General features: G+C 55.8%; 112 protein-coding genes and 1 pseudogene. 52 read left to right on the plus strand and 61 right to left on the minus strand.

Translation table 11 applies throughout. From position 1 onward, the window contains the following. Positions 1 to 11 precede the first annotated feature (11 nt). The 9 genes from birA to PLU01S_RS17660 all read left to right on the plus strand — a co-directional run bounded on the left by birA (position 12) and on the right by PLU01S_RS17660 (position 6,215). Entirely contained in the window at positions 12 to 968 is a 957-nt protein-coding gene (birA, locus tag PLU01S_RS17620) for a bifunctional biotin--[acetyl-CoA-carboxylase] ligase/biotin operon repressor BirA (protein ID WP_074825139.1), read from the plus strand. Next, the gene (locus PLU01S_RS17625) at positions 958 to 1,707 is read left to right on the plus strand and encodes a type III pantothenate kinase (protein ID WP_074825136.1); all 750 of its coding nucleotides are present in this window, start codon (positions 958 to 960) and stop codon (positions 1,705 to 1,707) included. The genes birA and PLU01S_RS17625 overlap by 11 nt, the downstream gene beginning before the upstream one ends. 253 nt (positions 1,708 to 1,960) lie before the next feature. After that, positions 1,961 to 2,368 (plus strand): DUF3301 domain-containing protein, encoded by a 408-nt coding sequence (locus PLU01S_RS17635; RefSeq protein WP_010795495.1) that lies wholly within the window; start codon positions 1,961 to 1,963, stop codon positions 2,366 to 2,368. A 366-nt stretch (positions 2,369 to 2,734) separates the two neighbouring features. Beyond that, complete coding sequence (locus PLU01S_RS17640) at positions 2,735 to 3,043, plus strand: hypothetical protein (protein ID WP_074825130.1); 309 nt, start codon at positions 2,735 to 2,737, stop codon at positions 3,041 to 3,043. Positions 3,044 to 3,141: 98 nt separating this feature from the next. After that, positions 3,142 to 3,936, plus strand: coding sequence for an SDR family NAD(P)-dependent oxidoreductase (locus tag PLU01S_RS17645; protein WP_074825128.1), 795 nt, complete (start codon positions 3,142 to 3,144; stop codon positions 3,934 to 3,936). Next, the gene (locus PLU01S_RS17650; RefSeq protein WP_139208752.1) at positions 3,902 to 4,435 is read left to right on the plus strand and encodes a hypothetical protein; all 534 of its coding nucleotides are present in this window, start codon (positions 3,902 to 3,904) and stop codon (positions 4,433 to 4,435) included. The genes PLU01S_RS17645 and PLU01S_RS17650 overlap by 35 nt, the downstream gene beginning before the upstream one ends. 219 nt (positions 4,436 to 4,654) lie before the next feature. Next, positions 4,655 to 5,551 (plus strand): MurR/RpiR family transcriptional regulator, encoded by an 897-nt coding sequence (locus PLU01S_RS17655; protein ID WP_074825121.1) that lies wholly within the window; start codon positions 4,655 to 4,657, stop codon positions 5,549 to 5,551. Between the two features lie 77 nt (positions 5,552 to 5,628). Beyond that, positions 5,629 to 5,784 carry a hypothetical protein gene (locus PLU01S_RS25775; protein WP_010795490.1) on the plus strand — a complete coding sequence of 52 codons (156 nt, stop codon included), beginning with the start codon at positions 5,629 to 5,631 and terminating at the stop codon, positions 5,782 to 5,784. Positions 5,785 to 5,789: 5 nt separating this feature from the next. Continuing rightward, complete coding sequence (locus PLU01S_RS17660; protein ID WP_074825118.1) at positions 5,790 to 6,215, plus strand: DUF1810 domain-containing protein; 426 nt, start codon at positions 5,790 to 5,792, stop codon at positions 6,213 to 6,215. A 14-nt stretch (positions 6,216 to 6,229) separates the two neighbouring features. Here the strand turns inward: PLU01S_RS17660 and PLU01S_RS17665 are convergent, their stop codons facing one another. The 7 genes from PLU01S_RS17665 to yidD all read right to left on the minus strand — a co-directional run bounded on the left by PLU01S_RS17665 (position 6,230) and on the right by yidD (position 10,780). Further along, positions 6,230 to 6,583, minus strand: coding sequence for a hypothetical protein (locus tag PLU01S_RS17665; RefSeq protein WP_233432137.1), 354 nt, complete (start codon positions 6,581 to 6,583; stop codon positions 6,230 to 6,232). A gap of 141 nt (positions 6,584 to 6,724) precedes the next feature. After that, positions 6,725 to 7,867: a hypothetical protein gene (locus PLU01S_RS17670; protein WP_074825115.1), complete on the minus strand. Its 1,143-nt coding sequence runs from the start codon at positions 7,865 to 7,867 to the stop codon at positions 6,725 to 6,727. Between the two features lie 83 nt (positions 7,868 to 7,950). Next, positions 7,951 to 8,454, minus strand: a complete 504-nt coding sequence (locus PLU01S_RS17675; RefSeq protein ID WP_026003746.1) for a hypothetical protein — start codon at positions 8,452 to 8,454, stop codon at positions 7,951 to 7,953. Positions 8,455 to 8,686: 232 nt separating this feature from the next. Then, positions 8,687 to 9,184, minus strand: coding sequence for a hypothetical protein (locus PLU01S_RS17685; RefSeq protein ID WP_074825107.1), 498 nt, complete (start codon positions 9,182 to 9,184; stop codon positions 8,687 to 8,689). Positions 9,185 to 9,345: 161 nt separating this feature from the next. Further along, on the minus strand, positions 9,346 to 9,666 hold the full coding sequence (locus PLU01S_RS17690) for a hypothetical protein (protein ID WP_074825101.1): 321 nt from the start codon (positions 9,664 to 9,666) through the stop codon (positions 9,346 to 9,348). A 241-nt stretch (positions 9,667 to 9,907) separates the two neighbouring features. Continuing rightward, the gene (locus tag PLU01S_RS17695) at positions 9,908 to 10,405 is read right to left on the minus strand and encodes a hypothetical protein (protein WP_074825097.1); all 498 of its coding nucleotides are present in this window, start codon (positions 10,403 to 10,405) and stop codon (positions 9,908 to 9,910) included. A 120-nt stretch (positions 10,406 to 10,525) separates the two neighbouring features. After that, a complete protein-coding gene (gene yidD, locus PLU01S_RS17700; protein ID WP_010795482.1) occupies positions 10,526 to 10,780 on the minus strand; it encodes a membrane protein insertion efficiency factor YidD in 255 nt (84 codons plus the stop codon). A 126-nt stretch (positions 10,781 to 10,906) separates the two neighbouring features. On the opposite strand from yidD, the gene pcaQ reads away from it, so the two are divergent. The 9 genes from pcaQ (at position 10,907) to PLU01S_RS17745 (ending at position 18,925) form a co-directional block, all read left to right on the plus strand. Next, complete coding sequence (gene pcaQ, locus PLU01S_RS17705) at positions 10,907 to 11,842, plus strand: pca operon transcription factor PcaQ (RefSeq protein WP_074825094.1); 936 nt, start codon at positions 10,907 to 10,909, stop codon at positions 11,840 to 11,842. Positions 11,843 to 11,949: 107 nt separating this feature from the next. Further along, entirely contained in the window at positions 11,950 to 12,672 is a 723-nt protein-coding gene (gene pcaH / locus PLU01S_RS17710) for a protocatechuate 3,4-dioxygenase subunit beta (protein WP_074825089.1), read from the plus strand. Positions 12,673 to 12,682: 10 nt separating this feature from the next. Further along, on the plus strand, positions 12,683 to 13,285 hold the full coding sequence (gene pcaG, locus PLU01S_RS17715) for a protocatechuate 3,4-dioxygenase subunit alpha (protein WP_074825087.1): 603 nt from the start codon (positions 12,683 to 12,685) through the stop codon (positions 13,283 to 13,285). Next, the gene (zapE, locus tag PLU01S_RS17720) at positions 13,285 to 14,346 is read left to right on the plus strand and encodes a cell division protein ZapE (protein WP_074825084.1); all 1,062 of its coding nucleotides are present in this window, start codon (positions 13,285 to 13,287) and stop codon (positions 14,344 to 14,346) included. The genes pcaG and zapE overlap by 1 nt, the downstream gene beginning before the upstream one ends. Positions 14,347 to 14,494: 148 nt before the next feature. Beyond that, entirely contained in the window at positions 14,495 to 15,427 is a 933-nt protein-coding gene (locus PLU01S_RS17725) for a 4-hydroxyproline epimerase (RefSeq protein WP_074825081.1), read from the plus strand. Between the two features lie 5 nt (positions 15,428 to 15,432). After that, positions 15,433 to 16,569: an NAD(P)/FAD-dependent oxidoreductase gene (locus tag PLU01S_RS17730; protein WP_074825186.1), complete on the plus strand. Its 1,137-nt coding sequence runs from the start codon at positions 15,433 to 15,435 to the stop codon at positions 16,567 to 16,569. Further along, entirely contained in the window at positions 16,566 to 16,802 is a 237-nt protein-coding gene (locus PLU01S_RS17735) for a 2Fe-2S iron-sulfur cluster-binding protein (RefSeq protein WP_019364288.1), read from the plus strand. The genes PLU01S_RS17730 and PLU01S_RS17735 overlap by 4 nt, the downstream gene beginning before the upstream one ends. Then, on the plus strand, positions 16,799 to 18,064 hold the full coding sequence (locus PLU01S_RS17740) for an NAD(P)/FAD-dependent oxidoreductase (RefSeq protein ID WP_074825078.1): 1,266 nt from the start codon (positions 16,799 to 16,801) through the stop codon (positions 18,062 to 18,064). The genes PLU01S_RS17735 and PLU01S_RS17740 overlap by 4 nt, the downstream gene beginning before the upstream one ends. Positions 18,065 to 18,163: 99 nt before the next feature. Further along, complete coding sequence (locus PLU01S_RS17745; RefSeq protein WP_139208758.1) at positions 18,164 to 18,925, plus strand: AraC family transcriptional regulator; 762 nt, start codon at positions 18,164 to 18,166, stop codon at positions 18,923 to 18,925. Here PLU01S_RS17745 and PLU01S_RS17750 read toward each other — a convergent pair. Beyond that, a complete protein-coding gene (locus tag PLU01S_RS17750; RefSeq protein ID WP_074825069.1) occupies positions 18,922 to 19,842 on the minus strand; it encodes a dihydrodipicolinate synthase family protein in 921 nt (306 codons plus the stop codon). The genes PLU01S_RS17745 and PLU01S_RS17750 overlap by 4 nt on opposite strands. 212 nt (positions 19,843 to 20,054) lie before the next feature. Between PLU01S_RS17750 and PLU01S_RS17755 the strand changes: the two genes are divergently transcribed. The 7 genes from PLU01S_RS17755 to pcaC all read left to right on the plus strand — a co-directional run bounded on the left by PLU01S_RS17755 (position 20,055) and on the right by pcaC (position 28,061). Further along, positions 20,055 to 20,900 (plus strand): IclR family transcriptional regulator, encoded by an 846-nt coding sequence (locus PLU01S_RS17755; RefSeq protein WP_010795470.1) that lies wholly within the window; start codon positions 20,055 to 20,057, stop codon positions 20,898 to 20,900. Between the two features lie 208 nt (positions 20,901 to 21,108). Next, positions 21,109 to 22,449 (plus strand): 4-hydroxybenzoate transporter PcaK, encoded by a 1,341-nt coding sequence (pcaK, locus tag PLU01S_RS17760; RefSeq protein WP_010795469.1) that lies wholly within the window; start codon positions 21,109 to 21,111, stop codon positions 22,447 to 22,449. Between the two features lie 253 nt (positions 22,450 to 22,702). Further along, complete coding sequence (gene pcaF / locus PLU01S_RS17765) at positions 22,703 to 23,908, plus strand: 3-oxoadipyl-CoA thiolase (protein WP_074825065.1); 1,206 nt, start codon at positions 22,703 to 22,705, stop codon at positions 23,906 to 23,908. Between the two features lie 256 nt (positions 23,909 to 24,164). Next, a complete protein-coding gene (locus tag PLU01S_RS17770) occupies positions 24,165 to 25,454 on the plus strand; it encodes an MFS family transporter (protein WP_010795467.1) in 1,290 nt (429 codons plus the stop codon). Positions 25,455 to 25,469: 15 nt separating this feature from the next. Continuing rightward, on the plus strand, positions 25,470 to 26,840 hold the full coding sequence (locus PLU01S_RS17775; RefSeq protein WP_074825062.1) for a 3-carboxy-cis,cis-muconate cycloisomerase: 1,371 nt from the start codon (positions 25,470 to 25,472) through the stop codon (positions 26,838 to 26,840). A 10-nt stretch (positions 26,841 to 26,850) separates the two neighbouring features. Beyond that, entirely contained in the window at positions 26,851 to 27,639 is a 789-nt protein-coding gene (gene pcaD, locus PLU01S_RS17780; protein ID WP_010795465.1) for a 3-oxoadipate enol-lactonase, read from the plus strand. A gap of 11 nt (positions 27,640 to 27,650) precedes the next feature. Then, the gene (gene pcaC, locus PLU01S_RS17785) at positions 27,651 to 28,061 is read left to right on the plus strand and encodes a 4-carboxymuconolactone decarboxylase (RefSeq protein WP_010795464.1); all 411 of its coding nucleotides are present in this window, start codon (positions 27,651 to 27,653) and stop codon (positions 28,059 to 28,061) included. A 55-nt stretch (positions 28,062 to 28,116) separates the two neighbouring features. Here pcaC and PLU01S_RS17790 read toward each other — a convergent pair whose 3' ends face one another. Together PLU01S_RS17790 and sseA are read right to left on the minus strand one after the other, a co-directional pair. Continuing rightward, positions 28,117 to 29,400 (minus strand): OprD family porin, encoded by a 1,284-nt coding sequence (locus tag PLU01S_RS17790; protein ID WP_074825059.1) that lies wholly within the window; start codon positions 29,398 to 29,400, stop codon positions 28,117 to 28,119. A gap of 569 nt (positions 29,401 to 29,969) precedes the next feature. After that, the gene (gene sseA / locus PLU01S_RS17795; protein WP_074825056.1) at positions 29,970 to 30,821 is read right to left on the minus strand and encodes a 3-mercaptopyruvate sulfurtransferase; all 852 of its coding nucleotides are present in this window, start codon (positions 30,819 to 30,821) and stop codon (positions 29,970 to 29,972) included. Positions 30,822 to 31,025: 204 nt separating this feature from the next. Between sseA and epsC the strand changes: the two genes are divergently transcribed. Next, positions 31,026 to 31,973 (plus strand): serine O-acetyltransferase EpsC, encoded by a 948-nt coding sequence (gene epsC, locus PLU01S_RS17800; RefSeq protein WP_074825052.1) that lies wholly within the window; start codon positions 31,026 to 31,028, stop codon positions 31,971 to 31,973. Between the two features lie 291 nt (positions 31,974 to 32,264). On the opposite strand, the gene PLU01S_RS26340 is transcribed toward epsC, so the two are convergent. Then, positions 32,265 to 32,396, minus strand: coding sequence for a hypothetical protein (locus PLU01S_RS26340; protein WP_010795460.1), 132 nt, complete (start codon positions 32,394 to 32,396; stop codon positions 32,265 to 32,267). 294 nt (positions 32,397 to 32,690) lie between these two features. Here PLU01S_RS26340 and PLU01S_RS17805 point away from each other — a divergent pair, with 294 nt between their 5' ends. The 3 genes from PLU01S_RS17805 (at position 32,691) to PLU01S_RS17815 (ending at position 35,371) form a co-directional block, all read left to right on the plus strand. After that, a complete protein-coding gene (locus tag PLU01S_RS17805) occupies positions 32,691 to 33,833 on the plus strand; it encodes a hypothetical protein (RefSeq protein WP_074825049.1) in 1,143 nt (380 codons plus the stop codon). 280 nt (positions 33,834 to 34,113) lie between these two features. Further along, positions 34,114 to 35,064, plus strand: a complete 951-nt coding sequence (gene cbpA / locus PLU01S_RS17810) for a curved DNA-binding protein (protein WP_074825047.1) — start codon at positions 34,114 to 34,116, stop codon at positions 35,062 to 35,064. Position 35,065: 1 nt separating this feature from the next. Next, complete coding sequence (locus tag PLU01S_RS17815) at positions 35,066 to 35,371, plus strand: chaperone modulator CbpM (RefSeq protein WP_074825044.1); 306 nt, start codon at positions 35,066 to 35,068, stop codon at positions 35,369 to 35,371. A gap of 42 nt (positions 35,372 to 35,413) precedes the next feature. Here PLU01S_RS17815 and PLU01S_RS17820 read toward each other — a convergent pair whose 3' ends face one another. The 4 genes from PLU01S_RS17820 to PLU01S_RS17835 all read right to left on the minus strand — a co-directional run bounded on the left by PLU01S_RS17820 (position 35,414) and on the right by PLU01S_RS17835 (position 38,041). After that, the gene (locus tag PLU01S_RS17820) at positions 35,414 to 36,106 is read right to left on the minus strand and encodes a TIGR04211 family SH3 domain-containing protein (RefSeq protein WP_374940334.1); all 693 of its coding nucleotides are present in this window, start codon (positions 36,104 to 36,106) and stop codon (positions 35,414 to 35,416) included. Between the two features lie 487 nt (positions 36,107 to 36,593). Then, positions 36,594 to 37,184: an NUDIX domain-containing protein gene (locus PLU01S_RS17825; RefSeq protein WP_010795455.1), complete on the minus strand. Its 591-nt coding sequence runs from the start codon at positions 37,182 to 37,184 to the stop codon at positions 36,594 to 36,596. A gap of 134 nt (positions 37,185 to 37,318) precedes the next feature. Next, positions 37,319 to 37,681, minus strand: a complete 363-nt coding sequence (locus PLU01S_RS17830) for a COG4315 family predicted lipoprotein (RefSeq protein WP_074825039.1) — start codon at positions 37,679 to 37,681, stop codon at positions 37,319 to 37,321. 135 nt (positions 37,682 to 37,816) lie between these two features. Further along, on the minus strand, positions 37,817 to 38,041 hold the full coding sequence (locus PLU01S_RS17835; RefSeq protein ID WP_010795453.1) for a hypothetical protein: 225 nt from the start codon (positions 38,039 to 38,041) through the stop codon (positions 37,817 to 37,819). 251 nt (positions 38,042 to 38,292) lie between these two features. On the opposite strand from PLU01S_RS17835, the gene PLU01S_RS17840 reads away from it, so the two are divergent. Then, a complete protein-coding gene (locus PLU01S_RS17840; protein ID WP_074825037.1) occupies positions 38,293 to 39,093 on the plus strand; it encodes a glycosyltransferase family 9 protein in 801 nt (266 codons plus the stop codon). A 31-nt stretch (positions 39,094 to 39,124) separates the two neighbouring features. Here the strand turns inward: PLU01S_RS17840 and yedF are convergent, their stop codons facing one another. After that, positions 39,125 to 39,397, minus strand: coding sequence for a sulfurtransferase-like selenium metabolism protein YedF (yedF, locus tag PLU01S_RS17845; RefSeq protein ID WP_074825034.1), 273 nt, complete (start codon positions 39,395 to 39,397; stop codon positions 39,125 to 39,127). Beyond that, positions 39,342 to 40,589 carry a selenium metabolism membrane protein YedE/FdhT gene (gene yedE, locus PLU01S_RS17850; protein WP_074825030.1) on the minus strand — a complete coding sequence of 416 codons (1,248 nt, stop codon included), beginning with the start codon at positions 40,587 to 40,589 and terminating at the stop codon, positions 39,342 to 39,344. Before yedE ends, yedF begins: the two co-directional genes overlap by 56 nt. A gap of 235 nt (positions 40,590 to 40,824) precedes the next feature. On the opposite strand from yedE, the gene PLU01S_RS17855 reads away from it, so the two are divergent. The 4 genes and pseudogenes from PLU01S_RS17855 (at position 40,825) to PLU01S_RS26680 (ending at position 44,517) form a co-directional block, all read left to right on the plus strand. After that, positions 40,825 to 41,835, plus strand: coding sequence for an AI-2E family transporter (locus tag PLU01S_RS17855; protein WP_074825027.1), 1,011 nt, complete (start codon positions 40,825 to 40,827; stop codon positions 41,833 to 41,835). 115 nt (positions 41,836 to 41,950) lie between these two features. Continuing rightward, a complete protein-coding gene (locus tag PLU01S_RS17860) occupies positions 41,951 to 42,217 on the plus strand; it encodes a DksA/TraR family C4-type zinc finger protein (RefSeq protein WP_074825024.1) in 267 nt (88 codons plus the stop codon). 497 nt (positions 42,218 to 42,714) lie between these two features. Beyond that, positions 42,715 to 43,662: pseudogene (locus PLU01S_RS26675) on the plus strand (HAMP domain-containing protein); the annotation flags it as partial. A gap of 126 nt (positions 43,663 to 43,788) precedes the next feature. Then, positions 43,789 to 44,517, plus strand: coding sequence for a methyl-accepting chemotaxis protein (locus PLU01S_RS26680; RefSeq protein ID WP_372238908.1), 729 nt, complete (start codon positions 43,789 to 43,791; stop codon positions 44,515 to 44,517). 58 nt (positions 44,518 to 44,575) lie between these two features. Here the strand turns inward: PLU01S_RS26680 and PLU01S_RS17870 are convergent, their stop codons facing one another. Then, the gene (locus tag PLU01S_RS17870; protein ID WP_074825018.1) at positions 44,576 to 45,175 is read right to left on the minus strand and encodes an NUDIX domain-containing protein; all 600 of its coding nucleotides are present in this window, start codon (positions 45,173 to 45,175) and stop codon (positions 44,576 to 44,578) included. Positions 45,176 to 45,410: 235 nt separating this feature from the next. On the opposite strand from PLU01S_RS17870, the gene PLU01S_RS17875 reads away from it, so the two are divergent. Beyond that, positions 45,411 to 46,220, plus strand: a complete 810-nt coding sequence (locus PLU01S_RS17875) for a DsbA family protein (protein WP_010795444.1) — start codon at positions 45,411 to 45,413, stop codon at positions 46,218 to 46,220. A gap of 71 nt (positions 46,221 to 46,291) precedes the next feature. On the opposite strand, the gene ureC is transcribed toward PLU01S_RS17875, so the two are convergent. The 23 genes from ureC to PLU01S_RS17990 all read right to left on the minus strand — a co-directional run bounded on the left by ureC (position 46,292) and on the right by PLU01S_RS17990 (position 72,471). Continuing rightward, positions 46,292 to 47,992 carry an urease subunit alpha gene (ureC, locus tag PLU01S_RS17880; RefSeq protein ID WP_074825015.1) on the minus strand — a complete coding sequence of 567 codons (1,701 nt, stop codon included), beginning with the start codon at positions 47,990 to 47,992 and terminating at the stop codon, positions 46,292 to 46,294. A 185-nt stretch (positions 47,993 to 48,177) separates the two neighbouring features. Beyond that, positions 48,178 to 48,483 carry an urease subunit beta gene (locus tag PLU01S_RS17885; protein ID WP_074825012.1) on the minus strand — a complete coding sequence of 102 codons (306 nt, stop codon included), beginning with the start codon at positions 48,481 to 48,483 and terminating at the stop codon, positions 48,178 to 48,180. Then, positions 48,480 to 49,016, minus strand: a complete 537-nt coding sequence (locus tag PLU01S_RS17890) for a GNAT family N-acetyltransferase (protein ID WP_074825009.1) — start codon at positions 49,014 to 49,016, stop codon at positions 48,480 to 48,482. Before PLU01S_RS17890 ends, PLU01S_RS17885 begins: the two co-directional genes overlap by 4 nt. Further along, positions 49,009 to 49,521 (minus strand): GNAT family N-acetyltransferase, encoded by a 513-nt coding sequence (locus PLU01S_RS17895; RefSeq protein WP_010795440.1) that lies wholly within the window; start codon positions 49,519 to 49,521, stop codon positions 49,009 to 49,011. Before PLU01S_RS17895 ends, PLU01S_RS17890 begins: the two co-directional genes overlap by 8 nt. A gap of 7 nt (positions 49,522 to 49,528) precedes the next feature. Continuing rightward, complete coding sequence (locus tag PLU01S_RS17900; protein ID WP_010795439.1) at positions 49,529 to 49,831, minus strand: urease subunit gamma; 303 nt, start codon at positions 49,829 to 49,831, stop codon at positions 49,529 to 49,531. Continuing rightward, complete coding sequence (locus tag PLU01S_RS17905; RefSeq protein WP_074825005.1) at positions 49,831 to 50,670, minus strand: urease accessory protein UreD; 840 nt, start codon at positions 50,668 to 50,670, stop codon at positions 49,831 to 49,833. The genes PLU01S_RS17900 and PLU01S_RS17905 overlap by 1 nt, the downstream gene beginning before the upstream one ends. 91 nt (positions 50,671 to 50,761) lie before the next feature. Beyond that, positions 50,762 to 51,460, minus strand: a complete 699-nt coding sequence (urtE, locus tag PLU01S_RS17910) for an urea ABC transporter ATP-binding subunit UrtE (RefSeq protein WP_074825003.1) — start codon at positions 51,458 to 51,460, stop codon at positions 50,762 to 50,764. Between the two features lie 100 nt (positions 51,461 to 51,560). Then, positions 51,561 to 52,394: an urea ABC transporter ATP-binding protein UrtD gene (urtD, locus tag PLU01S_RS17915; protein ID WP_074825000.1), complete on the minus strand. Its 834-nt coding sequence runs from the start codon at positions 52,392 to 52,394 to the stop codon at positions 51,561 to 51,563. Continuing rightward, entirely contained in the window at positions 52,391 to 53,470 is a 1,080-nt protein-coding gene (gene urtC, locus PLU01S_RS17920) for an urea ABC transporter permease subunit UrtC (RefSeq protein ID WP_074824998.1), read from the minus strand. The genes urtD and urtC overlap by 4 nt, the downstream gene beginning before the upstream one ends. Continuing rightward, positions 53,467 to 55,041 carry an urea ABC transporter permease subunit UrtB gene (gene urtB / locus PLU01S_RS17925; protein ID WP_074824997.1) on the minus strand — a complete coding sequence of 525 codons (1,575 nt, stop codon included), beginning with the start codon at positions 55,039 to 55,041 and terminating at the stop codon, positions 53,467 to 53,469. The genes urtC and urtB overlap by 4 nt, the downstream gene beginning before the upstream one ends. Before the next feature lie 108 nt (positions 55,042 to 55,149). After that, positions 55,150 to 56,424, minus strand: a complete 1,275-nt coding sequence (gene urtA, locus PLU01S_RS17930; protein ID WP_074824994.1) for an urea ABC transporter substrate-binding protein — start codon at positions 56,422 to 56,424, stop codon at positions 55,150 to 55,152. A gap of 291 nt (positions 56,425 to 56,715) precedes the next feature. Continuing rightward, positions 56,716 to 59,469: a hybrid sensor histidine kinase/response regulator gene (locus PLU01S_RS17935; protein ID WP_074824991.1), complete on the minus strand. Its 2,754-nt coding sequence runs from the start codon at positions 59,467 to 59,469 to the stop codon at positions 56,716 to 56,718. Positions 59,470 to 59,563: 94 nt separating this feature from the next. Beyond that, positions 59,564 to 60,847: a phosphoribosylamine--glycine ligase gene (purD, locus tag PLU01S_RS17940; protein WP_074824986.1), complete on the minus strand. Its 1,284-nt coding sequence runs from the start codon at positions 60,845 to 60,847 to the stop codon at positions 59,564 to 59,566. 123 nt (positions 60,848 to 60,970) lie between these two features. Next, complete coding sequence (gene purH / locus PLU01S_RS17945) at positions 60,971 to 62,578, minus strand: bifunctional phosphoribosylaminoimidazolecarboxamide formyltransferase/IMP cyclohydrolase (RefSeq protein ID WP_074824982.1); 1,608 nt, start codon at positions 62,576 to 62,578, stop codon at positions 60,971 to 60,973. 79 nt (positions 62,579 to 62,657) lie between these two features. Continuing rightward, complete coding sequence (fis, locus tag PLU01S_RS17950) at positions 62,658 to 62,978, minus strand: DNA-binding transcriptional regulator Fis (RefSeq protein ID WP_010795429.1); 321 nt, start codon at positions 62,976 to 62,978, stop codon at positions 62,658 to 62,660. Next, complete coding sequence (dusB, locus tag PLU01S_RS17955) at positions 62,975 to 63,970, minus strand: tRNA dihydrouridine synthase DusB (protein WP_139208750.1); 996 nt, start codon at positions 63,968 to 63,970, stop codon at positions 62,975 to 62,977. Before dusB ends, fis begins: the two co-directional genes overlap by 4 nt. A gap of 178 nt (positions 63,971 to 64,148) precedes the next feature. Further along, on the minus strand, positions 64,149 to 65,426 hold the full coding sequence (locus PLU01S_RS17960; RefSeq protein WP_074824977.1) for a DUF3426 domain-containing protein: 1,278 nt from the start codon (positions 65,424 to 65,426) through the stop codon (positions 64,149 to 64,151). Positions 65,427 to 65,531: 105 nt separating this feature from the next. After that, entirely contained in the window at positions 65,532 to 66,407 is an 876-nt protein-coding gene (prmA, locus tag PLU01S_RS17965; protein ID WP_074824975.1) for a 50S ribosomal protein L11 methyltransferase, read from the minus strand. Between the two features lie 80 nt (positions 66,408 to 66,487). Then, positions 66,488 to 67,834, minus strand: coding sequence for an acetyl-CoA carboxylase biotin carboxylase subunit (gene accC / locus PLU01S_RS17970; protein WP_019364327.1), 1,347 nt, complete (start codon positions 67,832 to 67,834; stop codon positions 66,488 to 66,490). A gap of 16 nt (positions 67,835 to 67,850) precedes the next feature. After that, the gene (accB, locus tag PLU01S_RS17975; RefSeq protein ID WP_010795424.1) at positions 67,851 to 68,306 is read right to left on the minus strand and encodes an acetyl-CoA carboxylase biotin carboxyl carrier protein; all 456 of its coding nucleotides are present in this window, start codon (positions 68,304 to 68,306) and stop codon (positions 67,851 to 67,853) included. A gap of 87 nt (positions 68,307 to 68,393) precedes the next feature. Further along, a complete protein-coding gene (gene aroQ, locus PLU01S_RS17980; RefSeq protein WP_019364328.1) occupies positions 68,394 to 68,846 on the minus strand; it encodes a type II 3-dehydroquinate dehydratase in 453 nt (150 codons plus the stop codon). A 124-nt stretch (positions 68,847 to 68,970) separates the two neighbouring features. Beyond that, a complete protein-coding gene (locus PLU01S_RS17985; RefSeq protein ID WP_074824972.1) occupies positions 68,971 to 70,752 on the minus strand; it encodes a protein-disulfide reductase DsbD in 1,782 nt (593 codons plus the stop codon). Between the two features lie 90 nt (positions 70,753 to 70,842). Then, complete coding sequence (locus tag PLU01S_RS17990) at positions 70,843 to 72,471, minus strand: response regulator (protein ID WP_019364330.1); 1,629 nt, start codon at positions 72,469 to 72,471, stop codon at positions 70,843 to 70,845. 208 nt (positions 72,472 to 72,679) lie between these two features. Between PLU01S_RS17990 and PLU01S_RS17995 the strand changes: the two genes are divergently transcribed. The 4 genes from PLU01S_RS17995 to speA all read left to right on the plus strand — a co-directional run bounded on the left by PLU01S_RS17995 (position 72,680) and on the right by speA (position 77,430). Beyond that, positions 72,680 to 73,735, plus strand: a complete 1,056-nt coding sequence (locus PLU01S_RS17995) for a DUF2333 family protein (protein ID WP_074824968.1) — start codon at positions 72,680 to 72,682, stop codon at positions 73,733 to 73,735. A gap of 137 nt (positions 73,736 to 73,872) precedes the next feature. Further along, on the plus strand, positions 73,873 to 74,862 hold the full coding sequence (locus PLU01S_RS18000) for an aldo/keto reductase (RefSeq protein ID WP_019364332.1): 990 nt from the start codon (positions 73,873 to 73,875) through the stop codon (positions 74,860 to 74,862). A gap of 188 nt (positions 74,863 to 75,050) precedes the next feature. Continuing rightward, positions 75,051 to 75,422, plus strand: a complete 372-nt coding sequence (locus PLU01S_RS18005) for a translation initiation factor Sui1 (protein WP_010795418.1) — start codon at positions 75,051 to 75,053, stop codon at positions 75,420 to 75,422. 94 nt (positions 75,423 to 75,516) lie between these two features. Beyond that, complete coding sequence (gene speA / locus PLU01S_RS18010) at positions 75,517 to 77,430, plus strand: arginine decarboxylase (RefSeq protein ID WP_074824966.1); 1,914 nt, start codon at positions 75,517 to 75,519, stop codon at positions 77,428 to 77,430. A 35-nt stretch (positions 77,431 to 77,465) separates the two neighbouring features. On the opposite strand, the gene mtgA is transcribed toward speA, so the two are convergent. Then, a complete protein-coding gene (gene mtgA / locus PLU01S_RS18015; protein ID WP_074824964.1) occupies positions 77,466 to 78,161 on the minus strand; it encodes a monofunctional biosynthetic peptidoglycan transglycosylase in 696 nt (231 codons plus the stop codon). 67 nt (positions 78,162 to 78,228) lie between these two features. Here mtgA and PLU01S_RS18020 point away from each other — a divergent pair, with 67 nt between their 5' ends. The 4 genes from PLU01S_RS18020 to trmB all read left to right on the plus strand — a co-directional run bounded on the left by PLU01S_RS18020 (position 78,229) and on the right by trmB (position 80,475). Continuing rightward, on the plus strand, positions 78,229 to 78,600 hold the full coding sequence (locus PLU01S_RS18020) for a DUF423 domain-containing protein (RefSeq protein ID WP_074824961.1): 372 nt from the start codon (positions 78,229 to 78,231) through the stop codon (positions 78,598 to 78,600). Between the two features lie 76 nt (positions 78,601 to 78,676). Continuing rightward, positions 78,677 to 78,877 carry a sulfur carrier protein ThiS gene (gene thiS, locus PLU01S_RS18025; RefSeq protein WP_010795414.1) on the plus strand — a complete coding sequence of 67 codons (201 nt, stop codon included), beginning with the start codon at positions 78,677 to 78,679 and terminating at the stop codon, positions 78,875 to 78,877. A gap of 18 nt (positions 78,878 to 78,895) precedes the next feature. Beyond that, the gene (locus PLU01S_RS18030) at positions 78,896 to 79,690 is read left to right on the plus strand and encodes a thiazole synthase (RefSeq protein WP_074824958.1); all 795 of its coding nucleotides are present in this window, start codon (positions 78,896 to 78,898) and stop codon (positions 79,688 to 79,690) included. A gap of 113 nt (positions 79,691 to 79,803) precedes the next feature. Then, positions 79,804 to 80,475: a tRNA (guanosine(46)-N7)-methyltransferase TrmB gene (gene trmB / locus PLU01S_RS18035; RefSeq protein ID WP_216822604.1), complete on the plus strand. Its 672-nt coding sequence runs from the start codon at positions 79,804 to 79,806 to the stop codon at positions 80,473 to 80,475. Positions 80,476 to 80,515: 40 nt separating this feature from the next. Here the strand turns inward: trmB and PLU01S_RS18040 are convergent, their stop codons facing one another. The 9 genes from PLU01S_RS18040 to PLU01S_RS18080 all read right to left on the minus strand — a co-directional run bounded on the left by PLU01S_RS18040 (position 80,516) and on the right by PLU01S_RS18080 (position 88,877). Further along, a complete protein-coding gene (locus PLU01S_RS18040; RefSeq protein ID WP_010795411.1) occupies positions 80,516 to 80,839 on the minus strand; it encodes a DUF3392 family protein in 324 nt (107 codons plus the stop codon). Between the two features lie 13 nt (positions 80,840 to 80,852). Then, on the minus strand, positions 80,853 to 82,010 hold the full coding sequence (gene hemW, locus PLU01S_RS18045; protein ID WP_074824951.1) for a radical SAM family heme chaperone HemW: 1,158 nt from the start codon (positions 82,008 to 82,010) through the stop codon (positions 80,853 to 80,855). Next, on the minus strand, positions 82,007 to 82,600 hold the full coding sequence (gene rdgB / locus PLU01S_RS18050; protein WP_074824946.1) for an RdgB/HAM1 family non-canonical purine NTP pyrophosphatase: 594 nt from the start codon (positions 82,598 to 82,600) through the stop codon (positions 82,007 to 82,009). The genes hemW and rdgB overlap by 4 nt, the downstream gene beginning before the upstream one ends. A 130-nt stretch (positions 82,601 to 82,730) precedes the next feature. After that, positions 82,731 to 83,330, minus strand: coding sequence for a methionine biosynthesis protein MetW (metW, locus tag PLU01S_RS18055; protein WP_010795408.1), 600 nt, complete (start codon positions 83,328 to 83,330; stop codon positions 82,731 to 82,733). A 10-nt stretch (positions 83,331 to 83,340) separates the two neighbouring features. Then, a complete protein-coding gene (gene metX, locus PLU01S_RS18060) occupies positions 83,341 to 84,480 on the minus strand; it encodes a homoserine O-succinyltransferase MetX (RefSeq protein ID WP_074824943.1) in 1,140 nt (379 codons plus the stop codon). A 106-nt stretch (positions 84,481 to 84,586) separates the two neighbouring features. Then, on the minus strand, positions 84,587 to 86,542 hold the full coding sequence (locus PLU01S_RS18065; protein ID WP_074824939.1) for a dynamin family protein: 1,956 nt from the start codon (positions 86,540 to 86,542) through the stop codon (positions 84,587 to 84,589). Between the two features lie 158 nt (positions 86,543 to 86,700). Further along, a complete protein-coding gene (locus PLU01S_RS18070) occupies positions 86,701 to 87,333 on the minus strand; it encodes a YggT family protein (protein WP_010795405.1) in 633 nt (210 codons plus the stop codon). Positions 87,334 to 87,342: 9 nt separating this feature from the next. Continuing rightward, positions 87,343 to 88,161, minus strand: coding sequence for a pyrroline-5-carboxylate reductase (gene proC / locus PLU01S_RS18075; RefSeq protein WP_074824936.1), 819 nt, complete (start codon positions 88,159 to 88,161; stop codon positions 87,343 to 87,345). 11 nt (positions 88,162 to 88,172) lie between these two features. Continuing rightward, a complete protein-coding gene (locus tag PLU01S_RS18080; protein WP_074824934.1) occupies positions 88,173 to 88,877 on the minus strand; it encodes a YggS family pyridoxal phosphate-dependent enzyme in 705 nt (234 codons plus the stop codon). Between the two features lie 73 nt (positions 88,878 to 88,950). Between PLU01S_RS18080 and PLU01S_RS18085 the strand changes: the two genes are divergently transcribed. Together PLU01S_RS18085 and PLU01S_RS18090 are read left to right on the plus strand one after the other, a co-directional pair. Beyond that, the gene (locus tag PLU01S_RS18085; protein WP_010795402.1) at positions 88,951 to 89,985 is read left to right on the plus strand and encodes a type IV pilus twitching motility protein PilT; all 1,035 of its coding nucleotides are present in this window, start codon (positions 88,951 to 88,953) and stop codon (positions 89,983 to 89,985) included. Continuing rightward, positions 89,985 to 91,124 carry a PilT/PilU family type 4a pilus ATPase gene (locus PLU01S_RS18090; RefSeq protein ID WP_074824930.1) on the plus strand — a complete coding sequence of 380 codons (1,140 nt, stop codon included), beginning with the start codon at positions 89,985 to 89,987 and terminating at the stop codon, positions 91,122 to 91,124. Before PLU01S_RS18085 ends, PLU01S_RS18090 begins: the two co-directional genes overlap by 1 nt. Positions 91,125 to 91,127: 3 nt before the next feature. Here the strand turns inward: PLU01S_RS18090 and PLU01S_RS18095 are convergent, their stop codons facing one another. From PLU01S_RS18095 to PLU01S_RS18105, 3 genes are all read right to left on the minus strand, one after another. After that, a complete protein-coding gene (locus tag PLU01S_RS18095; RefSeq protein WP_074824928.1) occupies positions 91,128 to 92,546 on the minus strand; it encodes a UdgX family uracil-DNA binding protein in 1,419 nt (472 codons plus the stop codon). A gap of 2 nt (positions 92,547 to 92,548) precedes the next feature. After that, positions 92,549 to 93,760: a putative DNA modification/repair radical SAM protein gene (locus tag PLU01S_RS18100; RefSeq protein ID WP_074824925.1), complete on the minus strand. Its 1,212-nt coding sequence runs from the start codon at positions 93,758 to 93,760 to the stop codon at positions 92,549 to 92,551. A gap of 97 nt (positions 93,761 to 93,857) precedes the next feature. Next, positions 93,858 to 94,526, minus strand: coding sequence for a C40 family peptidase (locus tag PLU01S_RS18105; protein WP_010795398.1), 669 nt, complete (start codon positions 94,524 to 94,526; stop codon positions 93,858 to 93,860). 208 nt (positions 94,527 to 94,734) lie between these two features. Here PLU01S_RS18105 and PLU01S_RS18110 point away from each other — a divergent pair, with 208 nt between their 5' ends. After that, complete coding sequence (locus PLU01S_RS18110) at positions 94,735 to 95,151, plus strand: NINE protein (protein WP_010795397.1); 417 nt, start codon at positions 94,735 to 94,737, stop codon at positions 95,149 to 95,151. A gap of 39 nt (positions 95,152 to 95,190) precedes the next feature. Here PLU01S_RS18110 and PLU01S_RS18115 read toward each other — a convergent pair whose 3' ends face one another. From PLU01S_RS18115 to gshB, 7 genes are all read right to left on the minus strand, one after another. Next, positions 95,191 to 96,462 (minus strand): dihydroorotase, encoded by a 1,272-nt coding sequence (locus PLU01S_RS18115; RefSeq protein ID WP_074824921.1) that lies wholly within the window; start codon positions 96,460 to 96,462, stop codon positions 95,191 to 95,193. Then, positions 96,463 to 97,461 (minus strand): aspartate carbamoyltransferase catalytic subunit, encoded by a 999-nt coding sequence (locus PLU01S_RS18120; RefSeq protein ID WP_074824916.1) that lies wholly within the window; start codon positions 97,459 to 97,461, stop codon positions 96,463 to 96,465. It lies immediately after the preceding gene. A gap of 18 nt (positions 97,462 to 97,479) precedes the next feature. Then, on the minus strand, positions 97,480 to 97,992 hold the full coding sequence (gene pyrR, locus PLU01S_RS18125) for a bifunctional pyr operon transcriptional regulator/uracil phosphoribosyltransferase PyrR (protein ID WP_010795394.1): 513 nt from the start codon (positions 97,990 to 97,992) through the stop codon (positions 97,480 to 97,482). Beyond that, positions 97,989 to 98,450: a Holliday junction resolvase RuvX gene (gene ruvX, locus PLU01S_RS18130; protein WP_125887764.1), complete on the minus strand. Its 462-nt coding sequence runs from the start codon at positions 98,448 to 98,450 to the stop codon at positions 97,989 to 97,991. The genes pyrR and ruvX overlap by 4 nt, the downstream gene beginning before the upstream one ends. Continuing rightward, on the minus strand, positions 98,451 to 99,020 hold the full coding sequence (locus tag PLU01S_RS18135; RefSeq protein ID WP_074824913.1) for a YqgE/AlgH family protein: 570 nt from the start codon (positions 99,018 to 99,020) through the stop codon (positions 98,451 to 98,453). It abuts the gene before it with no gap. A 51-nt stretch (positions 99,021 to 99,071) separates the two neighbouring features. Then, the gene (locus tag PLU01S_RS18140; RefSeq protein WP_074824910.1) at positions 99,072 to 99,965 is read right to left on the minus strand and encodes an energy transducer TonB; all 894 of its coding nucleotides are present in this window, start codon (positions 99,963 to 99,965) and stop codon (positions 99,072 to 99,074) included. Positions 99,966 to 100,073: 108 nt separating this feature from the next. Next, positions 100,074 to 101,036: a glutathione synthase gene (gshB, locus tag PLU01S_RS18145; RefSeq protein WP_010795390.1), complete on the minus strand. Its 963-nt coding sequence runs from the start codon at positions 101,034 to 101,036 to the stop codon at positions 100,074 to 100,076. Positions 101,037 to 101,265: 229 nt separating this feature from the next. On the opposite strand from gshB, the gene pilG reads away from it, so the two are divergent. The 6 genes from pilG to PLU01S_RS18175 all read left to right on the plus strand — a co-directional run. Then, on the plus strand, positions 101,266 to 101,673 hold the full coding sequence (gene pilG, locus PLU01S_RS18150) for a twitching motility response regulator PilG (protein ID WP_010795389.1): 408 nt from the start codon (positions 101,266 to 101,268) through the stop codon (positions 101,671 to 101,673). Between the two features lie 39 nt (positions 101,674 to 101,712). Beyond that, positions 101,713 to 102,078, plus strand: a complete 366-nt coding sequence (gene pilH / locus PLU01S_RS18155; protein ID WP_074824908.1) for a twitching motility response regulator PilH — start codon at positions 101,713 to 101,715, stop codon at positions 102,076 to 102,078. Between the two features lie 24 nt (positions 102,079 to 102,102). After that, positions 102,103 to 102,639, plus strand: coding sequence for a chemotaxis protein CheW (locus PLU01S_RS18160; protein WP_074824906.1), 537 nt, complete (start codon positions 102,103 to 102,105; stop codon positions 102,637 to 102,639). Between the two features lie 183 nt (positions 102,640 to 102,822). Then, complete coding sequence (locus PLU01S_RS18165) at positions 102,823 to 104,853, plus strand: methyl-accepting chemotaxis protein (RefSeq protein ID WP_010795386.1); 2,031 nt, start codon at positions 102,823 to 102,825, stop codon at positions 104,851 to 104,853. A 30-nt stretch (positions 104,854 to 104,883) separates the two neighbouring features. Continuing rightward, positions 104,884 to 105,768, plus strand: coding sequence for a CheR family methyltransferase (locus tag PLU01S_RS18170; RefSeq protein WP_074824903.1), 885 nt, complete (start codon positions 104,884 to 104,886; stop codon positions 105,766 to 105,768). A gap of 19 nt (positions 105,769 to 105,787) precedes the next feature. Beyond that, positions 105,788 to 108,581, plus strand: a 2,794-nt coding sequence (locus PLU01S_RS18175; RefSeq protein WP_174588323.1) for a FimL-related protein, incomplete at its 3' end; no start/stop codon positions are given.

Below are 108,581 nucleotides of genomic sequence, written 5' to 3' on the forward strand. Positions count from 1 at the left end.
GGATAAAAAATATGGCTGTTTCCCTACTACTTGAATGCCTTGCTGATGGTCAGTTTCATTCCGGAGAAGAGTTGGGGGCGCTTCTAGGTGTTAGCCGTAGTGCCGTCTGGAAGCAGCTGCAAGGAATAGAACAACGTACAGGTTTATCTTTTTTTAAAGTACCTGGAAAAGGGTACCGTCTCGCTGAACCTCTCAATCTGCTGGCAAATAGCCGGATAGACTTTGATGAGTGGCCAATAGAAATCCTGGATACGATTGACTCTACGAATGCTGAGGCGCTGCGGCGTGTCATGGGGCAGCGTGGCCACGCGCCTTTCGTGCTGTTGGCTGAGCACCAGACCTTTGGCAGAGGGCGTCGGGGAAGGGCCTGGGTTAGTCCATATGCAAAAAATCTCTACCTGACAGCAGCTGTTACCATTCATGGTGGTATCAAGCAGCTTGAAGGATTGAGTCTGGTAGTAGGGCTTGCGGTTGTTTCAGCACTAAAAAAGCTGAGCTTAGTTGATGCTGGTTTGAAGTGGCCTAACGACATTCTCCTGTTTGGGCGCAAGCTATCTGGCATTCTCATCGAGTTGTCAGGTGATCCTGCTGATAGCTGTACAGCAATTATCGGCATTGGCTTGAATGTAAATATGAGAAATGCAGACAATATCGATCAACCATGGATTTCCTTATATGAGGCGCTCGGTAGGCCCGTTGATAGAAACCAGTTAGCTTCTAATGTGTTGCATGAGTTAAGTGATTGCTTGAAACTGCATCAGTCACATGGCTTTGCTGCATTGAAGGATTCGTGGGAAGCCAATCATTTATGGCAGGGACGAGAGGTGATTCTTTCTGCCGGTGCCAATCAAATCGAAGGTAAGGTGCTGGGTGTTGGATTGGATGGATCACTTAGATTAAATGTTAATGGCTACGAAAAGTCTTTTAATGGCGGTGAGCTCAGTTTGAGATTACGTAATGATTCTTGAGCTTGACTGCGGCAACAGTCTGATCAAATGGCGCGTCCTATCTAAAATTGATGGCGTTGTTGCCAGCGGTATCGCTCATTCTGATGATGAGCTGCTCGTAACGCTTGAATCTTATGAGAGCCTCTCCCTCAGCCATGGTCGGCTTGTCAGCGTTCGTAGCGATCTGGAAACTACAGGCTTAATTGAACGGCTAGACAGCACGTTTGGTTTTTCATGTCAGCAGGCAAAACCCGTAGCATCGTTTCTTGGTGTAAAGAATGGATATTCAGACTACGAACGACTGGGGATGGATCGTTGGCTTGCCCTTTTAGGCGGCTTTAAGCTGGCGGGTAACAAAGCATGTGTCGTGATTGATCTGGGAACCGCCGTTACTTCAGACTTTGTTGATCAGACTGGACAGCATGCGGGTGGCTTCATCTGTCCGGGGATTCCGCTCATGCGTCGAGAATTGCAGACGCATACTCGTCGAATTCGCTATAACCCAGAACTTGAGGCCACTAACGGGCATCCTCTGCCTGGAAGAAATACGATGCATGCTGTTGAGGGCGGATGCGTGTATATGCTCCGCGGATTTGTGAGGACGCAATATGATTTAGCCCTTGAGCTGCTAGGGGCTGATTTTGCTGTCTTTCTCACAGGGGGAGACGCTGAGCTGGTAAAAGACGTTATTCCCACTTCTCGTGTTGTGCCTGATCTGGTCTTTGACGGTTTGGCCTTGGCTTGCCCTGTGGACTCATAAATATGCGATGGCTTTTCGTTTTCCTGTTGGCATTGAATGTGTTCTATTACGTGTGGAACCAACAGCAGGCGCCTTTGCGCGCAAAGGAAATTACTCCGCTAAGCTTGTATAAGAGCGAGCGTGACAACATACGTTTGCTACATGAACCTGAGGCACCCTCGATGGGCGTTGGGGCTAAGCAATAAACTAGCAGGGGCTGAATGGCTTTCTTGGTATTGAAGCGCTTGGGACGGCTTGGTTTAGGTGATTATTCATGCTGACCTTAGGTAACATTTTTGGATTTCTTCTGGTGGCCTCAGCCTGCGCCTGGCTATGGCATTCCCATGGTTTGCGTGAGCGTGCGCTCGCTTTGGCTAAAGAGCATTGTCGCAAGCGTGATGTAGAGCTGTTGGATGAGAATGTAGCGTTCCGCCGGTTTTCTTTTATGCGGGATGCTAAAGGCTTCAAGCGGTTTGCTCGCGTTTATGATTTTGAATTTACCGCTACTGGCGAGCAGCGTCTGGCAGGTAAGGTAGTGCTGTTTGGTTACCGCTTAGGGCTTATTGAATTTGCCCCTTATGCGGTACCTGAAGCGCCAATGCTCAATGACCCGCGTGTGGTTGATATGGCCTCATGGCGACGTGCCCGTGAAGAAAAAGAGGATCGCCGCCGAGCCGACTGATCCATTGTAATTGCATCATGTTACCAATGATCCTTCTCCTACCGTAATAGCCGCTGTTGAGCCTCTTGGGCCGCTTAGGCCTTGTAGCCAACGTAACATCGCCAGGCTGGAAACGGTTCTGCAATCAGCACTTCAGCAAACGCCTCATCATTCTTTATCGGCTTCTTTTAGCATCATTGCTGTAGAAACCTTTAGCACCTCTAATCTGCTAGCCAGTGTATAAGCTGGTAAGACTCATGAACTAGCAGTGTGGTGACATCCATCCGAAGTGTTTGAATCTGTTTTTTGTCTTATGCGACCATTTATAGCTGCCGAACATCAGGACAGTTTTATCCTGCGTTCAATTGGGCTGGACGATTCGGCTTTATGCTGGAGCAAACAACCACATCTGTTTCTGACTTGGAGATCGCACCGTTGAGCAGCAATGTCGTCTCGATCAAATCTGACAGCCTAGAAGATCAAGAGCAGCTAGAGGCCCAGCTGAGTTTCTTGCAAAAGGCCTCTTTGAGATTGATGCATCGCAACGGTACAAAGGCGACCCTATTGGTTCTAGAGCGCTGGAAGACCAGCGACAATGAGATTCAGATCGTGTTTACTCCCGGTGTCGTTGAAGCCTTAGGATCGTTGGAGGGTCGTGAGTTACTCAAAGCAGCCATGAACGCTGCAACAGCCTGAGCAGCGCTAGGGACCTTTGCGCTGGATTTTTCGTCAGACTCGAATAATGGACTAGCCATTGTGCTCATTGGCTCTTTTAACGTGTCTGGAGATTTTTCATGCAGATTGATCTTTCTGGAAAAACGGCAATCGTAACCGGCTCTACTCGTGGTATTGGTTTCGCTATTGCGAAAGGATTGGCTCAGGCAGGAGCGACTGTAGTTATAAACGGTCGATCGGCTCCATCAGTAGACAAGGCGGTTAGTCTCCTGCAGCAGTACGTACCGGATGCGACGTTACGTGGAGTGGTTGCGGATGTCGGGAGCGTTGACGGATGTGCTGTATTGAAAGCTGCTGAGCCTGAGGTTGATATTCTAGTCAACAACACGGGTATATACGGGCCTCGAGACTTTTTTGAAACGGGCGATGATATTTGGACGGAGTTTTTCGAGGTCAACGTGATGTCTGGCGTTCGGCTCTCTCGGGAATATTTGCCTGGCATGGTCTCGAGGCAATGGGGGCGCGTAATCTTTATTTCTTCTGAATCAGCGCTCAATATTCCGGCCGACATGATTCATTACGGCTTTACCAAAACAGCCAACCTGTCCGTGGCGCGTGGATTGGCCAAACGGATGGCTGGTACAGGCGTGACAGTTAATTCCATTCTGCCAGGTCCAACGCTTTCTGAAGGCGTAGCGGAGATGCTCAAGGAGGCGAGCGAGCGTACTGGTCAGACTCTAGAGGAGGTGGCCGCTGATTTTGTAAGGGAAAACCGGCCTAGCTCCATTCTCCAGCGTGCAGCAACTACAGAGGAAGTCGCTAATCTGGTTGTCTACACAGCTTCTCCTCTGGCTTCAGCGACAACGGGTGCCGCGTTGCGTGTTGATGGTGGTGTTGTCGACACTATCGCCTGATATGTCATTGTTAAACTGGCTAGGGGTGTGGCTTCTTGGCAGTATTGTCTTAGCGACGGTCAGTGAGGCTGCGCCTTTGTCTCTTGGATTGGACAAGGCGCAGCTCGAACGGAGAATTCCTGCCTATTTAGCGGTGCTGCCTAGCTGCAAAGCCCTGATGCTGGGAGCGCCACACCCAATGAAGGATGAGGCCGGGTGGGTATATTCCGCTCGGGGCGCGTCCAGCTTTGACATGTCAGTAGAGACTACAGGCGAGCAGCTTACGCGTATCACTGTAAAAGCAGCAGCGCCTGTTTCTGATGCAGTGCTGCGCGATATGCGGTGCATAACTTATGCGCTGATGCGTGCGGTGGAACCTAAGTATTCAGTTTCGCATTTGGCTTTATCGACTTCAAAACAGCTTTGGAGACGTGCGCAAAGCGAGCCTTATTGTCAGCTGTATTTTTTTACAGCATTTGAAGTACGGCTGGCCCCTGTTCAGCTGGTTGTACAGCGATAATCTAGTCCAGAATAAGTCAATAAATTATTTTTCTAAAAAATTATGTTTAGAAAAATAATCTTGTGTTCTAAGCTGATATTCCGCCGTATGACAACGAAGCGAGCCGCCTTTAAATTCCTTTCTTTTGCAGATATTCCTGAAGAATGAAAGCATTTTCGATTACGTTGGCGTCTGGTTTCGTTAAGTGCTTGCTGTAACGATTCATCTAAAGGATTCGAAATGCTTACTACTGATTCTTCAAGCTCTTCCCTTGTAGCGCCTGCTAGTGTGGAAACTCTGCAGCAGATGATTACGGCAGAGTACGAGTCTCTGCCTCGTCAGCTCAAGCGTGTAGCGGCATACATGAGCCAGCAAAGTGATCGTGTCATGGTTGATCGTATTAGCGATATTGCCCGTCAATGCGAAGTACACCCTTCGGCAATCGTACGGTTCTCTCAGCGTTTCGGCTTCAAAGGCTTCAGTGAAATGCAATCCCTGTTTCGTGAGGCTTATACGCATAAGGCAACACCTGTCCAGAATTATCAGCAGCGTATCCGACGAATGATTGCCAACAAGTCTCAACCGGCTGCCGGAAGCGATTTGGCGCGTGAATGCATTAGTGCCACACGTTCAGGACTGGATAGATTGGGAGAAGAGCTGGACGATCAGGCGTTCGAGAAAGCGGTCGACCTGCTGGTCAATGCGGAGAACATTTATGTAGTGGGGGTTCGTCGTTCATTTGCGGTAGCGCACTACCTTGTTTATAACCTGCAACACACCAACAAGCGTATTCATCTCGTGTCTGGCCTTGGCGGTAGCTATCGAGAACAGATGCGTAGCGTCCGAGCCAACGACCTCATCGTAGCCATTAGCTTTACGCCTTATGGCAAGGAAAGCCAGCAGTGCGTACGTATCGCTCAGCATAATCAAGCCAAGACGCTCATCATTACAGACAGCCAGTTGTCACCCCTGGCCAAGCGAGCCAGCGCATTGTTGCTGGTCAACGAGGGCAGTGCATTCGCTTTTCGTTCCCTGAGCGCAACGCTATGCCTTTGCCAGGCACTGTTCATTGCTCTGGCCTACCGCCTGGAAATGAAAGTGGATGAAATGCATGAGCAGGTGGGTTTCGATGACTGAATTTGCTCGTCAACTGTTGGGCACTACTGGCTGAGGATATTGCCTAAGCAGTACGTATTGAATCAATGAGGTGCATCATGGCCGACGAGCATGCGAAGCGCAGCACGGCGGAAACGCCCGAGGAAGCCAGCAAGGTAGGTGAGGTGAACAAGTCCCAGAATGAGAAGGGGGGAGAGCAGCGCCGTACCAAATTCAACGAGCCAGAGGATCCACAGGCGCAGCGCTCACGGTAATCCACATGTCAGATCGTCATGATTTGCAACGCTTCGTGAGCGCTCAAGAGACTGTTTGGCAACAAGTGATTGCAGAGCTCCGCTCAGGTCATAAACGTACCCACTGGATGTGGTTCGTATTTCCGCAGTTGCAAGGACTTGGGCATAGCGCCATGGCGAGGCGGTATGCCGTATCCGGGCTGGATGAAGCTACTGCCTACCTTGAGCATGAGCTTCTAGGGAATCGGCTGAAAACGTGTTGTGAGATTGTGAATAGCCTGGAAGGGGCGTCGGTAGCGCAGGTTTTTGGTCATCCTGACGATTTGAAATTTCATTCATCAATGACGTTATTCGCACACGTTGCAGGAGAGCAGAGCCCTTATCAGGCGGCGTTGATCAAGTATTTCAATGGCCAGGAGGACGCTCAAACGTTGCGGTTGCTGAAGCAATAATACTCGCTGCGTGTCTAGGCGCGGGTGTCTTTGTTTTCTTCCAGAGAGTCGCCTAGTTGCTTATGGACCTCGGGTTGCTCAACTCCATCGACCCACCATTTCAAATGAGCACTGACCATTGTCTGAGGGGCGAAGCCCAGTTTGTTACGTACAGGGCAGGCTCCATCTTCGCTTGCCTTGACCTCACCAGCTTGGCGGGATCGGTTATTGCCGGCTTTGCCACTGGCCTGAACAATCATCTCAAACCGTACGGCTTGCCCGCTGCCTTTGAAACAGAGCTCTATGGAGGCTTGCTGTGGTGAAATTGCACTCAGGTTCAGATTGGCCTCTACAGGTGGAGTCGAGGCGGCAAGTAACATGGCAGTCATAGGCAGGGCGAAGAGTCCAGGCATGTCAGTCTACGTTACGATCATTTGAACAGGCTGGAGATCAGAGTAGCGCATCTTTGACCTCCTTGTGCAGACGCCCTCTAAATGAGGGCGTCCAGGATACTGCTCAGATGCAAGCGCTTACTGCTGGGTAATGACAGCGCTGTTGCCAGTACCCGTCTGCGAGATGGTTGCAGAGTTGCCAATGGCAAACTCACCACGCTGCGTAATAGCGGCCTGGTTAGCTACACCGGACTGATAGACCACTGCATTGGCGGCCAGCTGCGATTCCAGCTGTTGAACGGTAGCGATGTTGTCGCTGCCACCCTGAGTAACGCTGGTGTAGTTGCTATCACCTTTCTGGCTCACATCAGCCGAGTTGTTGGTGCCTGAGGTGGCGCCAGTCAGGTTGTTGCCACGACCAATCTGGGACACGTTCAGCGTGTTGGCTGTGCCGTTCTGATCAAAATACAACTCGTTGAACTTGCCATCCTGGAAGCTGGTAATGGCGTTGTTATCGCCGCGCTGGGAGATGGTGGCGAAGTCTGGACCACTGTACCCATCCTGGACCATGGCCACGGTATTGGCAGTGCCGTCCTGAGTAACGGTCGCTGTTTGGCCGTCGCCTGTCTGGGTCAGGGTAATGGCGTTGTTATCGCCTGTCTGGGCCAGTGTTGCAGAAGTGTTCATACCGCTTTGCGTCACTTCAGCCTGGTTGCCATTGCCGGTCGCGGTAGCGCTCAGCTGATGGGCATAGCCATCCTGGTTTATGATGTGGGAGTTGTCGTTGCCATTCTGGTTGATGGTAGCCACGCTGCTGCTGGACATGCCATAAGCAGCGCCGCCACCCTGGGTGACTTCAGCTACGTTGTTGTTACCCAGCTGGATAACCTGAGCCTGGTTGTCGTTGCCGGTCAACTGATAAACCGTAGACGAGTTAGTGTCGCCAGTTTGTGTTACGGCTACCTGGCTGCTCTCCTGAGCCTCCTGATAGATGCTCGAGTAATTGTCGCTGCCTTCCTGCGCAGTGTTGGCAACGTTATTTGATCCGTCCTGGTACTGATAGGAAGTGCTATTCAGGGCAGCGCTCTGGGTCAGGGTTGCAGCATTACCATTACCGATCTGCTCCTGAATGCTCTTGCTGTTTTGAGTGCCGTTGATTTGTTCGGTCGTAATGGAGTTGTTGTCTCCATCCTGAGTAGTTTCAGCGGAGTTCATCTCAGCAAAGGCGTGTGAGCTGAGAGCGATCAGGATGGCGGCAGCAAGAGGCTTGAAGCTGTGCATGATTATTCCCTTCGTAGTAATCACAATAACGAGAAATGAAAATGTCGACGTTCTAATGCGTGATGTTTAAACATCCGTTGTTATCAGTACTGACGTACCACTGCGGTTTGGTTATTACCGTATTGCGTAATACTGGCCTGTTGACCGGTACCGTTCTGCTCAATGGAAGCGCTGTTATAAGCGCCGTACTGGTTGATCAGTGCGACGTTTGCCGAGCCGATCTGGGTAATGGAAGCCGTGTTGCCATAACCAGCCTGGGTAATAACTGCGGAGAGGTCAGCCCCTTGCTGAAGGATAAAGGCCTGCTGATCGTTACCAAGTTGTGAGATGAGCGCCTGTGAGTTAAGGCCTTGTTGGCTTAAGGTGGCCTGGTTGTTGTTACCGTTCTGCTGGATTTGAGCAACCAGTCCGCCAGCCGATGCTGTAGCTGCCAGTGCGCGCGGGTCAGGCGTGCCGGCAAGGTCTGAAGTCGTCGTGGCGATATCGAAATTATCAAGCAGATCAGCCGCCTGGAGCGGCGGTACAACAAGGCTCATGCCGGAGAAGGCGAGCGCAAGTCCTGAGCACAATCTTTGCAGCGAATTCATGGCTAATCCCTGTATAGCGCTGTGCGGATTGTTGGTCGTACAGGCGAAACTGGGTATCAACCAAAAGATTGAAAAGATGGGGCATTTAAGCCATAGAGGGATTAATCCATGGCTGCCGGAGGAGGCGGATCTAGAGCTGGCTAGGCCCGATGAACGGTATACCTAGGCAACCTCTACCATCAAGAGGCGTTAACTGATCTGGCTTTTGCTAAGCATTGATGGCTCCTTGGGCTCAGTATTGGCGAATGACAGCATTCTGATTGTTTCCGTATTGGATAATGCTGGCTTGCTGACCAGTACCATTCTGTTCGATGGCAGCATTGTTAGCGTTGCCGTACTGACTGATAACAGCAGCATTTGCTGACCCGGTCTGGGAAATCAGTGCGCTATTGGCTTCTCCTACCTGCTTGATAACGGCAGCCAGGTCTGAGCCTTGCTGCAGAATATAAGCCTGCTGGTCATTACCCTGTTGAGTAATGGTTGCCAGGGAGTTAAGCCCTCGCTGACTCAAGGTGGCCTGGTTGCTGTTGCCATTCTGCTGGACCTGAGCGACGAGACCATTGACCGAGGCGGCAGCCAATGCACGTACGTCGGGTGTGCCAGCCAAATCTGTCGATGAGGAGGCGATATCGAAGTTATCGAGCAGGTCAGCAGCCTGCAAATACAGTGGCGCTGCAAGGCAGCTTACTACCAGGGCCGTTTGAGAAAGCAGTCGTTGCAACATGGTCATGGCTAACTCCTGTTTAGCACTTACAAGTTTTGCTGACGGGTTCCCGCTTCGCTATCAATCTAAAGATTGAAACTTTAATCAAAGCGAAATAAAAAAGACTTAATTCTCTGGTATGGCCAACAGCAGGCGCTGCTTTACAGAGCGGCGCAACTCCTGTCCATTCATGGTGATCGCTGGCTGGTGCCATTGCCTTCCTGACGATAGTCCAACTCGTTAAAATTGCCACTCTGAGTCAGCATGGCCTGATTGTTTATTCTCTGCTCCTCTACCGTGGCAGTGTTGATCGACACAGCACGATTGGCTGCTCCAGGGAAAGCGTGTTGCCATTGCCCGTAGTCGATGCGGTTACGATAGGCTTTCTCATTCTCGGGGAGGAAAGCGTTGTTGCCTGCCTGGTTGAGGCTTGCATTATTAATGACGGCTAGAGCAGGCAGGCCAAGCCTGGGCAAAGCAGCCGCAACGCTAGGTTTCATCATAAACATGACGTGCTCCTTGTAGTTATCGGAAGGGTAAAAGCCATACAGCTCTAACAGGCAGACAGCCGAACGCTACAGAGCATTGCCTGTAAGCGAGCTGTAGAAGTGAGCTAGGGCGGGATGCGGTTTTTTCTAGCCTTTGTCAAACAAGTCTCTGCCAGCTGGGAAACGGGAGAGAGCACAGGAATAGATTGGACCTTGCACATGACATCTTCCTTTGACTTCATGAACAAGCGGCATTGAGCCGCTAGCGCTGTTGAACAGTGATGCTCTGGTTGTTTCCGAACTGGATAATACTGCCCTGTAAACCGGTGCCGTTCTGGTCGATCAGCGCTTCGTTATAGGCGCCATACTGATGGATAGCGGCTTGATTAGCCGAGCCTCGCTGAATGATAGAAGCGTTATGGCCCTGGCCGCTTTGCAGAATGACAGCGGTCAGCTCCGTACCATTTTGCAGCATGGCTGCCTGATGATTTCCACCGAGTTGTTGGATAAGTGCCTGACTGCCTAATCCGGTTTGGGTGAGAAAGGCCTGGCTGTCGCTGCCCTGCTGGATAACGGTGGCCGCTATGCGGTCGGCAGTCGATTGACCAAGGGAACCCTGGGCCTGCCGGGCGGCTACATCCGAGACCGTAGAAAGATCGAAGTTATTGAGCAGGTCCGCCGCGTTGGGCGTCTCGATGGAAAAGCCGAGACATGAAACCAGCAACGCAAACCTCAAACTGATCCGCTGCAGTACGTTCATGGCTATTTCCTCAATAGCGCTTCGTACTACGTTATCGCGCAGGGCGGGCCACTTGGGTATCGCTCTAAAGGGTGAAATTGCCTGCCTTTTAAATAGGAGATGAACTAGGCTGATCTCATATTAATGGCAGCGGTTCGAGTGTTTATCCTGGGTTTTGCAATGACAGGGAGGAACAGGGTCGATACCGCCCGGATGAAACGGGTGGCAGCGCAGCAAGCGGCGAATGGTCAGCCAGCTGCCGCGCAAGGCGCCATGGGTCTGTAGGGCCTCAATGGCGTAATGCGAACAGGAGGGATAGAAACGGCAGCGTGGGCCAATCATGGGGCTGATGAAGAGCTGGTAACCTCGTAGCAGAACGATCAACACTTTCTTCATGAGCTGAGGGGCTTATCTGGCAGCAGGGCGTGGGACGGTCATTTTACCGGGTATGGCAGTTGGGTCGAGTGACTTGCCGACGGGTTGAGGTTAACAATGGCAGTCTGCTCCTGACGCTGGCGCGATATGAACATCGATACCCGTATTAAATTTCGACATCTCCTGTGCTTTATTGAAGTGGCTCAGCACCGCAGTTTCGCCAAGGCGGCCCATGCCGTGTCGGTTTCTCAGCCTGCCATTTCCAAGACCCTTAAGGAGCTTGAGGGCATTCTTGAGGCGCGCCTGTTCGAGCGGGACAAGAATGGCGTAGTGCTGACGCAAGCCGGTCAGGCCTTCATGCGTTATGCGGGCCCCTGCGTCCAGGCATTGCGAGACGGGGTCAATACGGTACGCAGCGGCGGGATGCAGGGTGGCCAAGTACGGGTTGGGGTACTTTCGACAGTGGAAAGTCTGGTTATACCGGAGGTCATCAGGCGACTCCACGAACGCTACAGCGGGCTCACCATCAGTGTTACGACAGGCATGAGTACCTATCTACTCAATAAACTGAGAGTAGGTGAGCTGGATATTGTGGTGGGGCGCATGACAGACAACCCTGAAATCCGCGGCCTGAACTTCGAGCATCTGTATAGCGAGTCGATGACGTTGGTGGTTCGAAACGGTCATCCGTTGCAAGCAGCGACTGGAATTGACCGGCAACGACTGGCGGACTATCCCTGGGTTCTTCCGTTGACGGGCACCACAATTCGGCAGTACGCCGAAAGCTTTCTGGTGCAGTGTGGGATCAGCCTGATGTCGCAGCGGTTGGAGACGCTTTCGCCAGCGCTGAGCCGGCGCTATGTACTGTTAAGTGATGCCGTCTGGATTGCGCCTCTGGATGCCGTGGAGACCGACATCAAGGCTGGTGTGCTGGCTGAGCTGTCTCTAGGCGTTCAGGAGCCGGGTGGCTCGATTGGCTTGTGCCGCAATAATACGGCAACGCTTCCGCTGGCGGCGCAATGGTTCTGTGAGGTTCTACGGGAAGTCGCCAGCGAGCTGGTTGCCGAGCGATCAGCCTCATAACCATTTGGTTATGAATGATTGCCGTCATTTCAATTGGCTGGCCTGCGGCATTGCGCCACACTCCGGGCAACCCCTTTGATGGGTAAGGCTCTTTGTGGAGTAAAGCCATGAATAATAATTCCAATGACACTCGCTTTGTCGCCCGTGACCGTAACTGGCATCCCCATGCCTATACGCCTGGTTATAAGTCGTCTGTACCCCGTTCACCCCGACAGGCCTTGGTTAGCATTCAGCAAACGGTTTCTGAACGTACCGGCCCGGATTTTTCTCATCTTCAGTTGGGCAAGCATGATAACGATCTGCTGCTGAACTTCAATAATGGGGGCTTGCCACAGGGCGAGCGAATCATCCTGTTTGGACGAGTAGTCGATCAGTTTGGTAAGCCCGTACCGAAGACGTATGTAGAGATCTGGCAGGCTAACGCTGGTGGACGGTATCGCCATAAGAACGACGTCTACCTGGCGCCGCTCGATCCCAACTTTGGCGGTGTAGGACGTACCCTGACCGACAATGATGGCAACTATGTATTCCGTACCATCAAGCCGGGGCCTTATCCGTGGCGTAATGGGGTGAATGATTGGCGGCCCGCCCATATCCATGTTTCGGTCATGGGACCTTCGATTTCCACTCGATTGATTACGCAGCTGTATTTCGAAGGTGATCCGCTGATACCGATCTGCCCGATCGTGAAGTCGATTACGAACCCGGAGGCCGTGCAGACACTTATTGCACGTCTGGACATGACCATGGCCAATCCAATGGACTGCTTGGCTTACCGTTTTGACATTGTGACGCGTGGCGCACGTCAAACCCATTTCGAGAACCTGTGAGGAGGCGATCATGACGACGACATTTCTGCCAGAGACGCCTTCACAAACCGCAGGCCCTTACGTTCACATCGGTCTTGCGCTGGCCGCAGCTGGTAATCCGACGCGTGACATGGAAATCTGGAATGATCTTGCCAAGCCGGATGCGCCAGGCCAGCACATCGTGCTGACGGGGCAAGTGTTTGACGGCAACGGCAATCTGGTGCGCGATTCCTTTCTGGAGGTCTGGCAAGCCAATCACGACGGTGTCTACGATCCGGTTTATCATCCGGAAAAGGCATTCAACAGCTTTGGCCGTACGGCTACTACCTTTGATGCCGGTGAGTGGTCGATGCAAACGATAAAGCCGGGTAAGGTGATGGATAGCCAGGGCAGGCCCATGGCGCCGCATATCAATCTGGCGCTGTTTGCCCGTGGCATCAATATCCATCTGCAGACCCGTATCTACTTTGAGGACGAAGCGGAAGCCAATGCGATTTGTCCAGTGCTCAACCTTGTCGAGCCACCTCGCAGGCCGACTCTGATCGCCAAGCGCTTTGAAGAAAACGGCAAAGTGATTTACCGTTTCGACATGCATCTGCAAGGTCCACAGGAAACTGTCTTTTTCGATTTCTGATGGCTACATCTGAACCGCTCAACGCGGGCGAGTTAATTCGGCAACATTTCGCTGCCGAACTGGCCGCCCGTCACTATCAGGCCGATGCCGCCCAAGAGGCGGCATTGGTGCATCTGGCTGACTGGCTTGATCGCTTTCTGGCCGATCGTAAATCCTGGTTTAAAAAGCCGTCTGCGGGCGTCTATATCTGGGGCGACGTAGGGCGAGGCAAGAGCTTTGTCATGGACGCCTTCTATACGGCCGTCCCTATTACGGAAAAGCGTCGCGTGCATTTTCATTCCTTTCTGCAGGAGTTGCAGCGGCGGATGCGTGACTATGCCGGCCAAGCCGATCCTCTAGCACAGGTAGCCCGGGAAATCGCTCGGGAAGTACGTCTGCTGTGCTTTGATGAATTTCATGTGCATGACATTGGCGATGCCATGCTGTTGGGTCGTATGCTCAAGGTGCTGGTAGATGAGGGTGTCGGGCTGGTGATGACATCCAATTACAAGCCGGAGGGCCTGTGTCCAAACCCGTTGTATCGAGAGCGCTTCAAGCCGATCATTGCATTGATCGAAAAGCGCTTCGATGTGCTTGCCATCAACGGTAAGGTCGATTATCGGCAGCGCAGCGACGAGCAGACCCTATGGGGGTATTACCTCTGGCCAGAGTCAGCGGGCGGTGTGAAGCGTTTGCAAACACTGCTGGACCTGTCTGCTGCCGCTACGACTGACGCTACCCTGGACGTCAATCATCATCCCCTTTCGGTGCGCGCGTATGAAGGGGAGCGGATCTGGCTGGATTTTGCCGACCTCTGTGAGCAGCCTCATTCGACCTTGGATTACCTCTGGATTGTCGAGCATTTTTCACACGTTGGCGTCAGCGGGCTTGATTGCCTGGCGCGTCAGTCTGATGCCGTTCGACAGCGATTTCTAAACCTGGTGGATATCGCTTACGACCGGGGCGTGACTCTGATCCTATCCAGCGAAGTGCCTATGGATGAGCTGGCCGGGGATGCCACCGTGGACTTTGCCCGGACGCTGAGCCGGTTGAGGCAGCTGGGAGTAGAGCGGCTGCAATAAATTTTAGCTGACTGCTCGAGTAATACATTTCTACCGTAAGTGTTACCAAGGCAATTGTGCTGATTTCGTCCTTCCGCCGAGCGAAAAACACCAAGCCGATTTTGCGTTGACACGCCACGCTATAAGCCTCTTTTGCCGAGGTGGCGCCATGAGACGTATCCAGGTTATCGACTCCCATACGGGCGGTGAGCCGACTCGCTTGGTCATCGAGGGATTTCCCGATATGGGAAAAGGCTCCATGGCGGAGCGATTGAAACTGTTGCGGCATGAATACGATGACTGGCGGGCTACTTGCGTGCTTGAACCCCGTGGGAGCGATGTGTTGGTGGGTGCGCTCCTGTGCGAGCCGGTCGATCCTGAGGCCTGCACCGGCGTTATTTTTTTCAACAACTCCGGCTATTTGGGAATGTGTGGGCACGGCACGATTGGGCTGGTGCGATCGCTTTATCATCTCGGTCGGATCGACGTAGGGCGGCACCGGATCGAGACCCCTGTAGGGACAGTAGAGGCAACGCTGCATGAGGACCTTTCCGTCAGCGTGCGTAATGTACCTGCGTACCGCTATCGCAAGGATGTTCCGTTGGAGGTGCCCGGCCTGGGCGTGGTGAGGGGTGACATTGCCTGGGGTGGCAACTGGTTTTATCTGATTGCCAATCATGGCCTGCAGGTGAACAGCGACAACCTCGACGCGCTGACCGAATACAGCTGGGCAGTACGGCAGGCGCTTGAGGCGCAAGGCGTACGCGGCGAAAACGGCGGTGTGATCGATCACATCGAGCTGTTTGGAGGCGATGAATGCGCGGATAGCCGCAATTTTGTGCTCTGCCCAGGCAAAGCCTATGACCGCTCGCCCTGCGGGACAGGAACCAGCGCCAAGCTTGCCTGCCTTGCTGCGGATGGGCATCTGCAGCCGGGTGAGCTCTGGCGGCAGGCCAGCGTGATCGGCAGCCTTTTCGAGGCCAGTTATGCGTGGGAAGGGGAGCGGATCATTCCCACTATTCGAGGCACTGCCCATATCAGCGCCGAGGCCACGTTGTTGATTGATGAGGCTGATCCCTTCGCCTGGGGAATTCGGCTGTGAGCCTTTTGGCACGCACCGCTGCAGCAGATATCGTTATCGTGGGAGCCGGTATCGTAGGGGCTATGTGTGCCTATGAACTGGCTGCCCGAGGCTTGTGCGTTCGGGTCATCGACAATCGAAGCGGTGGTGCTACCGGCGTGGGGATGGGCCACTTGGTTGCCATGGATGACAATCCTGCCGAGCTTGCGCTCAGTCATTATTCCATAGAGCTCTGGAATGCGTTGCGTGAGCGCTTGCCTGAAGCATGCGCCTATCGTAACTGCGGGACACTGTGGCTGGCGGCGAACGGTGATGAGCGCGCGTTAGCAGAGGCAAAGCAAGCCAGGCTGGCTGAGCATGGCGTTCAGTCGGGTTGGGTCACTGCCTCTTCGCTACGGCAATTAGAGCCGATGCTGCGCTCTGATCTGGCAGGTGCGCTGAAGGTGGGTGACGACGGGATCCTCTACGCTCCGGCAACCGCGCGCTGGCTGCTCGGCCAGCACGGCAATCGAATCACCGTTCAGGAGGAGGAGGTCATCCGGGTCGAGGGTAATCGATTATGCCTGAGCGATGGTCTCTGGATGACGGCACCCGCTATTCTGCTTGCCAATGGCCTGGGTGCTTGCCGGTTACTCCCGGAGGTGCCGTTAAGGCCGAAGAAAGGCCATTTACTGATTACAGATCGATACCCCGCCTGTGTCACCCATCAACTGGTGGAGCTTGGGTATGCTGCCAGCGCTCACGCCAGTGATGGAACCTCCATCGCGTTCAATGTGCAGCCAAGGCCTACAGGACAGTTGCTGATCGGCTCATCCCGACAATTTGATACCCTGGATAAGCGCGTCGAGTTCGATGTGCTAGGTCGTATGCTCACGCGTGCACAGTATTACTTACCCGGCTTGGGCGAGTTGAATGCCATTCGCAGCTGGACAGGTTTTCGTGTTGCAACACCGGATGGTTTGCCTTTGCTCGGACAGTATCCTGGTCAACCGGGCCTATGGCTGGCGCTGGGCCATGAAGGGCTGGGCGTTACCACCGCACCGGCCAGTGCACGGATGATCGCTGCTCAGTTATTGGGTGAAGCGATTCCTCTCGATTCCACTCCGTTCCGGCCTGAGCGCTTTGTAAATGCGGCTTCCACCACCCAGGAGGCAACGGCATGATCACGGTGTATCTCGACCGGCAACCTATAGTCGTTACGGGCGGACTGACGGTTGCCGCCTTGCTGGCATTGAGCGAATCACCGGTGGCACGGCTGTCCTGTACAGGTCAGCCACGTGCACCGTTTTGTGGAATGGGTATTTGCCAGGAATGTCGGGTAACGATTGACGGTCGCCGGCAGCTGGCCTGCCAGACGCTGTGCCGTGAGGGCATGCAGGTAGAGCGTACGGTATGACGGGACTGAACAGGCTGTCTTGCGATATCGCTATCGTAGGTGCTGGGCCGGCAGGTCTGGCAGCGGCCAGGGCTGCATCCGCCAGCCAGCGCTCCATTGTGGTCATCGATGATAATCCCCGGCTAGGCGGCCAGATATGGCGCGACGGGCCAGGGGTGGTACTACCTGCATCGGCGCAGAATTATCGAAAGGCTTTATCTCAGCCTAATGTTCGGTACTTGGCAGGAGCGCGCATCGTGGCTGCGTTGGCTCCAGGGGCCTTGTTACTGGAGGATGCACAGTCAGGTTACCGGCTGGACTATGGGCAATTGATCCTGTGCTGTGGTGCACGGGAACTGCTGCTACCGTTTCCGGGCTGGACATTGCCCGGCGTGACGGGTGCCGGAGCGTTGCAGGCCTTGATCAAAGGGGGCGCGCCTGTGGCAGGTGAGCGGCTGGTGGTAGCGGGAAGCGGTCCGTTATTGCTGGCTTCTGCCGGAACGGCCAGAGCGGCCGGCGCTGTGCTTGCAGGCGTCTATGAACAGGCGGCCCGTCAGCAAGTTATATCGTTCGGTGCCGGGTTGCTGCGCTGGCCTGACAAGCTCACCCAGGCATTCAGGTTGCTCTCGACTCACTACCGCTGGGCGAGTTATGTCGTTGAGGCCTTGGGGGATAATCGTCTGGAGGCTGTGCGTATTCGCCAGAGTGGCCGTGATAAGGTCGTACCTTGTACGCGTCTGGCCTGTGGGTTTGGTCTGGTGCCCAATACTGGACTGGCGAGTCATCTTGGGTGTCAGCTTGAGGGTGATGCTGTAGCGGTCGATCGCTATCAGCAGACGAGTCAGACAGGTCTCTATGCGGCCGGTGAATGTACCGGCGTTGGCGGTAGTGAGTTGGCGTTGATCGAGGGCGAAATCGCCGGATTGGCTGCTATTGACAAGGTTGAACAGGCAGAGACTTTGTTCACACGTCGCGAGCGTTGGCAGCGGTTTGCCCGACATGTGCAAGCGCATTTCAGATTGCGACCTGAGGTCAGGCAACTGGCCCGTGCGGATACGCTGATTTGCCGCTGCGAGGATGTCGCCCTGTCTGCTCTGGTGGGAGAGCAAGGATGGGATGCGGCAAAGCTTCAGAGCCGGTGCGGTATGGGAGCCTGCCAGGGACGTGTCTGTGGCACGGCGGCTCGCGAATTGTTTGGCTGGGCCTTGCCGGAGCCCCGTATTCCGTTGGTCCCTGCACGGGTCGAGACGCTTATGGCATGCTCAGAGACGGATATACCCTGAGCGCATTCGCGCCACCACTCATAAGAGGTGCTCATGCTTCAGATGATGTCTCCTATAGCCGAACGCGACAGGCAGGCTCCAGGTTTTGCCCCTGAGCAGATGACAGCCTGGTGTGAGGGGCTTGCCGCAGAGCGCCCTGAAGACTTAGAAACCTTGCTTAACAGCGTTGCGCTGATTGCTCCGCTTCTCAATGCGATTCCCAATGTGGTCTTCTTTATTAAGGATCTAGACGCACGTTACCTCTTAGCCAACCTGACGTTGGCGAGACGGTGTGGGTTCAAGACGGTTGCGCCTCTCTTGGGCAAGACGTCCTCTGAGGTCTTTCCGGCGAATCTAGGACCGCTCTATACCGAGCAGGACCACGAGGTGCTTCGCGGAGCGATCATCGAGGACAAGCTTGAGCTGCATTTTTACAACGGTCGTGAGCCAGGGTGGTGTCTGACCTACAAGCTGCCCTTGAAAGGGCATTCAGGGCAGGTGTTGGGCATGGCTGGCATTTCCTATGACTTGCAAGCCGCGCAGGATAGCCACCCGGCGTATCGACGGCTTGCGGCGGTCGATAAACACATTCGTGCCCATTACACCCGTCCGATCACACTGGCAGAGCTGACAGCCATCGCAGAGCTTTCCGTGGCTCAGTTGGAGCGCTATTGCAAGCGGATCTTTCATCTCACGCCCCGCCAGATGATCCATAAGGTGCGTCTGGAAAAAGCCTCTCAATTGCTGGCGACGACGATGCCGATCACCGATATTGCCTTGCAGTGCGGCTACACCGATCACAGCGCCTTCAGCCGCCAGTTCAAGGCACTGACGGGACTCACGCCCCGGCAGTTTCGGCAGGCTGCCAGCGACGCAGTTTAAAGCGCGACGTCAGGCAGTGCAGGACGTTGGGTCAGCGCGTTGTCCACAATCGCTTTCACTTCATCACGGGCAGCCCCTTCGAGGCTCAGGCGAGGAGGGCGGGTGACGGCTGAACCACGGCCTAGTATCTCTTCGCAGAGCTTGATGCAATGGACCAGGTCAGGGCGGGCGTCCAGATGTAGCAGGGGCATGAACCATTGATAGAGCGCCAGGGCTTCGTCGAAACGCTTTTGCATGGCGAGGCGGAACAGGGTTTCGCCTTCCCTGGGAAACGCATTGGACATGCCGGATACCCAACCGACGGCCCCTACAGCAATGCTTTCAAGCACTACATCATCCAGGCCGGCAAAGAGCACGAAGCGATCACCCACAGCGTTGCGCAGGTCAATAAAGCGGCGAGTATCACCTGAGGAATCTTTGAAGCAGACGATATTCTCACAGTCCTTGAGCGAGGCCAGGATGTCCGGCGTAACGTCGTTCTTGTACACCGGCGGATTGTTGTAGACCATGGCCGGAAGATCGGTCGAAGTCGCAACGCTGCGAAAGTGCATGGCGGTTTCGTGGGGCTTGGCAGAGTAGACCAGCGCGGGCATAACCATCACACCGTCCACGCCAGCAAAGCGCGCCTCGTTAACCATCTTCTGCGCGAAGGCGGTAGTAAACTCGGCTACGCCGGCAATCACGGGTACGCGTCCGGCCGCCGCCGCTTTGGCGGTCTCGATGACCGATAGCTTTTCCGTCGTGGTAAGCGAAGTGTTTTCTCCAACGGTGCCGCACACTACAAGCCCGGACACACCATCCGCCACGAGATTGCTGATCACGCGGTGAGTGGCGTCCAGATCCAGAGAAAAGTCAGGCTTGAACTGAGTGCTGACAGCCGGAAAGACGCCACGCCAGTTGATCGCTTGATGCCCCATGGTCGTTATCCCTTTGGCAATAGACAGATGCCTACAGGGTGAACCGCTACCGCTCTTATGGCTTGAGATTTTTCCCCAGGTGCGAGGACGAAATCGGCACAGTGACGATCTGTAAGTGGCCTATAAACGAACAAGACTGCGTTTGTCGTATTGCGATTATCGATCAGATGCTTCGATAATCGGCCAAATCAGACAGCGGCCGAGCAGAGATCATGGATAACTCGAATTCGCGTGACCCTCACAGCTTTGGCGCACCGCCTATCATTGCATCGCCGGCCAAGCGGATCGAGGCCTTCACGGGCGATCCAAACTTCATGACGTCCCTTGCGCGTGGCTTGGCTGTGATCCATGCCTTTCAGGAGCGCAAGCGGCATCTGACCATCGCGCAGATCAGCCACCGAACCGAGATCCCCCGCGCGGCGGTTCGGCGTTGCCTGCATACGTTGATGAAGCTGGGCTACGTGACCACCGATGGACGGACCTATTCACTATTACCCAAGGTGCTGACGTTGGGCCATGCCTATCTGTCATCCACGCCCATGGCGCTCACCGCCCAACCCATTCTGGATCGCCTGAGCGAGCAGCTGCATGAGGCCTGCTCCGTCGCCACGCTTGAGGGCGATGAGGTGTTGTACATCGCCCGGTCCGCCACACCGCTGCGGCTGATTTCGGTCGATCTGAGCGTTGGCAGCCGGCTTCCGGCCTACTGCACCTCCATGGGCCGTATTCTGCTGGCGGCTCTGGATGATGCTGCCCTTCAGGATTACTTCGAGCGTGCTGACCTGCAGATCAAGACCAGTCGCACACTGCATACGCCAGAAAAGCTGTTGCCCTGTCTCGAGCAGATCCGGCAGCAGGGCTGGTGCGTCGTTGACCAGGAACTGGAGGTCGGGCTTCGTTCATTGGCCGTACCGGTACTGGATGCCTCAGGTCAGGTCATGGCTGCCATGAACGTGGGCACCCATGCTAGCCGTATCACCCGGCAGGAGCTGGAGCGTCGTTTCCTGCCCCTTTTACTCAAGGCCAGCCAGGAACTCAGCTCCAAGCTCTTTCACTGAAACTGTTCGCTAATCGAACCTTTAGCCGTTAATCGAATTGTGCAGTACGTGGCTGCTCCGTAGGGTAGAGGCACGTTGCCAGCCGGCACGCCTGATAAAAACAACAGAGTCCGCCTATGTTCTGCATGATTTCTCCCGTGAACGGGATGGTGCATGCGCATCGCTCCGATGCGCTTTCTTTCTATTCGTGGATGATGGAGGCCTTGTCATGACGGGGGCCTCGACGAACACGACACTTGATGTTCAGACATTTATCAATGCCCAGCCGCTGAGCCGCTATCAATGGCGAATCGTGGTGTTGTGCTTTTTGATCGTTTTCCTGGATGGCCTGGACACTGCTGCCATGGGGTTTATCGCACCGGCGTTGACCCAGGACTGGGGAATCGATCGAGCAAGCCTTGGACCAGTCATGAGCGCTGCCCTGGTTGGGATGGTGTTTGGTGCGTTGGGCTCGGGACCGTTGGCGGACCGGTTCGGCCGTAAGGTCGTGCTGGTTGCCGCCGTTTCCATCTTTGGACTTTTCAGCGTGATCTCGGCCTACAGCGGTACGGTGGATCAACTGGTGATCCTGCGTTTTCTGACCGGCCTTGGCCTAGGTGCCGCCATGCCGAACGCCACGACACTGCTGTCTGAATACACCCCGGAGCGGCTCAAGTCGTTACTGGTAACCAGCATGTTCTGTGGTTTCAATTTGGGCATGGCGTGTGGCGGGTTCATCTCCGCCAAGCTGATTCCGGCGTTCGGTTGGCATAGCCTGCTGTTGCTCGGGGGCTTGCTACCGATGGCTCTGGCAGTAGTGCTGCTGCTGTGGTTGCCGGAATCGGCGCGCTATCTGGTGGTGCATAACCGGGGCGTGGCACGGATTCGCAAGGCCTTGCTGCCCATCGGCCCAAGTATCGTGCAGCAGGCTAGGGAGTTCAGCGTACCAGAGCAGCGCACAGTCAAGGCGCGCAATGTCTTTGCCGTTATTTTCTCCAAGGCGTGTGGGCTGGGCACAGTGCTGCTCTGGCTGACCTACTTCATGGGGCTTGTCATCGTATACCTGCTGACAAGCTGGCTGCCTACCCTGATGCGTGATAGCGGGGCGAGCATGGAGCAGGCTGCATTCATCGGAGCCCTGTTCCAGTTTGGTGGCGTGCTCAGTGCGGTAGCCGTGGGCTGGGCGATGGACCGGATCAATCCGCACTGGGTCATTGGCACGTTTTACCTGCTCGCCGGTGTCTTTGCGTACTGTGTCGGGCAGAGCCTGGGTCACGTGACGTTGCTGGCTACGCTGGTACTGGTTGCGGGGATGTGCATCAACGGTGCGCAGTCCGCCATGCCTTCACTGGCGGCGCGCTTCTATCCGACCCAGGGTCGTGCCACAGGGGTGTCCTGGATGCTGGGTATCGGACGCTTTGGTGCCATTCTGGGCGCCTGGATGGGAGCTACTCTGCTGGGACTGGGGTGGAATTTTGAGCAGGTGCTGACTGCGCTGGTAGTACCTGCTGCGCTGGCTACAGCGGCCGTAGTGATCAAGGGTATCGTCAGTCATTCAGATGCGTCATAAGGCCCTTTCGATTTACGCAGCCACATACGGGAACAGATAATCGTGTTCGATAATCGACCGTAGATTCGATTATCGGATTGTCTGCTCACAGCCTTGCGGCTTACTGTTCCGTTCAACATTACTCGCCAGGTCTTCCATCCGGGCGAGTACGACCTAGGTAGCTGGCACCCCGATTTCAGGTGCTGCCATGACCGTCACACCGCCTCCTTACCCATGGGCCATCGGCCCGACCAGGAGCGGTATCAGGAGACTCATGATGCGTGATGTATTCATCTGCGATGCCGTTCGTACACCTATTGGACGCTTTGGCGGTGCGCTGTCCAGCGTCCGTGCCGATGATCTGGCGGCTATTCCGCTCAAGGCCCTGATGGAGCGCAACCCTGGAGTGCAGTGGGCGGAAGTCGATGAGGTATTCATGGGCTGCGCCAACCAGGCGGGCGAGGACAACCGTAACGTGGCGCGTATGGCGCTTCTATTAGCAGGCCTTCCGGAAACCGTACCGGGCGTTACCCTGAACCGCCTTTGCGCGTCGGGGATGGACGCTGTAGGGACGGCTTATCGCGCCATTGCCACAGGTGAGATGGAGCTGGCCATTGCCGGCGGTGTGGAATCGATGTCCCGCGCTCCGTTCGTGATGGGCAAGGCGGACACTGCGTTTTCCCGCGGACAGAAGATCGAAGACACCACCATCGGCTGGCGCTTCGTGAACCCATTGATGAAACAGAAGTACGGTACCGATTCCATGCCGGAAACGGCAGACAATGTCGCGCAGGATCATAATGTTTCCCGCGCCGATCAGGATGCCTTTGCGTTGCGCAGCCAACAGCGCACGGCGGCTTCCCAGGAGAGTGGCTTCTTTGCCGAAGAAATCGTGCCGGTGCGAATCGTCCACAAGAAAGGCGAGACGATTGTCGACAAGGACGAGCATCCACGCCCTGATACCACGCTGGAGATGCTGGCCAAGCTCAAGCCCGTCAATGGGCCCGACAAGACCGTCACGGCGGGTAATGCCTCGGGTGTGAATGACGGCGCTGCGGCCATGATCATCGCCTCGGCCGAGGCCGTGCAGAAGTATGGCCTCAAGCCTCGCGCCCGCATTCTCGGTATGGCAAGTGGCGGCGTTGCGCCACGTGTCATGGGAATCGGCCCAGTGCCGGCGGTGCAAAAGCTGCTGACCCGTCTGGGGAAAACCATTGAAGACTTCGATGTGATGGAGCTGAACGAGGCCTTTGCCAGCCAGGCCCTGGCGGTAGTGCGAGGCTTGGGATTACCGGACGACAGTGAAAAAGTAAATCCGCAGGGCGGCGCCATTGCACTGGGTCATCCGCTGGGGATGAGCGGTGCACGCCTGGTCATGACTACCGTGCATTGGCTGGAAAAGACCAACAAGCAGCTGGGGCTCGCGACCATGTGTGTTGGGGTTGGACAAGGTCTGGCGCTGGCAGTCGAGCGCGTTTGAGGTCAATGTCTTGGGCGCCTCGTACAACGGGGCGTTGATGAGGAATAAGGGTGATCTGCGCCAGCGCGAAGGATTTGCGGCTTTGCAAAGGAGAGAATTGTAAAAGGACATGTCTCACCAAGGCCTGCGAATCCGTCATGCGTAGGCGGCACACCCTGCGACAGGGCAAAGGCTGCCCTCTGTAGGGTCATTCACCGGCACGTCAGGATCGATTGCGTGCCGGATTATTCCTATTTCAATGACAAGAGCGGATCGAATGACTACCAGTTCCTATACGTTGGAAGAGCGTCGTAAAAGAATCTTTGCCATTGTCGGCGCCTCGTCCGGCAACCTCGTCGAGTGGTTCGACTTTTACGTTTACTCCTTTTGCTCCATCTATTTTGCTCACGCGTTTTTCCCTTCAGACGACCCCACCGTTCAACTGCTTAACACTGCCGGTGTATTTGCCGCAGGCTTTCTGATGCGACCCATCGGTGGCTGGATCTTCGGTGGGGTGGCCGACCGTTATGGGCGGCGTACGTCAATGATGATCTCCGTGCTCATGATGTGCGCCGGCTCACTGGTGATTGCCTGCCTGCCCACCTACGACAGCATTGGCTTCTGGGCGCCGCTTCTTCTGCTCATGGCGCGACTTTTCCAAGGCTTGTCGGTCGGCGGTGAATACGGCACTACTGCAACCTATATGAGTGAGGTGGCGCTGAAGGGTAAGCGCGGATTTTATGCCTCGTTCCAGTACGTGACGCTGATTGGCGGGCAGTTGCTGGCGGTGCTGGTGGTGGTCATCCTTCAGCAGGTCCTGTCCGAAGAGGAGCTGCGTGCCTGGGGCTGGCGTATTCCTTTTGTGGTGGGTGCGGTTGCTGCCGTGATTTCGCTGTTGCTGCGTCGCTCGCTTGAGGAAACCACGACGGCAGAAAGCCGTGCTGCCAAAGAGGCGGGTTCGCTGTCGGCTCTGTTCAAACATCACAAGGCGGCGTTTTTCACTGTGCTGGGATATACCGCCGGTGGCTCGCTGATTTTCTATACCTTTACAACTTACATGCAGAAGTATCTGGTCAACACCGTAGGCATGCATGCCAAGACGGCCAGCGGCATTATGACCGGTGCGCTGTTCCTGTACATGCTAATGCAGCCGCTGTTTGGTGCCTTGTCTGACCGTATTGGCCGCCGCGCTTCCATGTTGTGGTTCGGTGCGCTCGGTGCACTGTGTACCTATCCCATCCTGCTAACTCTGAAAACCACGACCAGCCCGGTCATTGCCTTTGGCTTGATCATTCTCGCGCTGGCCATTGTAAGTTTCTACACCTCGATCAGTGGCCTGGTAAAAGCCGAGATGTTTCCGCCACAGGTGCGTGCGCTAGGGGTAGGACTCTCCTATGCCGTAGCCAATGCCTTGTTTGGCGGTTCGGCCGAATTCGTTGCGCTGAACTTCAAAGCCATGGGGCATGAGAATCTCTTCTACATCTATGTGTCCTGCATGCTGGTAGTGGCCTTCCTGGTAAGCCTGCGCCTGCCGCGCAGAGCCAGCTATCTGCATGACGATCACTAACAAGGATAAATGCATATGAGTCAGCGTCCGACCCATCAGCTCTTCGATGCCTACTTTACCCAGGCTGCGATGCGTGATGTCTTCAGTGATAGCGGGCGCCTGCAGGGCATGCTGGATTTCGAAGCCGCCCTGGCGCGAGCCGAAGCCGCGGTCGGCCTGATTCCCAAGGATGCCGTCGCACCGATCGAGGCAGCTTGCCGCGCCGAGGCCTATGACCTTGCCGAGTTGCAGCAGGCCATCGTGAGCAGCGGCAACTCGGCCATTCCGCTGGTCAAGGCACTGGGACGTGAAATCAAGCGTACAAGCCCCGAGGCCGAGCGCTATGTGCACATGGGCGCCACCAGTCAGGACGTCATGGATACTGGGCTTGTGCTGCAGGTCCGCGCAGCCCTCGCGCTGCTGGAAGACGGTCTGGCTGCCTTGGCTGATGCCCTGGCCAAACAGGCTCAGCGCTATGTAGACACGCCCTTGGCCGGACGGACATGGCTGCAGCATGCAACGCCCGTCACGCTGGGTATGAAGATTGCCGGCTGGCTAGGCGCCATTAACCGTCATCGCCAACGGCTGGCTGAGCTCAAGCCGCGTGTTCTGGTGCTGCAGTTTGGTGGTGCGTCGGGCACACTGGCGGCGCTCGGTGACAAGGCCATGCCGGTCGCCGAGGCGTTGGCTAAAGAACTTGACCTGACACTGCCTGATCAACCCTGGCATACCCAGCGGGACCGCTTGGTAGAGGCCGCCAGTGTGTGCGGCATGATTGCCGGAAGCCTGGGCAAGCTGGGGCGTGACCTTTCCCTGTTGATGCAGACAGAAGCGGCAGAGGTTTTCGAGCCGGCCGGGCAGGGGCGGGGTGGTTCCTCGACCATGCCCCACAAGCGCAATCCGGTCAGCGCCGCGGTCTTGATCAGTGCCGCGACCCGCATCCCCAACCTTGTCGCCACCATGTTCGCGGCCATGCCCCAGGAACACGAGCGCAGTCTGGGTCTCTGGCATGCCGAATGGGACACCCTGCCTGATATCTTCTGCCTCACTTCGGGTGCGCTGGAACAGGCGTTGCTGGTAGCCGAAGGGCTGGAAGTTGATGCCGAACGCATGCGCACGAACCTGGAGCTGACCCACGGACTGGTACTGGCCGAGGCTGTCAGCATTACCCTTAGCCAACGTGTCGGCCGCGAGCAGGCGCATCAGCTGGTCGAGCAGTGCTGCCGTCGTGCGGTCGAGCAGAAATGCCACCTGCGTGAGGCGCTCGGGCAGAACGAGACCGTGACCGCCGAGCTGTCTGCCGATGAGCTGGATCATCTGCTCGATCCTGCGCACTACTTGGGACAGGCCCGCACCTGGGTAGAACGCGCCTGTGCCGAACACCATTCACTGACGTCTGCTCGCTAGGAGGATTCCTGTGCCAACTGTGCAACTCGCCGAGGGCGAACTGAATTACCGTTTCGATGGCCGCGAAGACGCGCCGGTTCTGGTACTGTCCAACTCGCTGGGCACTGACCTGCATATGTGGGATGACCAGATTCCCGCCTTTACCGAGCATTTTCGCGTACTGCGCTATGACACACGCGGCCACGGCGGCTCCACCGTCACGCCCGGTCCGTACACCATTGAGCAATTGGGCCATGACGTCTTGGCGCTGCTGGATGCTCTCAAGGTTCAGAAAGCCTTTTTCTGCGGACTGTCCATGGGTGGACTGACCGGGCAGTGGCTGGCAGTAAACGCCAGTGACCGTATCCAGCGTGTCGTTATCTGTAATACCGCCGCCAAGATCGGAACGGCAGACGGTTGGAATGACCGTATCGATACGGTTTTGAAGGGCGGCCAGGCGGCCATGGTCAATCTGCGTGATGCCTCTGTTGGGCGCTGGTTTACGCCTGAGTTCTCCCAGGCAGAGCCAGCCAAAGTCAAGCGCATTACCGACATGCTCGCAGCTACCTCGCCAGAAGGGTATGCCGCCAATTGTGCTGCCGTGCGTGACGGTGACTTTCGTGAGCATCTCAAGACCGTTACCGTTCCGGTGCTTATCGTGGCGGGTACGCACGATGCCGTCACCACACCGGCCGACGGTCACTACATGCAGGCTCAAATTCCGAATGCCGAGTATGCGGAATTCGATGCTGCGCATCTTTCCAATGTACAGGCCGGCGAAGCATTCAGTCGCCGTGTCCTGGCTTTCCTGACGGCTTAGGAGATCTCGAGATGGACGAACGCGAACGTTATGAAAAGGGCATGGAGGTCCGTCGCGCGGTATTGGGCGATGCCCATGTGAATCGCAGCCTGGAAAAGCTCACGCCATTCAACGAGGAGTTTCAGGAGATGATCACCCGGCATGCCTGGGGTGATATCTGGACCCGTCCGGGCCTGCCGCGGCATACCCGTAGCCTGATTACCATTTCCATGCTGATTGGGATGAACCGGAGCGAAGAACTCAAGCTGCATCTGCGCGCCGCTGCCAACAATGGTGTAACGCGCGACGAGATCAAGGAAGTGATCATGCAGAGCGCCATTTATTGCGGTATCCCAGCGGCCAACGCGACCTTCCATTTGGCCGAGTCGGTATGGGATGAGCTGGGCGTGGAGTCGCGCCAAACTCAATATGAAGGGCAGTAGGCAAGGCGTTAAAAAAAGCCCGTCGAAAGACGGGCTTTTTGTATTGACCTGGCGCTTACAGAATCGAGATAGGGTAGCTGAAGATCAGGCGGTTCTCGTCGACATCGTTGTTGCTGCCATAGTCGCGACGGACCATAGAGTTTCTCCAGCGCATGTTCAGGTCCTTGAGCGGGCCGCTCTGGAAGGTATAGGCCACATCGAAGTTACGTTCCCATTCCGAGCCGTCATCATTGGCAGCGTTGACGTAGATGTTGTCACCATGGCCGTAACGCGCCATGAAGGCCAGACCCGGAATACCCATAGCAGCAAAGTTGTAGTCGTAACGCAGCTGCCACGAGCGTTCCTTGGCATTGTCAAAGCTCTGGGTAAACATGTCGTTTACGATACTGCCGCCGCTGGAACCGTTAACGCTCAGCCAGCCGTTATCACCGCTGACGCGCTGATAACCTACGGTAAACTTGTGACCACCAATACCGGCGGACAACTGTCCAGTGAAGAGTTTGTTGTCCAGGTTGCCCGCACGTGCCTGGCCTTCCTCTTCACCGGTGAAGTAACCCAGGTTCGCGCCCAGGCTCCAGTCCCCGAACTTCTGGGTATGGGTCAGGTTGAAGAAGTTCTGCTTGTAGACATCTTCGAACTGCGCGTGCCATACGCCAACCATGGTGCGCTTCTCGTTGAAGGTGTATTCACCCCCTACATAATTGAAGCGATCCGAAGAGGCTGCACGAATCTGACGGGCACCGCCGGTCGTGATGGACAGATCCTCCATGTTGGAGGAGTTACGCAGGCTCACCTGGCGAATCTGCGCAGCATAGAACGTGAAGCCGTCCAGTTCCTTGGAGGTCAGTGTCGCACCGCGGAATGTCTGAGGAAGCAGGCGACCATCGTTGAAGCGAAGCACGGGTACGTTAGGCATCAATTCGCCTAACAACAGATCAGTCTTGGAAATGCGAGCCTTGAAGGTAGCGCCCAAACGACCGAAATCATCCGCGGCACGCCCATCATCATGTACCGGCAGCAACTGAGTGCCAGCGCGGCCCCGACCGCTATCCAGCTTGATTCCGTAGAGCCCGGTCAGGTCCAGACCAAAACCTATGACGCCCGGTGTGTAACCCGAGGTTGCCGTCATAATGAAACCTTGGCCCCATTCTTCGACCTTGCTCTGTTGAGCGCTGGTACCGTTGCGGAAATCCCGGTTGAAGTAATAGTTACGGGTCATCACGTTGACTTTGGCGTCTTCCAGAAAACCTTCAGCATGAGCAGCCATCGGTAATGCCAAGGCCAGCGCAAGCGGTGTGAGTCCAATAAACGCAGGAACAGAGAGATAGCGAAGGGTCATTATTGTTGTACTCCCATGAGTAATGGTGCCGCACCTGAGCGCAATCTCTTGCGGATTGATTTATCAGAGGCGGAGAGGCCCTGATCCTCAGGGCATTTCATGTCCGGCCTGAATAGGCAGCCGAACCTAAGCGGACGCGCAAACGCCTCCGCGAAATCTAGAAGAGGGGGGAATATCGGGCGGGAAAATTAAGGCCGTACAGGGTGCAATCTTCAACATTCAGGTTATTCCATTATTGAATTTATTGTGGAATTCACCCTTGTGCCTTATGGCCAGGGTTGTACGATGACGTGCCGCGATAATGCTATCGATTCGCTACCTAAAGCAATAGCCATTTGTTCGTTTATCGCACTTGAAAGACCGTATGAGACAAATGGCTTAACTGTATGCCTGATAACAGTTTTAAGTAGCACATAAGCGGCCGAGCCCTGAAACAGCGTGGCTCAGAGAAGAAGATCTGTCTTGATCAAGACCCTAGAAAAGGCGTCTATTAGACCAAAGAATAATCTTTGAAGCCTACGCCGCGGTGGTGGAGCGGTACCGTCAGAGGAGCGATACCGCGGGAATGATCAAGCCTGTCCTGTCGCTTTGGGGGTATCTGAGCGCGAGCCCCATTCTGTCCAGGAGCCGTCGTACAGGGCCCCTTCCGGTAGGCCTGCTACTGCCAGTCCCAGGAGAAGAACGGCTGCTGTCACGCCGCTGCCGCAACTGGTAACCACTGATCGTGAGCCATCCGCACCCGCATGTGCAAAGCGCGCGCGGAGCGTATCGACATCCTTGAACGTGCCGTCAGCATTGAGAAGATCGGTATAGGGCAGGCTGGCGCTACCTGGAATATGCCCGGAGGCCAGGCCTGCACGCGGCTCGGGCACCGACCCCTCGAAGCGATTGGCCGCGCGTGCATCCAGTACCTGCTCGAGGCGGCTGTCGAGGTTGGTCTGGATATCGCCCAGGCCCCGTAGCATTCTGGCGTGGAACGTGGCTTCAAACGTCTGGGCCGGTACGACAGGTGCCGGGCCTTGTTCTACAGGTCGATGTTCGCTCTGCCACTTGGGAAGGCCTCCATCGAGCACTGCGACCTGATGATGGCCGAAGAGGCGAAACATCCACCAGGCACGTGCTGCTGAAAACAACCCTTTCTGGTCATAAACCACAACGCGGGACTGGTTGTTGACCCCCAGCTCACCTACCAGCCGGGCGAAACGACCCTGGGAGGGCACCATGTGCGGCAGCGTTGTGTCCTGATCTGAAATCTCTTCGATATCGAAGAAGCGAGCACCGGGTAAGTGAGCAGCCTCATACTCGGCGCGTGCATGTTTCAACTCGTTGGGCAGGTAGGCACTGGCATCGAATATCACCAGGTCTTTGTTGCCCAATGCGTTGGCAAGCCACTCGGTACTGACCAGGGGGCCAAACGTCATAAGAGTTCTCCTGTATGAATGTTTCACTCGTGGTTGCCTTGACGCCAGGCGGTGCGGCGTTGGCAGGTCTGTCCCCATCCTATCCGATCGGGCAGACGATGCGGTAAGGTACAAGCATGCGTTGGGGCACGCTTGATCAGCCGCAACGTTTTATTGTCGAACCCAGGACCGGCTCGCGCCGGTTCTTTTTCCAGGAACGTGGTAATGAGCGATTCAAATGCGGTGCGGGGTAAAGCCCCGGGGATCAACTGGCAACTGGAACGAATCGTAGATGAGCTGCATGACGCTCGTAACGAATGGCGTAGCCAGCATGGCCGAACGCGAGAACTGAGCAGCCGTGAGCTGCCGTCGCGAGCGGTAATGAGCGAGATCCTTGAGTCGCTCTGTAGCGCCTTGTTTCCGCTCCGTCTGGGACCCAGTGACCTGCGTGCGGAAAGCGAAGACTTTTTCGTAGGGCATGTGCTGGACCGTGCACTCAATGCTCTATTGGGGCAGGTACGTCTGGAGCTATGTTATACCGCTCGGCAGCGGGGAACCTCTGAGTGCTCGGTCGAAGACCCGGCGCAGCGCATCGTGCAGGACTTTGCCTTGGCACTGCCTGATCTACGCCGTCTTTTGGATACGGATGTGCTGGCAGCCTACCGGGGTGATCCGGCCGCGCGCAGTGTGGATGAAGTGCTGCTGTGCTATCCCGGTATCCTGGCTGTTATCTACCATCGTCTGGCGCATCAGCTTTATCGTTCGGACCTGCCGCTACTGGCACGCATGATTGCAGAGCTGGCTCATTCAGCCACGGGTATCGATATCCATCCAGGGGCGCAGATCGGCCCCAGCTTCTTTATCGATCATGGTACCGGCGTGGTTATCGGTGAGACAGCCATCATTGGCGAGCGGGTCCGGATCTATCAGGCAGTGACTTTAGGTGCCAAGCGCTTCCCGGCCGATGAGTCCGGTAATCTGCAAAAAGGGCATCCACGCCATCCGATCGTCGAGGACGATGTGGTGATCTACGCCGGCGCGACGATTCTAGGACGCATCACTATCGGAAAAGGCTCCACCATTGGCGGTAATGTCTGGCTGACGCGCAGTGTTCCGGCGTTCAGCAACGTGACCCAAGCCAACTTGCAAGGATGCTCCAACAGCGATCAGTAAAGGTGCCGCTCGGCAGGCTAACGCTTCAATACGCAACATGCCCTGACTGCCACAGGCATGAGGGGCACGATTGCTATCCAGGAATGATTGCGCCGGATGTCGAAGGCAGCAGCCAGGCTTTCAACGCTGCTGCGTTCGGTGATCCTGATCCGCCCCCTGATGGCCAACCCGTTAGCGCATCCGTGATGGACTGGCGTTGGGAAACATCAGGCACAAAAAAAGGGTTGAAGCTATAGGTATATAGTCTTCAACCCCAAGACCGAGTAGAAGAAATCCGATCGACTGATCAGATCATGGTGAAATCGGGTCGCTGGCAGGAAAAGTTTCCTCTACGGCCTGGTCTAGCTGGTCGTCATCGACGTCACGATTATCGAGGTCTTCGTTTTCAGCGTTCTGGTTTTCGGGGTGCTTGATGTCGCTCATGTTCGTCTCCCGTTCGGGCCTTGTGCAGGCGTTATAAGTTAGGCCGCAGGAGATACTGAAGGTTCTGACCACCCATCTATGAGGCCTTTGGTCTCACTTGGAAAGTGTTAAAGAGCGAGCATTTTCAATCTTTCGATTGATACCCGTCGCTGCGCTAAACGGCGAATATAGCCTCCCGATTCACAATGCCTGATCGCTAGGGTGCCCTTGCAGGTTCTTGCGCAATGGTAATGCGGTAAAGGTCTCCCAGACCTTGCTGTACCTCTGGTGGAATAAACATTCATGGAGAGAGCTATGTTTATCTTCAAACCGCTCGCCGCTGCCGTTCTCGCGGTGTTAGCCACGCAAGCCTTTGCTGAAAATAATACGGCCCGACAGGACCAGCACGGTGTGCTCAATACGGCTACGATCGAGCAGTCCGGCTCCGGTAATGCCGCCAAGCAGTCGCATAGCGGCTACGCCAATGAGGCTCGCCTGACTCAGGTCAATAGCCAGGCCGGTACTGCACAGCAGGCACAGGCGGGCAATTACAACGTCGCGACTGTCGAGCAGGCCGACTCGACCACTGCCTACTCCAACCAATACCAGTATGGCTGGAACAATCAGGCGTCGGTCTCCCAGCAAGCTTCCGAGTCGGCTTCAGTCAACCAGAGCCAGACAGGCACTGCCAACGAAGCTGAAACCGAGCAACTAAACACGACCCAGGCAACCTCCCGGATTACGCAAAACGGCAACACTCACTGGGCCCATACGCTGCAGGAAGGGGCCGTGGCCAGTGAAGTATCCGTTAATCAACAGGGCGACAATCACACCGCTCTGCTGTGGCAGCGGGACGGCTCCAATAACGTTGCGACGGTCATTCAGACAGGGAACGATACCTCCGCCAATATCTACCAGCTGGACAGCCAGGGTTCCGTGGCCACGCTTGAGGTCAGTGGTGTGAATACCTCGGCCTATGTCACCCAGCGCGGTACGCAGCAGCAAGCCGCTGTCCGTATCGACGGTCAGAATGGCGGCGCCCTGGTCACTCAGGAAGGCAGCAATAACGACGCAGACACTACCCAGAGTGGTGTCTCGAACAGTATCGATGCTTTCCAGGCAGGTGACTGGCAGGCCGCTCAGCTCAGCCAGGTGGGTGACTACAACATTGCGACCGCCAACCAGACCGGGACTGGTAACGAGTTCTATGCCGATCAGACCGGCAACAGTAACGTCCTGTACGGCACGCAAGAGGGTAGTGATAACATCCTGAGCGCTTCGACCGAAGGCTCGCTCAATGAAATCACCATCGGGCAGCAGGGCGATCGTAACGTGGCGTATCTCAGCCAGCTGAGCGGATCGGATAACCACATCACGCTACAGCAGACCGGTGCTGATCTACGGGTCAACCTGAGCCAATCCGGCACAGGCAACCGCGTCAATCTGATTCAGCAGTAAAACTGATCCTCTTTCGCGCACCGCCTTCGCACAGGCGGTGCGCGCCTGAAGCCGCTTGGCAAACGGCTGCCTTCCGTGTCTTTTTCGCAACCGGCACTGGATTCCTGGCGTACTGTCCACATCTTTATCGAAGGGTGTTTGTGTCGTGCACTGACCTGTATCAGCGCCATACCGGGCTGATAGGGCTATGGTTATAGACAGGCACGATCACCGGGCAGCGACAGGCCTGTCATAGCTGTCTGCTTTTGACTGTTGTCGATTGACGAGACGGTGAGGTTCGATGGAATTCAAAGATTATTATGCGCTACTGGGCGTCGACCCGGGCGCAGACGAAAAAGCGATCAAGACCGCATACCGCAAGCTGGCGCGCAAATATCATCCAGATGTCAGCAAAGAGCTGGATGCGGAAAACAAATTCAAGGAAGTCTCCGAGGCCTATGAGGTTCTCAGAGATCCGGAAAAACGAGCCGAATACGATCAACTACGCCAGTACGGCCGGGCCGGGCAGCAGTTCGAGCCGCCGCCAGGCTGGGAGTTCAACGGCAATTTTGGCGGAGGAGGAGACGGGCAGTACGAGCGGCATTTTTCCGATTTCTTCGAATCTGTTTTTGGTGCCCGACCCGGTAGTGGGCGCGGCCAGGAGCGTAATGCCGGACGAAGAGGGCAGGATGTGGAAATGGAACTGCCGTTGTTTCTCGAAGACACGCTGTCGGACGAGCCGCGGACCATCAACTATCGGGTGCCTAGCTATAGTGCGAACGGGCTGCGTCACGAGAGCGTACCCAAGAGCCTGAACGTACGCATTCCGGCAGGCGTGACCGATGGCGAGCGAATCCGGTTGAAAGGGCGGGGCGCCCCAGGGCTCAATGGCGGACCCGATGGCGATCTTTATCTGGTTGTCCGGCTGGTTCCTCATCCACTCTTCGATGTCGACGGGCATGACCTGCTTCTGACCGTTCCGCTTGCGCCCTGGGAAGCTGCACTAGGCGCCAAGGTAACTGTCCCCACCTTGAGCGGGAAACTGCAATTGACCGTTCCGGCTAACAGCCAGGCGGGGCAGCGTTTACGTCTCAAGGGTAAGGGGTTGCGAACCCGGAAGGGCGGCGCAGGGGACCTGTACGCCGTGATCAAAATTGTCATGCCCAAGACTCATGATGAGGCTACTCGGAAACTATGGGAGCAATTGGCGAGCAAGGCCAGCTTCAACCCCAGAAGTGAGTGGAGGGACTGAGATGACCACCGTAATCGTGGAATTTGACATCGAAGAGATCAGCCAGCTGGTCGATACGCCAGTGACTCACATCGTTGAGCTTGTCGAGCATGGCATCGTCGAGCCACACGGGCCGCGGCCAGAGGTATGGGTATTCGATTTGCCAGCGTTGCATACGGTACGCCGTGCCGTACGGCTGCAACGAGAGCTTGAGCTGGACTGGGCGGGCATCGCACTGGCGCTCGACCTGCTGACCCAGGTAGAAACCCTGCGTATGGAAAACCGCATGCTCAGGCAGCGGCTTGCCCGCTTTGTGCTTGATGAATAAGAGGAGGGCTCCAGGCACACATGCTGTGCCGGAGCCTGCCCTTTAGAACCAGCGATCGTTGCGCTTTCTGCGACCCGCAAATGACGGCAGGATCAAACCTGCCAACAGGCCGGCCCCGGCAATGCTGCCTCCGTAAACGAGATAGCGCATCATGACATCCTTGTTCTCATCGCCCAGGCGCGCCTTGACGCTGCGAAGTTCGGACTGTGCGTCGGTCAGCTCGGCATCCAGCTGGCGCCGGGTCTGCTCAAGTTCATCTATGCGTGCTTTGCGGGCGTCCATGGTTTCCTGCATGCCCTGAACGCGGGATTTCCAGCTGTCATCGATCGTCTTGAGCTTGCTGCTCAGCTCGTTTACCTGCTGTTCCAGTTGCGGTACACGCTCTACCGGGCCTGGTTGTTCCTGCAGTTCGCTGGAGCGAATCCATACCAGATCACCGCTTTCGCCTCGGATCTGGCTGTAATCACCTTGGGTGTTGACCAGCTCGACTTTCTGGCCGGACTTGAGTGATCCAACGATACGATAGCCATCGGTCGGGCCGCTGCGAACATACGTAGACAGCGTATCGCTGACCCAACGGTCAGCCGCCTTGTTTTCCTGGGCCTGTACCTGACCCAGACCTGCTGTAAGGGCTGCTCCGAGCAAACAGGCGCTCCAGGTAGAGCCTTTGGAAAAAATGCGTGTGCCCTTGGCTAACGGGGTACGAGAAAAAAGGGCTGCGAGAAAAGTGGGCATAGGCATTAAATGGTCATGTAATAAAAGTATGAGAGCCTGGACAAAAGGCCATCTTTTGGAAAGGGCCGTACCGTAACAAGCCTGGCCTATGATCAGCAATCACCTCATGCAGAGTTTGTGCATAGAGCACGCCGCGCAGGAGTCGTCAAACAGGGTATATGCCAAATTCTGGCTAGAACCTGAACGATCCACACCTTTTCAGGCCAGTAAGCCGGAATATTATTTCCTGATGCGTCTATCTGGTGCTTGCATATTACGGGCTTGCCAGCAAAGTGGCTGGTCACTGATTCAGCTGATAAGAGGTGTGCGACCTCCTGCAAACGCAGAGGTTTCTGCCCTTGCAGGAGAGGGGTCTAAAACTGTGAAATGGCTTGAAAATCTGGTTAAAGCACGTCCTGGCCATGTTCAACGAAGAGCATGGTCGTAGGCCGCAGGGTCTGGATCAGGATATTCGCTTTGAGAGGCGGATTAGCCATGTGTACGATGTCTAGCGCTTAGGGAACAAGTAGAGCGCTGCATAGTGCACCAGCATGATGGTCTTGGCGTCCAGAATGCGTCCGGCGCGAATCATGTCCAGCAACTCATCGAAGCCAAACTCCATTACTTCGATGTCCTCACCTTCATCAGCCAGCCCACCCCCTTCGCTTCTATGTGTATCGCTATCGTATTCTGCCGCGAAGAAGTAGAGTTTTTCCGTGACCGAGCCCGGGCTCATGTAGGCTTCGAACAGCTTGGTGACATGATGGAGGTGGTATCCCGTTTCCTCTTCGATTTCAGCGCGGATGCGCTCTTCAGGCGCGGCGTTGTCGAGCAGGCCGGCCGGCGTTTCGATCAACATGCCATCAGGAATGCCATTGAGATAGGTCGGCAGGCGGAACTGTCGGATCAGCACAATGGTACGGCGCTCCAGGTTGTACAACAGTACCGTCGCGCCGTTGCCGCGGTCGTAGGTCTCACGGGTGTGCTGCTGTCGTGATCCATCACGCCGCTGGTAATCCAGGGTGTACTTGGTCAGCACGCCCCAGTCATTGGCAAGAATCTGTGAGTCGAGGATACGGATGGGCGAGGAGTCGGTCATGAGGAGTTCTCGAAAGAGGGTATTCAGGCGGGCTGATGCCGGGCTCAGGTGCTGGGTATTGATGAGCATGCCAGTGCATCTTGGCAGCGGTGTGTCAGAAGGGAAACCGGCGCGGTAGCCGGTTTCCTGAGCCGTTATGGTTTGGCTATATGCCAGACACCACCCTTGCCATCGCCAGTCTTGTCACCAGCCTTTTTGTCCTGGACGAAGGTATACAGCGGCTTGCCCTTGTAAGTCCATTGCATGGCGCCATCTTCGCGCTCGATCACGGTCCAGGCATCCGAAGGCTTGCTACCAGCCTCTACCTTGAGCGGCGGCCAGTTTTCCGCGCATTTGCCATTGCAACTGGAAACTCCTTCAGTGTCCTTGTCGTAGGTATATAGCGTTCTGCCCTGGTCATCGACCAGAACACCATTTTTTTCCATCGCGGGGGAGGCTGCCAGCGCAGCGCTGGAGGCTAGAAGGGCAGTTACAGCAAACAGGGCTTTGACAGTCATGGTGGTCTCCATGGATAAACAACTTGTTATAAGCAGTTTCCTTGTCACCTACACACGGACCGGCGGTGCCGGGTAGTGTTCCTTACAGGTTCGGCTCCAGGGCTTTTTTGACATGCCTTATATAATGCTTCTCATCTATAACGTGGCAACCAGTTTGCCAATGGCGTCCAGTGCCAGCGCAAGCAGGGCGGCGATCCCGACAGAGCCTATAACCAGAGCCTTACCCCACCATACGCCCCATTTCACTAGGCCGGCCACAATGCCAACAGCGCAAAGCAGCAGCCCGAGCTGAAGATAGTAAGTCGTCCAGGCCAAGGTCTGAATGAACAGCAGCCATAGCTCGTTGAGTTCCTGGTACATCAAGCGCTCCGGTATCCGATCAGCCCACACTATCGCACGTCTGGCTGAAAAGCCGTGTGCCCCTGTGGTTACTCTGTGACGATGCTGTCGACAGCATCGCTCAGAACCGATGGAAATACCCGCTTACACCCTTGAAAGGTGTCTGCTTAACGAAACGCTCACGAATGCAGTTTGGTTAAGCAAATCTTAAGGATGAGCCTGCTAGTCTCCTGGCACATTTTGGGTTCGGCATTACATTCGGGAGAAATCGAATGGGATGGGGTGACGAGCTGATGGCTGCGGGTCAGGCCCGCGTGCATTATGAAAAGACCCGGCAGAAAGTGGTGTTCGTGGATTGTGAGGGGCAGCCGCGCTGGTCGGAGATCTGGGAGAACAATCCCTATATTCTCAAACAGCCGGAGCCAGGGTGCGTCACGATATGCAACGCACCCAAGAGCCGTCCGTATATCTACCGCAAGAACAAGAAAGTCTGCGAGTGGCAGGTCTTTGAGCTGGTGCCTGGCGAGATATTTTTCTCTGCCCAGGAGTTGGTGTTCGGTCGACAACATGCCCAGGGCGCGATTGTCATTGAGCCCCATACCAAGGTGACCGATTCCAACAAGGCCTGGCTCTGGGAGCGTTGGGAACAGCTGGCTCGGTGCGGCTTCGACTTCGTGCAGTTGGGGCCGGAGGGAACCCGGCTGCTTCCAGGGGTACGCCATGTCGTGACGGCCAGTTTTCGCGAAGCGGCGGCCGTACTGGCTCACGCCCGGGGTTTTGTTGGGGCTGAAGGCGGAATGCACCATGCTGCTGCAGCGGTTTCGACGCCAGCCGTGGTGCTGTTTTCAGAGTTTATTTCGCCGCGGGTCACAGGATACCTGGGCCATATCAATCTGTATCAAGGCAAGACGCCGTTGGGTAATGGCGCACGGCTGCCCTGCAAAAAGTGCCGGGCGTCCATGCAGGCGATCACTGTCGATCAGGTGGTGTCGGCATTGAATAAATTGATGTCAGTCGGCTCAGCCATAAGGCCCGGTGTTGCCATGGCGCACCGAGTGGCTGCCGAGGCGTAAGTCGAAGGGGGCCTCCAGAGAGGCCTCCTGACTACACGGTGACGCTGGCTGCCGTCTGGCCTGCCTTTTCCGCAGGGACTTCGATCAGGAAGCGGAACAGCGAGCCATGCTGCTCGACGCTACGGCACAGATAGCCATAGCGTTGGGTATCCTCTGGAATGCCATGTACCGACTGCGCACAGTCGGTAATGACTTCGAGCAATTGACCAGCCTGCATCGTTTCCAGAGTTTCCAGTGTAGCGATGGCGTTATAGGGGCAGTGTTCGCCCCTCAGGTCGAGAGACAGATCCGGTTGTGTGCTCATGGACTCTCCTGGAGGTGCCGAAACGGCGAGCGTTGAGTTGAACCAATAATAGGGCGATGCCCAGGCCGATAAAGGTCAGCAGCAAACCATAGCCAGGGCCGACGGCTTTCAGTAAGTCGATCTTAGGATAAGGAAGCGCCAGTGCATTACCCAGCTCGTCCCAATACACTGCCACCAGCGTACCGCCAATCACGTTGCCCAAGCCCACTACCCAGAAGTGCACCTGTCCTTCTACGGCGCGGTACATCCAGCCGGTCTCGCAGCCACCGGCTAATACGATGCCGATACCAAAGAGCAGGCCGCCAATGATGGCGTTCGGGCCCATCCAGAAAATCTTGGGCGCAACGCCCAGCTGAATTGCACCAAAAGTGCCAATGGACGCAACCGCCATGCCCAGCAGAATCCCTTGGGCAGCCCGAGTGCGGCCGGTCGTCCAGATGTCGCGGGCGGCGCTGGTAAAGCAGATCTGGGCCCGCTCGATCAGGGTGCCAAACAGGAGTCCGAATACGCAGGCGATACCCAATACAAAGGAGGCCTCGAATCGCCAGGCGGCCAGCAGTGCCGCGGCACACAGTACGGCGATGCCCAGGCGGGACTGTGTTCTGGCCCGGTGTGCAAGCGAATCCGGGGAGGGCAGGGATGAGCGGGTTTTGCCAACCTTGAGTGGCGCTCTCAGAAAGGGCAGCAGGCTGAGCTTTACCCCTATCCAGGCTCCCGCGACAGTCGCCAGCATGAAAGCCCAGGCATGCAGGGAAAACATAGGGATGCCGGTAAAAAAGGCTGCCAGATTGCATCCCATGGCCAGGCGAGCACCGAAGCCTGCAACGATCCCACCAATCAATCCCTGCAGCAGGCGCCTACGACTGGTAGGCCAGCGCCAGCCCACATTGCCTGCGAACAACGCCATGCTCAAGGCACCGAGAAACATGCCGGCGATCATGACGCCATCGATCCGGTCCAGCGGGGTGCCCTGCAAACCGATGAGCTTGAAATAGCTCCATTCCTCAGGATGGAGGCCGAACCAGGACAGTACATGTCCTCCCCAACGGGTAAATTCTCCGGTGACGGCCCAGAACGTATGGGTGAGCGTGAAGTAATACGCCGAAAGGACACCCAAGGCGACCAGTGTCGGAAGGGGAGCCCAGAAGCGGACAAGGTACGTTTGACGAAAATGAGCGAGACCGGCGAACACGTGGCAAAGCCTCTGAAAGGGAAACGCGTAGTATAGAGCAACCCTTCATTTTGTAGTGGCTTTAGGCGTTATGCCGTCGAATTTTGAAAGACCCGGACATGAACGGTATTTCCCGCGCGGGCCCTTAACAGGGCACAATAGAGGTTGCGCAAGAGCCGCAGTCACCTCTGTTTTACGATAATGATTGATGGAATGGATTGCCTCCTTGAGGCTGCCTTACAACGCATAGGACATCATGCCCGTATTTACGCCTCGTCAGATTCTTCTGGGTAGCTGGTTCGTTATTCTGGCCAGCCTCATATTGGTTTTTCCGCTTGGATTGGTCCCCAGTCTGTTTGCCGGTCTGCTGGTCTTTGAACTGGCCAATATGCTGGAGCCTCGCCTGCAGGGGCTTATTTCCGGTGATCGTGCCCGTATCGTAGCGGTAGCCCTGCTGGTGACCCTAGTTGTCTGTGTACTGGCCGTGTTCTTTGCGGGCGCGATCAGTTTTGTACTGCATGAAGTTCGCAATCCGGGCAGTCTGATCGATAAATTCATGGCGCTCACCGAGCGTGCCCGTGGGCAACTTCCGATGGCGCTCGATAAATACCTGCCCGCCAGCGCCGAGGATTTTCGGCACTCGGTCAATGAGTGGCTGGGTGCTCACTTAGGTGAACTGCAGACCATTGGCAAGGATGCAATACACACATTTGTCACCCTCGTGATTGGCCTGATTCTCGGCGCTGCCGTTGCCTTGCAGCGCAAGCGCAGCAGAGCCCAGGAACGTCCGCTGTCCACCGCGCTGCTGGACCGTGTGGCGCTGCTGTCAGAGGCGTTTCGCAACGTGGTATTTGCCCAGGTAAAAATCTCTTTTATCAATACCATTCTGACAGCCGTCTTTCTTGCGGGTGTGTTACCGCTCTGTGGCATCCACTTGCCCCTGATCAAGACAATGATCGTAGCGACCTTCATTCTGGGGCTGCTGCCCGTGATCGGGAATTTGCTCTCTAATACCCTGATTCTGATCGTAGGGCTGTCGGTTTCTCTTTGGGTGGCAGTATCCGTAGGATGCTATCTGGTCGCTATCCACAAGCTTGAGTATTTCCTCAATGCGCGCATTGTCGGAGGGCAAATCAAGGCCCGCTCCTGGGAATTACTGCTAGCCATGCTGGTTTTTGAATCGGCTTTCGGCCTACCAGGACTTGTGGCTGCGCCTATTTATTACGCCTATCTCAAAAGTGAGCTGACACGAGCAGATCTGGTGTAAATGAGTCATAGGATGTCATTGGTCGGCTACGGCAAATGACGTTGCGCTGGCCTCTTGTTATAGGTGCAGATGTACCCATATCAACAGGATGTCTCACAGCTAATGGGAGAGTCCTATGGCCAGTGGTTGGGCAAACGACGGGGCGGTTCAAGAGCAGATCGACAGCACCATTGAAGATGCTATCCAGCGCGCTCGAAGCCAGATGGGGCGTGGTGAAAGCCTGACGCACTGCGAAGAGTGCGATGCGGTTATTCCCGAGGCTCGACGCCAGGCAGTAAAGGGCGTGCGCTTGTGCGTTAACTGTCAGGCCGCGCACGACAAGGAGCAGGCCAGATTCAGCGGCTATAACCGACGCGGCAGTAAGGATAGTCAGCTACGCTAAAGAGTAGTAGGAGCAAGGCAGTAGAGTCACCTTGCTGCTCGTTAAAGCCTTATAAATGCAGGGCTCGCTACTGCACGTTACGCGTACTTTATGGAGTCTATTGACGTTGCCTTTGTTAAAAGGCAACGCCTTATTGTCCGGTTTTTATTGTTGCCGTCAGTCACCCACTCTCCAAAAACCATTCTCCCCCCGTAAAGTTCTTCTTCTGTTCGTCGATACGCGTTGCACTACTTATTCGTTTACTCAAAGAACGTCTAGACGCTAGCTGTGCCCTTGCATTTAGAGTTACCGCTTAGCCATCTCCAGATCTCTTTGCAGCATCTCTTCTAGTCGCGGAATTCGAGGCACGTTACGTTATGCGTCTTTGGCGAAACAGTATCCAGTGGCAGCTTATCTTGAGCATGGGCGCCGCCTTGGTCATTAGCAGTTTGGTTGTAATTGGTATCTATGCCTATGCCTTGAATCGGTTAACCGATCGTTATCTGCTTCAAGAGGCTATGCCGACCAGTGTCAAAGCGATTCGAAATGATCTTGAGCGAGTACTGACCGTCCCGCTGACCACGGCCAGTAATATGGCCAACAATACATTGATTGCCGACTGGTTGAGTGCTGGCGAAGCTGTCGAGCAACAGCCTCAGTTCGTACATTATTTATCGAATCTCCAACAGCATTACAACGCGCTCGTGTCCTTTATCATCTCCAAGGATTCCGGCCATTATTTTACGAACAAAGGCTTGGATATCACGCTCAAACCTGGCGAAGCGAACAGCAAGTGGTTTTATGACTTTCTGGCGAGCGGACAACAGCGTTTGATCGTGATCGACATTGATAACAATACTCATATGCCCACCTTATTTATTGATGAGCGTATCGAGCGCGACGGCCGCCTGTTGGGTGTAGTAGGGCTAGGCTTCAGCCTGACAGCATTGTCAGACATGATTCGTGACTTCCGTTTTGGCCAGCAGGGTCAGGTATATTTAGTCAGTCCAGACGGCAAGGTGAAAATCCATCCCCAAGCCGAACTCAATGACAAGAAGATGCTTGAGCAGTTAGTAGGAACTGGGCCCGCCCAGCAACTGATTGCCAAGGCAAAAGGCGCTGACAGTCAGGCTGTGATGTTTGAGCGGGATGGCCAGGAATACGTAGCGGTAGCTGAGCCAGTCGAGTCGCTTGGATGGACGCTGGTCAGCGAGGTGCCGCTTTCGGAGGTTTATGGTCCTGCCCAAAAGGCTTTGCTTGTCATTTCAGGTATTAGTCTGGCCGTTGTTCTGGCGTTTCTGGGACTGGTTGTCTGGATGGCGCGCAGTATCGTTCGGCCGATTCGTCAGGTAACAACCGCGCTGATCGATATTGGTAGCGGTGATGGCGACCTAACGCGTCGGCTTGATGAAAGCCGTGCGAATGAACTAGGTGATTTAGCGCGTGGCTTTAATCGATTTGTTGAAAGTTTGCGCGAGCTGATCGGTAATGCCCTGCATACCAGCGAGCAGCTTCGGCAGAATGTGGTCCAGGTTGCCCAGGTAGTGGATAGCACATCGACGCGAGCGACCCAGCAGCAGCATATGACCGATATGGTGGCTACCGCTGTGCATGAAATGGGGCTGACCGTGCAAGAGATCGCACGCAATGCTGGCGCTGCAGCTGAGGTCTCTTGCAGCACTCAGGAAGAGGCGGTATCCGCCAAGCAGGTGGTTGGGCAATCTATCCAGTATGTCCAAGGGATGTCGGCCGATATTGAGGAGGCGGCAAGCGCTGTAGGTGCCCTGGCTCAACAGGTCGATACCATTGATGAGGTTTTGCTGGTAATTCGTAGTATTTCCGACCAGACGAATTTGCTGGCGCTCAATGCAGCCATTGAGGCAGCTCGTGCAGGGGAAATGGGGCGTGGATTTGCCGTGGTGGCTGATGAGGTTCGTACCCTGGCTGGCCGTACCCAAAGCGCGACCTCTGAAATTCAGCGCATGATTGGTGAACTCAAAGGACGTGCTGACGAGGCCGTTGCCTCCATACGTGCCGGGCAATCGGCTACTGAAACGGGCGTAGAGGCCAGCAGACAAACAGGCCGGTCATTAGATGCCATTGCTGCGCATGTCGAAGAGCTTACGGATAGAAACCATCAGGTGGCGACCGCTACTGAAGAGCAAAGCTCAGTAACGGAAGAGATCAACCGGAACGTTCAGGGTATCGCTGACCTTGCTCAAACAACGGTCAAGGATGTGAATGCCTGTCGTGCGGATTGTCAGGAACTGTCTCTTATGGCCGATCACTTGGCCACGCAAATGGCACGGTTCCGCCTGTAAGGAACCGCGTTCGGGCGAGTGGGCTTAGTAAGCTTACTCGCCCGAAAAATGGCTGACATTACGCTACAGGTTTATCGAATACGTGTAACGCTGCGTGATAGAGCAAGGTGATGGTCTTCATGTCTTTTATCTGCCCCTGCCTGACCAAACCTAGCGCTTCATCGAAAGGCATTTCTAATACCTCGATGTCCTCACCTTCTCCTTCCAGACCACCACCGTCTTCCTTGCGGTTACTTGACTCGTATTCAGCCGTGAAAAAAGAGAGCTTTTCCGTCACGGAGCCGGGGGTTGAATAGGCTTCAAACAGTGGCGTGACATTCTGGATGTCATAGCCGGTCTCTTCACGAATCTCTTCCTTAATACGTTTCTCAGGAGATGCCTTATCAAGCTTTCCGGCGGGTGTCTCTAATAGCATGCCATCGGTTACGCCATTGACGAAGGCAGGAAAGCGAAATTGCCGGGTGAGCACAACGGTCCGCTGCGCCCGGTTATAGAGGAGCACGGTAGTGCTGTCGCCTGCATCGTAGGTTTCCCGGGTCAGCTGTTGCCACTGACCGTTACGGCGACGGTAGTCGAAGGTGTTTTTTTTGAGTACGGAAAAGCCTTCGGAGAGCACTTCGCTCTTCACTATCCGGATGAAGTCAGCCTGATCAGTCATTTACATTTACCTCGCTAAAACCATTCGGACTCTCATTCATGGCAAACGTCAGTTGAAGGCGACCAGCTGCCCCAAGGCATTCTGCTGGATTGCTTTCAGGTGTGCCGAATGCCTTAGGTTTGTGCCTGTTCAATTCAACCTGTTTTTGTAAAGGCCTCGGCATGCGGTACGATCATGAGCTTTCCGCCCACCGGCGGAGTGCTATTTCCCCTCGTTCATAGCCAAGGAACCACAGATGCAGAATTTCAAAGGTCGGACGCTGCGTGCCAAATCAGCTCTTGCAGCATTGGTTCTGGCCTGCGCTCCCTTTGCCCACGCCGATAGCAGTGTTGGCGGTTTCAATGCCAGCCAGCAGGATGCGATTGGCAAGATTGCCGCGGATTATCTGATCAAGCACCCTGAGGTGCTGGTTCAGGTCAGCCAGGCGTTGCAGCAGAAACAACAGGAAGAGCAGATCAGTCAGCTGACCGTGGGTGCCGTAGCTTCCGCCGATGCCTTGCTCAACGATGCCAAGACGCCTGCCGTAGGGCCGAAGGATGCCAAGGTAGCGATCGTCGAGTTTTTCGATTACCAGTGCATCTATTGCTATCACATGTCCGAAACGGTCGAAGGGCTGATCAAGGCGAACCCCAACGTTCGCTTCATCTTCAAGGAATTTCCAGTCTTTGGTGCTCGCTGGCCTGCGTCCATCCTGGCGGCGGAAGCCGGTCAGTATGTGTATGCCAAGAAGGGCGGCGAGGCTTATCTGAAGTACCACAACGGTCTGTTCGCAACCGGCAAGAACGAGGGCAAGCTGACCGAGCAGGACGTAGAGAAAGCCCTGAAAGCCGTTGACCTGAAGCTGGCCGATGTCAAAGCTGACGCGAAGACGCTGGAGTCCCAGATCCAGGCCAACATGGACCTGGGCAGCAAGATGCAGATCCAGGGTACGCCTACGTTCGTAGTCATGCCGACCAAGGGCGCAACCGCAGACAACGTGACCGTTATTCCCGGCGCGACCGATACGGAAAACCTGCAGAAGGCCATCGACGCCGCCAGCAAGTAATTCCGTTTATCCAAGGCAGCGTTATCGTTCAGAAGCGGTAACGCTGCCTTGGGCCTTCCGCAAGACCTTGATCAAAACAGGAAATACCGCTGTGCCATGGGCAATACTTCTGCCGGCTCGCACCACAACAGCTGTCCATCCGCTTTGACTTGATAATTCTGCGGATCGACTTCGATGGTGGGTAAATAGCCGTTATGGATCAGGTCGGTTTTCTTCACCGTACGGCAGCCCTTTACGACGCCAATTTGCTTCTTGAGGCCTAACTGGGCAGGCACACCTGCGTCAAAGGCCGCCTGACTGATAAAGGTCAGGCTCGTGGCATGACGCGAACCGGCGTAGCTTGCGAACATAGGTCGATAGTGAACCGGTTGTGGAGTAGGGATGGACGCGTTGGCGTCGCCCATGAGGCTCGCCGCAATGGCACCGCCTTTTAGGATCAATGAGGGTTTCACGCCAAAGAAGGCCGGGCGCCACAAGACCAGATCTGCCCATTTACCCACTTCAATAGAGCCTACCTCATGGCTGACTCCATGGGTAATGGCCGGGTTAATAGTGTATTTGGCGATATAGCGTTTTGCGCGAAAGTTGTCATGGCCGGGACCGTCCTCGGGCAAAGAGCCGCGTTGCTTCTTCATTTTGTCTGCCGTCTGCCAGGTACGGGTTATGACCTCGCCTACCCGGCCCATGGCCTGGCTGTCAGAGCTGATCATTGAAAACGCGCCCAGGTCATGGAGGATATCCTCGGCAGCAATGGTCTCACGGCGGATACGGCTCTCGGCGAAGGCTACGTCTTCCGCGATGCTTGGGTCGAGATGATGGCAGACCATAAGCATGTCCAGGTGCTCATCAATGGTGTTCTTGGTAAACGGCCGGGTTGGATTGGTAGAGCTGGGCAGTACATTGGGGAAACCGCAGGCCTTGATGATATCCGGCGCGTGTCCACCCCCTGCACCTTCGGTGTGATAAGTGTGAATGGTGCGGTCTTTGAATGCGCCCAGGGTTGTCTCGACAAAGCCAGACTCATTCAGCGTATCGGTATGGATTGCAACCTGGATATCGTACTGGTCAGCCACTGCAAGGCAGTTGTCGATAGCTGCCGGTGTCGTGCCCCAGTCCTCATGCAACTTAAGGCCAATAGCACCAGCCTTGATCTGCTCTATTAGCGGTTCGGGGACGCTCACATTGCCTTTGCCGGTAAAACCGATGTTCATCGGGAAGGCATCTGCGGCCTGGAGCATGCGCGCCATATGCCAGGGGCCGGGCGTTACGGTAGTCGCATTGGTGCCTGTCGCTGGGCCTGTGCCTCCGCCGATCATGGTAGTCACACCACTCATGAGGGCCTCTTCGATCTGCTGCGGACAGATGAAGTGAATGTGACTATCGATGCCGCCTGCTGTGAGGATCATGCCTTCCCCGGCGATGACCTCTGTTGCGCCACCAATAGCAATCGTTACTCCCGGCTGGATGTCCGGGTTGCCTGCCTTGCCGATGGCTGCAATACGGCCATTCTTGAGGCCGACGTCCGCTTTCACAATCCCCCAATGGTCCAGGATCAGCGCATTGGTGATGACCGTGTCGGCCACGTCGGCTGCGCAGCGCTGACTTTGGCCCATGCCGTCACGAATCACCTTGCCGCCCCCGAACTTGACCTCTTCACCATAAACGGTGTGATCATGCTCGACCTCAATCCACAGGTCCGTATCCGCCAGACGCACCTTGTCGCCCGTAGTGGGACCGAACATGTCGGCATAGGCTTGGCGTGAAATCTTCATATCACTCATCCTGATCGTGTAGGGAAGGGTGGCGCAGCGCCGGTCCCGTTCTGTGTTTCGGGTGTGGGTTGGTAGGGGGTATTACTGCCTTCAGGCGGCGCGCCTTGACCATCCTGGCAATGGGATGGAAGGTGCGAAGCAATACCCATCATCAAGACTGATATTCATTGCATCGGAGCTGCGCGTTATAAATGGCCCATCACACGGCCAGCAAAGCCATACACGATACGGTCGCCTGCCAGCTCCACCAGCTCTATATCGCGTGACTGACCCGGCTCGAAGCGTACTGCCGTACCCGCCGGAATGTTCAGGCGCATGCCACGGGCCTGCTCACGGTCAAAGGCGAGGGCATCGTTGGTTTCGAAGAAGTGATAGTGAGAGCCGACCTGGACAGGGCGATCCCCCGTGTTGGCTACCGTCAGGCTCAAGGTTCGACGACCGGCATTGAGTTCTATATCGCCGTCTTTGATCTGGTATTCGCCAGGGGTCATGAGAGGCTCCTGAGCTGCTTGTAGTAAAGGGCGGTCGGGTGATAGGTACCGTCGGGGTTCGCGGCATAATCCGGGATTTCCCCGACACGCTGATATCCTAGGTATTGATAGAGCTGTTCGGCGCCTGAACCCGCCAGCGTATCGAGGTAGAGCAGGGTGCGCCCCATGTCCAATGCAGCGCTTTCCAGCGTGATCATCAGCCGATGTGCGATGCCGTGCCGCCGAGCGCCACGTAGTACCATCAACTTTTGTACTTCGGCGCGCTTGAGGCCATTGCGTTTGGTCGCTGGCGCCAGTTGCACGCTACCGGCCACCGTCCGGTCACCTAACAGCGCAACCCAGAGATGAAGGCCGCCATCTGCGATGTCCTGTTGAACGTTATCCAGATATGCGTCAACTTCGGCATCGCTCAGATCAGCCAGAAACCCGATCGAGGCGCCGCCTGCAACACAGTCACGCAAAAGGTCGCCTAAGCCCCGCCTGTAATGTTGAAATGCCTCTGCACCGACGCGTTCAAGGGTGACGTCAACCATGATGGGACTCCAGTTTGAGTTGCATGAATGTAAGGTCCAGCCACCGATCGAACTTGCGGCCCACTTCCGGCATCTGGCCGGTCGTTACGAAACCCAGTCGCTCATGCAGGCGGATCGACGCGGTATTGCCGCTCTCTATAGCCGCCACCATCATGTGTAGATTGGCGTTGCGGGCATATTCGATCAGGGCCTTCATCAGCATGGGGCCGATGCCCTGACCCCGTTGATCGCTGCGAACGTATACCGAATGCTCGACGGTATGACGGAAACCCTCAATGGTTCGCCAGGTGCCATAACTGGCATAGCCGACTACCTCACCGGCAGCATCACGGGCAACCAGTACGGGAAACCCCTGAGCCGTACGGTCTGCCAGCCAGGTACGGCGGTTGGCTAGATCGACCAGGGTCTCGTTCCAGATCGCCGTGGTGTTTTCCACGGCGTCGTTGTAGATGGCCAGAATGCCAGGCAGATCGGATTCGTGGGCAGGAGCGATAGAGCACGTCATAACAGCCTCAGGCAATCGGTTGGTGTACGGTTACAAGCTTGGTCCCGTCAGGAAAGGTAGCTTCCACCTGGATGTCTGGAATCATTTCCGGAACCCCTTCCATGACCTGTTCGCGGGTAAGCAGCGTGGTGCCGTAGTGCATCAGCTCGGCTACCGTCTGGCCGTCCCGGGCGCCTTCGAGCAGGGCGGCCGATATGAAAGCCATGGCCTCGGGATAATTGAGCTTGAGGCCTCTGGCCAGACGCCGTTCAGCCACAAGACCGGCAGTGAAAATCAATAGCTTGTCTTTTTCGCGAGGTGTCAAATCCATCAGGTGCTCCAGATGCGGGGAGGGGCGGCGCGGCGGCCCAGCAGGGCAGGGCGTAACAGCGTCCAGAGTTCGATCAGCCAGGCACGTGCCGCCAACGCCTCATGGGCAAGACAACGAGCTACCAGCAGGCCAGGGAGTTGTGAGAGATCGCCACGGCCCTGGCACGGCAGGGCGCGGCAGGCCTGTAGCAGGGGCTCGTCAATATCGCCGGTCACGATCAGCGTGGCGAAGACAGGATATCCGGCGAGTCCAATAGGCGACTCCAGTAAACGGTCGCCTCCGGCAATCCGCTGACGCTCATGCCATAGCGGATGGCCGTCGTGGTAGATATCCAGATGAGACTGGAAGTGTCCTGTAGCAAAGCGCTCTTGGCTGGCGGGGCGACCCAGGGCAACCATGTCCCAGTAAAAAAGGCGGGCGTCACCTTCAAGATTGATACGGGTAGCCAGCTCGGCCTGCGCACCCGAGAAGACAATGGTTTCTTGAGGTAGCCACTCCAGCGTGGCGCCGGGCTCGACGGCGAGTGTGAGACACTGATGAGCCGGGCCTGTCGCGCGATACCACTTGGCGGCACCCGGACTGGTCAGTTGCGCCCAGGCCTGCTCACCGACACGAGCATTGATTGCCAGGCGATCTCCGCCGGCAATACCACCAGGTGGGTGAACAATGATGTGCTGGCACACCTCCGGCCCCTCCGCGTGCAAATGCTTCTGCACCCGCAGTGGACCGGCATGCCGCCGCATGACTGGACGCGTCCAGTCATCTTGGCGCGCATAGGCCAGCTCCAGCTCGGCCTGCCAGGCAGGGGTAAACAGGGCGGATGTAATTGGTGCGTTCATCGGTTCTTATCTGTTTTGGTTTACCGTCAGCATCATTACGCTGAACTGACGGGATCATGGCATGCCGCGTGGGTGCTCTGGCAAGCGGTTTTCAAATGGCGACCAGACCGCGTACGCCGTCGGCCTCCATCTGTGTACCCTGGCCGCGCTGGATGATTTCCCCACGAGACATCACAAGATAGTGATCGGCCAATTCGGCGGCAAAATCATAGAATTGCTCCACCAGTAAAATGGCCATATCGCCTCTGGCCGCCAGCCGCTTGATGACCGTACCGATCTCCTTGATAACGGACGGCTGAATCCCTTCGGTGGGCTCATCAAGAATCAGCAGGCGAGGCTGACTGGCCAGGGCGCGGCCAATGGCGAGCTGTTGCTGCTGACCACCAGAGAGGTCTCCCCCTCGACGATGCTTCATCTGCTTGAGAACAGGGAACAGCTCATAGATAAAATCAGGGACTTCCTTGGCTTGTCCGGCCGGAAAGCGAGACAGGCCCATCAGCAGATTTTCCTCTACGGTCAGTCGGGGAAAGATCTCACGGCCCTGCGGTACATAGGCAATACCGGCGTGTACCCGCTGGTGCGGCTTGAGCGCGGTAATTGCTTTATCTTCCCAGATCATACTTCCCTGTTTCGAGGGTATAAGACCCATCAGGCACTTGAGCAGCGTCGTCTTGCCAACGCCGTTTCGGCCCAGCAGACACGTGATTTCGCCAATTCTTGCCTCAAAGGACAGACCGCGCAGGATGTGGCTACCACCGTAATACTGATGAAGTTCGTTAACCTGAAGCATCGTTGTTCCTTATGGACGCATGAGCGAGAGGGGCGATTACCTACTCATCAATTGCCAGCTGCACAGCATTGCTGGGCTTGATCCACGCTACGGGGCGCTTTCATCGACCTAGATACACCTCGATGACCTGCTCATTGGCCTGTACTTCGGCAAGCGAGCCCTCTGCCAGAACACGCCCTTGGTGCAGCACGGTGACATGGTCAGCGATGGTGTCGACAAAGCCCATGTCATGCTCCACCACCATGAGCGAATGCTTGCGGGCCAGCGACTTGAACAGTTCCGCCGTAAACTCGGTTTCGGCATCTGTCATGCCGGCTACCGGTTCGTCCAGCAGGAGTAACTGGGGCTCCTGCGTCAGTAGCATGCCGATTTCCAGGAATTGTTTCTGTCCATGGGAGAGCAACCCGGCCGGTCGATGACGCGATTCGCTCAGGCGGATCGTGGTCAGGATGTCCTCGAGTCGCTCCTTATGCTCACCACTAAGCGTTGCTCGCAAGCTGGCCCAGACAGACTTGTCGGCCTTTTGTGCCAACTCCAAGTTTTCATACACGGTAAGCGCTTCGAATACCGTTGGCTTCTGAAACTTCCGACCGATGCCTGCCTGAGCGATTTGCACCTCGCTCATCTGTGTCAGGTCCAGGGTTTCGCCAAAGTAGGCCTTGCCAGTATCGGGGCGGGTCTTGCCGGTAATGACGTCCATCAGGGTCGTCTTGCCGGCACCATTGGGCCCGATAATGCAGCGCAGTTCTCCCACGCCGATGTAAAGCGTCAGGTCATTTAGCGCCTTGAATCCATCGAAGCTGACACTGATATCCTCTAGCGTAAGAATCGTGCCGTGGCGGGTATCGAGACCGCCTGTAACACGGTGGCCCAGCCCGCTCGATTCGCTGCCTAGGGAGGCATCGAGCAGCTCAGGTACAGGAGCGGCTTTCATAGGTCTTTATCCTTACGGATCAGTCCGATCACGCCTTTGGGAAGATAGAGGGTTACTACGATGAACAGCAGGCCCAGAAAGAATTGCCAGTACTCGGGAAAGGCAACGGTGAACCAGCTCTTGGCGCCATTGACGATGCCCGCACCAATGATCGGGCCAATCAGCGTACCGCGGCCGCCCAGTGCCACCCAGATGGCAGCCTCGATGGAATTGGTCGGAGCCATTTCGCTCGGGTTGATGATGCCCACCTGAGGTACGTACAGCGCACCCGCCAGACCACAAAGCACAGCCGACAGCGTCCAGACGAACAGTTTGAAGCCGCGTGGATCGTAGCCGCAGAACATGACGCGGTTCTCCGCATCGCGGATGGCGGTAAGAATGCGGCCGAATTTACTGCGCGCGAGTTGCCAGCCCAGGAGCAGACTGCCTACAAGCAGGGCGACTGTCAGCAGGAAAAGCATGGCACGCATGCCCGGTGAGGCGATCGGGAAGCCGAGCAGGGTAGTAAAGCCGGTAAATCCGTTATTGCCTCCAAAACCAGTCTCGTTGCGAAAGAACAACAGCATGCCGGCAAAGGTTAGCGCCTGCGTCATGATCGAGAAGTACACGCCTTTAATGCGTGAGCGGAAGGCAAAAAAGCCGAATACAAAGGCAAGGACGCCCGGCGCAAGCACGACCAAGCACAGCGCCCACAGGAAGTGCTGCGTACCCGCCCAGAACCAAGGGATTTCCGTCCAGGACAGAAACGACATGAAGGCCGGGACGCCTTCTCCGGCAGACTGGCGTACCAGGTACATGCCCATCGCGTAGCCGCCCAGGGCGAAGAACAGGCCGTGGCCGAGCGACAGCAGTCCGGCGTATCCCCAGACCAGGTCCAGGGCAAGCGCCACGATGGCATAGCAGAGAATCTTGCCTACCAGTGTCAGGGTATAAGCCGACACCTGTAATGGGTTGTCGGCCGGTAGCAAGGAGAGAAGCGGCAAGGCGAGCAGGCCAACCAGGGCTAATCCGCCAAGGGCCAGGGTCCAGCGCGGGCCGGCTTTTTGCACAAGCGTAATGGTCAGGGGCTGGTTCAATCGATAACCCTCCCTTTGAGAGCGAAGAGTCCTTGCGGGCGCTTCTGGATAAACAGGATGATCAGCGCAAGGATTAAAATCTTGCCCAGTACTGCGCCGATCTGTGGTTCGAGAATCTTGTTGGCAATGCCCAGGCCGAACGCAGCCATGACGCTTCCAGCCAGCTGGCCAACCCCGCCAAGCACCACGACCAGAAAGGAGTCGATGATGTAGCCCTGACCCAGGTCAGGTCCGACGTTGCCAACCTGCGACAGCGCCACGCCACCCAGGCCGGCAATACCCGAGCCCAGGCCAAACGCCAGCATGTCGATGCGCCCGGTCGGCACGCCGCAGCAGGCTGCCATGTTGCGGTTCTGCGTCACGGCGCGGATATTCAAGCCTAGCCGGGTCATATTGAGCAGACTCCAGGTGAGAACCAGAACCGCAATTACAAAACCAATGATGATCAGCCGGTTATATGGCAGCAGCAGATTCGGCAAGACCTGGATGCCGCCCGAGAGCCATGCCGGATTTGCCACTTCCACGTTTTGGGCCCCGAACACGACGCGCACCAGCTGGATCAGCATCAGGCTGATGCCCCAGGTTGCCAGCAGGGTTTCAAGCGGGCGGCCGTACAGATGGCGGATCACGGTACGTTCCAGTGCCATGCCAATGACCGCCGTGATAAGAAATGCCACAGGCAGAGCCAGCAGTGGATAAAACGCGAGCCAATCGGGCGCCAGACGCTGGAACAGCAGTTGAACCACGTACGTGGAGTAGGCGCCTAGCATCAGCATCTCGCCATGGGCCATATTGATCACACCCAGCAGGCCGTACGTGATGGCAAGGCCCAAGGCTGCCAATAGCAGAATCGAGCCTAGGGAAAGGCCGGTAAAGGCCTGTCCAAGCAGATCACCGATCAGGAGGCGACGTTCCACCTGTTTCTGACTGGTTGCTGCGGCCTTGCGTACATGGGCGTCGGTCTCGTTGGCGGGATTGGTCAGCGCCTGCAGGCGCGTGCGTGCCTGGGGCTCACCGGTGTCGCCCAGCAGGCGCACCGCAGCCAAACGCACGGCAGGATCAGGATCGGTCAACTGTAGGTTGGCTAGGGTAAGGCTCAACGCCTGTTTGACGTCTTCATCTGCCTCGATATGCAGGCGCTGTTCGAGCAGCGTACGCTGTTCTGGCTTGGCTTCCTGCCGTAATGCCTGTGCGGCGTGCAGACGTGCCGAAGCATCGTCGGACAGGAGCTGGTGGCTCGCCAGGGCATTGCTGATCAAGACCCGGAGCCGGTTGTTCAAGCGGAAGCTTTTCGGCGTGCCGACAGGCGCTACTGTAGAGTCACCTTCTGCGGCATGCAGTGTATTGCCGCCCTTGTAGAACACGTGCTTTTCATCGTCGATGACTACGGTGTTGTCCTGCAGGGCTTGTAGAAAAGGTAAGCGGTCAGGGCTGGGCTCAGCCGACCAGGCTTGTAGTAGCTTGATCTGTTCGGCGCTGCTGGCGGCGGCGAAGTCACTGGCCGGGCCGGCGCAGGCCAAGCCGGTAGCGCTCAGCAGCAAGGCAGTCAATAAAAAGGAAACCAGGCGCATGTTTTCTCTCGTGTGTGCAGGGGCTGCACCCTCGGGCGCTTCGTGGCGAAGCAGACACTGGCAAGCGAAAGGCTCCCCAATGCCCGCGACGCGTTATCAACTCATGCGTTAAAACGTACCCTTGACTGGATGATCCGGCTTCTTGTCATTGCCGGTGATATAAGGGCTCCAGGGCTGTGCGCGGATGGGACCTTCGGTCTGCCAGACCACACTGAACTGACCGTCATCCTGGATCTCGCCGATCATGACCGGCTTATGGAGGTGATGATTGGTCTTGTCCATGGTCAGGGTGTAGCCGGAGGGAGCCTGGAAGCTCTGATCAGCCAGCGCATCACGGACCTTGTCCACATCGGTCGATTTGGCCTTCTCGACGGCCTGCGCCCACATGTGGATACCTACGTAGGTCGCTTCCATCGGGTCATTGGTGACAGCTGTAGCGGCGTTGGGAAGGTTATGGGCCTTGGCATAGGCCTTCCAGTCGGATACGAATTTCTCGTTGACCGGATTTTCGACGGACTGAAAGTAGTTCCAGGCTGCCAGATGACCGACCAGTGGCGCCGTATCAATACCACGCAGCTCTTCCTCACCCACCGAGAAAGCCACTACCGGTACGTCTGTTGCCTTCAACCCCTGGTTGGCCAGTTCCTTGTAAAAGGGCACGTTGGAATCGCCGTTGATGGTCGAGACCACAGCGGTCTTGCCGCCGGCAGAGAATTTTTTGATATTGGCAACGATGGTCTGATAGTCACTATGACCAAAGGGGGTATAGACCTCTTCGATATTTTTGTCGTCTACGCCCTTGCTATGCAGGAAGGCGCGGAGGATCTTGTTCGTGGTACGAGGATAGACGTAATCGGTGCCCAGCAGGAAAAAGCGCTTGGCGGCACCACCATCCTCGCTCATCAGGTATTCCACTGCCGGAATGGCCTGCTGATTGGGCGCTGCGCCGGTATAGAACACGTTGGGCGACATTTCCTCGCCCTCATACTGAACGGGGTAGAACAACATGCCGTTCAGCTCTTCAAAAACCGGTAATACGGATTTGCGAGAGACGGAGGTCCAGCAGCCGAATACCACGGCTACCTTGTCCTGAGTCAGTAGTTGGCGTGCTTTTTCTGCAAACAATGGCCAGTTGGAAGCAGGGTCAACCACCACCGGCTCAAGCTTTTTACCGTTTACGCCGCCCTTGGCATTGATTTCATCGATGGTCATCAGCGCCATGTCTTTGAGCGATGTTTCGGAGATCGCCATGGTGCCGGACAGGGAGTGCAGAATACCGACCTTAATGGTGTCGGCGGCGTGCGCAGCGCTGAAAGGGAAAAGTCCGCTGAACAGCAGGGCGCTAGCGGCCAACGTTGTCTTGAGTAGGGGACGGCGCTTCATGCATGGCTCCTGGATGATCGTGCTCGATTGTGGGTAAGCCTTTTCGGCTTTAATCGATGCATTTCACTATCCATGCCAAACTGCCACAGCCTTTGATTTGACTAAGCTCTCATACTCAAACGCTGGCGGCGTAGTAGACGTGGTGCCTTCTTTTGGTGCTCTGGATAAATACGAAAAACCAGGCGGCCCTTTTTTGGGGCGCCTGGCTTGGGCCGTTATTTGAATAAATTATAAGCAGCCTATTGGACGAGTCAGGCAGCTACATGGTGAAGAAGTCACGTAGCTGCCACCTTACTTCTTTGTTTCGCCTCGCTCACGTTCGCCAGCCCAGAACTGCACAAGGTCACGCAATTGAGACAACTCCACAGGCTTGGCCATATGACCATCCATTCCGGCTTCCTGGGCGCGCTCCTTGTGTTCGGAAAGGATATGCGCCGTCAGCGCCACAATGGGTGTTCGTGGGCGGTTCTCGCGCGCCTCCCACGCACGCATGCGTTCGGTTGCCGTAAAGCCGTCCATTTCCGGCATCTCGCAGTCCATCAATACGAGGTCATACTGGGTCTGTTGCATGGCTGCCAGGGCTTCAAGGCCATTTGTGGCTGTATCCGGCTCGATGTTGATCTTTTTCAACATGCCGCGAATAACTTTGGTTGAGATGATGTTGTCCTCGGCAACCAGAACCTTGAGGTCGTTTGGCAGAGGCGCCGACTGGGTCTCTCGAGGCGTCTCGCCCAGCGGCTGGCTGCGTCGGGAGAGTTCATCGGCCAGTGTGGCCTTCAGCGTGTAGCCTGCTACAGGCTTGGTCAGGACACGCTTGATACCCGCGTTGCGTGCAATAATCTTGCTGGGCGCGTTAGTGATACCGGTCAGCATGATCAGTAGCAGATCATGGCTCAGGTTGGGATCTTCGTTGATCCGTGCGGCCAGTTGCATGCCGGTCATGCCTGGCATCTCCTGATCCAGCAGCACAACATCGAAATATTCTTGCAGGTTCGCCTTGGTACGCAGGAGTGCCAGGGCCTCCCGCCCGGAAGCCGCCAGGGTGACGTTCATGCCCCAGGCACCGCATTGCAGCTGGAGAACCTTGCGGCAGGTTTCGTTATCGTCGACCACCAGCAGGCGGACGCCATGCAGGGGACGGTCGAGATCAGCGCCGGGATTATCCAGAAGGCCTTGTGGAACGGGAAGGGTAAGCCAGACGGTCGAGCCAGTTTCAGCGCCGCTTTCGATACCCAGCTCACCCTTCATCAGCATGATCAGGCGCTGCGTGATGGCAAGACCCCGATGGGCACCCGATACACCAGCTGCCAGAAACTCCCGGCTGTCCAACGTGCTGGAAACCAGGCGGTTACGGGCCTCAGGCTCCAGGGGCGTACCGCTGTCCTGAACGGCGATACGCAGGCGAGGGTTTGGCGTTCCTTGGCCTTCCAGAGCCACCACCAGCAGGATCTCGCCTATTTCAGTCCGCTGGAAGGCATTATCCAGCAGGCTTAGCAACACCTGGCGCAGACGCGTCGGGTCACCCGTCATCATGCGCGGCACCTGGGGCTGGATAAAGCTGATCAGTTCAACCTGTCGATGCTCGGCCTTGGCTCTGAAAATATCAAGGCTGTCCTCGATCAGCGCATTGAAGTCGAATTGGACATCTTCCAGTTCGATCTGGCCAGACTCGAGCCTTGATATATCCAGAATTTCATTGATCAGGCTAAGCAGCTCATTACCTGCGCTGTGAATGGTCTGGACATAATCCCGTTGCTTGGGTGACATAGCGGTGCCTAAAAGCAGCTCGGTCATGCCCAATACACCGTTCATAGGGGTGCGTATTTCGTGGCTCATGCGTGCCAGGAAGTCTGCCTTGCCTTTGATTTCAGCCGTGTTGGCGGCTTGGTCACGGCTCATCAGGAAGTGCTTTTCAAGCAGATAACGCTGGCGCTCGCCTACAGCCACCGTAAACAGAAAGCCGGTAATCACGCTGACCATGACCAGTGCGCGTCCCAGCCATTCTGGTGAGGACCAGTAACCCATCATGCGGGGCAGGGCCAAACCACCCGCAATGATGGCCAGCAGATAGGCCAGCGCCAGCCAGCGTGCGGGCTTGAAGCCCTGTTGCCAGTATTTGACGCTGATGGCGAAAAGGGTGAAAACACTTAGGCCGATGAGGCTGTAAAGCACCTCGCCGATGTATACGTCCTTGGTCAGAATCAGGAACGCGGCCGCCAATACAAGCGCGATGAACTCGACATAAAGCACCAGTTGCAGGCGTAATGGCAATTGCTGGCCGTTAAAGAAAGCGCTGGTAAAGTAGAGCGCACACGCCATCGTTGCTAGGGTAGAGAGATCCATCAGCAATGGCGTCAGGTACAGTTTTTCGACTAGGATCATGCTGGCCAGGCCGAAGATGTTAAAGGCGGCCACCATCTGCAGGCCGAGCAGAATGGTTAGGGCAATACCGGTACTGCTGCGCCGGTAGAAGAGCTGCATCATGTTGAAGATCATGAGCATGCACAGGCAGCCCAGCAGCGTGCCGAACATCAGTAGCCGGAAGGCGATGGTGATCTCGGCATTGGGCGCAATCTTTAGAAAGGCACGAATCGGACTTCGGCTTTCCATGCGGACAAAAACGTCCAGCGGGCCGGCGGTACTCGGCAGGGTAAACAGAAAGTCGCGGCTGGGCTGCTCACGGTAGTTACCGGGGCGTGCGATGCCGGTTCGATTGAGGGACAGGGTCCTGCCATCACTCAAGGCATAAAAATCGATATACGCCACGTTTGGTGCAATGGCCCGTAGAACGCGTGAGGCATCCGAGGCGGGCAGGCGAGTATAGAGCCAGATTGCTCCTTCATCAGCCGGACGATGGGTTTCCTGGCCCGGGAGCGATCTGAACTCAGAAAGCCGCTCACGCACATCGCTCAGCTGCAGGCTACCCTCTGGATCATCCAGGCGTGACCATGCCGCCATTTCGTCGGCAGCCACAGGAAACGAGGCATACAGGAAAGCCAGCACAACGCTGGCAAGCAAACAGATGGCGGTCCTGAGCCGGCGCACGAAAATTCCCTTCGTAAGTTGAATTCAGAGTATAGCGAGCCGACCAGCAGGGATAAATGCTGCCGGACATCTTCATGACGTCCGGCAGTGGTAATTAGCTGCGTTCGCGAGCTATTGCACGATAACCGATATCGTTGCGGTAGAAGCAGCCGTTCCAGTTGATCTGTCTGGCTAGGGCATAGGCATTCTGCTGTGCCTGAGCCACGGAGTTACCTAGTGCCGTGGCGCACAGGACGCGGCCACCGCTGGTCACGACCTGATCTTGTACCAATGCTGTGCCAGCATGAAAGACCTTGCCGTCAGCAGCAACTGCCTGCTCCAGGCCGGAAATGACGTCTCCCTTGGCGTAGTCTCCAGGGTAGCCGCCTGCTGCCAGCACGACACCCAGGCTGGGTCGAGGATCCCACTGGGCATCAGCCGTATCCAGCTGCTCAGCCAGCGCTGCTTCGACCAGTGCTACCAGACTGGATTGCAGGCGCAGCATGATCGGCTGCGTTTCAGGATCGCCAAAGCGGCAGTTGAACTCGATGACCTTGGGAGCGCCGCTCTTGTCGATCATCAGGCCAGCATACAGAAAACCGGTATAGACATGACCTTCAGCCGCCATACCCTGTACCGTGGGATAGATTACTTCATCCATGATGCGCTGATGGATATCAGTAGTGACCACCGGAGCGGGTGAGTACGCACCCATGCCGCCGGTATTCGGGCCGGTGTCTGCATCGCCTACACGCTTGTGATCCTGACTGGTCGCCATGGGCAGTACATTATGGCCGTCGACCATGACGATAAAGCTGGCTTCTTCGCCCTCCAGGAACTCCTCGATAACAACACGAGCACCCGCATCGCCAAAGGCATTGCCTGACAGCATGTCACGTACGGCAGCCTCAGCTTCTTCAAGCGTCATGGCGACGATCACACCCTTGCCTGCAGCAAGGCCGTCGGCCTTGACTACGATAGGTGCGCCCTTTTCACGCAGGTAGGCAAGGGCAGGCTCAATTTCAGTAAAGTTCTGGTATGCCGCTGTAGGAATCTGGTGGCGGGCCAGGAAATCCTTGGTGAAGGCCTTGGATCCTTCCAGCTGGGCAGCGCCTGCCGTAGGGCCGAAGCACTTCAGGCCACGTGAGCGAAATAGGTCTACGACACCTTTTACCAGAGGGGCTTCTGGTCCGACGATTGTCAGAGCAACGTTTTTCTCGGCAAAGTCCGCCAGTTGCTCCAGAGCCAGGACATCAATAGCGACGTTTTCACATTTATCTTCGATGGCCGTACCCGCATTACCCGGTGCAACGAATACCTTTTCAACGCGAGGATCCTGTGCCGCCTTCCAGGCCAGCGCGTGTTCTCGTCCGCCGCTGCCAATGATCAATACATTCATGTTCGCTCCTTCTAGGGCTCATGCCGGCCAGGGCATGAGCCCGCAGTGATGCAAGATGTCTGGAGCCTCTCGTCTGCGCAGTGGCAGATCAAGGCTCCGGACAATACGGCAAAGCCGGTTTGATTAGTGACGGAAATGACGCATGCCGGTAAAGACCATGGCCATGCCTGCTTCATCGGCAGCCGCAATGACTTCCGCGTCACGCATCGAGCCGCCGGGTTGAATCACGGCGGTAATGCCGGCCTTGGCAGCATTGTCGATGCCGTCACGGAAGGGGAAGAAGGCATCGGATGCCATGACGGCTCCTTGTACGGCCAGTCCGGCATGTTCTGCCTTGATGGCAGCGATGCGGGCAGAATTGACACGGCTCATCTGGCCAGCTCCTACGCCTACGGTCTGACGATGCTTGGCATAAACGATGGCGTTGGACTTCACAAATTTGGCGACTTTCCAGGCGAACAGCAGGTCTTGGATTTCCTGCTCACTGGGCGCGCGCTGAGTAACGATTTTGAGATCGGCCTGAGTGATCATACCGATGTCGCGGCTCTGTACCAGCAGGCCACCGTTTACTCGCTTGAAGTCCCAGCCGCCCACGCGTTCGGTGCTCCATTCGCCGCATTCCAGCAGTCGAACATTGGCTTTGGCTGCGATGATCTCGCGAGCGGCAGCTGATACCTTGGGTGCAATGATGACTTCGACGAACTGGCGCTCGACAATCGCCTTGGCCGTTTCGCCATCCAGCTCGCGGTTGAAAGCGATGATGCCGCCAAAGGCTGACTCGCTATCAGTGGCATATGCCAGGTCATAGGCCTTGCGAATGCCACCATCCTCTTCGGAGGCTACCGCAACGCCACAGGGATTGGCATGTTTGACGATAACGCAGGCTGGAGCATCAAAGCTCTTTACGCACTCCAGGGCTGCATCGGTGTCAGCCACGTTATTGAAGGAAAGCTCCTTGCCTTGAAGCTGGGTCGCCGTGGCGACACTCGCCTCCTGGGGCTTGCCTTCTACATAGAAAGCAGCGCTCTGATGCGGATTTTCGCCGTAGCGCATCTCTTGCGCCTTGATGAACTGGGTATTGAAGGTACGGGGAAAGCTGCCGCGGCCCTGGGTGGATAATACTTCGGCCGTCTGGTCAATCGTGCCCAGGTAGTTGGCGATCATGCCGTCATAGGCTGATGTATGCTCGAAGGCTTTGAGGGCCAGATCGAAACGCTGTGCGTAGGTCATGCCGCCATGCTTGAGGCTTTCGATGACCTGAGCGTAATCGCCGGCATTGACGACGATAGCAACGTCCTTATGATTTTTCGCGGCTGAGCGAACCATGGTCGGACCGCCAATATCGATATTCTCGATGGCAGTTGGCAGGTCGCAGTCTGGCTTGGCTACAGTTGCCTCGAAGGGGTAGAGGTTAACGGCTACCAGATCAATCGGCTGGATGCCGTGTTGACCCATGACGCCATCATCCGTACCGCGGCGACCCAGGATGCCACCATGAATCTTCGGATGCAGCGTCTTGACGCGACCGTCCATCATTTCTGGAAAGCCGGTGTAATCCGCCACCTCCACTGCCGGGACATTATTGTCGCGCAGCAATTTATAGGTGCCGCCAGTCGAAAGAATCTCGACACCTAATGCTGCAAGCTCTCGGGCAAAATCAACGACGCCAGTCTTGTCGGAGACGCTGATCAGCGCACGGCGAACGGGAAGGCGGGCGGTTTGGTCTGTCATCACAAAGTCCATCGGTCAGGCGAGAGGAAGGGCTGTCCAGAACCGGACCTTGCTCGACCGGCTCTGGACATCATGAGAATCAGAGCAGATCGTATTGCTTGAGCTTTTTGCGCAGGGTGCCGCGATTCAAGCCGAGCATCTCAGACGCCTTGGTCTGATTGCCCTTGACGTAATTCATTACGCTTTCCAGCAAGGGGGCTTCGACTTCACACAACACCATGTTGTAGACATCGGTAACCGGCTGGCCGTCCAGGTGAGCGAAATAGTTGCGAAGCGCCTTTTCAACGCTGTCTCGCAGGGTCTGGCCTTCCTGCAGCGGTGCCGTCAGGTGCTGCTTCAGATTGGCATTGTCGCTCACAGGCGTGATTCCAGTCATAGAGTTATCGGTCAACGAAGTCATGCCACTTCCTTCCCATCAGATGGGCACTGCGCGAAAAAGGCGCAAATGCTGGCGTGTTGTGCGTCCATATCTTGGAGACGGTTGAACTGAGCGCGAAAGTCCTGGGCGCCAGGAAGAGCTGAAAGATACCAGCCTACGTGCTTGCGAGCGATCCGTACGCCCATTTCGGGGCCGTAGAAACCATGCAACTCGGACAAATGGCCCAGCAGGATCTGTTTCACTTCTCCAAGGGTCGGTGCCGGCAGATGCTGGCCTGTACGCAGGTAATGATCGATCTCTCGGAAGATCCAGGGTCTCCCTTGCGCCGCACGGCCAATCAACAGGGCATCGGCACCAGTATGGTCCAGCACGTAGCGAGCCTTTTCCGGTGAGTCGATGTCACCGTTGGCAAAAATCGGAATGGAAACCGCCTGCTTGATTTCAGCGATGGTGTCGTATTCCGCTGTCCCGGTATACAGATCGGCCCGAGTCCGTCCGTGCACGGAGAGTGCCGCAATACCGGCCTGCTCTGCAATGCGGGCAATCGTCACGCCATTGCGGTGTTCACGGTCCCAACCTGTACGGATCTTGAGCGTGACGGGCACGTCAACGGCGGCTACGACGGCATCCAGGATATCGGCTACCAGCGCTTCATCTTTCATCAGCGCCGAACCGGCTGCCTTGTTGCAGACCTTTTTAGCCGGGCAACCCATATTGATGTCGATGATCTGTGCACCCAGCTCGACATTGCGCTGTGCCGCTTCAGCCAGCATGGCTGGATCGCCGCCGGCAATCTGTACCGAACGCGGCTCGGCCTCGCCGTCGTGAATCAGGCGTAGCCGTGACTTGCGGCTGTTATACAGACGAACGTCGCTAGTTACCATTTCCGATACGACCAGACCTGCACCAAGCTGACGACACAGCTGGCGGAATGGGCGATCAGTCACCCCGGCCATTGGCGCGAGGATCAGTGGGTTGGGCAATGTATATGGGCCGATGCGTACCATCGACATGAGTTTCCCTGGCCGAAATTACCTTATCCAATAGCAACTGCAGGCGCTTTGGAGGTACGGGTGTACTGGAAAAGGGTCGGCAATGATACCCGCTCGCCGTGTCCGGATAAAGGCTGAATTGAACAAAAACTGAACAGTTCAGCCTGGCCCGGACACCTTTGCCATATTGGAGTGTTTTTTACTCGGGCGAATGAAAGCTGAGGCTGTAATTTACAGCTCGGCTGCCTGGATCAAGAATGTCCAGCGAGATATGGATAGGTGTCTGCGGTGGCATCTCGGTCTGTCCTTTCAATTCGCCGCCCAGGTATTCCCACGGCTTGAACCGACGGCTGGCAATGAGCTGCCCATTCAGGTCGGCAAAGCGCAGTTCCAGAAGCGGGAAGGGCTGTGAGAACGTTGCCCGGTTATACAGGATCGCATCGACCTGTAGCGCGCCTGAAAATTCTGGGTGACTGCGTACAACCAGGTTGCTGCTACGGATCTGTTTTACATCGACCTTGGACGGAACCTTGCAGTCCGCCCACGCGCAGAACTGAACAAACCAGGGACGATACTGGTCTTGACGCGCCAGCTCGTCGAAATGAAAGCCAACGTACTGAGCAAACAGACCAAACAGGGCAACCAGATTCAACAGCACCCAGCCGAGCCGCTTGGCCCACTGCTTCTTCGGCGGTTGCCAGTCGAGCTGCAATGGCTCGTCATGAAGGTCGAGCAATGTGTCGTTACGCAGAGCGGGCTCGGCACGTACAGGCGTGGCTTCCTGGTCAGAGGGCGCCGTGTCGCCCATATGAGGTTCGGCCGCTTCGATCGGCTGATCGTGATTGTCCTTCTCGTCAGCCCTCAGGGATGATTCAAGCTCGGGCTCGTCTGCCTCATGCGAGGCATGTAGCCCTAGCGAGGGCTCTTCATGAGCATGATCTTCCTCGATGGTGTCGAGCGTTAAAGTCGGTTCCTGGCGCTGCTCGTTGTCAGATTCTGCACTTTCCTCGCGCAGCAGGGCCTCAGCCCAGCTTTCATCATAAACCGGTGTAGTTTTCGAGGCGGGTTTCTGCTGCCCAAATGTTGGAAGGGGAGGAAGGCGTTGCGCCGACTCCATGGCGTCCAGCTTGGCCAGCTCTTCATCCAGGTCAAGCCCGTCCAGATCTAGGTCATCATGGATCAATAGAGTGTCCGAAGGGTGCTTGGGCACTGCTTCGGCAGCATCTGAAACATGGCTGATAGACTGGGGCTGCGTCGAAGGTGACTGAGCCATAGGGGGCGCAGGCTGAGTGACGACGGCTGTCGACTCGATGACGGGCTTGAGCGGTGTCGGCAATCCTTCGAGATGCTGAGTGGCATCGAAGATTTCAAGGCAGGCGCCGCAACGCACGTTGCCTTGGGCAATCGCCAAATGCTCCTGCTTGACTCGAAAGCGAGTACTGCAATGCGGGCATTGAGTGACGTAGGTTTCAGTCATTATGGCGATCTGGTCTGGTCCTGCGGAAAAGCCGACTAGTTTACTCTAACGCTCAAGGCTGAAAAGTGGCTCGTTGAAGCCACTTTTTGCCGCGCGTCGTTCATCTTAGCGTTTTATGCCCGTAATTCTGATCCAGCCTTCGCGCTCGGCCGTAGGGTCCAGCTCGAAATCGGCACTGTAAGCGGCGCGTACCTCTTCCGCCTGCTCCGCCAGAATGCCAGACAAGGCCAGTCGGCCGCCCGATTTTACCAGGCGGCTCAATTGTGGCGCGAGGCTTACAAGCGGGCCGGCCAGGATATTGGCAACAACGACATCAGCCGGTTCGTCCGGCATGTCGGCTGGCAGGTAGACCGGGAAGCGGGCTGGGTCAATGCCGTTTCGATTGGCATTGTCGCGAGAGGCTTCAAGCGCCTGTACGTCGATATCCGTTCCTACGGCACGCGTTGCGCCCAGCAGCAGTGCCGCGATGGCCAGAATGCCCGAGCCGCAGCCAAAATCGATAACCTGATAGCCTTCAAGTGGCTGTCCATCCAGCCATTCGAGGCACAGTGCAGTGGTGGGGTGCGTCCCCGTACCGAAAGCAAGCCCGGGATCCAGATGCAGGTTGACTGCACCCGGCTCGGGCGCTTCATGCCAGCTGGGTACGATCCATAGGCGCTGGCCAAAGCGCATGGGGTGGAAGTTATCCATCCAGCTGCGTTCCCAGTCCTGATCCTCGATATGCTCGATATGAAAATCAGCGCCGGTACCTGCAATGAGTGTCAGGTGTTTCGCCAGGTCCTGCTCATTGATATCTGACTCGAACAGGGCCAGTAGATGCGTCTTGCTCCAAAGAGGCGTTGTGCCCAGGTCCGGCTCGAAAATGGGCTGGTCTTCTGCATCCATGAATGTCACGGAAACAGCACCCAGGCCGAGCAGGGCGTCTTCATAGGGCTCTGCCTGATCAGGGGTAATGGCGAGTCGGACTTGCAGCCACGGCATGGCGAAACCTTTCAAATACGTAAATGGGTAGTTTAAAAAGCAACGGGCCGCATGTGCGGCCCGGGCTTTAAGCAAGGCTATCAGTGTTTCAAGCCTAGCTTCTTCTCCAGATAATGGATGTTCACACCGCCTTTGCCAAAGGCTTCATCGCGTGTAAGCATGCGATGCAGGTCGGCATTGGTTTTGATGCCATCGACAATCAGTTCATCCAGCGCGTTACGCATGCGGGCCATGGCCTCGTCACGGTCACGTCCCCAGGTGATCAGCTTGGCGATCAGCGAGTCGTAATTCGGCGGAACCTTGTAACCGCTGTACAGGTGCGAATCGACTCGTACGCCATTGCCGCCCGGCGCGTGGAAGTGCTTGACCAGGCCAGGCGAGGGCATGAAGGTCTTGGGGTCTTCCGCGTTGATCCGGCACTCGATGGCGTGCCCGGTGATTTTGATGTCTTCCTGTTTGATCGACAGCTTGTTGCCAGCAGCGATGCTCAGCATCTCCTTGACGATGTCAACACCGGTAATCATCTCGGTAACCGGGTGCTCCACCTGAACGCGCGTGTTCATTTCGATGAAGTAGAAACGGCCGTCCTCATAGAGGAACTCGAACGTACCGGCACCACGGTAACCGATCTCAACGCAGGCCTGAACGCAGCGGGCAAGTACTTCGGCACGTGCCTTTTCGTCGATCTGCGGGGCAGGTGCTTCTTCAATGACTTTCTGGTGACGACGTTGCAGCGAGCAGTCGCGGTCGAACAGGTGAACAGCATTGCCCTGGCCATCGGACAGAACCTGAACTTCCACGTGACGCGGGTTGCCCAGAAACTTTTCCAAATAAACCGTAGAGTTGCCAAACGCAGCGCCTGCTTCGGTCTGAGTCATGCTGATGGACTTGATCAGCTCGGACTCTTCGTAAACCACGCGCATGCCACGGCCACCACCGCCGCCAGCCGCCTTGATGATGACCGGGTAGCCCACTTCGCGTGCAATACGCAGGCACTCGGCTTCGTCGGTTGGCATTGCGCCATCGGAGCCGGGAACCGTGGGTACGCCTGCCTTTTTCATCGCATCCTTCGCGGAGACCTTGTCGCCCATGAGGCGGATCACGTCTGCGGTCGGACCGACAAAGGTAAAGCCGGAGCGCTCGACCTGCTCGGCAAAGTCGGCATTTTCTGCCAGGAAGCCGTAGCCAGGGTGAATAGCGGTGGCGCCGGTAACTTCAGCTGCGCTGATGATGGCCGGGATGTTCAGGTAAGACTGAGGAGACGGGGCGGGGCCGATGCAGACCGATTCGTCGGCCAGGGACAAGTGCATCAACTCACGATCAGCGGTGGAGTGTACGGCCACCGTCTTGATGCCCAACTCCTTGCAGGCACGAACCACACGCAGGGCAATTTCCCCGCGGTTGGCGATCAGGACTTTTTCCAGCATCGCGGACTCCTGTCGATCAGACAATGGTGAACAGCGGCTGGTCAAACTCAACCGGCTGGCCGTTTTCGACCAGGACAGCGCCGATGGTACCGCTGGTTTCGGCTTCGATGTGGTTCATCATTTTCATGGCTTCAACGATGCAGACGATGTCGCCTTTCTTCACGGCCTGGCCCACTTCGGCGAAGGGCGCAGAGGTAGGAGAGGAGGCGCGATAGAAAGTGCCTACCATGGGCGAGCGAACTACATTGCCCGTCAGTTGTTGCGCAGCGGGTGCTTCGGCAGCCGGGGCAGCAACCGGAGCGGGTGCAGCAGCCGGGGCAGCGACGGGCGGAGCAGCGTAGACAGCAGTCTGTACAGCACGCTGACTCTGACGGCTGATGCGAACGGATTCTTCGCCTTCACGGATCTCCAGTTCGTCGATTCCGGATTCTTCCAGCAGTTCGATCAGCTTCTTGACTTTACGAATGTCCATTAACGTTGGCACTCCCCTAAGGTCTGTTACGTTTAAGTTTTTGTCGGGCACATCGAGATGTCGATTCAATGCCCGGTTATGCAGCGGCTAGGCGTTCTGTGCCTTGCCTGTCATTTCGATTGCAGCGTCAAGCGCCATGCGATAACCGCTGGCACCGAGACCGCAGATCACCCCTACGGCAACGTCTGAAAAGTAGGAATGATGACGAAAGGGTTCTCGCTTGTGCACGTTTGAAAGATGCACCTCGATGAATGGGATGCTCACAGCCAGCAATGCGTCACGTAGCGCAACGCTGGTGTGAGTGAAGGCAGCAGGATTGATCACAATAAAATCCACGCCTTCATGACGAGCGGCATGGATTCGTTCGATCAATTGGTGCTCGGCATTGCTCTGGAAATAGTCCAGTGTATGTCCGGCCGCTTCCGCGCGACGCTTGAGATCCTGGTTGATTTCATCCAGCGTGACCGCGCCGTAGACGCCCGGCTCGCGGGTGCCCAGCAGATTCAGGTTGGGTCCATGCAGGACCAGCAGCGTAGCCATGACGACATCCTTCAACAGGCAAAGCGATGGCCGCGGACTATGCCGCATTGCTCGCTGACTGTCCAGTCGCCCGATGTTTGCTGTAAATGCCAGCACGTTGGGCGAAATTTTATCTAATTGGGGGTTATAAGGTTTCTTGAGCGCGCTCAAGGTGTGTGGCAAATGCATCTGCGCCAATTTCACCGATGACCCTCAGGTCTTGGGCTTCCTGCCCCTTGCGATCAAAAAACTGGATCGCAGGTGGGCCAAAGAGGTGGTAACGATCCAGAAGCGCACGCTGTTGCGCATTGCTGGCCGTAATATCGAAGCGTATCAGACGAAAGGCGGCTAGTCGGGTCTTGATGACAGGATCGCTGAATACTTCACGCTCGATTACCTTGCAGCTGATGCACCAGTCGGCATACCAGTCGAGCAAAAGGGGCTGCCCCGCAGCTTTTGCGGCCTTCAAGGCAGCATCCAGTTCGGCGGGCGTACTGACCGTCTGCCAATTCGAGGCGCTGGTACTGCTAGACAGGGTGGCAGGAGGTGAGGTCACTGTAAGCGGGCGAAGCGGATCTGAGCGGCCTTGCAGCGCACCAATCCATGCCGCTACGGCATAGACCAGCAAGGCCAGTCCCAGAAGCTGAGCCAGCTTTTGACGGGGAGTCTTGGGTGTCAACTCCAAGGCTCCAAGGAACAGCCCGGTTCCGCCGGCCAGCAAGCCCCATAGTGCCAATGACACAGGGCCGGGTAGCAGGCGTTCCAGCATCCAGACGGCTACTCCAAGGAGCAGAACGCCAAAGGCGTTTCGTACACCCACCATCCACACACCGGATTTGGGTAGGAGAGCTCCACCACCTGTAGCAAAGAGAATAAGTGGAGTACCCATCCCCAAGCCCAGAGCAAACAGCTTGAGTCCACCGCCTAACGCATCACCACTGCTGCTGATGTAGAGCAATGCACCCGCCAGTGGCGCCGAGACACACGGCGATACCAACAGGCTGGAAAGAATGCCCAGCGTGGCTGCACCTAGTACGGAGCCGCCCTTCGCGCCACTGGCCAGGCGGTCGACTGGGTTTCGGATAAAGGCGGGCAGGCGAAGCTCGAACAGTCCAAACATGGCCAGTGCAAAGGCTACGAAGAATGCAGCAAAGGGAACGAGCACCCAGGCCGACTGCAGACGCGCCTGCAGATTGAGGCTTGCGCCAAAAAGCCCCATCAGCGAGCCCAGGAGGGCAAAGCACCCTGCCATGTGCACGACATACACTAGAGAAAGAAATAACCCGCGGCCTGCTGTATGAGAGCTTCTGTCCCGACCGTGAAGCAGGACTGAAGACATGATAGGCAGCATGGGCAGTACGCAAGGGGTAAAGGTCAATCCCAGGCCTGCCAGGAAAAACAGGAGCATGTCACGCCAGTGCCATGCGGTTTCGACTGTCGTTGAGGAGGGCACGGTAGCGGGTAAGGCAGAGGCATCACCCAATGCGATCTGCTTGGTTTCCGGTGGATAGCACAGACCTTTGTCAGCGCAGCCCTGGTAGGTAATGGACAATTGTCCGGATACGCCTGCCTGCGCCAGCGGGACCTCGATATCCACTACATGATGATAAACCTGTACATCACCGAACCACTCATCATGCTTGGGTTCTCCAGCCGGCAAGGCAATATCCTGTGTCAGGCCTTCAGGTTGCGTGCTGAATTGAAAGCGATGCCGATACAGGTAATAGCCGTCCGCAATAATGAAGCGCAGCACCTGTTTATCAGGAGTGGATTCGAGCCGCTCCAGCCGGAACGCCTGGTCAACAGGTAGAAAGTCGCTGGCGTTACTTGAAGCGCCAAGAGTCGACGCAGGACGGTTACCGTCAAACAGGCCGGCAGAGACGGGCAGGGCGATAATCAGCAAAAGCAGAAATAACAGGCGGCGCATGACACTCTCGGCAGGTGAAACTCCCGGCCATGATACCGAAAGCGTTCGCCGCTAGCCCTCAGGAATTGTCTCCATATGCGTGATGGATTGTCAGGCTGACGGCTGGGGCTGATAGATTTCCACGCGGTTACGCCCACCGCGCTTGGCCTGATAAAGCGCCTCATCAGCCTGCCTAGCCAGGCTCTTGATGTCCTGGTCGGGCTGCAACTGTGCAACCCCTGCGCTGAACGTGCAGAAGAGGCTTTCCTGCTGGGCTGGATAGCAAATTTCTGAAAACCGTTTGCGGATTTCATCGATCAGTCGCAGGGCATTCTGGCTATCGGTGTCCTGCAACACCACGGCGAATTCCTCGCCACCGTAACGGCCGATATGATCGGTCTTGCGCAGACGCTGTTTCAGAAACAGGGCCAGGCTCTTGATGACGCGATCCCCCATAGGATGGCCATATTGATCGTTCACTTTTTTGAAGTGATCGATATCGAGCATCACAAACGACAGGCTTTTGCTGCGTCGGCGAGCCAGAAAACTCGCGTCCTCCAGGAGCTGCAAAATGTGGGTATGGTTATACAGGCCCGTCAGACTGTCTTGAACGATGCGCGCTTTGAGGTTACGTGCCCTGGCGGCGCGTGTACGCACGGTGGCGATCAAGTGGCGGGGTTTGATCGGCTTGGTCAAAAAATCATCGCCGCCTTCGCTCATGGCATCCAGCTGCTTGTCCAGATCACCTTCAGCCGAAAGGTAGATGATCGGGACGCTTACATAGCGCTCATGCTGACGGATGACCTTAGCCAGCTCCGTCCCCATGCACTCCGGCATATACATGTCCAGAATGATCAGGTCCGGGTTGAACTCGGCAAGATGCGGCATCACGGCAGTCGGGTTGAGCAGGGTGCGCGTCACAATACCAGCGCTATTCAGGGACATTTCCGTGTGCATCGCCTGAGCGCGCGAGTCGTCGACGATCAGGGCGCGGATCGGGTCGTAATAGGCGACGCGGGTCAGCGTTTCGACCTTTTCAAGCAGGTGCGAGGCATCCAGGGTGCCGGTATAGAACTCGTGGCCACCCGCGCGTACGGCTGCCAGACGCATGGCGGTATCGGCTTCCTCATGGCTGAAGAACAGCACCGGCAGCTTGATAGTCAGGTTTGCCTGGATTTCGGCTGTCAGCTGAAGACCTGCGCCCGGGCCGTTGAAATCCACTTCCATGATGAGCACTGCCGGGTGGCGCTCGGAAATAGCCTGGCGGAATGTGACTGCGTCTTCGAAGATATGAATCGTGACGCCAAAGTACTCCATTTGCAGGGCCAGGCGTTCAGAGCGCTCCCGATCCTGCAGGGCAATATAAATAGGCTTGCGCAACGGGGGCAGGTTGGTGCTTTCCAGCTGATCGCCATGGCGTAAGCCAGTGCGAGACAAGCTTTGCATGAGCTGGCTCAGTTCTGAAATCGTTGTACTGGTCAGGCGTCCCCGGTTGGCCTCGACGGCCAAAAGACAGCCAGCAATCCGTTCTGCCAGCTGGCTGTGCTCCTGCTGATCGAATCGCTGGGCATAGCGCAGGAGGCGATTGTTGGCCTCGGTCAGCTCTTCCAGGCTTGCCGTACTCCACTCCACACGATGCAGGCGTTGCCAGATTTCCAGAACATGTCTGGCCTGGGTGATGACCCTTTGGGCAAAATGGTTCTTGATACGGTCCAGTGAAGGATCGTCATGCTCGCTCATGGTAGTCCGGCTCGTCCTGAGTAAAGATCGGTAGCGATAGGCCATCACTAAAGCCTACCAGCATCGCCTTGCTAGGTCATCGGCTCAGGATCGAGCAACATTAGGACCAAGAGCTGAACGGCTTATGTACACTACCGAGCGTACTTAATCGGCAACCCCTTGTCATAGACGTGGTCGAACGCTGGAGTCGACTATAAGGAATAACATCATGCTGGACTGGAAGAATCGTACAAGCAGTTGGAGGCGGCGGACAGACGGCGCTTCGGCTGTTGGCGGCCGCCCCTGGCTGCGCGCCGTGGCTATCATCATCGGCCTTTATCTGCTCGTGATGTTTATCCTGGGTTGGTACTGGAGCCGCGAGCCGGACCGCTTTCCTGTCCAGCAGCATGCCCAGGAAGCGGCGGCTGCCGCTCAACGCAAACTGGCCCTGGGTTATACCACGGTAGAGACACTCAAGATGGTAGCGGGCACTTTGCTCGACAAGCCAGGCGGCTATCTGTCCAACGATGTTGCGCCCCCTGGTCTCTGGCTCGACAACATGCCTTCCTGGGAATACGGCGTCCTGGTGCAGGTACGTGATCTTTCCCGTGCGCTGCGCAAGGACTTTGCCCGCTCTCAGTCTCAGTCAACGGAAGATGTTGATTTGGCCAAGGCCGAGCCACACTTCAACTTTGACAACCGTAGCTGGGCGATGCCGTCTTCGGAGTCTGAATATCGTGCGGGTATTCGCTCCCTTGACCTTTACTTGGCGCGTCTGGGTGGGCAGGAGCAGCAGCGTGCGCTCTTTTACGCGCGTGCCGATAACCTGCGTAACTGGCTGGGCGACGTAGAGACTCGCCTGGGGTCCCTGTCACAACGGCTCTCCGCCAGTGTGGGCCGTTCTCGTCTGGATGCTGACATCAATCCCAATCAGGATCTGCTCCCCGGACAGGTGCCTGAAGTTCACGAGCGTATCGTCAAGACGCCCTGGCTTCAGATAGATAACGTTTTCTACGAGGCACGCGGGCAGGCCTGGGCGCTGTCTCATATCCTGCGCGCCATCGAAGTAGATTTTGCCGATGTGCTGGCCAAGAAGAACGCAACGGTAAACGTGCGCGAAATCATTCGTGAGCTGGAGGCCGCTCAGCAGCCGGTCTGGAGCCCGATGATTCTCAATGGCAGTGGCTTCGGTATTCTGGCTAACCATTCCCTGGTGATTGCCAATTACATCTCCCGCGCCAATGCGGCAATTATCGACTTGCGCCAGCTGATGGAGCAGGGTTGATACCTCGCCTGGCTGCAGTGTTGCGCTGCAGCCAGGCAACTTTCATTGAACGGCCTGTTCAATACCTCTCCATACGCATGTCTTGCGCTTATCAGGCGTTATCAGCCTATCCACCCCTGAGCCATACAGGAGGTCTCATGTCAGTTGAAACATTGACTATTCAAGGTATATCCCGTCCCGTCAGCCGCATCGCCCTGGGTACCTGGGCGATTGGCGGCTGGATGTGGGGCGGTAGTGATGAATCCAAGGCCATCGCCACGATCCGCAGTGCAGTAGAGCGTGGTATCAATCTGATTGATACTGCGCCCGTCTACGGTTTCGGCAATTCCGAAGAGATCGTGGGCAAGGCGCTGGAAGGAATACGCGATAAAGCAGTGATTGCTACCAAGGTTGCACTGGACTGGAATGATGACGGCCCATTCCGTAACGCTACTCCGGCCCGTATCCGTCAGGAAATTGAAGATTCCCTGCGTCGCCTCAAGACCGATCACATCGACCTTTACCAGGTACATTGGCCAGACCCCTTGACGCCCATTGACGAGACTGCCCGCGAGTTGGAAAAGCTGCGCCAGGAAGGAAAAGTGCTGGCCCTGGGCGTCAGCAACTTCTCGCCTGAGCAGATGGATGCCTTTCGTGATGTAGCCCCTCTGGCAGCGGTACAGCCTCCCTATAACCTGTTCGAGCGCGATATCGAAAAGGACGTACTGCCTTATGCCAAGGATCACGGGCTGGCGGTGTTGGCTTACGGGGCGCTGTGCCGCGGCCTGCTGGCCGGTAAAATGTCACCCTCGACACGGTTTGATGGGGACGATTTGCGCAAGGTCGATCCAAAGTTTCAGTCACCGCGTTTTGAGCAGTACCTTGCAGCAGTGGCCGCACTGGAGGATTACGCCCGTGCTCGCCATGACAAGACGGTCTTGGCGCTGGCTATCCGCTGGATTCTTGATAAGGGCCCAACGATTGCGCTGTGGGGTGCACGAAAGCCCGAGCAGATCGAGGGAGTAGACGAGGCATTCGGCTGGTCCCTGAGCCAAGAGGAGCTAGACGAAATCGATAAAATTCTGACCCGACATGTGACTGATCCGGTAGGGCCGGAATTCATGGCGCCACCGACACGAAAAGGGTAATGAGCCCAGCAGCAGGTTTTCTGTGAGCCTGTCATGAAAATATCCAGCATTGACGCAAATTTGTACTTAGCATTTGCGTTCAATGCTGGTAAATTGCGCGACCTTTTGATGCGCAGCCCCTGCCAGAGTGGGGCGCTCTTGGTTGGTTCTCCAACCTGTCGCTATCCTGACCCTGTGAGGAATGCCCGGTGGTCAAGAAAGCCTCTTCCTTTGCCGGTCTCGGCGGCCTGGTGTATTCCACCGATAGTGGTCGTCATTGCCCGGCTTGTAACAAACCTCTCGCTGACTGCCTCTGTAAGCAGGCCCCCGTGCAGGCTGGAGACGGTATTGCACGTGTTCGCCGCGAAACCAAAGGTCGTGGCGGCAAGACCGTGACCACGGTCAGTGGTGTGCCTGTGACGGCCGATGAACTGAAAGAATTGGCGAGCACACTGAAGCGGCGGTGCGGTACTGGTGGTGCGTTGAAGGATGGCGTCATCGAGATTCAGGGCGATCATGTCGACCTGCTGATTGACGAGCTGACCAAACGCGGTTTCAAAGCCAAGAAGTCCGGCGGTTAAACGAACGGTTCCACGTTCAGGCCATATCTATCCAAACTTACCGCAGCGATCTGCGGTCAACACCTTATTACCTTTCAACAGGAGAATCTGGCGGATGTCCCCACGACGTACGCGCAAAGATGACGGCAGCCAATGGACCGTAGCCGATAGCCGTAGTGTGTACGGCATTCGCCACTGGGGCGCTGGCTACTTCGCTATCAATGACATCGGCAATGTCGAAGTCCGTCCTCATGGTCCCGATGGAGAGCCCATCGACCTTCATCTACTGGTGGGGCAACTGTGCGAGGCGGGCCTTTCGCTGCCTCTATTGGTGCGCTTCCCTGACATTCTGCAAGGTCGCGTGCGGGCACTGACCGGTGCGTTCGATGCCAATATCGAGCGAATGGAGTATGGTGGTCAGTACACGGCCCTGTATCCGATCAAGGTCAATCAGCAGGAAGCGGTCGTCGAGAACATTATTGCCACGCGTAATGTGTCGATCGGGCTCGAAGCTGGTTCCAAACCTGAGCTGATGGCTGTGCTGGCGCTGGCGCCCAAGGGGGGCACCATCGTTTGCAACGGTTACAAGGATCGCGAATTCATACGGCTGGCCCTGATGGGGCTCAAGCTTGGTCACAACGTCTTCATCGTGATCGAGAAGGAGTCCGAAGTCCCGCTGGTGATTGAAGAGGCGGCCGATCTCAAGGTGACTCCGCAGGTAGGTCTCCGCGTTCGCCTGTCATCGCTGGCTTCCAGTAAATGGGCCGATACCGGGGGCGAAAAGTCCAAGTTTGGCCTGTCGGCGGCACAGCTGCTGTCCGTGATCGAGCGTTTCCGCAAGGCAGGACTCGAGCAGGGGGTTCGCCTGCTGCATTTCCATATGGGTTCGCAGATTGCCAATCTGGCTGATTATCGTCAGGGTTTCCGTGAGGCCATTCGGTATTACGCCGAACTGCGCGCGCTTGGATTGCCGGTCGATCATGTCGATGTGGGCGGTGGCCTGGGTGTGGACTACGACGGTACGCACTCGCGTAACGCCAGTTCCATCAATTACGACATGGATGACTATGCCGCGACGGTCGTGGGGATGCTCAAGGAGTTCTGCGATCGTCAGGGCCTTCCACATCCAAACATCTTCTCGGAAAGTGGCCGTGCCATGACTGCGCACCATGCCGTGCTGGTCATGCAGGTAACCGATGTCGAGCGCAACAACGACGCCATGCCTGATATCGAGAATTTCTCCGACAAGCCTGAAGTCGTGCAGTGGCTGGTTGAGCTGCTGGGTGATACCGATCCGGAAATGGTGACCGAGACGTACTGGCGTGCAACCCAGTACGTGAGCGAAGCCTCTGCGCAGTATGCGTCAGGTCGCCTGAGCCTGAGTGACAAGGCGCTTGCAGAGCAATGCTACTTTGCGATCTGCCGTCGACTCTACAATCAGCTCAAGGCACGCCAGCGTTCGCATCGCCAGGTGCTGGACGAGCTGAACGACAAGCTGGCCGACAAGTACATCTGTAACTTCTCGGTTTTCCAGAGCTTGCCGGATACCTGGGCGATAGGGCAGATCTTGCCTATCGTACCGCTGACGCGTCTGGATGAAGAGCCGATGCGCCGCGCGGTGTTACAGGATCTGACCTGTGACTCGGACGGCAAAATCAACCATTACGTAGATGAGCAGAGTATCGAGACCAGTTTGCCGGTTCACGATGTGCGTCCGAATGAAGATTACATGTTGGGTGTATTCCTGGTAGGTGCCTATCAGGAAATCCTGGGCGATATGCATAACCTGTTTGGCGATACGGACTCGGTCAACGTCTATCAGGATGCGGATAGCACTGTGCGTCATGGTGGCATCGAGACTCATGACACCATTGAAGACATGCTTCGCTATGTGCACCTCTCGCCAGAGGAGCTGATGACCTACTACCGCGACAAGGTAGCCGGAGCAAAGCTGACTGCACGCGAGCGTACGCAGTATCTGGATGCCTTGCGTCTGGGATTGACCCGCTCGTCCTATCTCGCAGGTTGATCAAAAAAAGGCCCTGGTTATTACCAGGGCCTTTTTTATTTCATGTGCAACAGGTAGTCACTACCGCCCAACTGCCGGACCTGCTGCCGTATCCAGTTGGCACGACGGCTAACGTAAGCGCTAGGATGACTTGGACTCCATTCCCTAGGGTTGGGCAGGATGGCAGCCAGCAGGCTGGCTTGTCGATCCGACAAGTACGGTGCGCCAATACCGAAATGGTGCTGCGCAGCGGCTTCAGCGCCGAAGATGCCAGAATCCCATTCAACGCTGTTGAGGTAAACTTCCAGGATGCGCTGCTTGGGCCAAAGGGTTTCAATCAGCACGGTAAACCAGGCTTCCAGGCCTTTACGTACCCAGCTACGGCCCGTCCAGAGAAATAGATTCTTGGCAACCTGCTGACTGATCGTGCTAGCTCCACGTAGGGAACCACCGGCTTCGTTATGGCTGAAGGCCTGACGAATGGCGTCCATGTCGAAGCCCCAGTGCTCACTAAAGTGTTGATCCTCTCCTGCCACCACCGACATCTTCAGGTTGTCTGGTAGTTCACGCCATGGCCGCCATTCCCGATGCAGATCGATGGGCTTGCCATCGATCCAGGATTCTATCTTTCGTTCGACCATGACCATCGAGCCGGGTGGGGGCACCCAGCGAAAGAGCAACACGAGCAGTACGCTCGCAGCCATGAAGATGAGTGTGTAGCGAAATAGACGGCGTAGAAGAGAGCGCACCATGCGACTTGGTCTTTAGTTATGAGCGGTCCATTATAACGATCGCTTCGATTCTGTCTGGGAGTTATCCATGCTTCGTACGTTTCTCATGCTGGCCGCCGTGTTTGGCTTTACTGGCGTCGGCCTTGGTGCATTCGCCGCCCATGGTTTGAAAGGGCGACTGTCGCCGGAGCACCTGGCTGTATTTCAGACCGGCGTGTTATATCAGCTCATACATGCTCTGGCATTGCTGGGCGTTGCCCTGCTGGCGACGCATCTGCAGGGACGTTTGGTCAGCTTGGCCGGCGCCTTCTTCGCCATAGGGATTATTCTGTTCTCTGGCAGCCTTTATGTTCTGACATTGTCCGGTATCAGCAAGCTGGGCATCGTCACGCCTTTTGGCGGGCTCGCCTTCCTGGCAGGGTGGGTTTGTCTTGGATTGGTGGCTTGGCGTCTGGCCTAGATGACGATACAACGTTGGTCATCGTGGCAGAAGGGGCTAGAATGCAGCCCTTCATACATTTCAGACCGCTTCTGCCATGCGCATTCAATTGAACGGCGAATCTTTCGAACTTCCTGACGGTGCCACCGTGGCGGACTTGCTCGTCCGGCTTGAACTGACCGGAAAACGGGTAGCCGTGGAACGAAACCTCGATATCGTACCCCGCAGCCAGCACGCCGATACCACGCTTGTGGACGGCGATCAGCTGGAAGTGGTTCATGCTATTGGTGGCGGCTAGACCGCCGGAGAATCTGCCATGAACAGCAATCGTCAAGATACACCGCTTACCCTGGCCGGACGCACTTACCAGTCGCGTCTGCTGGTGGGCACCGGTAAATACAAGGACCTGGAAGAAACCCGTCTGGCCATCGAGGCGTCGGGAGCCGAAATCGTGACCGTTGCGGTTCGCCGGACCAATATCGGTCAGAATCCCGGTGAGCCTAATCTGTTGGACGTTATTCCACCGGATCGCTATACCATTCTGCCCAATACGGCTGGCTGCTATGACGCTGTTGAAGCTGTGCGTACCTGCCGTCTGGCGCGCGAGCTTCTTGATGGGCACTCACTGGTCAAGCTTGAGGTACTGGCGGATCAGAAAACGTTGTTCCCAAACGTCATCGAAACCTTGAAGGCCGCCGAAACCTTGGTAAAGGATGGGTTCGATGTCATGGTGTATACCAGTGATGACCCTATCATTGCCCGTCAGTTGGCGGAGATTGGCTGTATTGCGGTTATGCCGCTGGCCGGTCTGATCGGTTCCGGTCTGGGTATCTGCAATCCGTACAACCTGCGCATCATTCTGGAAGAGGCCAAGGTGCCGGTTCTGGTCGATGCCGGTGTAGGTACCGCTTCGGATGCCACCATTGCGATGGAGCTGGGATGTGATGCCGTCCTGATGAACACCGCCATTGCCCACGCCAAGGATCCTGTCCTGATGGGCGAAGCCATGAAGCACGCCATCCTGGCAGGACGCATGGCTTATCTGGCAGGTCGCATGCCACGCAAGCTATATGCCTCCGCCTCGTCACCTCTGGAAGGTCTGATCAGCTGATCAAGACGTTTCATTCCACCTTAACCTTAACGACCCGGCCTTCAGGCCGGGTCGTGCTGTCTTTGTGAATAGCCATGAGCGATCAGGAATTCGATAACGCCCCCGCACGACCAATGCGTACCATCAAAAGCTTTGTCATGCGTGCGGGACGCATGACGGAAGGTCAAAAAAAGGGGCATGACCAAGGCTGGCCCCGCTTCGGTCTCCACCTGGATGCGGGGCTACAGGATTTCGACGCTGTGTTTGGTCGCCAAGCGCCTCGTACCTTTGAAATCGGCTTTGGTATGGGGCACTCTCTACTGGAAATGGCAGCCGCAGCGCCGGAGCAGGACTTCATTGGTGTTGAGGTCCACCGTCCTGGGGTCGGCGCGTTGCTGAATGGCCTTCTGACCCAGCAGTTGTCCAATGTGCGTGTCTATAGCTGCGATGCCTTGGAAGTGCTTCGCCAGTGCGTTGCTGATGCAAGCCTGGATCGGGTCCTACTGTTTTTCCCGGACCCATGGCACAAGGCCCGCCACCATAAGCGCCGTATCGTTCAGCCTGAGTTTGCCGAGCTGATTCGTAGCAAGCTCAAGGTTGGCGGGGTGCTGCATATGGCAACCGACTGGGAGCCCTATGCGGAATACATGCTGGAAGTCATGAGTGTCGCGCCGGGGTATCGGAATCAGGCTTCAGATGAGCGCTATGTTCCGCGTCCCGAAGAGCGACCCATCACCAAGTTCGAGCGTAGAGGTGAGCGACTTGGGCACGGTGTCTGGGATTTGAAGTTCGAGCGTACCGAATAAAAAAAGGCCTGACAGGTGTCAGGCCTTTTTTCTGCGTATCTCAGCGTCGCTCGGCTAGAACACCCAGCAGACAAGCACCGACCAGCAAGGCGGGTGCCAGGCTGTAATTGTTGAACTGTCCTAAGCCTTTCACAACCCAGGGGGTCAGGTGGGTAGTTGCTGCGCCGTAAAGACTTACTGAAGCCGAAGCCAGAACCGGAACCCGTACAAAGGTAGGCAAATTGCCCAGGCGCTGCTTCATCCAGTTGTTGATTTCAGTGCCGAACATTACCAGCAGGGTTGAAATCAGAGCCAGGGCGATCTCGGCCAGATGACCGCGGCACCAGCGAGAAGCCTCTGCAATAAGGCTAAGTAGGTAGTCCAAGCGTCATGTCTCCTTAGTCAGACAGAAAATGCTGCAGCACATCATTCAAAAAAAGCTGCCCTCGGGACGTAGGGGCCAATCTGGTCGAATCCTTCTCAAGCAGACCTTTGCCGCGTAGCGCTTCCAGTGCCCCAGATAGGCTTTCCAAGGGCTGGCCGGTTCGCTGTGAATACTGCTCACTTGAAACGCCTTCTACCAGGCGCAGAGCATTCATCATGAATTCAAAGGGCAGCTCTGCTGGCGTCAGTACACGCTCACCGGCCTGGAAGTGCTTGGCAGAATCCAGATAGTCCTTGGGAAGGCGCGTCTTCCAGGTGCGAATAATCTGACCATCAGGTGCGCTCAGCTTGGCGTGGGCGCCCGCGCCAATTCCAAGGAAATCACCGAATGTCCAGTAATTCAGGTTGTGACGTGCCTGGCGTCCAGGCTGGGCATAGGCCGAGGTCTCGTATTGCCGATAACCCATTTCGGCAAGTCGAGCCTGTCCCGCTTCCTGAATATCCCAGAGGGTATCGTCTTCAGGTAGCTCAGGCGGCTGGCTCCAAAAGACGGTATTGGGTTCCATGGTGAGCTGATACCAGGAAATATGCGTAGGCGCGAGGGCAATCGCCTGCTCAAGATCCGCCATCGCATCGGCAACGCTCTGGCCTGGCAGGCCGTGCATGAGGTCCAGATTGAAGTTATCGAACCCTGCCCGGCGTGCCATCTCGGCGGCTCGAACCGCTTCGTCCTGCCCGTGGATCCGGCCCAAGGCTTTTAACTTGGCGTCCTGAAAGCTCTGGATGCCAATTGAAAGCCGGTTGATGCCGAGCTGTCGGTAGGCAGCAAACTTGTCCTGCTCAAATGTCCCAGGGTTGGCTTCAAGGGTAATTTCGATATTGGAAGCAAAGGCAACGTGGCGCTCGACGCCTTCAAGCAAGCGCCCCAGCGCCCTGGCTGAAAACAGACTGGGAGTGCCACCTCCAAAAAAGATGGAGGTCAGTGGTCGGCCATGCACATGGACAAGGTCCGCATCCAAGTCTGCCAGCAAGGCATCGACATAGGCCTCTTCAGGTAGCCCGGGCCCTGCTGCGTGCGAGTTGAAGTCGCAATAAGGACATTTACGCACGCACCACGGAATATGGATATAGGCCGACAGGGGCGGCAGTTCAAACGAGGCTGATCGAATCAAAGTCCGAGCCGCTCACGAAGAATAGCCATGGCACGGGCACGGTGGCTGATACGGTTCTTTTCCTCAGGTGTCAGCTCTGCACTCGAGCAGTCCCGCTCGGGCACCCAGAAAAGAGGGTCATACCCAAAGCCATGCTCACCTCGGGCTTCGAAGAGGATGCGCCCTTCCCAGATCCCTTCACAAACGATAGGAAGCGGGTCATCAGCGTGGCGAACCAAGGCCAGCACACTGACAAACTGAGCGCCACGCTCGGCTTCAGGAGTGCTTTCAAGAGCCTTGAGCAGCTTTGCGTTGTTCGCGGCATCGCCGCGTCCTTCTGCATAGCGTGCCGAGTAGATACCGGGCGCGCCACCCAGGGCGTCGACAGCAAGGCCGGAGTCATCGGCCAGGGCGGGCAGGCCGGATACACGCGCTGCATTACGCGCTTTGAGAATGGCGTTTTCAATAAAGGAAAGTCCGGTCTCTTCCGGTTCGACCTGACTGAATTCACCGACGGAGCGCACCTTGACGGCATCACCCAGCATGGCTTGAAGTTCTTTGAGCTTACCGGCGTTGTGGCTGGCCAGCACCAGCTCGGACAATTGAATCATGTCGTGTCATCTCTGGTTTAAGGCGGAGACAGGCGAATGCCTGCTCGCATGATATGAAATCTGGAAAGTCGATGTACGTGATTCAGATGGCGGGTCATGACGTCATCTGAGTCAGCGTGACGAACCTGTCTTACAACGACTGGCCCGTCACGCGATAAATACCGATCTCGCCCAGGAGGTTGGGCCACAGGCGGCTACCAATGCCGTGGCGGTGCTGACGGTCAACGGCCAGCCGGTCAAGCACCTTGACCTTGAGTTCGTGGCACAGACGCTCGAAATCCTCAAACGTACAGAAGTGGATGTTCGGCGTGTTGTACCAGGTATAAGGCAAGAATTCCGATACCGGCATTCGCCCGTTACGGGCCAGATACCAGCGGCAGCGCCAGTGACCAAAATTCGGGAAGGTAATGATGCATTCTCTGCCTACGCGCAGCATTTCCTCGAGAATACGATCAGGATAATGTACCGCTTGCAGGGCCTGGCTCATGACAACAATGTCAAAGCTGTTGCTGGCAAAATTCCCCAGCCCCTTATCCAAGTCCTGCTCAAGGACGTTTACACCTCTGCGAATGCACTGCTTGATGTTTTCGTCGTTGATCTCAAGGCCATAGCCGGTGACCTGCTTGTTTGTCTGCAGATAGGCAAGCAGCTCGCCATTACCACATCCCAGGTCAAGGACCCGGCTACCGGCGGGAATCCAGTCTTTGATGATATCCAGATCGGCACGCACGTTCAGGCCCTCATACAGCAATGCGATTCATATAACTAACGAAGGCTTCCAGGTACCGGGGGATCGGTAGAAGAAAAGCGTCATGCCCTTGTGGCGCGTCGATGTCGAGATAGCTGACATTCTTTTTCGCTGCAATCAAGGCATCCACGATCTCGCGTGAGCGGGCCGGTGAGAATCGCCAATCTGTCGTGAAGGACATGATGCAGAAATCAGCCTTTGCATCTGCAAACGTTCTGGCTAGATCACCATCGTGTGCACTGGCGGGATCAAAGTAATCCAGCGCTTTGGTCATCAGCAGGTAGGTATTGGCATCGAAGCGGCCTGAAAACTCTTCGCCCTGATAGCGCAGGTAGCTTTCGACTTGAAATTCCACATTGTGGAAGTCGTAGTTCAACTTGTCTGTCTTGAGTTCGCGGCCAAACTTCTGCCCCATTGCGTCATCGGATAGATAGGTGATGTGACCTACCATGCGGGCCAGCATCAGTCCCCGCTTGGGTACGACGTTCTGCTCATAGAAGCGACCGCCATGGAATTCTTCATCAGTCAGAATGGCTTGGCGTGCCACTTCATTAAATGCAATGTTCTGAGCTGATAGTTTGGGCGCCGAGGCGATAGCCATGCAGTGACGTACACGATCAGGGTAGCTGATGGTCCATTGCAGGGCCTGCATGCCTCCCATGCTGCCGCCTACGACGGCCGCCCATTGTTGAATGCCTAGCGCATCAGCCAGACGTGCCTGGCTATTGACCCAGTCTTCCACGGTAATGACGGGAAAGTCGGCGCCGTAGGGCTTTCCTGTAGCAGGATTGGCGCTGCCTGGGCCTGTTGATCCGTTACAGCCGCCCAGGTTGTTCAGTGCGACGACAAAGAACCGGCGGGTATCGATGGGCTTTCCTGGACCGATACAGCTGTCCCACCAGCCCGGCTTGCGATCCTCCATGCTGTGGTAGCCCGCCGCATGGTGATGGCCGGACAGGGCATGGCAAATGAGCACAGCATTGCTACGGTTTTCGTTGAGCTCTCCATACGTCTCGATGACCAGATCGTACTCGGCCAAAGACCTGCCGCAAGCCAAGGGGAGCGGCTCGGAGAAGTGAAGGACCTGAGGCGTAACCAGGCCTACGGAATCAGGGGGTATGACGCTGGGCATTTAAGGCTCTTATACGTGAGAGGGCGCCAGTCTAAAGAGCGCCATCGCAAGCGGCAAGCATCCTGCAAGCAGGGTGCTTGCCGCATCGGATAAAGGCCCGATGTGGCTAGGCGACACTTACCCCGGGGAGAGCGACGACCTTGGCATGGCGTTGGGCCGGAGCAGGGCGGCGCAACTGTCGCAAGATATCGTTGGCCTCATCAAGCTGACCTGCCAGTGTTTCGCAGTAGGTTTGCAGACGACTCTTCTGTTGCTGGGTATCCAGCGCCTGCTGGGTCAGCGCCTTGAGCTCCAGCATATTGGATTCCAGCAACTGCTTGTGCTCGCGAGTAAACTGAATGAGAGGCAGCAGGGCAACCTCGTTCCAGCGTTTGGCTTCCCGACAGGCCTGCTCATGCACGAAGACCGCTTCCTTTACCAGCGTTGCAAAGAACCGGCGAGTCAGCACACGCTGTTCAGTAAACAGCGTTTTCATCTGACGACGGAAACGATCCGACTTCTGCTGTAGCTGGCGAAGCGCACGAATCTGCGCTTTGACACGCAAACGGGGAGCATCCAGGCGATGGCCAGGATTTTCTTCGTTGTGACGCTGGTAAATCGACTGAAGAACCTTGTTCGCACGTTCACCCTCGTAGTAAAGGGATAACATGTCGTGTTCGACGCTTTGGAAGAAGCGATGGATCGCTTCGCTGATGCCTAGTGTGGTCCAGCTTCCTGCAAGGTTATTGCGTACGTCGGTCAGGTGCCTTTCAAGGCGTGCCGGGTTCAGGGCATCGTTAAGTAGGACGGCCTGCCCCTGAAGCATCCGCTGTGTGGTGCGCAGGTTAAGTAGCCGCTTGTGATAAAGCGCATGCTCCTCACGTGTTTTTTCTATCTGCTCTGCCAGCGTCGAGCCGGTAGCGGCATTTTCCAGTAATGCATGTTGCCGCTTCATATCCTCGAAGCGTTCGCCCAGAAGCGCATGGCTGCTCGCCAGAAGTGAAATCACCTGATTGACCACTCGGCTTTGTAGCAAACGCTCTCTGTGCCCAACGATACGGTCACAGAGCAGGCGTTCGAGGGCGGCCAACTGGCTGCGCTCAAGCAGCGCTGTGTCATGGCGTACCTTGGCAAGCAAGGCTTGCTTGGCAGACAAGGGCAGTACATCCGTCATGGGAATGCCCAGATGACGAGCGCTGACCTCACGAATGCGCTGGATGGACTGATCGACGGATTCGTCACCATTCAGGTCGCCCCAGAGGGTATCGATCTTGTTGAGTACCGCGAACAGCGAGCCTTCCGCGTCGTCACTGGTTGGCTTGATGTGATGCTCCCACAGCTGAAGGTCGGAGGCTGTAACCCCCGTATCGGCCGCGAGCAGAAACAGTACGGCCTGAGCGGCTGGAAGCATCGAAAGTGTCAGTTCAGGCTCACTGCCAAGCGCGTTGAGGCCTGGCGTATCAAGTATGCGCAGGCCCTGACGCAGCAAGGGATGATCGAAGTTGATGATCGCATGGCGCCAGGTCGGGATTTCGACCATTCCGTCCTTGCTGGGCTTGTCCAGTTGCTCGGCATCGAATCCAAGGGATATGGCCTGCTCAACCGGCACTAGGCGCGTTTCGGCGACCTTTCCGAGCGCAGCTGCCATGAGGTCCGGCTGTTCGTAATCCAGTGCAATCTGTTGCCAACGGGCCGTATCGCTTCTCAGATCTGCAATACTGAGGTCATCTAGCCGTGATTCGATAGGTAGAAGCCGAATATACGGGGCTTCTGCCTTGATATCATAGAAGAGCTCGGTAGGGCACATGGTTGTTCTGCCAGCCTGGGACGGCAGCATGCGCTGCCCATAGTCGGCAAAGAACAAGGCATTGATCAGTTCGGTTTTTCCACGGGAAAACTCACCAGCGAAAGCCAGCGTAATGTGATCGTCGCGCAGGATCTGAACACAGCGTGCCAGGGTTTCATCAAGGCTTTGCGAATTGAGGCGATTACGAACAAGCCAGCCGCTGTAGCGATTGATCTGCTGTATGAGTTCAAGCTTCCAAGTCGCGTAGGCATCGACTTGCTGAGACAGACGCTCCATACCCCATCCCTGTCATCATCATGAGCGTAATAAAGGGCGGTACGGTGCCGTAAGGCGGGTCTTGCGTCAATCAAGACCCGACGGGATTCTCTAGGCGGTCACGCAAAGTGTGTGAATGGTTAACGATAAAGGCCCCACCGAACAGATGGGGCCATCGCTTACAGGAACGGTGCGAGGACTGACGGCATGCCTGACATCATGGCCAGGTTGTTGATGACCAGCATGTCGATCAATTTGATCGCAATGAACGCGAAAATGGGCGAGATATCCAGCCCGCCCAGGTTGGGCAGAAGGCGACGGAAAGGCGCCAGAACAGGTTCGCAGATCTGGTTTACAAGCTGGGCACTGGGGTTGTAACTGCCCGGCGCGACCCAGGAGAGAATCACGCTGATGATCATGGCGAAGAAAAAGACCTTGAGAAACAGGGACGCCACGGCAATCAACGACCAGATGAACAGATGGGCAATTGCTCCGCCGACGCCATATTGCATGGTGATCAGGGTGAGGCCGTTTATGCCTTCAACGTTGGTCAGGAGGAGCAGCAGAACCATGAGAACCAGCTGTACCAGTACCGCAAGCGCCAGCGATGCCAGATCGATGCCGCCAAAGCCTGGAATGACTCTGCGTAGCGGGCGCAGCAAGGGTTGTGTGGCTTTGACGATGAATTGACTCAGGGGATTATAAAAATCTGCCTTCACGAGTTGTAGAATGAAGCGCAGCAAAACAATGAGCAGATAAAGACTGCCAAGCGTTTGCAGAATAAGAATCAGGGCGGTATTCAATCCGTACATGACTACTCCTTATTTACCGAGCTCTTCCGCCAGCTCGGCCGAGCGGCGTGCAGCCGCTGAAAGTGCTTGTTGAACGAGGGCCTCGAAGCCGCCCTCCTGAAAGGTCTTGATGGCCTGTTCGGTAGTGCCGCCAGGTGAAGTGACGCGGCGGCGCAGTTCGGCCGGTGACGCCTCGCTGTTCAAGGCCATCTGGGCAGTGCCAAGGGCTGTCTGCAGGGTCAGCCGTGCTGATGTCTCCCTGTCCAGGCCAAGTGCTTCACCGGCCTGGGTCATGGCTTCCATCATCAGGAAGAAATACGCTGGGCCGCTGCCTGATACTGCCGTTACGGCATCCAGTTGCTTTTCGTCTTCTACCCAGACGGTAAGGCCTACGGCAGACAGTAACTGCTCAGCCTGATCGCGCTGGGTTGATGACACATGCTCGTTGGCATACAGGCCGCTGGCACCCTGGCGAAGCAGTGCCGGGGTGTTGGGCATGCAGCGCACCAGGGCACGCTCGCCTAGCCATTGAGTCAGGCTGGCACAGGTGATTCCAGCTGCAACAGAAACGATCAGCTGAGTGCCGGTAAGTGCGCTGGAGAGCTCCTCACAGACGCTTTTCATGACCTGTGGCTTGACCGACAGGACAATTACATCAGCCTGTTGGGCAGCCTCAAGGTTAGACGTGAATGTCTGAATCCCATGGTCAGACTCAAGCGCTGAGCGTTGTGCAGCGTCAGGATTGCTTGCAGTAATGCAGCTGGCCGGCAGTCCCTGTGCGAGAAGACCTCCAATCAGACTGGCCGCCATATTTCCGGCGCCGATAAAGGCGATGCGGGTATCGCTCATAGGTAAATTCCTTAATGAGAAGCAGGCGAAGGGATTGCGCTGTAATGTCTGGCGCCAAACAGTGCTGTACCGATTCGAACCCAGGTCGCGCCCTCGGCAATCGCTGCTTCCAAGTCGTGGCTCATGCCCATGGACAGGGTATCAAGATTCAGGTTCAGCGCCTCGCTGAGTTTTCGTAGGGATGAAAAGGCAGCATGCTGCGCCTCAGGTTCCGTAGCGGCTTCTGGTATAGCCATCAGCCCACGTAAGACGAGGTTGGGCAGCTGAGCAACGGCACGGGCCAGCTCAGGCAGTTCTTCTGGCAAACATCCTGACTTGCTGGCCTCACCACTGATATTGACCTGTAGGCAAATATTGAGCGGGAGCATGTCCTCTGGGCGTTGCTCGGAAAGCCGCTGGGCGATTTTCAGGCGATCAACGGAATGCACCCAATCGAAATGGCTAGCGATCGAGCGTGTCTTATTGGATTGAATCGGGCCGATGAAATGCCAGGTCAAGGGCAGATCTTTTAGCATCTCCTGCTTCTGGATCGCTTCTTGCAGGTAGTTCTCGCCAAAATGTTGTAAGCCGCAGTTGTACGCTTCGCGTAGATCCGATGCCGGTTTGGTCTTGCTGACGGCAAGTAGACCAACGGTCTCAGGGTCACGACCACAAGCCTGCGCTGCGGCTTGGATACGGGTGCGTACTGTTGCGATATTTTCAGCTATCGTTGACATTCAACCTCGTTCTCTAAATACCGCTGCTGATAAGGCGGCATTCTACCTGCTTGTTTGTATTAAGGGAGTCTTCATGGATATCACGGAACTGCTGGCGTTTTGTGCCAGACAGGGTGCATCCGACCTACACCTTTCCTCCGGTTTGCCACCCATGATCCGTGTCGACGGCGATGTTCGACGCATCAACCTGCCCGCTTTCAACGATAAGCAGGTGCATGCGCTCATCTACGACATCATGAATGACAAGCAGCGCAAGGATTATGAAGAATTCCTTGAAACCGACTTTTCGTTCGAGGTGCCAGGCATTGCACGCTTTCGTGTCAATGCCTTCAATCAGAACCGTGGACCGGGTGCCGTATTCCGTACTATTCCCTCTAAAGTGCTTTCGATGGAAGAGCTGGGAATGGGCGATGTGTTTCGCAAGATAACCGATGTTCCTCGTGGTCTGGTGTTGGTCACCGGTCCTACAGGGTCCGGCAAGTCAACGACGCTGGCGGCCATGCTGGATTACCTGAATAACACCAAGTATCACCATATTCTGACTATTGAAGATCCGATCGAATTCGTTCACGAGTCCAAGAAATGCCTGGTCAACCAGCGGGAAGTGCACCGCGATACTCTAGGCTTCTCGGAGGCATTGCGCTCTGCGCTGCGTGAGGACCCGGATATCATTCTGGTCGGTGAGCTGCGCGACCTTGAAACGATCCGGCTGGCGCTGACCGCTGCGGAAACCGGACACTTGGTATTTGGTACGCTGCACACCACATCGGCCGCCAAAACGATCGACCGTATCGTGGACGTTTTCCCGGCCGAAGAAAAATCCATGGTTCGCTCGATGTTGTCCGAGTCCCTGCAGGCCGTTATCTCTCAAACCCTTGTCAAGAAGGTCGGCGGGGGCCGTGTGGCTGCCCATGAAATCATGATCGGGACGCCTGCGATCCGCAACCTCATTCGTGAAGACAAAGTGGCGCAGATGTACTCTGCCATCCAGACAGGTGGTGGTCTTGGAATGCAAACGCTGGATATGTGCCTGAAAAACCTGCTGGCGAAGGGGCTGATCAGTCGCGACAGCGCTCGTGAGAAAGCCAAGATTCCGGAGAACTTCTGATGGAATTCGAAAAGCTGCTGCGGCTGATGGTCGAAAAGGGCGGCTCCGATCTATTCATTACAACCGGTGTTCCACCGTCCATGAAGGTGAACGGTCGTGTTCTGCCGGTAACCAAGGAGCCGCTTTCGCCTGATCAGGCTCGGGAAGTGGTCCTTGGCGTCATGAATGAACAGCAGAGAGCGGAGTTCGCCGAAAAGCATGAATGCAATTTTGCGATCAGCTCCAGAGGGGTGGGGCGTTTTCGGGTAAGTGCGTTCTATCAGCGTAACCTGGTGGGCATGGTGCTTCGGCGTATCGAGGTAAGCATCCCTACGCTTGATCAGTTGCGTCTGCCCGAGGCGTTGAAAAAACTGTCCATGACCAAGCGTGGCCTGGTGCTGTTCGTCGGGGCAACCGGCACGGGCAAATCCACGTCGCTAGCTGCCATGATTGGTCACCGCAACAAGAACTCCACTGGCCATATCATCTCGATCGAAGACCCTATCGAATACATTCACCAGCACCAGAACTGCATTGTGACGCAGCGGGAAGTGGGCCTGGATACGGAGTCTTTTGAGGTCGCGCTGAAGAACACGCTTCGTCAGGCACCTGATGTCATCATGATCGGCGAGGTACGTACTCGGGAAACCATGGAGTATGCGGTGGCATTCGCCGAGACCGGCCACCTGTGTTTGGCAACGTTACACGCTAACAATGCGAACCAGGCGTTGGAGCGGATCATCCACTTTTTCCCGGCTGATCGGCATCAGCAGATATGGATGGACCTTTCGCTCAACCTCAAGGCCATTGTGGCTCAACAGCTGGTTCCCACGGTTGATGGTAAGGGCCGTAGGGCGGTTATCGAAGTGTTGATCAACACGCCGTTGGCGGCAGACCTGATTCGGAAGGGAGAGGTGCATGAGCTCAAGCCGCTCATGAAGCGCTCGACGGAATTGGGCATGCAAACGTTCGATCAGGCCTTGTACCAGTTGTATCGCGACGGTGAGATCAGCTACGAAGATGCGTTGGCGCATGCGGACTCTGCCAATGATCTGCGCTTGATGATTAAGCTGGGCTCCGAAACCGATGCGGATCATTTGACTAACATTACTCAAGGACTCTCCCTGGATATGGGCGAGGACAGCAAGCGTTTCCGATAACCTTTAAGGCTCAAGTAGCTGCCTGGCCTGTACCAGGGCTGCGGTAAGCGCTGCTTGGGCCTGTCTCTGCTTGGCTTCCTCGGGTACGCGCAGAACATAGGATGGGTGATACGTGACGATCAGCCACCGCCCCTGCCACTGTGTAACACGACCCATATACTCACTCAATGAGCCTGGTTTTCTGTGCATCAGGGACTCCAGTGCGGTAGCCCCTAATGCAACAATGACGTCCGGCTTGATGGTATCCAGCTCGTTCTCCAGCCAATGGCGGCACGGGGCGATCTCAACGGTAGGGGTAACGTGTTTGCGTCGACGTCCCTGTGGCGTCCACTTGAAATGCTTGACGGCATTGGTCAGATAGAGCGATTCCCGCTGCAGGCCTGCCTCTCGAATAGCTCGATCAAGCACCTGCCCAGCCGGACCCATGAAAGGGCGGCCTTGCAGATCTTCCTGATCGCCAGGCTGCTCGCCTATCAGGAAAAGCCTCGCATTGAGAGGCCCCTCGCCTGGAACGGCTTGAGTGGCGCGCTGCCAGAGCGGACAGCGACGGCAGGTTTCCAGGGTGCTTGGTTGTTCGCGTACCGGTAATACCTCAGCAGCTGATACGGGTACCGTTTTTCCTGTCTGTTCGCTTACGCTTTTTGCTTGGGCCGTTCGCTGCGTACCGGTGCGCGCCTCGCTAAGCAGTGTGGGGATCAACGGTCCCTCCGGCAGGTCTTTCCAGAATCGCCTGGGCATATGTCCCGTCATGACCTTGGGGTTGGCGCGGGCGGGATTGAATGTGCTTGCGTAATAAGCCATCCAGAGGCGCTCGCCATCATCACGTTGCTGTTTAGCAAGCGCTTCCAGTCCTGTGGGGCAGGGGGCCTCGAGCGTTAATGTCTTTCCATCCCATAATGCGGCTGCCTCCGGTGTGGCGATCAGCCAGGAGGTATTCCCCATCCGGTTGCAGAAATGTGGGGCGGCCAGCGCCAACACATCATGAGCCGGCTCATGCCACGCAACGTAGTGGGGGTTACCCGCATGCTCGCCCCGCTGTTTAAAGCGTAGGAAAGCATGTAAATGATGAATTTCTCGCCTGACTGCCTTGGCCCAACGGTGCAATTCGCTACCATCCTCGTCACCGGCCAGCATCGCTGCTTGATCACCCCGTATGACTCGCCACAGGACACGGTATAGCAGTGCCCAACGCTGGGGATGTCGATAACAGGCTGCCAAGTTCAATAAGTCTGCAAGTTGCCTGGGTACTCGGATAGTTGATGAGGCCGTTTCCAATGGCTGTGCATCTGCGGTAGCAAACAAATCATTTGATAGAGGCTCGGTTTGCCAACTGATTTCATGGGGCGCTATGTCCTGCTCTAGCAACTTTCTGGCTACGCGCCGCCAACCTGCAAACGAGCCGTCAAAGGAAACAGTGCGCATAGTCACCAGAGCGCCAATTGGGCAGGCTTTTCACTGAGCTGAGTACGAAGGTGCAAGGACTCAGCAAGCATGGAGCTGGGACGGTAATCGTGAACAATGATGAACGGCCTGGCTTTTTCCAGGCTGCAACGAAGACGAATGAGATCTGCATAGCGGATACGCCGTTGCTGTCTTAATGTCACGAGGCGCTTGGCTGACAGCATCCCAATGCCTGGAACCCGAGCAATTAACGCAGGCTCCGCCTGATTGAGATCGAGGGGAAAAGTGTCACGGTTACTCAGAGCCCAAGCAAGCTTAGGATCAATATCCAGCGGGAGATTTCCACCTTCCGTTGGTAATTCCGTGGCCGTAAAACCGTAACCTCTAATAAGAAAATCTGCTTGATAAAGTCGATGTTCGCGCAATAAAGGCGGAGGTATGAGAGGTACGGAGTTCGGACTATCCGGGATGGGGCTGAACGCCGAATAGTACACGCGTTTCAGCTGATAGGCGCCGTACAGGGTTTGCGCGGTATCCAGTATGGTCCGGTCATCAGTAGCATCAGCGCCTACGATCATCTGCGTACTCTGCCCAGCCGGTGCAAAGCGTGGCGCATTCTTTTCAGCGGCGGTTTCCTCCAGACCAAGACGGATCGTGCCCATGGCTTTTTTGATGCTGCGAACCTCCTTTTCAGGAGCAAGACGTGTCAGGCCCGATTCGGTAGGCAGTTCGATATTGACTGAAAGACGATCGGCATAAAGCCCTGCCTTGGCGATTAGTAAGGGATCTGCATCAGGAATGGTCTTTAGATGAATATAACCTCGAAACTGATGCTCCTCGCGCAGTAACTGAGCCACTCGGATCAGCTGCTCCATCGTATAGTCTGCCGAGCGGATAATTCCTGAGCTCAAGAAGAGACCGCTGATGGTATTGCGCCGATAAAAATCGAGCGTAAGTTTTACAACTTCTTCCGGCGTGAAACGGGCGCGGGGGACATTGCTGGACCTACGATTGACACAGTATTGGCAGTCGTAGAGGCAAAAGTTGGTCAGTAAGATTTTAAGCAGGGAGACGCAACGGCCATCGGGCGTAAAGCTGTGGCAAATACCCATGCCATCTGTGGCGCCTAGACCATCCTTACCCTTGGATGAGCGCTTGGGTGCTCCACTACTGGCACATGACACGTCATATTTGGCGGCGTCAGCCAAAACGATGAGTTTGTCGGTCAACTCCATGAAGCAGCCCTTTATACTGTATATGTGCACAGTATAAAGGGCTGCAGAAAGTCTTCAACCGCTTCTGCTCAACGGTGGGCTTACGGTAGCGCTATCGTTAGGACTTGTGGGGATTAGGCGCACTACGTGGGCGGACCTGCTGTTCACTCGTGGCGACCATCTGGGGAAGAACACGCTTGGCTGAGGCGAAACGCGTTTTCCAGTAGGGGCGGCTGAGATGATCAATTCGTACGCTTTCTCCACGACGTGGTGCATGGATAAAGCGATCATGGCCCATATAAATCGCAACATGGTCAACATTGCGGCCATGTATCTTGAAAAAGATCAAATCGCCAGGTTTTAGATCCTTTTTTCCAACCTTCATGCCATCCATGCGAGCCAGCTCCTGAGAGGTACGAGGTAGCTCAAGATTCTGGACGTCACGGTATACATAATTCACGAGTCCGCTGCAGTCAAAACCATGCTTAGGTGTTGTGCCGCCCCAACGGTAGGGTGTCCCTAGTACATCGATTGCGCGGTTGACTACTTTGGTGCTTTCCTTGGCCGCAGCATGCTGAGCGGCAGCATGTGCTTGCACAATGGTTCCCGCCTTGGGCTTGGCAGGAGCATAAACATGTTGTGTACGTGCCTTGGGTTTATTGGCACGTGGTGCTGACTTGGCATGAGCCGGAGCGGCAGCGCGAGCACTAACGGCTTCTTTGGCCTGGACTGCCGTCACAGGCAGTACCAAACAGGCTGATAGCCAGGTAATGAGTAAAGAGCGCATTGTCGACAGACCTGATAATCAAAATCGCGCAACTTTATATCAGATCGATAGTTTTATTTCCGCTCCGCCGGTCGAGATATTTATCAAAAATCAGCGGTTCATGTCGCAAAAGGTTTCTATACCAGTTGGAATCACTGGCAGAATGACCAGTGAAGTCAAAAAATCTTGCTTATGAAGCAGACATTACCGCTCTGTGACTGAGGTTGTCATGAAGTACCAAAACGATACGCATAGCAAAGTGCTTGGATACCTGTTGTGGATTTTTGGCTTTCTAGGTGCTCATCGCTTTTATTACGGAAAGCCGGTTACCGGCACCATTTGGTTTTTTACGCTAGGCCTTCTAGGGGTTGGCTGGCTGATCGACCTGTTCCTGATCCCCAGCATGGATCGTGAGGCAGATATGCGGTTCCAGGGCGGTCGCGTCAATTACAGCATTGCGTGGATACTGTTGACATTTCTAGGCATTTTTGGCGTCCATCGGTTGTACATGGGTAAATGGATCACGGCCATTCTGTACTTCTTTACCGGTGGATTTTTCCTGTTGGGTGTGCTGTACGATTTCTGGACGCTGAACGATCAGGTCTCCATCGAGAATCGGCAGAAAGGAGGCGGTATTCTAGGGTAGGGATGAGCGAACCCGCTGTACACAGCGGGTTCGCTGGTTTCAGGCCTGATACGTTGTCTTGCCTGCAACCAGTGTATGGCGAACCCTTCCCGGCAGCTCTACGTCCATGAATGGCGTATTGCGCCCGCGTGAAAGCCAGGGCTTGCCTACGGTGGTACGCTCTTCGAGCGAGAAGAGGACGATATCGGCTGGGGTGCCTACTGATAACTGACCGGCAGGCAGATCCAATACAGAGGCAGGGCCACTTGTTAGCCTGTGAAGGGCAGTCGATAAATCCAGTAATCCTTCTTCTACAAGCTTCAGGGTCAGAGGTAACAACATTTCTGCACTGCTGATACCGGGCTCGGTGGCTGCGAAAGGCGCAAGCTTCGCATCTTCTTCATGCGGCTGGTGATGACTGGCAATGGCCTGTACTACGCCGCTTCGTACTGCTTCACGCAACGCCTGCCTGTCTCGCTCAGTGCGAAGAGGCGGCTGCACATGGTAAAAACTGGAAAACCCTTCAAGCCGTTCATCAGTAAGGAACAGTTGATACAACGCTACATCGGCGGTGACAGGGAGCCCTCGTGCCTGTGCTTCAGCAATCATCTCAATTCCACGGGCGCTGGTCAGCTGGCTAAAGTGTGCTCGTACGCCGCTTTGCTCAACCAGAAGAAGGTTTTGGGATAGGGCAACGGTTTCAGCTGTCTCTGGTATGCCAGCAAGACCTAGGAAGCTAGCGGTAGGGCCCTCATGAGCCAACCCGCCTTCTGCTAGATCAGCATCCTGAGATGTAAAGATAACCTTCAAATCAAAGGTCGCTGCGTACTCCAGTGCTCGCCGAAGCGTGCGCATGCCTGCCATGGGGGCCAGCCCATTGGTAAAGGCTACACAGCCTGCACTGTGCAATGTAACGAGTTCGGCAAGTTGCTCTCCGGCCAACCCTTTTGTCAGGGCACCAACAGGAAAGACACGCGCTTTACCTGCCGCTTGCGCACGATCCAGAATGAGTTCGGTGACCGCAGTAGTATCCAGTACGGGCTTGGTAGACGGCGGACAACACAGGCTGGTTGTACCACCTGCTGCCGCTGCCTGCGTTTCGCTTTCTATAGTGCCTTTTCGGGTATGGCCTGGTTCGCGGAGCGACACATTCAGATCAACAAGGCCGGGAGCTGCTATCAGTCCAGAGGCATCAATTACAGTTTCTGCCTTGAAACCAACAGGGGCTTCACCCAAGGCAATGATATTGCCTTGGGAAACGTGAATATCGGTTATTTGATCGAGGCGGGTGGCGGGATCTATTACTCGCGCCTTGATAATGCTCAGAGTCACTTAGATACTCTCCTGCTCAAGTTGACGCTGGGCCGTTTGCCCGCTCATTGCCATGGATAGAACAGCCATACGTACGGCAATGCCGTAGGTCACCTGATTGAGAATCACAGATTGACTCCCGTCAGCGACGGCCGACTCTATTTCCACTCCACGGTTGATCGGTCCGGGGTGCATGACAATTGCGTCTGGTTTAGCCTGAGCCAGGCGTTGTGTGGTCAGTCCGAACAGCTTGTAATACTCGCCTTCGCTGGGCAGTAGCCCACCCTGCATCCGTTCGCGTTGAAGACGCAGCATGATGACTACATCCACATCTTTCAGTCCGGCCGTCATGTCCGTAAACGTTTTTACGCCATAACTATCTTCAAGGCCGATGGGCAGGAGCGTGCGTGGTGCGACGACGCGAATGTCCTGGCATCCCAGAGTCCGTAGCGCCAGCATATTCGAGCGCGCCACGCGGGAGTGCAGGATGTCGCCAACAATCGCTACAGACAGTTTTTCGAAATCACCTTTGTGACGGCGAATGGTGAGCATATCGAGCATGCCTTGTGTGGGGTGTGCATGGCGGCCGTCACCGCCATTGATGATTGCTACCTGTGGACAAACATGCTCAGCAATAAAATGTGCAGCGCCGGAGTCGGCATGTCTGACTACGAACATGTCCGCCGCCATGGCTTCCAGGTTTCGTAAGGTATCGAACAGTGTTTCGCCTTTGCTGGTCGAGGAAGTCGAAACGTTCAGTGTGATGACATCGGCAGAAAGCCGCTTGGCCGCCAGCTCGAAAGTGGTTCGAGTCCGGGTTGAGTTTTCAAAGAAAACATTGCATACCGTTTTGCCGCGCAACAAGGGTACTTTCTTGACTGCGCGTGCGCCTACCTCAAGAAAGGAGTCTGCCGTATCAAGCAGTTCGGTCAGCAGAGGGCGAGGTAAGTCATCCAGGGAAAGAAAATGGCGCAACTGACCATTGGCATTCAGTTGCAAGGAACGCGTAGCGTTGGTCATGGCGGTAAGCCTTGAGTGTCAAATAGCAGAAGAAAGGGCTTTTCGTTCAAAGGCCAGGGGAGTAGGCCCTGTCAGCTTGATGCGCTCATCCGGACCCAAGGGAAGCGTTTGACCAACGATGTCGGGGCGAATAGGAAGTTCGCGCGCCTCCAGATCCAATAGGCAGACGAGGGTCACGCTGGCTGGGCGGCCATAATCGAACAATTCATTCAATGCCGCACGAATGGTGCGCCCGGTCATAAGCACATCGTCAACCAGAACAAGGTGCCTGCCTTCTATTTCAAAGGGGAGGGCAGAGGGTTGTACCTGTGGATGCAACCCATTCTGAGTAAAGTCATCCCGATAGAATGAAACATCCAGGGTGCCTAGAGGCCATTCATTTTGAAGAGCATCCAGTAGCGCTTGAGCAACCCAGACACCTCCGGTTCGGATTCCCACCAAGCAGGGTTCGCTAATACCCTTGCGCTCAAGGTGGCGAGTCAATTGATCCGCCATTTGCGGAATTAGATCGGTAGGATTCGGGGTGCTCATGCATTCTCCTGCGGAGGCTCGGGTTTGACCGTCTCGGCTTGGGCAGTAAGCCAGCCTTCAAGGAGCATGGCAGCGGCCAAGGCGTCGACAGGGCGCTCACGGTAACCATCACGCTGGCCTTGGGCAAGACGTACACCCTTGGCTTCGTATGTGGTCAGGCGCTCATCGTAGGTGTAAACAGGTAGATTGAATCGACCATTGAGGCGTCGTGCGAATTTCTCCGCACGTGTACTCATCTCGCTAGACGTACCGTCCATATTCAATGGAAGGCCCACTACCAGCGCATCGGGTTGCCATTCTTTAAGCAGGCTCTCAACCTTCGACCAGTCCGGCACACCATTTTGTGCTTTGAGAATGCATAGCTCTCGAGCTTGGCCTGTTACAGGCTGGCCCACCGCAACGCCTATCTGGCGCGTGCCGTAGTCAAATCCCAGTACCAGTTTAAATGAGGAAATCATTCAGGCATGACCCGATTGGCTGGTCAATAAGGATAGGTTGATACCTAGCTGGGCCGCTGCTGCTTTCAAACGAAGCTCACTGGGAACATTGAACAGAATGGATAGATCGGCCTCGCAGGTAAGCCAGGCATTTTCAGCCAGCTCGACTTCAAGCTGGCCTGCTTCCCACCCAGCGTAGCCCAAGGCAATCAGGTGCTGCTCGGGCCCGTGGCCATCGGCTATGGAAAACAAGATGTCCTGAGAGGTGGAAAGTGCCAGCTCACCCAGCTCCAGTGTTGCCTGGAATTGCGGGCCGGATGGATGAAGAACAAAGCCGCGCTCGACTTGCACTGGTCCGCCGTTATAAATGGCAGTGCTTCTCGAGGAAAGCGGCGGCGCTTCATCAGGGCGCAGCTGTTCCAGAACATCTTCCAGATTTAATGCGCTTGGCTTGTTGATGATAATGCCCATGGCACCATCCTCGCCGTGCTCAACCAGATAGATGAGCGTCTGGGCAAAGTTGGAGTCCGCCATGTGCGGCATAGCGATCAAAAGATGGTTTTTGAGGTATTGCGGAGTGCTAGCGTTCATGCTGCTAGTTTCTAGCTTCACGTAGGAAGCTTCAAGCCTAACTCAACAACATTATTGGCTGGCGAGTCGGTCTCCACGCTCAAAGCGCCATGTCCGTATGATTTCAAGCCTGTCGATATCGCTGAGGTCTCCGCTAAACGGGGCAAATGGCGCAGCCAGGCGCACAATGCGCAGGGCGGCCTGATCAAGCACGGTCTGTCCAGAGGACTCGAGGATTTGAACCTCGTAAAGCGAGCCGTCTCGGTTGATAGAGACCAGCAGACGAAGACTTCCGTAAAGTCGTTCTCGGCGGGCTTGTTCTGGATAGTTCAGGTTGCCGACGCGTTCGATCTTCTTGCGCCAGTCTTCCTTGTACCAGGCGCCTTTGTCCTTCATGGTAGAGGCTGCATTGATCCGGTAGATCTTTGGCCGCTTGGCATACTGCTGACGCTCTTGGGAAAGCTGGGCCTCAAGGCTGGCTATTTCGCTTGAGATCTGAGAATTATCAAAGTGAGGTGTTTCTCGGGCGACAGCTTCTGGCTCGGGTTTTTCTTTCCGAGTAGGTGCTTTGTCCTGACGTGCCGACTTGGTCGTGACGGCGGCCTTGGGGGTCTTGGGTTCAGTGGTTTGCCGAGGGGAAGTCGGCTTGACGGCAGGCTTTATCTCGCTGTCCTTGAATGGCACCTCTTCTGTAGTGCTGGGGGCCAGTGCCTTATCAAGCGTGCCGCTGCCCTGCTGATTTTCCTGGGCCAGAAAATCCGCTTTCTCCGGCGCCTTGTCGCTCTTGAATGAGGCGAGTGTAATCTCAAGGGACTTGCTGACTTCACTAGGTTCCGGCATGGAAAAGCCCAAACCCAAAATCAGAACGACATGAACCAGTGCCGCTATAAAGAGGGTAAAGCCAAGACGGTCTGCAGGGCGAACGGCAGAGGCGGCAGGCAGCGTATTTGGGATAGCGGCATTCATGATGAGTAGTTGAGATTACGCTATGAGAAAACTGCTAACCGGCAGGACGATCCTGTCTTGCCGGTTGATGACTATTTGAGGAAGTCTGAAGAGAGTTGGGACAAATGTCTATCGTCCAGGTCTCATCGCCACCTTCTTTTCGATGACATCCATCAGCCGCTCAGCGATGCGGGTATCGTAGGCGTTATCAATTTCCCGAATACAGGTAGGGCTGGTCACGTTGATTTCTGTCAGATGCTCGCCAATTACATCCAGTCCTACAAATAGTAGGCCACGCTTGCGAAGCTCAGGTCCTACCTTAGCCGCGATCTCTCTGTCCCTGTCAGACAAGGGCTGCGCGACACCCCGGCCACCCGCCGCCAGATTGCCTCGGGTTTCGCCTTGAGCCGGTATTCTGGCAAGGCAGTACTCCACGGGTTCGCCATCGATCATGAGTACACGCTTGTCGCCACTCTTGATAGCCGGTAGGTAGCGCTGCGCAATGATCTGTTGTGTTCCGTGCTGTGTCAGCGTTTCCAGTATGACCGACAGGTTTGGGTCGCCTTCGCGGTGTCTGAAGATGGACGAGCCACCCATTCCATCAAGCGGCTTGAGGATGACGTCCTGATGGGTTTGGGCAAATTCCCGAATCAAGTCGGCACGTCGACTGACCAGTGTAGGGGGTGTCAATTCTGGGAATAAAGTGGCAAAAAATTTCTCATTGCAGTCGCGAAGGCTGGAGGGCTTGTTAACAATCAACGATCCTTCCCGCTCTGCCTGTTCCAACATATAAGTAGCATAGACATACTCATTGTCGAAGGGTGGATCCTTGCGCATCAGAATGACGTCTAAGTCTGCAAGAGGAATGTCCAGCTCATCATGCAGGTCGTACCAGTGTTCAGAATTTTGATGTACCTTCAATAAACGGCAGCGCGCACGAGATTTGCCGTCAAGGTGGTACAGGTCCTGCATCTCCATGTAATGTAGTGTCCATCCACGCGCCTGAGCAGCCCACAACATGGCAAGGGAACTGTCTTTTTTGTAGGCAATATGGGCAATGGGATCCATAACTATCCCGATGCGTATGCTCATTGATCGATTCTCCAAAGCAAACGGTTTGACGGCTCTGATCGGCCGACACTGATGAGTGCTCAGAGTGGCGATAGCGCGCTTAGTTATCAAGAAAAACCGGTAGTCCGGTGGTTAATAGATAGACCCTGTAGACTGTGCTAAAAAGATTCGATTTCCAGCCGATAGCTTAAAAGGGCTGGAATGCATTGATAAAGGCGTCATAACTCGCCTATGTGGTGGTAAAGCAAACATGGAACAGTACTCCGAAGGTCTGAAGGTAATGGTAATCGATGATTCGAAAACGATTCGTCGAACCGCCGAGACGCTTCTCAAGAAAGTAGGCTGCGAAGTTATTACTGCCGTCGATGGATTCGATGCGCTCGCAAAAATTGCGGATAACCATCCCAACATCATTTTCGTTGATATCATGATGCCTCGTTTGGACGGTTATCAGACCTGTGCGCTTATCAAGAACAATAGCGCATTCAAATCGACGCCGGTCATCATGCTTTCTTCGCGTGACGGCCTCTTTGACAAGGCTAAGGGTCGGATCGTTGGGTCCGATCAATACCTGACCAAACCGTTCAGCAAAGAAGAGCTGATCGGCGCAATAAAAAACCATGTGCCTAATTTTACCCCAGTCGAGCATACGTCCTGAGGCGTCTGGTTCGTGGTACTGACCAAGTAGGATTCGAAAATGGCTAGAATTTTGATAGTCGATGATTCACCGACTGAAATGTACAAGCTGACCGCCATGCTGGAAAAGCACGGCCATCAGGTTCTCAAGGCTGAAAACGGTGCTGATGGCGTTGCCTTGGCTCGTCAGGAAAAGCCCGATGTCGTTCTGATGGACATCGTGATGCCCGGTCTGAACGGTTTTCAGGCAACCCGTCAGTTAACCAAGGACAGCGAAACCAGCCAGATCCCTGTCGTTATCGTGACGACCAAGGATCAGGAGACCGACAAGGTCTGGGGCAAGCGTCAAGGTGCGCGTGATTATCTGACGAAGCCGATTGATGAAGACACATTGTTGAAAACCTTGGCTGGTGTACTCCGCGCTTAAGGTCATTCAAGGCAGGATCTTCATATGAATGGAAGCCATACTCCTTATACCCTTTTCGCTCAGATCGATCAGCGATGCCGGGACTTGGCGGCGGGATTGCCTGCTCAGCAGGAGGTGGTGCGCTCATGGAGCGGGGTCGGGTTCCGTATGGGAGGCCGTCTGTTTGTTGCTCCAATGGGGGAGGTGAGCGAAATTCTCCATGAGCCTCGTTATACCCTTTTACCTGGCGTAAAAAGCTGGGTGAAGGGTGTAGCCAATGTTCGCGGACGCTTGCTTCCCTTGATGGATCTCAATGGATTTCTGGGCGGCGAGTCATCGTCTGTTCGTGCTCAGCGCCGTGTTCTGGTTGTTGATCACCAGGACATTTATGCTGGACTGATCGTCGATGAAGTGTTTGGTATGCAACATTTTTCAATCACTTCCTTCAGTGAAAAGTCCGCTGCGCCGATAGAAAAGCTAGAGGCTTTCATTCACGGGGTTTTTATCCGGGAATCGGAGTGGTTGGTTTTCAGTCCACACGCACTGGTTCAACACCAGCAGTTTTTAAACGTTGCCGCTTAGCGCACAACGTAACATCAGTATCGCCACGCTTCTCTGTATAAGACATGCAGGCGGACACATCCATGCTGAACGAGAGCCAGTCAAGCTGGCCATCTAATTGCATGGGCAATGGATTGTGGGGCCAAATGAATTGGCTTTATCACAAAGGAATATGCAATAAACCGGTCCAGGCGGGGGCCAGCAATGAAGAAAACGAGTACGGGGAAAACGAGTCCTTTGGTCGCCGGCCTTTTTGTCGCGCTGATCATTTCAATTGTTCTGCTTTTCGCAAACTTCGCGTATCTCAGTACGCAAGCCAACCACGATAAGCAATATCTTGAGCATGCGGGTGAGTTGCGTGTTCTCTCACAGCGTATTTCCACCAACGCGAGTGAGGCTGCAACAGGTAAGCCCGAGGCATTCAATCAGCTTAAGGCGGCTCGTAACGAGTTCGAAAGACGCTGGGATATCTTGCGTAACGGTAATGAGCTAGCAGGTTTGCCGCCTTCTTCATTGTCTGTTGCCCCACAAATGGAAGCGGTACAGGCTGAATGGGATCGTGTCCGGAAAAGTGCGGATGACATTACGGCCAGTGAGCAGACCGTACTATCATTGCATCAGCTTGCGACTACGCTTGCCCAGACGATTCCCCAGTTGCAGGTAGAGTACGATGAGATCGTTAACATCCTGCTGGAGCGTAAGGCACCCGCTGAACAAGTAGCGGTCGCGCAACGTCAGTCACTCCTGGCTGAGCGTATTCTGGGTTCGGTTAACAAGGTGCTGGCTGGCGATCAGTCTGCTGTTCAGGCCGCCGATAGTTTCGGTCGTGATGCCAGTATGTTTGGCCGTGTCTTGAACGCGATGCTTGAAGGCAACGCTTCGATGAACATCGCAAAAGTGACTGACCCCGAAGCTGTTAGCCGTTTGAATGAGGTTAACGAGCTGTTTGAATTCGTTTCCGGCAACGTGGACGAAATTCTCGGTACGTCTTCTGAACTGCTTGTCGTTCGTGAAGCAGCCAACCAGATTTTTGCCAGTTCACAGCAGCTTTTGACCAAAGCGTCGGATCTGGCGCAAGGTTATGGCAACGTAACGGCTGAGCGACGTATCAACGTCCTCGGTAACTACGTTCTGGGCCTTATCGCGTTGGTATCGATTATTTCAATCGGTCTTATCATTGTAAAAGAAGCACGTCAGCGTCTGGCTGAAACCAATGAAAAGAACCAGCGTAACCAGGCTGCGATTCTTCGCTTGCTTGACGAAATTGCAGACCTTGCCGACGGTGACCTGACCGTAGAGGCAACCGTTACCGAAGACTTTACAGGGGCGATTGCTGACTCGATCAACTACTCGATCGACCAGTTGCGTGACCTGGTTAAAACCATTAACCAGACAGCGGTTCAGGTATCGGCAGCTGCTCAGGAAACTCAGTCAACCGCTATTCATCTGGCGGAGGCTTCCGAGCACCAGGCGCAGGAAATCGCCGGGGCTTCTGCCGCAGTTAACGAAATGGCAGTTTCTATTGACCAGGTATCGGCCAACGCCTCCGAGTCGACTGCGGTAGCAGAGCGCTCTGTATCCATTGCAAACAAGGGCAACCAGGTCGTACATAATACGATCGTGGGCATGGATAACATCCGTGAGCAGATTCAGGACACCTCCAAGCGGATCAAGCGACTGGGTGAGTCCTCCCAAGAGATCGGTGACATCGTTAGCTTGATTAACGACATTGCCGACCAGACAAACATTCTGGCCCTTAATGCGGCCATCCAGGCTTCGATGGCCGGTGATGCGGGTCGCGGCTTCGCCGTGGTAGCCGATGAAGTTCAACGTCTTGCTGAGCGTTCCTCTGGCGCAACCAAGCAGATCGAAGCCCTTGTAAAAGCGATTCAGACTGATACCAACGAAGCTGTTATTTCCATGGAACAAACGACCTCCGAAGTAGTTCGTGGTGCCTCTCTGGCCCAGGACGCGGGTGTGGCGCTCGAGGAAATTGAAAAGGTTTCCAGAGCGTTGGCAGGTCTGATCCAGAACATTTCCAATGCTGCGCGTCAGCAGGCGTCGTCTGCAGGTCACATCTCGAACACCATGAACGTCATTCAGGAAATTACTTCGCAAACCTCTGCCGGTACTACCGCTACCGCTCGTAGCATTGGAGACCTGGCGAAGATGGCGAATGAAATGAGACGTTCGGTTTCGGGCTTCAAGCTGCCAGAAGATCAGTCTCCTAGCTAAGTGCATAGCTCGTACGGAGCGGCGAGAGGTATGGACGCTATCGCAACGAATGTCGAGCATCCCCAGGGCTGGAGTTTCCAGCCCTCAATGGAAATGCTGCCAAGCGAATTCATCGCTTGGCAGCATTTGCTTGAGAGTCGTGTTGGGATTGTTATCGATATCGCGAGGCGCCCATTTTTTCAGACCCATTTGACGAGCCGTATGCGAGCGCTGGGTATCAACGATTACGCAGACTACTATCGATATGTAACACGGGGAGTGACGGGCACAAGGGAATGGACTGATCTGCTGAATCACTTAACCACGCAGTTCACTCAGTTTTTTCGCCACCTTCCTTCCTTCGAGACGTTGGAGGCTTATTTGAGTCAGCGTATCCAATTGGACAGCGAGGCAACCTTGTCTTTGTGGAGTGTGGGTTGCTCCAGTGGAGAAGAAGCTTACTCAATGGCAATAACGGCCTCAGAGACCTTCCGCAAGGCGGGTTTATCCGAGCGCTACGGTGTCTTTGCTACAGACATTAGTTCACATGCCTTGAGCAACGCTCGTCTTGGAATATATGCCTCTGAGAAAGTTAAGCATTTAGATAGTTCGCTGCTTGATCGCTATTTTTCAAATCATGCAGATGGAACGTTTTCCATAGCTTCCGCTTTGAAAGCTCGCCTGTGTTGCGCGCGATTGAATGTGCTCGAGCTTGGTAGAACACCCATATCTGGCATGGATGTCATTTTCTGTCAAAACCTGCTCATTTATTTTCGTCGGTGGCTTCGTAAGGACATTCTCAATCAGCTTGTCAGCAAGCTGAACCCCGGCGGACTTTTAGTAATTGGCGTGGGAGAGGTCACTGGCTGGAGTCATCCAGACCTGATCCCGGTCGCTGATGAGCGTGTTTTGGCTTTTACCCGCAGGGTAGCTTAACGGTATGAATGGAGTGAATATGGCAGATCGGCACGATTATGTCGCTCTGGAGTGGGTGAAGGGTGAGATTGCCGAAACGCTGAAGCAAGCCCAGCATGCACTTGAAGCTTTCGTTGAGAATCCTCAGGACACTACCCGGATTCGCTTCTGCCTGACCTACATTCACCAGGTCCACGGCACCCTGCAGATGGTCGAGTTCTATGGCGCGGCGCTGCTTGCCGAAGAAATGGAGCGGCTGGCCGAGGTGCTTCAGAACGATCCGGTAGCAGCCCAGAGTGATGCGCTTGAAGTTCTGATGCGAGCCATCTTGCAACTTCCATCCTATCTGGATCGCATTCTCGGTGCCCGTCGCGACCTGCCGATGATGGTGCTGCCGCTTCTGAATGAACTGCGTGCAGTCAGAGGCGAGAAGCCTTTATCCGAGGTTAACTTCTTCTCGCCAGCTTCTCCGCCTCTTGTACCGCTTCTCGAGCCCGAAGAGCTGGCTCGCAGACAAGCAACCGATTGGCCGGTAGTCGTACGCAAACTCCGTCAGGTTTTACAGGTTGCACAAGTCAGCCTGTTCCGTAACCAAGGTGTTGCCAGTCACCTCAATTATCTGACGAAGGTGTTCGAGCGTCTTGAGCATTTATGCGCAGGCAGTCCGCTTGGCGAGTTGTGGCCGATGGCTTCTGCTCTGATTGAAGGACTCAGCGCTGGCGTCTTCGAGAACGATAGCCGCGTACGTGTATTTCTGCGTCGCATCGATAATGAGCTGAAGCGGCTGCTGGCAAGCGGAACAGCGGCACTCAATGTGCCAGCTTCTTATGATCTGACACGCGATCTGCTTTTCTATCTGGGCCAAGCTACAAGCGATACGCCCCGAATCAAGGAAATAAAGGCTCTCTACAAGCTCGAAGAAGCCCTGCAGATTTCAGGGCAGGGTTATACTGGAAACAATGGAAGCATTGGTCCGGATCGCGATGCGATGCGCTCCGTGGTGACAGCTCTATGCGAAGAGCTGGTGCGCATCAAGGACAGCCTTGATTTGTATGTACGTAGCGACCGTCAGCAGTCTAGCGAGCTGGGCGCACTGCTGCTTCCCTTGAAGCAAATTGCAGACACGTTGGCTGTCCTGGGCTTTGGCCAGCCGCGTCGCGTTATTCTGGATCAGATCGATCAGGTCTCGGCGCTGGCCGCTGGGGATGTGCCCAGTACCGATTCTGCGCTCATGGATATCGCAGGTGCGTTGCTTTATGTCGAGGCAACACTGGCGGGCATGATTGGCGTGACGGATCATGGCGATGATGAGGAGTCTCATCTTCCCACGACAGACGTTGCCCAGGTACATCAGCTTGTCATTAGAGAGGCGCGTAACGGTCTTGAGCAGACCAAAGATGCCATTATCGAATTCATAGCCTCTCAATGGAATCATGAGCATTTGTTGCCGATTCCCCAGTTGCTGACCCAGGTTCGAGGCGGCCTGGGCATGATTCCTCTGGAGCGTGCAGCAGGCCTGGTTGAGGCATGTAATCGCTATATTCAGCAAGAGCTCCTGGCTCGCCAGGTCGTTCCAGACTGGCAGAGCTTGGACACGCTGGCAGATGCTATTACCAGTGTCGAATATTACCTTGAACGTCTCGCTGACGACTCCAATGCACAGCAGGAGCTGATTCTTGATGTAGCAGAGGAGAGCATGGAAACCTTGGGCTATCCCTTGGTATCCAGTTCGACTGATGTGCCTCTGGTTATAGAGGAAATCGCTACAGAGCCGACGCCGGACGCAAGCGCTGACAGCGCTATGAGCGATGCTGATGCAGGGGTTGAAGAGCCTGCCCACGCTGAAGCGGTTGATTCGCTCGAAAGCAGCTCTCCTGAAGCCAGCACCGCTTCTGGTGTTGACGGCCAACAGCAGGACGCCACATCACTTGAGCCGATGGCGGAGGAGGCGCTTTCTCACGAGCCCTCGACAGAGCCAGAACTGCCTGCCGACGCAGCTACCGGTGCCTTGGAAGCCAGTGATGACGCGCAAGAGACCACTGCGTCTCTGGATGCAACGCAGCCGACTGAGGCTGAGGCGTTACCTGAGCACGTCGATACAGTAGCTGACGCCTCTCTCCCCAGTCATGGCGAAGAGACTGATATGGATCTGGGGGATGTCATGGCCTCCCCTGTGCAGGCTATCAATCCGCCTGCAAAAGAAGTTCCTCCCTCTATTCTTCCTCCTCCTGTTGAGGAGGAGCCTGTCGATGAAGATTTGAGAGAAGTCTTCATCGAAGAGGCAGAAGAAGTGCTCGAAACGCTTAACACGTATATTCCCCGCTGGTTGGCTAATGCCTCGGATCGTGAAGCGTTATCTGAGAGCCGTCGAGCCTTCCATACGCTGAAGGGTAGCGGGCGCATGGTGCGCGCCTTGATCATTGGCGAACTCTCATGGGCGGTTGAAAACCTTCTCAACCGTGTCATCGACCACAGTGTAGAAACCTCTGCTGATATTCAGCATGTAGTAAACGAGGTCCTACAGCTACTGCCGCAGCTGATTGATGAGTACGAGCTGAATGCTCAGCGTCAGCGTAACGATGTCGATTACCTTGCAGCGGCGGCTCATGCGCTGGCCCGCGGGCTTCCGATTCCAGACGCGTTTGAGTCTTCTGAACAGGTAGAGCCTGCCTCTGAGGTTGAGCCCGGTTCTCAGGATGAAAATGCTGATGTTGAGGCTCCGGTTACGTCTGTAGACCATGCTGAAGAGCCAGAGCCAGAGCCAGAGCCAGAGCCAGAGCCAGAGCCAGAGCCAGAGCCAGAGCCAGAGCCAGAGCCAGAGCCAGAGCCAGAGC

The organism is Pseudomonas luteola NBRC 103146, from assembly GCF_002091675.1.
Taxonomy (GTDB): Bacteria; Pseudomonadota; Gammaproteobacteria; order Pseudomonadales; family Pseudomonadaceae; genus Chryseomonas; species Chryseomonas luteola.

Bases quoted from the DNA above. Each gene is read 5' to 3' on its own strand.
- birA (WP_074825139.1), top strand. From the start codon at position 12: ATGGCTGTTTCCCTACTACTTGAATGCCTTGCTGATGGTCAGTTTCAT.
- PLU01S_RS17625 (WP_074825136.1), top strand. From the start codon at position 958: ATGATTCTTGAGCTTGACTGCGGCAACAGTCTGATCAAATGGCGCGTC.
- PLU01S_RS17635 (WP_010795495.1), top strand. From the start codon at position 1,961: ATGCTGACCTTAGGTAACATTTTTGGATTTCTTCTGGTGGCCTCAGCC.
- PLU01S_RS17640 (WP_074825130.1), top strand. From the start codon at position 2,735: ATGCTGGAGCAAACAACCACATCTGTTTCTGACTTGGAGATCGCACCG.
- PLU01S_RS17645 (WP_074825128.1), top strand. From the start codon at position 3,142: ATGCAGATTGATCTTTCTGGAAAAACGGCAATCGTAACCGGCTCTACT.
- PLU01S_RS17655 (WP_074825121.1), top strand. From the start codon at position 4,655: ATGCTTACTACTGATTCTTCAAGCTCTTCCCTTGTAGCGCCTGCTAGT.
- PLU01S_RS25775 (WP_010795490.1), top strand. From the start codon at position 5,629: ATGGCCGACGAGCATGCGAAGCGCAGCACGGCGGAAACGCCCGAGGAA.
- PLU01S_RS17660 (WP_074825118.1), top strand. From the start codon at position 5,790: ATGTCAGATCGTCATGATTTGCAACGCTTCGTGAGCGCTCAAGAGACT.
- PLU01S_RS17665 (WP_233432137.1), bottom strand. From the start codon at position 6,583: ATGACTGCCATGTTACTTGCCGCCTCGACTCCACCTGTAGAGGCCAAT.
- PLU01S_RS17670 (WP_074825115.1), bottom strand. From the start codon at position 7,867: ATGCACAGCTTCAAGCCTCTTGCTGCCGCCATCCTGATCGCTCTCAGC.
- PLU01S_RS17675 (WP_026003746.1), bottom strand. From the start codon at position 8,454: ATGAATTCGCTGCAAAGATTGTGCTCAGGACTTGCGCTCGCCTTCTCC.
- PLU01S_RS17685 (WP_074825107.1), bottom strand. From the start codon at position 9,184: ATGACCATGTTGCAACGACTGCTTTCTCAAACGGCCCTGGTAGTAAGC.
- PLU01S_RS17690 (WP_074825101.1), bottom strand. From the start codon at position 9,666: ATGTTTATGATGAAACCTAGCGTTGCGGCTGCTTTGCCCAGGCTTGGC.
- PLU01S_RS17695 (WP_074825097.1), bottom strand. From the start codon at position 10,405: ATGAACGTACTGCAGCGGATCAGTTTGAGGTTTGCGTTGCTGGTTTCA.
- yidD (WP_010795482.1), bottom strand. From the start codon at position 10,780: ATGAAGAAAGTGTTGATCGTTCTGCTACGAGGTTACCAGCTCTTCATC.
- pcaQ (WP_074825094.1), top strand. From the start codon at position 10,907: ATGAACATCGATACCCGTATTAAATTTCGACATCTCCTGTGCTTTATT.
- pcaH (WP_074825089.1), top strand. From the start codon at position 11,950: ATGAATAATAATTCCAATGACACTCGCTTTGTCGCCCGTGACCGTAAC.
- pcaG (WP_074825087.1), top strand. From the start codon at position 12,683: ATGACGACGACATTTCTGCCAGAGACGCCTTCACAAACCGCAGGCCCT.
- zapE (WP_074825084.1), top strand. From the start codon at position 13,285: ATGGCTACATCTGAACCGCTCAACGCGGGCGAGTTAATTCGGCAACAT.
- PLU01S_RS17725 (WP_074825081.1), top strand. From the start codon at position 14,495: ATGAGACGTATCCAGGTTATCGACTCCCATACGGGCGGTGAGCCGACT.
- PLU01S_RS17735 (WP_019364288.1), top strand. From the start codon at position 16,566: ATGATCACGGTGTATCTCGACCGGCAACCTATAGTCGTTACGGGCGGA.
- PLU01S_RS17740 (WP_074825078.1), top strand. From the start codon at position 16,799: ATGACGGGACTGAACAGGCTGTCTTGCGATATCGCTATCGTAGGTGCT.
- PLU01S_RS17745 (WP_139208758.1), top strand. From the start codon at position 18,164: ATGACAGCCTGGTGTGAGGGGCTTGCCGCAGAGCGCCCTGAAGACTTA.
- PLU01S_RS17750 (WP_074825069.1), bottom strand. From the start codon at position 19,842: ATGGGGCATCAAGCGATCAACTGGCGTGGCGTCTTTCCGGCTGTCAGC.
- PLU01S_RS17755 (WP_010795470.1), top strand. From the start codon at position 20,055: ATGGATAACTCGAATTCGCGTGACCCTCACAGCTTTGGCGCACCGCCT.
- pcaK (WP_010795469.1), top strand. From the start codon at position 21,109: ATGACGGGGGCCTCGACGAACACGACACTTGATGTTCAGACATTTATC.
- pcaF (WP_074825065.1), top strand. From the start codon at position 22,703: ATGATGCGTGATGTATTCATCTGCGATGCCGTTCGTACACCTATTGGA.
- PLU01S_RS17770 (WP_010795467.1), top strand. From the start codon at position 24,165: ATGACTACCAGTTCCTATACGTTGGAAGAGCGTCGTAAAAGAATCTTT.
- PLU01S_RS17775 (WP_074825062.1), top strand. From the start codon at position 25,470: ATGAGTCAGCGTCCGACCCATCAGCTCTTCGATGCCTACTTTACCCAG.
- pcaC (WP_010795464.1), top strand. From the start codon at position 27,651: ATGGACGAACGCGAACGTTATGAAAAGGGCATGGAGGTCCGTCGCGCG.
- PLU01S_RS17790 (WP_074825059.1), bottom strand. From the start codon at position 29,400: ATGACCCTTCGCTATCTCTCTGTTCCTGCGTTTATTGGACTCACACCG.
- sseA (WP_074825056.1), bottom strand. From the start codon at position 30,821: ATGACGTTTGGCCCCCTGGTCAGTACCGAGTGGCTTGCCAACGCATTG.
- epsC (WP_074825052.1), top strand. From the start codon at position 31,026: ATGAGCGATTCAAATGCGGTGCGGGGTAAAGCCCCGGGGATCAACTGG.
- PLU01S_RS26340 (WP_010795460.1), bottom strand. From the start codon at position 32,396: ATGAGCGACATCAAGCACCCCGAAAACCAGAACGCTGAAAACGAAGAC.
- PLU01S_RS17805 (WP_074825049.1), top strand. From the start codon at position 32,691: ATGTTTATCTTCAAACCGCTCGCCGCTGCCGTTCTCGCGGTGTTAGCC.
- cbpA (WP_074825047.1), top strand. From the start codon at position 34,114: ATGGAATTCAAAGATTATTATGCGCTACTGGGCGTCGACCCGGGCGCA.
- PLU01S_RS17815 (WP_074825044.1), top strand. From the start codon at position 35,066: ATGACCACCGTAATCGTGGAATTTGACATCGAAGAGATCAGCCAGCTG.
- PLU01S_RS17820 (WP_374940334.1), bottom strand. From the start codon at position 36,106: ATGCCCACTTTTCTCGCAGCCCTTTTTTCTCGTACCCCGTTAGCCAAG.
- PLU01S_RS17825 (WP_010795455.1), bottom strand. From the start codon at position 37,184: ATGACCGACTCCTCGCCCATCCGTATCCTCGACTCACAGATTCTTGCC.
- PLU01S_RS17830 (WP_074825039.1), bottom strand. From the start codon at position 37,681: ATGACTGTCAAAGCCCTGTTTGCTGTAACTGCCCTTCTAGCCTCCAGC.
- PLU01S_RS17835 (WP_010795453.1), bottom strand. From the start codon at position 38,041: ATGTACCAGGAACTCAACGAGCTATGGCTGCTGTTCATTCAGACCTTG.
- PLU01S_RS17840 (WP_074825037.1), top strand. From the start codon at position 38,293: ATGGGATGGGGTGACGAGCTGATGGCTGCGGGTCAGGCCCGCGTGCAT.
- yedF (WP_074825034.1), bottom strand. From the start codon at position 39,397: ATGAGCACACAACCGGATCTGTCTCTCGACCTGAGGGGCGAACACTGC.
- PLU01S_RS17855 (WP_074825027.1), top strand. From the start codon at position 40,825: ATGCCCGTATTTACGCCTCGTCAGATTCTTCTGGGTAGCTGGTTCGTT.
- PLU01S_RS17860 (WP_074825024.1), top strand. From the start codon at position 41,951: ATGGCCAGTGGTTGGGCAAACGACGGGGCGGTTCAAGAGCAGATCGAC.
- PLU01S_RS26680 (WP_372238908.1), top strand. From the start codon at position 43,789: ATGGTGGCTACCGCTGTGCATGAAATGGGGCTGACCGTGCAAGAGATC.
- PLU01S_RS17870 (WP_074825018.1), bottom strand. From the start codon at position 45,175: ATGACTGATCAGGCTGACTTCATCCGGATAGTGAAGAGCGAAGTGCTC.
- PLU01S_RS17875 (WP_010795444.1), top strand. From the start codon at position 45,411: ATGCAGAATTTCAAAGGTCGGACGCTGCGTGCCAAATCAGCTCTTGCA.
- ureC (WP_074825015.1), bottom strand. From the start codon at position 47,992: ATGAAGATTTCACGCCAAGCCTATGCCGACATGTTCGGTCCCACTACG.
- PLU01S_RS17885 (WP_074825012.1), bottom strand. From the start codon at position 48,483: ATGACCCCTGGCGAATACCAGATCAAAGACGGCGATATAGAACTCAAT.
- PLU01S_RS17890 (WP_074825009.1), bottom strand. From the start codon at position 49,016: ATGGTTGACGTCACCCTTGAACGCGTCGGTGCAGAGGCATTTCAACAT.
- PLU01S_RS17895 (WP_010795440.1), bottom strand. From the start codon at position 49,521: ATGACGTGCTCTATCGCTCCTGCCCACGAATCCGATCTGCCTGGCATT.
- PLU01S_RS17900 (WP_010795439.1), bottom strand. From the start codon at position 49,831: ATGGATTTGACACCTCGCGAAAAAGACAAGCTATTGATTTTCACTGCC.
- PLU01S_RS17905 (WP_074825005.1), bottom strand. From the start codon at position 50,670: ATGAACGCACCAATTACATCCGCCCTGTTTACCCCTGCCTGGCAGGCC.
- urtE (WP_074825003.1), bottom strand. From the start codon at position 51,460: ATGCTTCAGGTTAACGAACTTCATCAGTATTACGGTGGTAGCCACATC.
- urtD (WP_074825000.1), bottom strand. From the start codon at position 52,394: ATGAAAGCCGCTCCTGTACCTGAGCTGCTCGATGCCTCCCTAGGCAGC.
- urtB (WP_074824997.1), bottom strand. From the start codon at position 55,041: ATGCGCCTGGTTTCCTTTTTATTGACTGCCTTGCTGCTGAGCGCTACC.
- urtA (WP_074824994.1), bottom strand. From the start codon at position 56,424: ATGAAGCGCCGTCCCCTACTCAAGACAACGTTGGCCGCTAGCGCCCTG.
- purD (WP_074824986.1), bottom strand. From the start codon at position 60,847: ATGAATGTATTGATCATTGGCAGCGGCGGACGAGAACACGCGCTGGCC.
- purH (WP_074824982.1), bottom strand. From the start codon at position 62,578: ATGACAGACCAAACCGCCCGCCTTCCCGTTCGCCGTGCGCTGATCAGC.
- fis (WP_010795429.1), bottom strand. From the start codon at position 62,978: ATGACTTCGTTGACCGATAACTCTATGACTGGAATCACGCCTGTGAGC.
- dusB (WP_139208750.1), bottom strand. From the start codon at position 63,970: ATGTCGATGGTACGCATCGGCCCATATACATTGCCCAACCCACTGATC.
- PLU01S_RS17960 (WP_074824977.1), bottom strand. From the start codon at position 65,426: ATGACTGAAACCTACGTCACTCAATGCCCGCATTGCAGTACTCGCTTT.
- prmA (WP_074824975.1), bottom strand. From the start codon at position 66,407: ATGCCGTGGCTGCAAGTCCGACTCGCCATTACCCCTGATCAGGCAGAG.
- accC (WP_019364327.1), bottom strand. From the start codon at position 67,834: ATGCTGGAAAAAGTCCTGATCGCCAACCGCGGGGAAATTGCCCTGCGT.
- accB (WP_010795424.1), bottom strand. From the start codon at position 68,306: ATGGACATTCGTAAAGTCAAGAAGCTGATCGAACTGCTGGAAGAATCC.
- aroQ (WP_019364328.1), bottom strand. From the start codon at position 68,846: ATGGCTACGCTGCTGGTCCTGCATGGACCCAACCTGAATCTGCTGGGC.
- PLU01S_RS17985 (WP_074824972.1), bottom strand. From the start codon at position 70,752: ATGCGCCGCCTGTTATTTCTGCTTTTGCTGATTATCGCCCTGCCCGTC.
- PLU01S_RS17990 (WP_019364330.1), bottom strand. From the start codon at position 72,471: ATGAGCGAGCATGACGATCCTTCACTGGACCGTATCAAGAACCATTTT.
- PLU01S_RS17995 (WP_074824968.1), top strand. From the start codon at position 72,680: ATGCTGGACTGGAAGAATCGTACAAGCAGTTGGAGGCGGCGGACAGAC.
- PLU01S_RS18000 (WP_019364332.1), top strand. From the start codon at position 73,873: ATGTCAGTTGAAACATTGACTATTCAAGGTATATCCCGTCCCGTCAGC.
- speA (WP_074824966.1), top strand. From the start codon at position 75,517: ATGTCCCCACGACGTACGCGCAAAGATGACGGCAGCCAATGGACCGTA.
- mtgA (WP_074824964.1), bottom strand. From the start codon at position 78,161: ATGGTGCGCTCTCTTCTACGCCGTCTATTTCGCTACACACTCATCTTC.
- PLU01S_RS18020 (WP_074824961.1), top strand. From the start codon at position 78,229: ATGCTTCGTACGTTTCTCATGCTGGCCGCCGTGTTTGGCTTTACTGGC.
- thiS (WP_010795414.1), top strand. From the start codon at position 78,677: ATGCGCATTCAATTGAACGGCGAATCTTTCGAACTTCCTGACGGTGCC.
- PLU01S_RS18030 (WP_074824958.1), top strand. From the start codon at position 78,896: ATGAACAGCAATCGTCAAGATACACCGCTTACCCTGGCCGGACGCACT.
- trmB (WP_216822604.1), top strand. From the start codon at position 79,804: ATGCGTACCATCAAAAGCTTTGTCATGCGTGCGGGACGCATGACGGAA.
- rdgB (WP_074824946.1), bottom strand. From the start codon at position 82,600: ATGATTCAATTGTCCGAGCTGGTGCTGGCCAGCCACAACGCCGGTAAG.
- metX (WP_074824943.1), bottom strand. From the start codon at position 84,480: ATGCCCAGCGTCATACCCCCTGATTCCGTAGGCCTGGTTACGCCTCAG.
- PLU01S_RS18065 (WP_074824939.1), bottom strand. From the start codon at position 86,542: ATGGAGCGTCTGTCTCAGCAAGTCGATGCCTACGCGACTTGGAAGCTT.
- PLU01S_RS18070 (WP_010795405.1), bottom strand. From the start codon at position 87,333: ATGTACGGATTGAATACCGCCCTGATTCTTATTCTGCAAACGCTTGGC.
- proC (WP_074824936.1), bottom strand. From the start codon at position 88,161: ATGAGCGATACCCGCATCGCCTTTATCGGCGCCGGAAATATGGCGGCC.
- PLU01S_RS18080 (WP_074824934.1), bottom strand. From the start codon at position 88,877: ATGTCAACGATAGCTGAAAATATCGCAACAGTACGCACCCGTATCCAA.
- PLU01S_RS18085 (WP_010795402.1), top strand. From the start codon at position 88,951: ATGGATATCACGGAACTGCTGGCGTTTTGTGCCAGACAGGGTGCATCC.
- PLU01S_RS18090 (WP_074824930.1), top strand. From the start codon at position 89,985: ATGGAATTCGAAAAGCTGCTGCGGCTGATGGTCGAAAAGGGCGGCTCC.
- PLU01S_RS18095 (WP_074824928.1), bottom strand. From the start codon at position 92,546: ATGCGCACTGTTTCCTTTGACGGCTCGTTTGCAGGTTGGCGGCGCGTA.
- PLU01S_RS18100 (WP_074824925.1), bottom strand. From the start codon at position 93,760: ATGGAGTTGACCGACAAACTCATCGTTTTGGCTGACGCCGCCAAATAT.
- PLU01S_RS18105 (WP_010795398.1), bottom strand. From the start codon at position 94,526: ATGCGCTCTTTACTCATTACCTGGCTATCAGCCTGTTTGGTACTGCCT.
- PLU01S_RS18110 (WP_010795397.1), top strand. From the start codon at position 94,735: ATGAAGTACCAAAACGATACGCATAGCAAAGTGCTTGGATACCTGTTG.
- PLU01S_RS18120 (WP_074824916.1), bottom strand. From the start codon at position 97,461: ATGACCAACGCTACGCGTTCCTTGCAACTGAATGCCAATGGTCAGTTG.
- pyrR (WP_010795394.1), bottom strand. From the start codon at position 97,992: ATGAGCACCCCGAATCCTACCGATCTAATTCCGCAAATGGCGGATCAA.
- ruvX (WP_125887764.1), bottom strand. From the start codon at position 98,450: ATGATTTCCTCATTTAAACTGGTACTGGGATTTGACTACGGCACGCGC.
- PLU01S_RS18135 (WP_074824913.1), bottom strand. From the start codon at position 99,020: ATGAACGCTAGCACTCCGCAATACCTCAAAAACCATCTTTTGATCGCT.
- PLU01S_RS18140 (WP_074824910.1), bottom strand. From the start codon at position 99,965: ATGAATGCCGCTATCCCAAATACGCTGCCTGCCGCCTCTGCCGTTCGC.
- gshB (WP_010795390.1), bottom strand. From the start codon at position 101,036: ATGAGCATACGCATCGGGATAGTTATGGATCCCATTGCCCATATTGCC.
- pilG (WP_010795389.1), top strand. From the start codon at position 101,266: ATGGAACAGTACTCCGAAGGTCTGAAGGTAATGGTAATCGATGATTCG.
- pilH (WP_074824908.1), top strand. From the start codon at position 101,713: ATGGCTAGAATTTTGATAGTCGATGATTCACCGACTGAAATGTACAAG.
- PLU01S_RS18160 (WP_074824906.1), top strand. From the start codon at position 102,103: ATGAATGGAAGCCATACTCCTTATACCCTTTTCGCTCAGATCGATCAG.
- PLU01S_RS18165 (WP_010795386.1), top strand. From the start codon at position 102,823: ATGAAGAAAACGAGTACGGGGAAAACGAGTCCTTTGGTCGCCGGCCTT.
- PLU01S_RS18170 (WP_074824903.1), top strand. From the start codon at position 104,884: ATGGACGCTATCGCAACGAATGTCGAGCATCCCCAGGGCTGGAGTTTC.